This window comes from Providencia manganoxydans, from assembly GCF_016618195.1.
Classification (GTDB): domain Bacteria; phylum Pseudomonadota; class Gammaproteobacteria; order Enterobacterales; family Enterobacteriaceae; genus Providencia; species Providencia manganoxydans.
This window is the reverse complement of the sequence record NZ_CP067099.1, coordinates 115344-230686: the sequence shown is the minus strand read 5'-3', so window position 1 is coordinate 230686 and position 115343 is coordinate 115344. Positions and strand designations below refer to the sequence as shown.

The following is a 115343-nucleotide window of genomic DNA, read 5'->3' as shown; positions in this document are numbered from 1 at the left end:
GAGAAGGTGGATCCCAGTTAGGAGCTGTGTATTCCAAATAGGCTTGCGGAATGCTGAGGTATAATGTTGACGTTGCGAGATCTCCGCGCACTTGCATCCCCGGTAAACTGACAATATCTAAACATTGCCCATCGTGCCACCATGTCAATGCTTTGCGATGTGATGAGGTTAATGCAATCTGTTCGACAATCTCAGGGGTTAAACAAGCCGCACTTCCTTGAGGATCCCCTTCAGGAGGATAAAAAGTGACAGGCATCTCAGGCAACGTATCGTCATTAATTTTTAATGACAGTAGATACGATCCTGGCATGATGTAGCCTGCACGTGAAAAGTGTGAGAGATTAATATTTTCTTTGTCTTCAACATCCAAAACATCCGTGTTGAATTCGATACTGTCTGACGATGAGGTCGCCCATGCACTCGGGGCCCCACTCATACTGTACGTAAGTGCAATAGACAAAGGCAGCAACGCCAATCGAAAACGAAGTGCAGTGTGTAAAGACATAAAAAATATCCCTGACAATTAATAACTACAATAAAAAAAGGAATGAAATTGCACTTTAGTAATAATCCACTTTAAAACGGATCGCGCTTTGATAAGGACCCGCACGTAGTGGCCGCTGGTCTGAAACCAGACGTAATTGATAACTTAATCGCATTGTGGGCGGCACGATGGCTTGTTGAGGCAAGGCTTCCCCAGGGATCACTTGGCGTAAATCGGCATCACGCATTAGTAAACCAACCCCTCTCGCGTCCCCAAAAACTTGGAAAAGGCCGTTATCTGCAGGCCCATCAAATGTCATACTCAAAGCCTGCCACACTTGTGAAGGATCACTGGCTTTGGTTAAGTCACAGTTCACTAAATAAATATCGACATCACGAGTAGGGCCTTCTCCCGTTTGGCGGATCACCCCAACCGGTAATACCCCCATGTCGATAATTTGTTCGCGAGAATCCATGGCAATACTGCATGCCGCATCGGTAATTTCACCGTTAAGGGTGACAGTACCTTCTCCATTAGATGCCGCTTGTGCGGTAGAAAAGGCAACACAGCCGGAAAGAAAAAACGCACTGCTTTTTAACCATCTCAATATCACTGTGCTACCCTCGATTTACCGTTAAAATAATAAGAATTAGTTGTATGACATGGTGAAGTTAGTCAGCGCTGTGAATGCACCTGGGACGATAGTCGTTGTGTCACCTTTTAGATAAGCAGAGAACAACAATGAGTTATCACCATTTTGTAATGCGACAGAACCTGCTGACGCAGAGCCGTCTAACTTAACAGGAACCGCATCCAGACCCGTGATCACAACACCTGCACCCGATGCAGTACCTTGAATTGCTAAAGAGTTCGCTAAGTTCGGGTTCACACCACCGGTGAATGTCACTTCAGCGGTATCCCAAGTGGTCGTATCACAATCAACCAGTTCAATCGTGAAAGGCACAGGTCTAGACATACCGCCATCAGCCAAGGTCGCAGAGGCAACTTGTCCGAGGTTAACCGTTTGGTCAGTTGACTCTGGAGAAATACCACAAGCTGCTTCAATGATAGAGCCTTCAAATGTAACAGTACCTTGGCCAGCATCTGCTGCTAAAACTGATGCACTCATTGCGCTAGAAACTAAAGTTGCTAAAATAATTTTTTTCATATAAACCTTCTGATTAATAAATTAATGTTTTAATAAAAAGAAAAGCGCACAAACTAATTAATAACAAAACTTTTGTTATTAATTAGAGAGCAAGACTCTTTCAATTCTATTTTTAATACATTTCTATTATTTAAATAAATAATAGAAATAACATTTAGCCAAAATAATGACCTGGATAAGAAGTAAAATAGGGTATTTGGTTTCCTTTTTCTAATGACTCAAAAAAAGGAGAGAAGTCCAAATACACACCTGGATTTTTTTCTTTTAAATTCAAAGAGACATCCAAAAAAAATGCTGTTAGTGAAGTACCTAACAACTGTAAAGTATAGAGTAATGTATCAGTGTCTATACGACAGATACCCCGTTCATATCGGGATATTTGTTGTTGAGACACCCCTAATTTCTCAGCTAAAACTTTCCCTGTTAAATTACGAGACTTTCGTAACTTCTGAAGTTCTTCTCCTATTGAAATAGCTAATGCTAATTTTACATCCTCTATTTTTTTAGCTTTTTTCACTTGATAATTCCTTTTTATAAAAATGGATATCAATAATGAAAAACTCATGGTACAGCGCTAATTAATAAAAGCACAAATACAGAATCACATATTGAAATAGACATACTTTGCGTTGAGAAAAAGATTAACATACTGAGAGCAAAAAAAACAACCAACGCGAGTTATTACAAATAGTAAATATATTGTATTCATGTCAATTTATTACATATAACGCAATTAAAAATTGCTTAATAATCAAAATAATAAATAACAAACAATACTAACCCCAAAAATAAATGCAGCATTTAAAACCAAAAAAATACATAAAAAGAAACAAAAAACAAAATTTTAATCCAAAATAAAATCTTTTTAAAACACATTAACAAATAAACACTAAATACGAGTATATTTTTTGGGATTAAAAAAAAACAACTTAAATACAGCAAACTATCCATTAAAATAAAACAACAAAAAAGAGTAATAACAAGTAGCTCTTTACCTACTATATTAATTACTTCATTTTATCCACACATCCTCAATTAAAAAAAATAAAATATCAACATTTTCAGATAATCATTTAATGTCATTGATTTGAAAATTAGCACCTAGAATTTACTAACAATCCTCATCAAGACCTAAAAAGACAATCAATTATGGACTTAAAATATTCGCTATACATGAAAATTTTCATGATGACACTTATCTTAAGATAGTTTTAGCAGTCCAAAAAAGAATGGATTATATTAAATGGAGTTAGTGCATAGACATTTATAAATGAAAGGGAGCTTAGAGAATGTTCAAAATCTGTAGACTACAACTAAATTGAAAAGCTTGCCCCAGTAGAATGGAGTGAAGCCTTCCTGCTATTTCACTACATGTACCTTAATATACCTTATCTTAAGAGGCTTATTAGTACTGGTAATAGTTATTTTAAATCAGGGAGAAATACGTGTTTACCACCGTGAACATATCCACATCACCGCCTAAATGGCGGCTTCATGAAAGGTTTTTGGATTTTTTTCGGGGCACATAGAACGTAAATACAATTTTAGAAAAAAAATCCAAAAGAAGCCGCAAAATGTATACATGAACATCTACAACCTGTTTATGAATGTTTCTTTAATATCGAATAATTATTCTTTTGGCTACCCCGTAGGGTAGCCAAATCATTAATTAGTGGCCATTCGCTCTATCTCGACGAATTTTTCGTTCCTCATAGATAGCTACCACACCTAACATCACAATCCCTAGCGCTGTTGCGGCAAACAATAGATAAAATGTATCAGACCAACCATGTAACGTTAAGCTACCGACTGAGATCCCATCACCTTTTGGGTCAGCAATACGTGAAACTAACACTTTTGCCATTCCATCGCCAAATAGATAACCGAAGAAACCAGGGATTGAGTTGACTACCGCTGTTGCACATTTAGGTGCAAAACCAATGATAGAAATACCGATCAGGATTACTGGACCAAAAATAAAGAAACCTTCAAAAAATAACGCGATATAGATGCCCCAAACACTGGTCATGTTTTGGTAAGCAACCAGTGGGAAAATCACTGAAATCATACATAACATGCCAAGTAATGCACGGCGTCCCCCCATTTTATCCGATACATAACCCCATGTGAGTGAGCCTAAAAAGCCCCCTAACTCAAGCGCAGTGATAGTTCCTATTGCTGAAACATCATCCCAGCTTAACGCCATTTTAACGTAAGCCACACTCCAGTTATCAACACCGATACGAATGGTATAAACACATAGGTTAGCAAAGCAAAGAAACCAGACTGCTGGGTTTTTCAAAACATATTTAACAAAAATCTCTGATTTAGACATCGCTTCAGCAGCGGTATCATCTTTAGAAACGGGTTCATCAAAAATTTCTTCCGGGGTATTCCAACCAAGCTCAGAGGGATCATCTTTACCAAAGAACATCCCAAAGGTTGCAATGACACCCGCGAATAGAATTGGGAAAATGAACATACCAGCGACATTACCGTTAAACGCATATTCCATTCCAAATAAAGCGATTGGTCCCGCTAAAATCGCCCCAATATTATGTGATGCGTTCCACCATGAAATAAACCGACCTCGGTTTTTTCTTGGCGTCCAACGGTTGATTGTTGAGTTAGAGCATGGCCCACCCGGTGCTTGAAATAAGCCAGTTAGTGCCCATAAAAAAATAAAAATACCTAACGAATGACCTGAAGATAATAAAAACATCCCAATAGCAAATGATGAGGCACAAGATAACATCAGTAAGAAACTGAGTATTTTCTTGGTGTTTTTGCCATCAATATAATAAGAAAGTAATACTCGACCGAGGCTATAAGTAATCGAAAAACCGAATCCAACAGTACCCAAATCACTTAAGGTAAAGTCAGTTTGTTCAATAATAAACGGGGTTGCTGCTTTGAAGTTATAGCGAAGAAAATAGATCCCCGTATAGGCCAAGCACATCACAAAGAATGGCTCCATAAATTTTCTTAGCCATAAATCACGTTGTACAGAGAGAGGGATCTTTCCTGCCGGTAACCTTTTAATATCAAAAAATGAAAATTTAGAACTCATGCTGTGTGCCTTTATATTTTTATATTAATTTTTATTGTTTACTCGCACAATTTCAAAGTGCAGCAAAACACATAGCTAATTAAAATAAACTAACCAGTAATGCTGTAATTTGAATTATGACGAATATAGAAAAGTATCGAGTTGCTGATAAACTTCTGGACTACTCGCTAATACATAATTTCCTGTTAATAAAAAATTATCGTTCGCTTGGTAGTTATTCATAACACCGCCTGCTTCTTTAATTAATAATAATCCTGCAAGGCAATCCCATGAATTGAGATGAGGTTCGTAGTAACCAATAAGTTTACCTGCTGCAACATAAGCCAGCATTAATGCAGCGGAACCATTACGTACAAACATTCCCTTGGCGTGAAGCAGTTTGTCTAAAAATGGAATAATATGTTCAGGAGGCATACGGCTTGAAATACCGACACCCAGCAACCCTTCATTCAGAGAAGTCACTGGATTTACCTGTATTGGTTGATCATTTAAATAAGCGCCATGACCTGCCATTGCATGGAATAATTCATCGTGTACAGGATCATAAACTACCGCAATTTGGCTATTCTGTTGCTCATCCAGTAGCGCAATAGAGATACACCATGAAGGTAAACCAAAAATAAAGGCGCTGGTACCATCAATCGGATCAACTACCCACGTATATTGTGATTTACCTTGGGTATAGCCGCTTTCTTCGCCAAAAATAGCATCCTGTGCGTACTGCTGATTAATTTGATCACGAATAAATTGTTCAGTATTTTTATCTGCAACTGTAACTAAATCTTGTCCATCGTCTTTTTTCTTTTCGATATTTAATTTGTTACGCTGGTGGTAATATGACACGGCCAGCTTCCCAGCATCTATTGCCACCTGTTTGATAAAAGTAAACCTATCCGAAATATTATTCATTCTAGCCCCCACAGAAATGAAATTAATATTCCGAAATATATATAATTTGAATCGTATGTTTTGTGATCTATTTCATGAGATGATAATTTAATGTAATTTTTATTTTATAAAATTTATTTTAATTGTGTTATCATATTGTAATTAAAGAAACATAAATTAAATACAGAAGAACACCAATGAAAAGTCAAATTCTATTTTTTTAGAATTTAAAATATACCTTCCATATTTTAGGTGTAAACCAATCTTTTTATGATGATAAAATTGACCTAAGCAAAATGTTACTTAGGTCAATACGATTAATTGCCAACATCCATTGTCACGACGAGATAATCAGCAACATCTTGCAAATAATGCCATTTCAACCAAACTTTATCGCTTAGTGGTTGAGAGGTATACGCCTCAATGGCAGTAACCAATTCCAACATTTCTAACGAATCAATATGCAAATCTAAGATCAACGCTGAATCTAACGTAATCGGTTTATTAATCCCCGAATAAGTACGAATTTCTTTGATCTGATTAATTAACCATTGTTGATGACTCACATGCTCATAATTCATAATGACACCTTCTCTTTAAAACGTTTATCACCATTAAAATAGAGATTTTCTTGAGATAGTGAGCGTACTTGCCCGCCACGAGTTAGAGTGGCACGTTGGTCGGAATAGACTGGATGGGTGAATGGTTTTCCTGTGCGACTATTAATGTGAACATTATTCACCGTTCGAACATCATCAGCAGATAAACTTCGTTTTAATGACTTTTGTTGGCTTTCACGATGCCCACTCAGTGAAAAGTTCGGCTTTGCAGACGATATACTGATATCCACACTCTGAAGTGTGAGCTCATCATGATTTTCATCCTCAATATGCATATTAAAAGTCACATCCAATGTTTGCTCTATATCCGCTTGATTATCTAAAGTGGTGCGCCCTATTTGAGTTGCTTTATCGCTATTTACTTTTGCTGCATTAGCATTGTCAATGGCATTACCTCGCACATCACTCAAGCTATAAGCTTTTTTGCGTGCAATATTATGACTTTGGCTGGCACCTTGGCTTAAAACAACATCGGTTTTCAGATGTAATTTATCCTTGACCCATTTACCCTCTTCATTTTTTTGATAACCATCTGTATCGATTGTATTTAATATCGGTTCTGATTGAGAGCGCGATAATGGTGCAAGAGGCTGGTCTTTCAACACCCATTTCCCTTCACCCACTCGCTTATAGTTGCCTGAATCAGTGACCAAATTAGATTTAGGTAAAGGCGGTGGGCTTGGTGGTGAATATTGTTTCTCGGGTTCAGGCTTTTGAGCTAATGCTGTGGATGATGGTTCCTCAAGAATTTCAGCAACCTCTGCACGCACAGATATATCACTCTCCTTCTCCCCCATTACAATATTCTTCATTAATGATGGGCCATCAACAGCGTCATTTCCCAATAATAGACTATCAACAATGCCATCCGGTAATGATAAGTCATCATCCGTTTGCGTAGATATTATGGTGATTTGACTGGATACAGTACCTGTTATTGAAGCCTTATTTTCAACTGGCGGCTCTTTTGCAATTAATTGGCTATCCTGTTCATGGCTAACAGCATTGTCGATTTTCAAAGCAGAAGTTGATATTTTTTGCGACACGTCTTTATTTGCAGTGATCTCTGAAAATGGAGTGACATCTTTGTCATTCACATTAACTGTCACATTAATACTTGGAGAAATCGTATCCGTTGCTATCCTTTCAATTTTATCGCCAAAATGACAATGATGATAAATATTACCGCTCCCTGTTGGCATATGCGATTTAGCAGGTTCATCTGTTGGGCTCTGCCCATCCACTTCATCCGAGCGAGCAGCGAGCTGCTTTAGTCCTGCGGAAGTGGTACGTTCTGGCTCGCGCTGGTCTAATGGTGAGTCTGGCAAGAGCAGTGTTTCAATGCTTTCTTCTATCGTCCTAAAAATCTCTTGAAGATGGGTTGCTTTAGCTGATCCCAGTTTTTGCTGTTTAAAAGAATCAATTTGATCACTAAATCTTTGTATCTTCCCATACAACGCTTCTGTATTGGTGAAATGTTTAATCAAAGTCTGATCATCAATAGCGTTATCATTTAGCTGAGCTTTCATCAGTGGTAGGGCATATTGCCAAAATAAAGCGGTTTTTATTTCATATGATGGATTGCCCATTTGAGTTAATGCATTTATTTGCTGATTTATTGCCTTTTTTGCATCCTCTGTGAGTTTTACAGAATGATTCAAAGTACTATCAGCAGGAAGTGCACGCATATTTCTCGAATTTGCTGGCATAGTATCCGTTGTACTTTGAATACCTGAAATATTACCTACCATGGAATTGGTTTTATGATTCGCGGCTGATTTGTATATATTATTGGTAGAAGATATTTGGGTGCGACATGAAATTGACGACATAAGCTATTCACCTTTAACTCTGTTTTTATTATTTAGCATAAGAGATAATGGAATGATTATTTAATTTCACTCCATTTAAAAATTTAACATTCAATTAGGTATTAGCAAAACCAGCATTATATTGAAATAAGTCTTTTAATAATTGAATGAGCAATTGGGTTAAGGTTTCAAAATGGCTATTATCCTGACGAAATGTTTCTAACAGACGCGAAATACTATTGTTAACCGCATTTTTCTTACTATCGAGCGCTGTTTGCATACTCTGAAAAGCTTGAGACATAATATCTCCCCCAGCTCCTGCTAAAGAGGAATCAACTGTACTTAATATTTGTATTACAGGATTAAAATCAGGGTAAATATGTACTTCACCACCAAACTCCTTCACAAAAAAACCTTGCCCACTCAGTTTTTTACTAAAAAAATCATACATACCTGGCTTAGAATTAAAAGAAGCGATCGGCTTCACACAGTTATCAATATTATCAACTTTTAACTCAATTCCCCAGACAAAGTCGGTCCAAATCATATCACTAAAATTTTTTTTAAATTCAACTAAAAAATCATTCTTTTTAAAGTGTATTTTCCCATCACTACCTGCTGATATATAAGAGCTTATCTTCCCTAATGCATTATTAACCTTTTCCATAAATTTTGTTGCATTTTTTGTTATTTCACCAAAACTTTTTTGATAATTAGAATTAATATTATCAATTGTGTCATATATAGCAGAAATATGAGACCGACCATCCATATCATCTGTTTTAATTTTAGTATAAATAGGCTTTATTGCTATTTCGTATTAGTCAGCACTGCGTAAAAACTCTCTATTTACCGCCTTCTCTTGAGTTTTAAGTTCAGAGATAATTTTCTCATTATCTGTCTTTTGATACTCCTTAAACTTTTGCAATCCTTCCGGTGTATTAATTTGAGAAAGAAGCTCATCATATATAGGTGAACGCTTGGGCATCTCCGCTACTTGTGAACACACTTTTTCAGGTATATCTCTACCCATTTGCCTTAATATTGATTCAGCTTGTTGCTCATCATTTAATGTTGAATCAAACAGTAAACTGCTCCCCTCAAGGGGGAGCATACTGGTGTTACTACTCAGCGAGATATCGGGGCAAAACGCCATAGACAGCTCATTAGGCTGCGCTATTATAGGTATAGTTCCACTCATAACACTTCCTTAACCTCTAGTCGCTACAGCTTGGAATGTCCGGATCTGACCTTCAATAATATCTTTTAGAATATCAAATACCTTCCTCATAAGATCCATAACAGTATCGATTTGCTTTTCTTTATCACTGGCAATAGAACGTGCGGTATCACCAATATCTTGCAAAATAATTTTATGCGCTTCGAGAATTTTAGTTTCTTGATTAAGACCAGCAGTCACTACCTGACCTAAGTTATCGGATAAACGACCATATGTTTCAATAATCACCGATTTTTTCTGCGTTTCATTAGTCACGCGATCTAATTGTGTTTGGTGTTTATCCGCTTCCAAACGACTACGGTTGGATGCATCTTGATGACGAGCACCTGCCAACGCATTTTGTTGATCAATACTTTTATTCCCTGTTTTCACCATCGAAGAACGACTTAGTTCCATAGATTTTTGCGCATCAGTGCTAAAATTGTTTTTCGCGACACCATGTGTGTTAATAGCCTTCGTTTGCGTGTGAAGTTGCTTCGTTTGTGCCAATGCACCCACGGTAGTCATTGCCATTGAAACGGCAAATCCCACTAATGCGGCCTGAAATGCCGCTTTGCCTTCTTGAATGGTGGTATCGGCCGCGCTCTGTACCATTTGTGTTTTCAATTTCAAGAAATCAGCTTGTAATTGACGGTCTGTTGTATTGATAATTAACTTGATTTGGCTAAGCAAATTTCTTAATTCAACCAGAATATCGCTACTAATAATGCCAATAAATTGGCTACCTTTGACCGCCTCAAGCGATTGCTTACCTATTTTGATATCATCTTGCTGATTTTGGCTGTGTTGAACATCTTCAATCGCTGAACCTGCTAACAATATATTCACCGCTTGAGATAGTTGCTTTATTTCACTTTCATCAAAGCTAGCAATCGTCGGGAACATTTTCTCTAATTTAGCGTTATCTTCTGTAATAATATCTCTAATCACATTTTCAATTTTTAAATTAGTGGCTGCGCTATATTGTTGTATATGAGTGATGGCAGATGAAAGCCCAATCACCATATTACGTGACTCCTCCGCTTGCACTTTATTCATTGCATTAACACCTAATAATACAGATGAATCACTAGCAATTTGTTCTGGCATTTTCAGTAACGGTTTCTCTTGCAGTTGTGCTGATGGCATCTCTAGTGCATCTTTAACTGAAACAGCCTGTGTGATAGCTGTAGAAGCTTTCCCTTGTTCACCTAATAAAGAATTCGCTGCTAATTCCTCAATGCCTGCTAGCTTTGACGTAGAAATAGATGATGGCGATGGTGATAAAATTGTAGACATAATAATTTCCTTTATATATTGGAATTAAGCATAATTAGATAAATTAATCGAGTTTACTTTCTGTTCATTAGACTGTTTTAATGACGACAACATGCCAGTAAACATGTCATTGAACACTTCATACTGTTTGGATAACATCTTAATTAACGACTCAAGTAACTCATCTAGCGCTTTAATAATTTCATCGTTCATCATCATTTTCGCCAGCAACTCTTTTAACTCTTTTAACTGTTCTGCCCCATATAAACGAAGCCCACCCACCGTTGCAGCATTCGTAACCGAAGTGATAACTCCGAACCCTTTAGCGCCCACTTCAACACGCGCAGCCAATAAACTTTGCTTACCTAGTTTTTCTGATGCTTTAATTGCATTTGCAGCATCATCAACTTGCTCAACAACCTGCTCTGTCGCTTTTACTACATCTTTAATACTATCGGACTGATCTGTAAGTTTATCTGCTGATTTCACAACACCTTTCAAGTCATCTGCTTTTTTCGCTGCTTGATTGACTGATTTTACTGTTTTTATCGTTTTTGCCGCACTTTGCAATTCTTCCGCTGCATCCGCTAATTTTGTAAATTTAGTCAATAAAATGGCATCATCCGCGGCTTTACCTAGTGTTTTTATTTTGCTTAATAAATTTTTAAGCACATTAACTATCGCATTAGCCATAGCCTTTACCGTGCTTTTAACTACAGTTTTAGTAACATTAACCGCCATTTTGGCCACATTTTTAATCGTATTAGCGATATTTTTAACAAAGGATCCCATCGAGGCGAGAGAAAGAGCTAACATGGCAACGGCCGCCACAATCATACCGACAATACTACCAATTTTTTTGGCTTCTTCCTGAGACATACCAAAAGCCACCAACATATCAGTAACAACACTACCAATTGCAGTCGCAAGATGCTGCATAATGCTGCCATTACCGGTTTCTTCTAAAACAATATCTGTTACTGCCATTGCAATACCAATCGCCGCTACAGCAAGGGTAAGAGGAGCAGCAGCGCCAAATGTTGCCACTGTTGCAATCACAGAAACCGCTAACATGATGTAGCTAAAAATTTTACTAGCGCAGGAAGCGGCTTTATTGGCTTCATCCGCTTTTCGCTTAGCCTCTTCGGCTTCTTTCGCTTTCTTATCAGAATCTTTACGGGAGGCTTCACTGATCTTTGCCATCACCTCTTCTTGCTCTTTCATGCTATTTAGTGAGTCTTCATTCATCGCTTTTTTCAATGAAGCGGTCAACATGGTAAGTAGCGCGAGGGTGTTTTCCCACTTATTACCATCAATATCTACGTGCTGATTTTGCTCAAAAAATACATTAAGTGATTCACGACTTACATTAGCAATTTTTGTTAATTCACTAATCTCTTTGCCTATATTTATATAATGAGATTCAGCTGCTGATTCTTTTACCTCTAATGCCCCTAGCTGTGTTGTTGCTTGTGTTAACTGTACTTCGAGTCGCTGTTCTTGTTTTTGTAAATTCACAGATTCTGTTTTTAATTGATCTATTTTTTGAGTCAATTTATTGAATTTTTGATTATCTTTTTCAGTCAATGGCCTAATTAGTGCATCTAGCTGTTTCTGTGTCGACGCTAACTGATTATTGAGGGTTATTTGCGATTGCTGATTTGCGGTTAACTTTTTATCTAATTCCACTTTATGATTAGTGGCATTTTTCCTATCTGTTTTACAATGTTTCCACTCTTCTCGGGCGCTAGTAAATTGTTTCTCTTTTTGTTTTATATTGTTGGTTTCCTCCTCAAATTTATTGATTAATGACTCACCATGCTGATTAACGGCTTCTGATGTAATCTTTAATTCATGTAGCTGATTACGCAACTCATTGATATAACCGTCACTTAAGATGGAGCGAATTTTTGATGCCGCTTCCATAAATGAAGCCATATAATTTCGATTTGCTTCAGGCTCTTTTAACCTTGGTCCTCCCTCTTGCTTACTACGTTTAATCTGTTCAGTTGATTCAAATTCACCAACAGCTTCAGATGCCTTAAGCATTTCTTTAGCAACATCTGTCCCCACGCCTGATAAGCTAATACCTTGTTGCTGAAAAACTTTCGCAAGGCTGCTTCGATCAAGCGAAATATTGGCATTGATAATCTCTGCCATTTCATTACCTCCATTCTATTGGGAGTCTTTTTGCTCTGACTCTAATTTCTCAAGATTCTTTCTTAATGCATTAAGGTAGGCTTGAGATTTAGCTTTTAACTCATTATCGGTACTGCTATTACAAACACTCTCAAAACAATGCAAAGCAGCACTGCTTTTTTTCAACATCAAATTACATTGACCAGCATGGAATAATGGGCGGTAATCATCCTTAGCTAATACAAACGCTAACGCATATAACTCAGAAGCTTTTTCATAACGCTTGGTTAATTGATAAACTGCTGCTAGCCCCATGACATAATCGGTATTATAAAAATCATAGATACTCAGGAATCGAAAAAAAGTTTCTGCCTCTTTTAATTTTCCTTGCTGATAAAATTCATAGGCATATGCATAAATTCCATCCATCATATCTTGTGAAATACCATGAATATCTTTATAGGTTGCTCCAGACATTAATGCAGAAGTAATACCTTCCATCAATTCATCCATATCTGCGTTCTGCTGTTCTTGGTCACTCATATCTTTTCTCTATAGTTAATGTAAGATACATGATGCAAGCTTTATTAAATTGCATCCTAATAAATCAATCTGATTACTTCTTATAAAAAACGATGTTAATTAATAATGAATTAATAATAATTAATTTATCTTTCTAATTATTTTTGAATAGTTTTTTGTTCACTTATCAATTTCAGTGATTCATCATCAATATCTATTCCCATGCTTTCTAATTCGATACGCACTAACCAATGAATAATTTGCATAACATCCTGTAAGCAGTGTTCATCAATAAAGCTGTCTTTTGTATAATAGCGCCATATCTTACGTGCTAATGGGATATCACGAACAACGGGAACACCCTGCTGCTGTGCATATTTAATAATCGCTTTAGCTTGCGAACCTCGACTTTTAAATAATAAAAAAGGTAATGGTGCAATATCATCATTATAGTAAATCAACATAGCAATATGAGTTGGATTTGCCATAACAAAAGTTGAATTACGTACATTGGATTTCACTTCTTCAGACAGTATCTCCTGATGAAGTCCCTTACGAGCACTTTTTAAATGAGGATCACCTTCATTGTCTTTGTATTCTTTTTTCACTTCTTGCTTTTCCATTTTTAATCCTTTAATAAACAGAAAAAATTCAGTGATTACATCAATAACAATAATAAATAGTGCGACCCCCAAAAATACCACGACAAAGGTAACGCACAGATTAACCCAATGATAAATCATGCCATTAATCGTGCCACGGTAGAGCAAAAAAATATCGTGTCGCCAAACTACAAAAAATACCGATGCGGATACTGAAAAAACGATCAAATAAAGAAAAGCCTTTATTAATTCTTTTAATGCATTGAGCGAGAATATTTTCTTGATCCCTGCAATTGGATTTAATTTAGAAAAATCGATTTTTATCGCTTCGGTTGCTAGACGAAAACGGCTTTGTAATAATGAGATAATGGTGCCAGAAAGAAAACAGGCAAGTAGTATAGGAAGAACAATTTTAAAAAAAATACCAATAAATTCACTTAATAAAGTATCAACATTAATATTCTGTGGAGATAAAAGAATACGCTTCATCATCCCACCAATCTCAAATAAACTGGTTGCTCCAGTGATCACATAAGCACTGACAACCAAAACTAGTGCAGCAACACTGTCCTTACTTTTAAAACTCTGCCCTTTTTTTGCAGAATCTTTAATTTTTTTCTCGGTAGGTTGTTCTGTTTTTTCTGCCATTTTAGCTTCTCCCTATTGTGGCGATATAAACACTTCGCTCAATAGTGAAATTGAAATCATATTCACTAAAATGTCAGGCACTTCATTTTGAAAATAAAGTAAAAAAACAGTGAACGCGATAAAGGACTTAATCGCCAGTGATAATGAAAAGGCATTTAACTGCGGACAAAAACGCGAATATAAACCTAAAGCAACTTCACTAATAAATAAGGTCACTAAAATAGGTGCCGCCAATACGACCCCTTTGACGACCATCTGATTCATCCATTCGCCAAGTGGTAAGCTATTAAATTGGGAAAACCCTGCCGCAAAAGGTAATAGCTGGTAGCTTTGGGCAAATGTTTTGGCTAACACTAACATTCCGCCCTGTGACAAAAACACCATACATATGATATAGCTAATAAAGACAGCAAGTTCTGATGCCTCTGTTCCACTGGCAGGATCGACAATACTACTGATAGTTTCACCACGCTGAGTATCAATCAGCTCACCAATTACATTAGCTATCATAAATGGTAGCGCTAATATCAACGCAATCACTAGCCCTATAGCCAATTCATACATGACAACTTCAACAAAGCTGATATCCTCCCATGATATTTCACGAGCAGATAAAAAAGGCCATAGGCCCAACGCAATATAGATAGTGACGCAATTTTTTATAATGCCACTATTAAGTAATTTATTACTTAAAAAAGGTAAAAACATTAATGTTGGGAAAATGCGTAGCCAAGCAATGGCCAACGTAATTAATCCTTGTTGGAAAGTAAAATATAGAGATGAATAGAAAGATAAGATCTCTTGATTCATCCAAGTAACCCTATTGCCGGTATCGCAGTGGTCATTACCTCTAAAGCATAGTTCATCACTTTATCGGCTAACCAACCTGAGATCATAAATAAACACCCAAATACCGACAGTAACTTAATGCCAAAAGGTAAAGTTTGTTCTTGTAATTGAGTCACCGTTTGGATCAAACCGACCAATAAACCGACAACTGTCGCTACAATCACAGGGATAGCCGACAATATCACAATTAACAACATGGCTTTATTGCTACTATAAATAATATCATCCATATCTAGTCCCCTCGTTATTGTTGGGTCAGTTCAAGATATTGCATCACTAACCCTTTTGAGATCAGAGACCATCCATCTATCGCCACAAATAAAATCAGTTTTACAGGTACTGAAATGGTCACGGGACTCATCATCATCATCCCTAACGCCAAAAGAATGCTCGAAATAACGAGATCGATAACCACAAAGGGCAGATAAATATAAAAACCAATCTCAAATGCTGATTTCACTTCACTTAATGCATAAGCAGGGAGTAATGAAAATAAGGTCGCTTGCTTTTCCTCTGCGTGCAGTTCTTCTTCACTACGCCCTTGCTGTACTGACTCAAAAAAGTTAATCAGTTCAGGATCTGAATACTTTTGCAGATAAACTTTATAACGCCCTAATCCACCATCAACGAAATTATCTATTGATTCCACATTGCCAAAATCAACAGCTTCTTCACGCATATACTGATTAATATCTTGAACAACAGGCATCATAATAAAGAGTGACAACAACATCGCGATGCCATTAAGCGCCATCGTTGACGGTACTTGCTGTACTCCCATTGCATTTCGTACCATAATCAACACAATCGATATTTTTAAATAACAGGTGCCCGCAGCAATAATAAAAGGTAATAACGTTGCCAATGACACAATGGCGAGCATAGGGATTTCATTCGAAACGATCGACATGCTATAACCCTTTATTACCTAGGCTAGCAAGACGAGTAATTTCTAAGCCCAATTCATCGCTATCACCAATATAAATAAGCTCACCTTCAGCAATCAGTTGTTTATTGGCATACACTTTCACTTCGCGTTCTTTATTTTCACCAATCGAATACACCGTTCCCGGTTGGATATTAGCTAATTCATTAATAGCAATTTCACTGTGTCCTAACACAAATGTCAGTTTTACCGACATTCCATTGATATCAAAAGGTTGTATTATTTCCTGTGTAAAATCTTCAACCTGTGTTTGTTCACTATCTTCCGATTGCAAATCAATCATTTCTTCAATCATAAATTGACCTTCTTGTTGTTTTTGAAAGCGAGCAATAAAACGCCCTGAGATTGACAGACATAGCTGCAAATGCTGGATGCAAAACACGTCATGTAGCGTAATAGACTGTAAAAGCCCAATGCTGATATAACTGCCCCCCAAGACCCAATCGGCCTGTAATTTCAATTCGTTCAATAAAGTTTGTTGTGGTGGTTTTTCGACTAGACCTTCAATAGGAACCGATAACAACACATAACCAAGCAAAGGTTCTTGAACACAAAACCAATCTTGTTTAGTGCAACCATAATCAATGATTTCAAATGCTCCACAACGGAAATGCTCGGAGAAAAAAAGAGTTTCTCGATATTCAGAATGGAATAAGCTGACTAAATTCGCATTATCAAGTGATGACCATGCATAGTGTGTTAATGATGGCCAATGGTGTTCACACCATGCTTCCACATCCACCAAAGCTTGCACTTTTTCATTCGTACTCACTAATTCAAGTTGAAAATAGCGCGAGCCTTGCTTGGGTGTTATTACACCCAAGTCCGGTTGATAACGTTGTTGCCAAATGCGGGCTTGGATTGCTTGTTGGCTAATACGACGAATATTCAACATAATTAATTGTCTTCTTGTTCAAGCTGTTCGTGTTGCTGCTGGCGTTGACGTTCATGACGTTGTTCTTCATGACGAATCGATAATGGCTGCTCACTGCGAAATAAATGTTGATTTTCATGCAAAGCACGATGGACTTCGGGACTACTCGTTGTTGCCAGTAATTCACTACCACGGGCTGCGATTTCGAAGGTGACAGAAGGACTGTTTTGCCATTGATTAAAGGTATAAGTCAGGCTACGACTCTCAACCTTTACCATACTGTCTGAACTTATGGAGGCTGTTTTCTCTACCACTTGTGCCATTTTATTGACACCATTGGCTGGTTGGCGTGATGGAAAAAACGTGCTTACCAATACATTCGTATTGGTTGACGTTTGAGTTCCATGACTATTTTGCATAGTCAAAGCATGTGGAATTTCATCATGATCATCCAATACTTGGTGTTGGATTGGCTGACTAGAAACCTCGCCATCTAACTGTTTTTCCGGTTGTGCTGGTGATACGACTTTAGTGCCCTCAGTATCCATGTAAGAATTTAAAACATTGTTTTTTAATATGTTTCCTTTGGGATGATTAGTTTGAAATAGTTCACTTGTCATCGATATTTTCGACTGTTTATTTGACAACATAGTCGAACCATCATGAGTTGGTTTTATGTTGCTTTGTGATATATCACGAGCAGGTGTTAATGTAAGATGTGCAGTGTCTGATACATCACCAATATCGGCTAACGGCGAGAGGGATGTTGATAATGGTTTATGTGATATATTCCCCCGATTAATAAGTCGCGATATTGGTTGAGTACCTAATTTTGATGGAAGCCTATCCGTAGGAATATCAGGACTTGAAACTATCTCTTTGGCTTCCACTGCGCTATCCACTTTCTGACTTTGCGTCATCACAACTGGCTTATTGCTGAGTTGTAAATCTAATACGTTAGCAGGTGCACTTATTGATACTAAAGGTAAATCATCCGCACTCGGTAGCTCACTGTCTAATTGCATCTGATCAGGCATTTTTAAGCCCTTATCTGCAACGCTCAACTGGCACAATGCCATTAACTTTTCTGCCGTTTCTGTTTGTTGCATATTGACGGGTAGCTGGGCGTTTAACAGGGCTAATGTTTCTTCAGCCCATTTACGACGGTGTTTATTAAGCTCTGATGGGCGTGCTTTTTTTGACACTGCTTCTGCAATGCGTTTTTTAATCACCATTTGACTATCTGAGTTTTTTCCTGTTATTGATGGAATAAACAGATCTTCCGTTGGTTGATTTACAAGTTTATTTAACTCAAGTTTCATTGTTGCCATAGACGGACAACTCCTCAATTTCATTTTGTTGCTGGCGTTCTAATTTTAAACACCGAGCAAGCCGTTGCTGCTTGAGATAATTTCGGAATTTCTCGCACTTGTTACGTAAAGTAACCATACGAGCAACAATTTGTTTTCTTGATTGTTCATACTTAATTAATTCACTGCCTATGGACTCGATTTGATATTGCAAATGAGCAATTTCAGCCAGTAAAGCCGCTTTTAATCTCTGCTGCTCCCAAAACGCGACTTTGTTCAATTGTGCAGATTGTTCAAATAATATGATCTGTGTTTCTAGCGTCGTCATGCGTAGCTGAAGGTGAGTACGCTGCTGCTCTAACACCTTAATCGCTGATTGCACTTTCACTTGTTCTTGCAAAGTGCGATCAAAGCGGCGCTCTGTTAGCGTAAGAAGATTTCTGATCATTAGGAGGCCAGATAACCAAGACGATTTAACGTGCCATCAAATGACTCTATTTGATCTATTTTTTGCTGTAAGAATCGTTCAATATCCTCTTTTTTATCTAATGCATTGTCGTTATCTGCATTTTCACCACGTTGGTATTCACCTAGCTCTAAATAGAGTTGGATTTGCTCCAGTCTTGAAAGGCGGTCGCGCACTTTAGTTGCAAATTGACGATGTTGTTCTGTCGTGACTTTTTGAAAAACACGGCTAATACTCTGTAAAATATCAATGGCAGGGTAATGCCCACGCCCTGCTAATTTAGCGCTTAAATAAATATGTCCATCCAAAATAGAACGGATTTCATCTCCGATTGGATCCGCCTCTTCTTCGCTTTCAAGCAATACCGTATAAAATGCAGTGATAGACCCTTGCTGCATTCGCCCAGGGCGTTCAAGTAACATAGGTAATTGTTCAAATACCGAGGCTGGATAACCCCGTCTTGCAGGTAGCTCACCTGCCGCCAAAGCGACATCACGTAAAGCCCTTGCATAACGGGTCATTGAATCCACAAATAGCAGCACATTACGGCCAAGGTCACGAAAGTATTCGGCTATCGTTGTGGCCAGCAAAGCGGCATTACAACGTTCAATTGGTGGGCTATCTGAAGTCGCGTAGATCAAAATAGTTTGTGCAGCATGAGGAGATGCTTTTAATTCCTCAATAAACTCAATAACTTCACGTCCACGTTCTCCGATTAGAGCCACGACATGAATGTCGGCCTCAGCATGATTGATGATCATATTCATCAATGACGTTTTACCGCTCCCCGCTGCCGCAAAGATGCCAATTCGCTGCCCAAGACCACAGGTGAGTAAGCCATCAATAGCACGAACCCCCGTTACCAGTGGCTCATTCACCGGTTTGCGAGATGTAACACTGGCAGGCGGATTATCAATGCGCATCATTCGATGGTCATGTAAAAACGAATTTGCGCTTATTTCCCCAAGAACTCCAACTTGATCCCCTGATGCATCAAAAATTTTACCTGCGAGTTGCTCATGCATCGCAAAGACAAAAGGTAAGCCCGTTGGACGGATCACCACTTCTCGGGTCAATCCCTGTGAGCGACCGATTAAACTTAATACGGTTAAGCCTTCTTTAAAGCCTACCACCTGTGCTTTTGCGATATGTTCTTTTGATATTAAAGAACGCTCAACCATACAGATCTCACCAATAAAAACACCATGAAGAGGAGCTTCAATTAGGCAGCCATGAACGCGCGCAGGATGCGCGCAATAGTCAAATAGTTTCATTGTTTAGCTAGCTAGCAATGCGATGAATTGATTACTACGCTCGAAGAATTCTTCAAAACTATCAGCGAATATTTGTGTCTCATTCAACGCAGATTCTTTCATTACCGCAGAAAGCACCAGTGTATCGTCCACTAAATTAAGCGCAGGTTGACCCGGTTGGAAATTACGTGGGGGATATTCAACAATCATCTTCAATAATGCATGGCTGGCTGAATCAAAGCGCGCTGCGTTATAATCTGCAAGATGACACCAAATAATCAATTCATCACCAGAAAGGTCAATATTAATCGCGGGAAAATCATTCATTTCTAATTGAATATTTGAGTGGCAATCTAATTGTGGATTAATTAAATCACTGCGACCCATTGAGCTTAAAAATTGGTTTAATGCATCTACAAAACGATATTTCATATTAAAGTTCCTTATATTGTCTTAATAATATTAACCTTCACCATTTCAGAGACCTCATTAAATGAAAGAACCTCTAATTCAGGGAAGCGTCCTTCTAAGATTTTTTTCACAAAACGGCGGATATCAACAGGGACTAACACATTGACATCACGAATGGATAAATAACTATTTTCCAGTGCAGCTTCAGCCGCTTGAATTAATTCATTAGTTTTCTCAGGCTCTAAATGTAGATAGACCCCCCCTGAAGATTGGCGAATACCTTGGCGAATAGTATCTTCAAATATTGAGTTGACCATAAGTACATTTAAGCGCCCTTCAACCGCAAAGCGGGAGGAAATATAACGTGCCATCGAGGTTCTGACGTGCTCCACTAACATCAAACCATCTTTTTCTTTTGGCGCCCATTGCACCAATGTTTCAATGATCAGTTTCATATTACGCACTGAAATCTTCTCCATTAATAAACGCTGGAAAACTTCAGTAACTTTCTGTACTGTCGAATGTCGATAACACTCTTTTAGTAATTCAGGATACTTAGCTTCTAAATCATCAAGAAGATTTTTAGTTTCTTGGATCCCAAAAAACTCATTAATATGACGTAATAGCAAAGTACTTATACAATCAATCATTTCAGAAATATCATCTCGAGACATCAAACCCAGCTGCTCAACTTGTTCTAAATCATTTTGATTAAACCAAGAGCTGATTGCGCCATATTCATCAGTGAAAGATGTCAGTGATATACCTAAATATTCCAATTCGTCACTCATGGTTAATAAACGATAGTGACCAAAACAAATATCATATTCACCCGCTTTAACTTCATTAATCAAAATAATGATTTTGTTTTCAGGAACAATTGGTGAATAGTTAATCGCAATATCAGGGATCCGATAACCATAACGAATAAATACATCCTTTTTCATTCGTGATAAAAAGCTTTTTTCTTCAAGTTGCTTTTTATACTGCTGATTGACTGAAATAATAATCGGCAATGTTTCTGGAATATATTCTTGTTCCACATTGTTATTTTCCCGCTGAGTTTCCCCTTCCGTCACCTCTGAATCTACACTGACTGTTTCACTAATCGCTTGCTGTTTTTTCTCTTTACGCACTTTCAAAAAACGCACTAAAAATAGTGTCGATAACAGTGCTGCTAGAAAAATAAAGATGGATGTTGGGAAACCCGGAAGAAAGCCCATCGATAATACAATCAATGCGGTAATGAGAATGGTAAAATCATTGGCAAATAATTCAGAAACAATATTTTGTCCTAAATTCTTATCATTACCACCGACTCGGGTCACAATAAAACCTGCACTGATTGAGATCAACAGCGCTGGGATCTGAGCAACTAAACCATCACCTATCGTCAATAATGTGAAAGTATTTAGCGCAGTAGACATATCCATGTCTTGTTGTGCTACGCCAACAGAAATACCACCAATCAAGTTCACAAATATAATGACGATACCCGCGATAGCATCCCCTTTAATAAACTTCATTGCACCATCAAATGAACCGAATAACTGACTCTCTTTTTCTAAATCACCACGTCGTTCTTTAACCATTGCCTCATCAATCACCCCTGCACGTAAATCAGCGTCGATACTCATCTGCTTACCCGGCATGGCATCAAGGGAAAATCGTGCAGCAACTTCAGCAATACGCTCTGAGCCTTTAGTGATAACAATAAATTGCACAATAGTGACAATGGCAAATACCACCATACCCACCACTAAATTATCTTGAATAACAAATTCACCAAATGTGGCAATAATGTCCCCTGCGTCGGCTTCTATCAGAATCAATCGACTGGTACTAATAGATAATGCCAAACGAAATAAAGTACTAATGAGTAAAATTGAAGGGAATGATTGAAAATTAAGGATCCGTGTTATATAGAAAGAGCTCATAAATATCAGCACGGAAATCATAATATTCAGGCCAATTAAAAAATCGACCAAGATAGTAGGTAATGGAATGACTAACATGGCAATCACCAATACCATAATTACTAATACCATCAGTTCTGGACGGCTACGCATAGCTAAAAGAAACCCAGTAAATTTATTCATGCGTTTTATTCCTCATGCCGTAAATTTTTACGCATCATCAATTCTTCTTTTGCCATCACATAATCCATATAAATTTTTAGTTGTTGTATTAGCTGATCACGCGCTTCTAACGAAGGGAAAATAGCTACAGGTATTGTTCCAAATGCAAGAATTAATAATTGCAAAAAGCGCGCACGTAGATCAGTACTCATCGCACTGAGATACGATGAAATAAATACGAGTAAGACTTCTTCGAAATTAGCTGGCGTACGAATTCCATGAGTAAATAGCTGACTAATTTTTTTTTCAAACTCAGGAGCAATTAATTGACTGTGCTGACGAAACAGCCCTGATTGGAGGAATTGCTGAATAAATACCTGATCCAATGCCTGTAGTTCGCGTAAACGCCCAACCCGAATAAAATAGCTACCAAACTCACTAATATTAATATCGCCTAATGGTAATGCCTGTAAATCGCAAGCTAATGCCCGGCTCAAGTAACGTGTAATCGCCTCTCGCTCTTGGCTTTCCATTTCTTCTACCCATTGTTCATACAGATAAACCACAGGGCCATCGTAGCTAAGGAATTCACGGTATAACATGCGTAAATTACCTGCTGATTGCTTTATTTTTTGCGCAAATGCCTTAGCAACTAAAGCAATATTTACACCGGCTTGCGTTTTTCTATCCGTATCCTCCGCTTTCAGTTGCTCTTCTAATTTTTTGAGCTGCTCAAGTTGTTCTTTCTTTAATTTGCCTCGATTAATTAATGCAGCAAGTGCCATCAAAAGATCGCTGGGATCAGTAAAAAAACGTAGCAAAAAAGCACGTAACTCTTTTGGGGTCATAAATTGACGGTTAAGGGCACCTTCAACATGAAGAATAGTTTCGTCTGCATGTTCATCGAGAATGCGTTCCGCAAATTGCATCCAATCTTCAGTGTCACTTTGTTTCGAACCACTACGTTTAACATGACTTGCTGCCAACATCGACATCGATGCATACTCACCCGAGCTGTCAATCACGCCTTGACCACGTGATACTTCATCCGAATCGTCACTCGTTTTTGATGAACGACTTTTTTCCTGAGTGTTGCTCATGACACGGGAACCAAAGCCCATCGGTGCTATTGCCATGATTGCCCCATATAGGTTTGTAAAAATTGTACCGTACCGTGTAGTTGGCTATTTTGTTCTTTAATACGAACATTTTCAGAGAATTGCCGTCCATCCCATACTTCGTTTTCATCCAATAAACGCGGCTGGATCAAAAATAGACGTACCATTTTTTGCTTATTAACGGAGGTATGACTAAATAATCCACCAATGAATGGAATATCTCCCAATAGTGGGATATGGCTTTCATTTTCAACGACCTGCTCGCGAGTATAACCACCTATCAGCAAACTACTGTCTTTAGCAATACGAGCAACGGTGTTAATGGTAGTACGATTGACCGATGGAATGCCTTCCACATTCGATACTTCACCACTTTTTGATTGTTTTTCTGCACCGTCCTCAATATTAACCTCCATCTCAACGTGGCTTCCCGAAGAGATGCGCGGCATCACACTTATCATGGTTCCATATGTCACCTGCTCTAGCGTAGCAATGCGTTCACCTTGCAACTTTGCATAAAAACTGGTGTTGTTATCAAACAGTGCGGGAATATTTTCTTGAGTTAAGATCACTGGGCGCGAAACAATATGGCCATTACCACTTTTACTCAATGCATCAACACGCAGTAAAAAGTCAGTACTATTCGATAACGTACTGCGATTAAAAGAAAAGGCGGTGTTGCCTGTGTTAATTGTTCCCACTTCCCAATTCACACCTAAGTTATCGAGTTCACTGCGGGTGATATCGATGATCCATAATGAAAGCTCTACTTGGCGACGGCGAGAATCTAAAGTTCTAACCAACTGGCGAACATAACGAATTTGTTCAGGAGAGCCCTTAACAATTAAACTATTACTATCTGGATGAGCTACGATTGAAAAAGGCACATTAGAACTCGTTGATGGATTAAATGTGGATGAAGTTTCTTCTATCGGAGCATCCATCAAGGCATCAATTTCATCACCAGTATTCTCTTTCACTGATGATGCAGGTGTAATTTTCTGTGTAGGTACAATACCTGTCGGGGTGTTCTTAAATAAATCATTGATCACCGTTAACATCCCTGGAACAGTGATATTATTTCCTCTTAATATATAGCTTCTATCAGTGACAGACGCGTATTTCACTGGGATCACTGCTAGCTCTCCCCCTGACAATGACTCTTGCTTCACTTGTTCATCGAGGTACATAACTGCGGCTTTAATCAGCTCAACATACAAAGGTGGGCCGGATACAAACAGTAGGTTATTTCCCCCTTGAACACGAACAGGGAAACGTTGATCATAAATACCGTTTTTTTTGATGTAATTAAGTACTTGTTGGCTAGTTGTATTATTCATTGGAATAATACCGCTACGCATTTCGCTATTGTCATAAACATAAATCGCCGCCCCATCGTCATACCATACGAGTGCAATTCGACGAGTTAAGGCTTTAAACATTTCATCGGCGTTGGCTAGGTTAAAATTCCCCGTGATACGCTTTTGAGTCGCCAGTTTACTTAAGATAATCGGTTTATTGAGCCGTTCAGCGATAGCATCGAACACCTTACCTACCGCAACATTATTCGCGACAAACGTTTCTTGGCTGATTTCCTGTTGAACAGGCTCAGCTGTGATGATTTCAGCTTGCGCGGAAATCATATTCATCCCCAGTAAAAAGAATGAAAGCAAAATCATTCCATTTCTTTTACTTCTCATATAATTTGACTCCAAGGTGCCTAATATCTGAAGGTGTTAGGCCTAATTCATTCTTAATATCATTAGTAAAATGCGAAGCAGAACAATAGCCCGCCTCTAGCCCAACATCTAATATTGAATCATCACTTTCAATTAACTTTAAAATTGCTGAAGCCATACGAACGCTCATTATTTTTCTTTTTGCTGTTTTATTAAAGTTTTCTCTATACAATTGCCTAAAATAAGACGCTGACACACCATACTTTTTACATAAATCATTAATATTGGCATTTTTATCTTTCTCTGCGGCAGAAAGTAAAAATCGCATAATGCCATAAGCCTCATAACGTCTTAATATATTACACCATGTATTGAATTGAGATTGCTGCTGTATAATTAAGTCAATAACCAAATTTTTTATTGGTAGATCAGGAGAAAGACTACCTGATATTTTAATTATCTTATGATTAGGTAATTCTAATTCCTCGTTTTTTGAAAGAAATGATTGCCCCATTGCCGTATCAATAACTGCAAGAATTTCGACAACTTCTGAAAGTGCAATAGCGTAAATAGACCATGTTTTGTTATCAACAAAATCAAGTTCTGGCAAAGAACAGATAAATAAAGATTTCTCTGTGATTTCTATTACACACTCAGTACTAGAAGAATTAAATCTTAGTATATCCGCATTAACATTAGGTACGGCAAGTACTAAGTTATCTTGCAAAGAAAGATTACATCCTTTGGCCTCAAGCAATGCATTAATATTTGTATCTTTCATAATATTTCTGCTTTATCTATTTAGGATCATTCCATAGCGCTAACATGGCTTAAAATGCATCAATCTACAAAGGAATAATCTGGAATAACTCACACCTTATAGCTTAAATAATCAGTCAGAATGATTAAGATAAATTCTGCTGACGAAAATTAACCAATACGTTTTACTATTGCCAATTTCTAGTCATCGGAATTTACTTTATGAAAAGTACAACTAGCCGCATCTGTATAATGAAAATCGCTAGCGGCTCTATGAACGGGCAGGAGCTAATGCTCACTGCCGATGAACATATGATTGTCATTGATCCAAACGTAGAGTATCGAGCAGAGGTCGATGAGAAAGGCTTCACGACTTATTATATTCCAAGTAACTCAAATCATTATGAATTGGCAATTCAATCAAATAATATAGATGGGAGTAATGACTCAAACGCGACATTTAGCTTATATATTAATGATGGCATAAAATCATTTAAAACGCCGATTGTCTATCAAGAACTTATGTTAACAGATTCATTTCCTATTGTATTTAAACAATTGGATACCCCTTGGGAGTTAACCCTAACTGATTCAAAAACAACAGATGTTTTTATTGAAAAAGAACAGAAAAATAAATTAATAAATACCACTTCAAAATGGAATTTTATTTTTTTAGCTTTATTTGTTTTTCTTCTATTTTTTATAATCTATGCAATGAAAGTGTACTCCACGAATACTACAGTAAAAAAAATCAATACTATTGAAAGTATTTTACAGGGCAGTCACCATCCAATCGTTGTCACTTTAAATAAGAAGGGTGAAGCATTAATCCTTGTGCAAACACAACGAGAGGTAGATTGGGGTATCCAGCGATTATACAAAGAAAAATACCAAGAAAAATACACGATTAAACGAATTGATATTCTTGAAAAAGAGATCGAAAACAAACTTTTAGACTATATTCCAAGTATTCTAAAAATCGATTTATCTAACCCTTGTCAACCCATTATTCGTAAAATAAAAGAACAAGCTTTATCCAAAGATGAAACCATTATTAATGAAGTTATGCATGACTATTTAGGTTGTTATAAAAATAGCGAATTCGTAACGATTAAACTTAATGAATTACTCTCAGAGGCTGAAGTAGGCTTAGCCGAAAGCCATGTTCCATGGAAAAAAATCAGAAAAGATCAATCAATTATTTATCTCATTCAAGGAAGTTTAAATGACAAACAAACTTCCTCTATCATTCAATTGGCTAATCAATTTTCCAATAAATGGGGAAACAAGCACGTTCAGTTTTCTATTTCTTTAGCCACCAATCAATTGGCAGGGAAATCGTTTATCAGCAATAACCAAGGTTATATTATTTTAGATAATAACACTTGGTTATTTAATCCAAATGTTATTAATTAATGAGGTCTAATATGGCAGGTATAACTTTTGATGTTTCAACATTAGAAACTCCGGTAGCTAAGGATGCTACTGATTCAACCAATGAACTCGGCATGATGTACCGCAGTAGTGCATCTGTCAGTAAACGCGCCAAAGATCTTGGTGATCAACTTGCACTGTTAACTAAAGGTGAAGATGCAGACGGTAAGAAACTTGAAGTTGATAACCCACTGGTACTTGCTCGAATTACTGCCGCCAGTGGTAACTACAATATGGCAAGGCAGCTACAAAGTAACTTAATGAAGTCAATTAAAGATACCGCTTCGGCAATTATTCGTAACGTGTAATTTATCAATAGAGCATCCTTCACCGATTTGTTGATGCTCTACTTTTAAGGTTTTAAGGAACTTATTCTCATGCAACCAATTAATTCCGCTTTGTCAGTACCAACGCTATTAAGTCAGTTACCTGATAATACGTCATCTCAATCTATTGAAGACAAAGTAAAATCACTCTTTGCCCAATATACCGCGCAAGTACAACAGACTAAAGAAGAACTTTTCCAACAAGCGAATACCATCGATATCAGTAATCCGATGGAAGTCATGCAAATGCAAAATGCCATTGCACAATACAGTTTGGGGCTAAATTTAGTTTCTACATTAACTCATAAAACCACCGGTGCCCTTGATACATTATTAAAAGCTCAATAAGCCATGAATATATTGAAAAAACTGTTATTGATTGGGTTTATCGGGCTATTAGTCGGTTGTGATAACCAATTACTACTCAGTCATCTTAGCCAACGACAAAGTAATGAAGTTCTTGCTGTACTACAAGAACACGGCGTTGAAGCTTCGCGTAAACAAGATAATAAGCAAGGTGATTCAATCAAAGTCTCCCCACAAGATTTTGTGATTGCTGTTGATTTATTACGTCAATACAACTTACCGTCAAAGGAGCCCATTGAAATTATTCAGGCATTTCCGGGTGACTCTCTAGTCGCCTCACCGCAAGCCGAGCGAACAAGATTACTATCGTTGATCGAACAACGGTTAGAACAATCGCTACTCACGATCCCTGATGTGGTTAATGCACGTGTTCACGTTAGTTACCCATTAAATGGTAATACCCCTACCAAACAAGTACAAAAAGTCTCTAGTTTAGTGACTTATTCAGGTAATGAAGAGCCGAAGCTGATGATGAACAAAATTAAATTGTTTCTCACCAGCAGCTTTGCTGAAACCAATTATGATAATGTTTCTGTCGTTATAGTGAGTCGGCCTCCCCTTCAACATCAAATTCGCAGTGAACCTGAATCCTCTATTAATCCAATTTGGATAGCAATCCTTTCATTGGCAGGGGCAAGTACGATAGGTTTATCATTCTTTTTTTGGCGTCGGCAGAAATCAAATAATCTATTGGAAAATCAAAAAAATAAAATAGAAACTGAGGTAAAAGCAGATGAGTCAGCACAATAGTCTTCAACCTCTTTTACAGTCGGATATTTTTTTAGCACCTGGAAGCTATTTTCATACTGAATATAGCAATATTTACTACCATGAATTACCCAAGGCGTTACAAAAACTCCACAACCAACGATTGATCCGTCAATACTCCTTATCATGGCCAAACGATAAGACTTTACTATTGCCAGCCAGTATCGCCCATGCATGGTGTAAACTTGGCAAAGTTGCTCTTGGATTAGGCATTATTTTACATAAAGCCCCTTTGCCTTGGTGGGGAGAGTTGGCTATTTATTCGGATTTACGTGAACGATTTAGTGATCCTCTGTGGCAAATTAATCATTCAAAAACGCCGACTCCCCAAACATTACTTGCACTCGGCGCTGAACAACTTTTCGCTTACATAACGCCTTTTGGAAGGGAATATACCAAAAGGCTAAAATATATGTTTAGCGCAGCTGTTTTGCAGCTCATCCCATCATCAACCCAAACGATATTACCTTGGAATATCGTTGAAGAAACGTGCCATTATGTCAGAAAAAATATTGCCTGATATCCAACAGACTGCGCTTGAAAAAGTTTTAATTAAACACGAGGCATTAAATGCACTCAGCTATGCCAAGCGTATTGAAGAACAAGCGCGAAAATACGCAACTGAAAGTTACCAACAAGCTCAAAATGAGGCAAAAGCGATTAATCAAATCGCCTATCAACAAGGTTATCGTGATGGTTTAAAACAATTACTAACTGATATGATTGAAAGTCTCAATCACAGTGAAAAACGTTATCAGCAAAAACGTCAGCAGAGCCAAGAATTACTCCTACAACAACTTACTAGCCTCTTCCATGACCCACACTTACAAGAAATTATTGCTAACCATATGATTAAACAAGAAAAAGAGGGCAATCAAGTCATATTCTATTTACCTGAAGAACTACAAAAGAAATTGCGTCATGATAATAGTCATCTGAAATACCGGACAAGTCCTGATGGCGATATCGCCTTAGAAACCAATAATAAAATTACTCATTTCTCTCCAACAATTGCAGCACAGTATGTATTGCCGAATATTTTATCTATTCCAAGTCGCTGCCAGCTCCTCGCGGAACAAAAATCCGCATATCAAAATATGCTTAACTTATGTAACAAAGGGAATGGCGATGATAACACCACTAACGATTAATACTTTAATAACCCCGTCAAATATTGGAAAAACTGTTAATAATAACAATCTTAGCCTCGCTCAAAAAGTGGGTAAAGCATGGCAAGCAAAATCAATACCATCCACAAAGATCATCAATAAAAGTATACCAAATAATAGTTTAACCGAAATAGAGCTTACAGAAGTGAATAAATTATTAACGCAGTTAAAAGTCAATGACTCAAATGGTGATACGAGTAGTGAAAACCATCGCGATAATTTTTTAATTATTTATAAAAAGCTCATAAACATATCAAAAAAAGAACAAATAGCATTTATTACCAATGTACAAAAAGTATTAAACATACCCAACTCCTATGATAATCAAGAGTTATTATCAAACACATTCAAACGAGCTATTTATCGTTACAATGCCATAGCCCTAATGAATCAACCGTTGGTTAATCAAATGAATGACCAAATCAACAGTATTAGCCTCGAAGGAAATGATGAAGAAGAGGAATATAAATTTTACTAGCTCTATTATTTATATACATTTTAATAAAAACTTCCAGTTCTAAAAAATCCCGCCTAAAACCTATAGACTTAACATTTTTATTTAGTTAAGTCTTGCCTCAATATTTGTTTTGTAAAACATAAAAAATAAGCATGTGAATTTGATATATATAAAACAGATAAAAAAGATATATTAATTCACCTAAAAAAAACAAGATGAATTTATTAAAAATCGTCTTTTTTTTATAAATATCTTATCGAGTGTTGTTTTTTTATATTGAACCACGTAATTATGAAGGGTAGGATGTATATAATTAATTTTCGATGAGAACTATATTTATGGGATGCATAATGAATAATACAGATCAAAACGAACACGAGCCATTAATCATTTTATCGGATCATGTTGTTTATGACCCACTAAAACGTACTCTATCTCGTGGAAAAAAAATCATTAATCTTTCAGAAAACGAGTCTTGCTTATTAAAATTATTACTAACAAAAACAAGTAGTAAACGCGAGGTTATGTATGAAATTTGGGAAAAGCGAGGAACCATTGTAACCGAAAGTAGCTATTACAAGCTCGTTAGGCAACTAAGATTGTCTTTTAAAAAGATAGAGTTGGATGAAAACCTCATCATGACGCTTCCAAGGATTGGAATTCTTTACACTGGGACTAAATTAGAAGCTAAAAACGCATACTCAAATAGTGAAAAAAAGAATATTTATTCTTATATGAAATGTTTCTTTAATAAGCTAATTAGTAGAACTGTAATTTGAAAAATAAAGAGTAAAATAATGAAATTAGTTATTATAAATCAAAGAGTAATATTATCTCTATGTTTATTGATGTTAACAAGCTATTTATCAGGCTGCTCAAACTATTCTATCGCTCGTCAAAATAGCAATAATACGCTTCAATTCGTCGGTCATATTTATTCTAAAGCAATTGATATTCCTAGTGAATCAATTATTACTCTTTCTCTCACCTCCATGCGAGCAGAAGGAGATATAAAACCTCACAATCTTGACTACACATTTATGAATCAAGAGGCTCGACGTACTGCAGAGTTTAAAATAAGAGTACCTAAGAATTTCGATGAAACAACAGAGCAATTAGGGCTCAGTGCTAGAGTAGAAAAAAACAATGAATTACTAATGATGAGCGATAAAATCATTCCTTTATCGAAGAAAAGTTCGGATAACATCGTACTGACTGTGAATCCAAACTAATATAGGCTTTCCAACCTCTTATTTCTTTGAATAGGAAATAATAACAAAGATATTATTCATCCAACCAATAAGCAACATTAGGAATTCCTAACAAATCCTGACTATTCATAATTAAATCATAATATAAAAAAGTAAAATCATTAACAGACATCTAAATACCACCGTATAGAAATATCAATGGTAACGCTATTGCTCATCTGAATAAAAGTAGGCAAGCGATAGACTCATTGTATCTTTTATTCAAACCAATTTTGTTTTATCCGGAGTTGTGCAATGAACACTGACACACATACGATACTTCCCAAACGACTTAAATTAGTTGCTTGGTTAAATATTGCAATTCAAGTAAGCTTTCCTATCGTTTCTGTATTTACACCTATTATTTCCAGTAGCCAAGATAATATTCGATTTTTAAAAAAAGAAAATGCATTAATTGACAGACAAACTCAAACTTATACGTTATCAGAAGGCGAAAACATACTTTACGTCGCCAAAAAATATAATATGAGTGTTGATGCGTTACGCGAATTAAATCAATTCCGTACCTTTGCCCATGGTTTTGACAAATTACAAGCAGGCGATGAATTAGATGTTCCAATGGCGGCTCTTCCTACTATTGAATGGCACGCTAAAACCGAACCCGAAACATCCCAAAACAACCAAGAACAACATATTGCTAATCTTGCTTCACAAGCTGGCCAATTCCTATCTAACAATCCAAATAAAGACACGGCGGTAGCCCTTGCTCGTGGTATGGCAAGTGCTGCTGCCAATAACTATTTACAACAATGGGTTAATCATATAGGTAACTCACGCATTCAGTTAGATATTGATGAACACTTTGCTCTACAAAATAGCCAAGCTGATTTATTAGTGCCACTCTATGATAAAAAAGAGAAATTACTGTTTACTCAAGGTAGCCTACACCGTACCGATGAACGAACTCAGACCAATCTTGGATTAGGAATACGTTGGTTCCAACCTGATTACATGTTAGGTGCAAACAGTTTCCTTGATTATGATTTATCACGTAATCATTCACGTATCGGATTCGGCGTTGAATATCGCCGCGATTACCTCAAATTAGCAGCTAACAGCTACCATCGTTTATCCAATTGGCAAGACTCAAAAGACTTAGAGGATTATCAAGAACGTACCGCAAATGGTTGGGATATTCGCAGTGAAGCGTGGTTACCAAGCTATCCGCATGTTGGTGCAAAACTAAGCTATGAACAATATTATGGTGATGAAGTAGGATTGTTTGGATCTGATAAGCGAGGGACTAATCCACAAGCGGTTACCGCGGGTCTCAGTTATACCCCCTTTCCATTATTCACCATTAATGCAGAACAGCGCCAAGGTACATCAGGTGAACATGATTCACGTATTGGTTTACAGGTGAATTACCAATTGGGTACTGCATGGCAGCAACAAATCAATCCTGATAATGTCTCAGCATTAAGAACATTACAAGGTAGCCGCTACGATTTTGTTGATCGTAACAATAATATTGTACTTGAATACCGTAAAAAAGAGGTTATCAGCCTGTCGATTAACAGCCCAATCACAGGTTACGCAGGAGAAGAAAAGCCGTTAACTTTCACGGTGAACAGTAAATATGGTTTAGATCATATTGAGTGGTCAGCGCCACAACTGATCGGCGCTAATGGCCAGCTGATTGATAATAAAAAAGGTGAATACCGTGTCCGTTTACCTGACTATCAATATAATAAAAAAGCGGTTAATAGTTATATCATTAATGCCGTCGCCATTGATAAAAAAGGCAATCGCTCAGCCAATACCACGCTTCAAGTTACCGTTAATCAAGCGGCTATCTACCCAGCAAATACGCAAGTATCTCCCACTAAATTTAGCTTAGCGGCAAACGGTAAAGCCCAGCAAAAAATCACCTTTATAATTAAAGATAAAAACAACCAATTAGTTGATGTTGCAACCAATGAAATTAGCTTAAAAATCACATCGATTAGGCCAAAACGTATCCGTGAACTTATGAGAAAATCGACTTCCTCACCGGTCACTCTATCTGAAGTTACGCGTATCGAATCAGGGAAATATAGTGTCATGGTTACTGCGGGCAAAAATCCTGAGCAAGTCACCTTAACCCCAGTGGTACGTAATACACTGTTAACCCCTATTGATGTCACTTTAACGGCGGATAGCCAAACGCCGCATTTGACACAAATTACTGTGAGTAAAAATAATTCAGTTGCCAATGGTAAGGATGAAAATCATGTGATACTCGTCCTTAAAGATGCTCAAAATCACTTACTTATTGGTCATCCTGTTAAATTTACGGCGACCAATAAAGCAAAAGTTCCTAGCCAACAAGAAACCAATGAGCAAGGTGAAATTTCAGTTCCTATAACTAGCACCACCGCAGGCGAAGCCGTTTTAAGTATTCATTATGGTAATGCAGCGCCTAAAACCGTGGCAATGAACTTCACCGCAGATAGCACAACCGCTAAAGTCGCTATCAAAGAGGGAGTCACAATAGCCCCTGACAAATCAGTAGCAGATGGAACAACAACGAAAAAAATCACCATTAAAGTGACCGATGCGCATAATAATGCAGTCCCTAATGTCTCCGTTCAGCTAAAAACCAATAATGGCCAATTTGCGAATGGTAAACCCGTTGATAATGCGCTTATCACCAATAATAACGGGATTGCTCAGACGACACTAACTAGCAAAATAGCAGGCTTAGCAGATATTACTGTCACTGTGAATGGCAAGACATATACCCAAAAAACCCTTTTTACCAGCGATACAACATCTGCGCGGATCAAGTTAAAAGTCACCTCACCAACACTCGCGGTTGCAAATGGTAAGCAACCTATTGAGGTCATGGCAATATTAACAGATAGTAATCATAACCCATTACCTAATACAGCAGTCACGTGGCTTGCTGATCCAGCCAGTGGAGTGACATTCGACTCACAAACCAAAACCGATAACCAAGGGAAAACAGTCTTACTTGTTACCAGTACGTTTGCTGGCGACATTAAACTTACGGCAAAAACAGCTAATGCAACAGATCAATCGCTAACCGTCACGTTCTCTGTTGATAAATCAACAGCAAAAATTGATACGGCGAATCTGAAAATCACCCCGCCTAATGTGATTGCGGATGGAAAATCACAAAAAACTATCACCGCAACGGTGAGTGATGCACATGGCAATATTGTTCCTAAGGTTAATGTTCTGTTCACCACAACAGGAAGTGGTCAATTTGTTGGAAGCAAAACAGATAAATCGACTATCGCTCAAACAGAAAAGAATGGTACCGCCACGGTTAAATTAACGAATACAAAAGCAGAAATAATCACTGTTTCCGCTAACGTTAACGGTAATACGGTTGATCAGGTCACCGCATTCTTAGCCGATATGACTAGCCCGAAAATCACCAAACTTCAAGCTAAAAACAATCATGCTGTCGCTGATGGTAATGCAGCAATTACCTTTGAAGCCTATGTAAAAGACACACACGGAAACCCTATTGAAAATGCCATTATAAACTGGTCTTCAGATCACAATGAACGAGATGTTCGAATGACTAATACCGTCACAAAGACGGATAAACAAGGGATTGCAACCACGGCAGTCAAAAGCTTTAAAGCCGCAGACATTATTGTTTCAGCGAGTGTGACAGGCAAAAAAACACCTGCGAACCCTGTGACGTTTATTGCCGATAAAACAACGGCTCAACTTGCACCATTTGATACTTTACCGACAACAATAATCGCTAATGGTACAGAAAAAGTTGCCATAAAAACCCGAGTCACTGACCAGAACGGTAACCCAGTTAACGGTATTGATGTCAATTTCAGCGCCAATAATAAAGCTAAAATGTTTCCTCAAACAGTAACATCCGATAAAGATGGCTATGTTAAAAGTGACCTCACTACAAATAATATTGCTGACAAAATAACTATTACAGCGAATATTAATCACAAAACAGCGATTACAAGCACAATTACATCAATTGCAGATATCAAAACAGCCACCATCAAGCTACAACCGGTGTCAGCAAAAATACCAGCCAGTAATTTAGGTGTTACGAGCGGTATTAAACTCAAAGCTATCGTGAAAGATGCAAAAGGCCATCTATTAGAAGGCATCCCTGTTATCTGGTCGACCGATTTTAATCAATTTGACAATGATACTACCCAAACCAATGCTCAGGGAGAAACGTCAGTTACCTTATATGGCACTAAAGCGGGAAAAACGGGAGTTACCGCTAGTTTACTGAATAAGGCATCATCCAAAGAAGAGGTGACCTTTACTGCTGGAGCCGCCAATGACACCAACAGTTCACTGCAAATGTCTCAGGATAGCATTTTAGCGAATGGCTTAAATATATCGATGGCACGACTCACATTGAAAGATATGTGGGGCAACCCTGTAACGGGTCAAACTATCAAATGGTCACGGTCGAATAGCGAAGTCTCCATTAAAGATAAAGGTGAAATAGGCTCTAGTGGAGTTTATCAAGCGGAAGTTACCAGCAATAAGGCCGGTATTCACCCTATCTCTGCGACGATTAATGGCATTACTAAACAAGAAAAAATAGGTGCTATCGCAGATATATCAACTGCAATGATTGAGTCCATCAATATCGATGGCAGTAATACTGCGGCTGCAAACGGTAGCGCGAAAATCAAAGTTGTTGTGAAAATAAAAGATACTGCCACGAATCCCGTACAAGATGCCATCATTGGCTGGAATACAACGCTAGGTAAACTTTCTTCACCAACCAGCAAAGCCGATCGTAACGGTGAAGCAGAGATCATATTAACCAGTACTGAAGCAGGCAAAGCAATAGTAACAGCTCAAATAGGCGGTTCAAAACAAACGATTAGTAGTCTAGAGTTTACTGCTGGGACAGTTTCAGCTAAAAAATCAACCGCCACTCTCTCAGCGAGCATGATCAATGCAGGTTCAGGAGAAACCCTATTAACGGTAGAAGCAAAAGATGAGCAAGGTAATCCATTAACTAATCTAGCAAGAAAGATCCAACCTTCTGTTCCCGCTGGATTGATTACCATTAAATCTGCATTTAAAGAAACCAAACTTGGCACATATGAAGCGAAGTTGAGTGCAACTGCCGCCAAAACGACTCAATTAAGCATTCAAATTGATGGTCGTAAAATCAATGAAGAACCTACGTTAACTATCCAGCCTGACAGCAAAACAGCGCAAGTGAAAGGGCAAATCAAGGTGAGCTCTACATCCGCTGTGGCTGGAAAAGACGTCACTTACTCACTTGAATTAGAAGATAAGTATGGCAACCCATTAAAAGCGGGTGAAGTGATTTTTTGGAGTGCTAATGATGGTACTCATCTATCAAATAACCAAACACTGACTGACGCAAATGGCAAGAGCCATATCAGCGTGGTTCGTTCAAATGTAGGTGATGCCAACGTCGTTATTAAACTAGGTTCTAATGCAGGTTATCGCAAAGATGCTCCTGTAGTGAGCTTTACTCAAGCGGAAATTGATACAACAAAATCAACCGTAAGATTAGCAAAATCGACCATTAATGCAGGTGAAGAAACCCTATTAACGGTGACGCTTAAAGATAAATATGGCAACTTACTGAATAACTTAGCTAGTGATATTCACGTAAATAGTACTCACCCCAACATTTTGATCACGCCGGCAGCAGCAAAATCTACTGGCATTTATGAAATGAAGGTAACATCGAACAAACTCACTACCGCTGAAATCTCTGTTAACGTTTTAGGCAATGCGCTGGTAGAGAAGGAAAATATTACCGTCAAAGGGGATCCGAACAGCTGGAAAATCAGTAAAGTTGAGCCAAATAACACTATACTAAAAGCGGGAGATAAGACTGGCGTGACCTATTCCGCCACAGTAGTTGATCAATTTGACAATATTTTGCCTTATGTCACCGTTTCTTGGCATATCGATGGTAAAGTCGAAAAATATGATTTCGCCACCACGACGAATGCATCGGGTGTTGCAGAGGTTACGGTCACCAGTAATACGATTGGTGAATTGGTGATGACCGCCACACTCACAAAAGGAAATTCACTAACAGCCAATAAAGTGACTGTAATACAAGGTGATATGAATGCAACAAACTCCATCTTAACCAGCGATAAAAAAGAGATCGGCGCTGATAGTACAGAAATAATGACACTCACCGTAAAGGCTGTTGATGATTTTAATAACCCTATCATAGGGGGCAAAGTCACTATTGAGAGCAATAGCCCGAATTTTATGATTGGTTCACCACTCATTGATAATAACGATGGTAGTTACCAAACAACCGCAACTTCAAATAAACAAGGTATTTATACACTCACGGCAAAAGTGAATGGCAAACCATTAAGCAAAACCTTAATGGTAAAATCAGGGGCTGCTAATCCAGTACTGCGTTTTGATAATACACAAAGAAGCTTAGTTTATTCATCAACCGTAGATAGAGGCCAAATATTAAAAGGTTTGCCAACTGGCGCGATAGCGACATGGGAAAGTAGTAATACGAGTATCGCAACGGTTAATAGTGACGGTGCCGTTAAATTACTGAAAGCGGGTAATGTCAAAATTACGGCACGCATTCAAGGTAACGGAGTCTATAATTCAGCGCAAGCAAGCTATGAATTAAATATTGATAAAGCCGATCCTCAGTTACAAATACCTAATAGGGTAATTAATGAAACATGGGGTGATAGCAGAGGCACAGTAGCCCGAGCCGTCTTTAACAACCCAGATACTAATAGCGCTAAACCAGCCATAACCTTTTCAATTGATAATACCAATATTGCAACTATAGATAAAAATAATGGTGTGATTACTCAGAAGAAACCAAACTCAAAAACTGCAACAATTACAGTTGAATCAGAAGAAACGGAGCAATTTAAAGCCGCTAAACAACAAATTTTCTATCAACTAGGGAAAAGCCGTTTTACTGTTGCCTTCTCAAATAGCATTGAGAAAATGACAGATAATATTCATACATTTAATTTACAAAAGACAACACAAAAAATTCCTAATTATGCCGATATTGTTTGGACTTCAGGTAATGAAAGTGCAATTAAATTAAAACCAAATGGTTCTATTGAACGTTTGCAAGCGGGTCAAGCAAGTTTAACTATGAAGGTTAACTCGAATGATTATTTTGAGGAAAGTAGTCACTCATATACCGCAAAAATTTATACCAAACCTAATGTTACAATTAATAGTATCGATTACGGCAACAACGGTGATAACGTAACTCATGCTGATAAATGGGCACCTGTTTATACTGATGATAAAGTTAAAGTTTCATGGAGTAGCAAAAGTAATTCTGAATTCGACAAAGCTAAAAAAGTTATTATTAACTTTAAAGTAGATGGTTCTACAAAATACTCACAAACCTATGATAAATTCACAGGTAATATAGTAACAGAGTTCTCACCAAATAAAGAATATATAAATAAAAAACTTAACATTGAATTCATTGCAGAAAGTGATACTGATTTTAATATACCTAGAAAGGAAGTTTCAATTGTACCTATTCTGGGAACTGCACCCGCGGATATAGGAACAATAAAAACAACAACAGTCACTGGATATTTTAATCAAGGTGTCGTAGGTTTTCCAGAAGAAAGTAGATGTAAGAGTAATCACTTTGAGAATCAGCGTTATGCTATTATTTTCCCTGTGATAGAAATCAGCTACAATCATAAAGGTAAATCACTATTACAGGATATTTCTGTTGAAAGTACTATATATAGTAGTAAATATAGTGGCTCTTCTTCTCGCTCAAATGATATTCATTACCCTAAAATAGAGCAACCTGACGCTAATAATAAATATCAATATGCATGGAGTGAACTTAAAAAATATAAAGCTTATGAAATTAAAAATGATTGTTGGACTAGCCATAAAGGTAAAGGAAAAGTTGATACTACACTAGACTTCTTAGGTACCACGACTCATAAGGAGTTTGACTTTAGTTGGAGCGGAGATCCATAATTTAAAATCACTTCATAAGTAGGGAATATTAATTCCCTACTTATTTCTTATAGTAAACATTTAACGCGACCCTTATCACAATTTTGCAACATTCATTAGACAACCCAAACTTGGGTATGATAGAGATAATAAGCATACCCAGTTTATTAAAATTAGTTAATTTCTAAACCAGCTAACTTTAATAAACTCACTTATAGATTAATTTTTCGATTAAAATCAAACAATCAGAAAATGACCTATAAGTAAAAGTAGACAAATACAAATTAGGTTTATCATTTTCTTAATAGAAAACGATAAACCATAGGGTCAGTGAACTGAAAGCCCTCAGAGATCAAAACGGTCTCTGAGGGCTTTTTTTATTTTTTTAAAAGGAAATACTATGTCTAAACAACGCCGTTTATCCAAAATTTTTGCAAAAGATGGTAAATCCGTCACACTGGCACTCGACGGTTATTTTTTCTCCACCAAAACCGCAGGCATTGATAATACCATCAAAAAAATGCCTGAACTGGCCGCTAACGGTTTAGATTGTGCCTTAATTACTTATGGTATGGCAAGAAACTATGCAGACGCCTTTAATGATGTTTCCATCGTATTACGCGTTGATTCCACGGTAAATGTTTATGACAACAGCGTGCCTGATACTCAGCAAGTATTCGGCGCCGAAGAAGCACTAAGAATGGATGCTGACGGTATGGTGTGCATGACTTTCCCTGGCGCATTTAATGAAGAGAAAACCCATGCCATGACTGCAAGACTGGTCAAAGAGGCTGAAAAATGGAATATGCCATTTATCGTTGAATCACTGCCATATGGTTATGCAGTGACTAGCCCTGAATCCAATGAAGCCAAAGTGATTGCTGATTCTGCACGTATTGCAGTTGAATTGGGTGCGGATATTATCAAAACCCGTTTCTCTGGCACACCTGATGACTATTTGATTGTTGAAGCATCAATGGTACCTGTATTAGCACTCGGCGGGCCAAAAACCGATACACTGAGTTACTTCAAATTTGTTGAACACTGTATGAAGATGGGAGCCAAAGGCGTTGCTGTTGGCCGTAACATCACACAAGACCCGAACCCTGTCGCGATGGTAGTTGGCCTTAACGCCATTATCCATCTAGGCGCATCACCTGAAGAGGCATTTGCGCTGTATCAAAATAAAAACTAATTGGAAATTGATAGCATGAACTTAAATAACACCATCATCCCATCAGTCCGTAACTATAAATATTTCGAGCGTGCGCTAGCTAGCCGCTCTGAATATATTTTATTGCCGGATGCCGATATCGGTAATTTACAGTCGATGATTGGTAAATGCCACAAAGTGGGTAAAAAGGTGTTAGTCCATTTGGAATTATTAGGTGGATTTAAACCTGACCAAGCTGGTGTCACCGTATTAAAAAATTTTTATAAGGTGGATGGTGTTATTTCATCAAATTTTACTGCTCTACGTTACGCCAAAAAAGAAGGATTAGAAACCATATTTCGCGTGTTACTCGTTGATTCACGTTCACTAGAACAAGCCAGTAATATGGTCAAAAATTATTCTGTGGATGTCGATGCGATTGAATTATTACCCGCTGAATATGCTTGTACCTGTTTTGATTTATTAAAACGCAGCTTTAACCAAGCTAATACGCAATTTATTGCGGGTGGCTTCGTTAAGCGAAAATACTTAGTTGATAAGATTTTTTATACCGGCTTTAACGGAATTACCACAAGTGAACATACATTGTGGTAGTTAAAATTTGAGTTGTAAACCCTACGCCAACACCATTACAACTCAAATAATTAAAATAATGATAAACCTAAAATAGTTCGTACTACAGCTAGGCACAAATGAGGCTCTCCCGAGGAGCATAGACTCAGCTAATAACACTGTGGTGCGAAATATGAAGGGTTAGAGGAATACCATGAAAAAATATATACTAGGTATCGACAATGGCGGCACTGTGACCAAAGCTGCTATCTATGACCTCGAAGGCCAAGTGCTGTCTATTGCGTCCAACACCACTCGCATGATCACCCCAAAACCCTTTTTTACTGAAAGGGATATTGAGGAACTCTGGCAGTCTAATGTACTGGTAATCAAAGAGGTCCTCAAAAAATCAACCATTGATGCCGCTGAGATTATTGGTATCTCAGTAACTGGTCATGGTAATGGTCTCTATCTGGTTGATGAAAAAGGAAAGCCCACTCGTAATGGCATTATCTCAACAGATAACCGTGCCAAAAAATATGTTGAAAATTGGTATCAATCACCTAAATTTGAAAGCGAAATTCTGCCTAAAACCATGCAATCGATTTGGGCTGGTCAACCTGTTGCCCTACTCGCTTGGCTGCAAGATAACGAACCTGAATCACTGGAAAAAGCACGTTACATCTTTATGGTGAAAGACCTGATCCGTTTTTACCTGACCGGCGAAGCCACACAAGAGCTGACCGATATTTCAGGTACTAACTTGATTAACGTGCGTGATCGCTGCTATGACGATGAGTTACTCGCTTTTTGGGGCGGACTATCGTGGAAAGACAAATTACCGCCGATCAAGTTATCCACTGATTGTTGCGGCCGGATCACAGAAGAAATTGCTGCGCTAACTGGCCTTAAAGCAGGCACACCGGTTTCAGGTGGCATCTTTGATATTTCCGCTTCTTCATTAGCTTCAGGTATCAACCAAACCAATAAATTAGCGATTGTAGCGGGGACATGGAGCATCAACGAATATGTCACCGACAAACCCGTGGTTGATAAAGATTTATTTATGACCTCGATTTACCCGATGGAAAACCGTTGGCAAATTACTGAAGCCAGCCCAACCTCTGCCAGCAACTTAGAATGGTTTATCACGCAATTTATGGCGGCAGATAAACAGCTTGAAGAAGCAAAAGGTAGTTCGGTATATGACCTGTGCAATCAACTAGTGGCTTCCACGACGCCAGATGAAAGCCAGCTGATGTTTTTCCCATTTGTATTTGGCTCTAACACCATTCCAGATGCCACCGCTGGTTTTGTTGGAGTCACCAGTTTCCACCAGCGCGCCCATTTTCTACGAGCCATCTATGAAGGTGTTGCATTTAGCCACCTTTATCACGTCGAGCGGTTACGTCGTATTAACCCACAGCTGAGCAATGTCATCCGTATCGCAGGTGGTATTACCCACTCACCTGTTTGGCTACAAATTTTTGCCGATATCTTCCAAAGCCAATTGGAAATTGTGGATGTGAAAGAGCACGGCACCCTTGGTGCAGCCATGACGGCAGCAGTGATGGAAGGCTACTTCCCAGATGTATTTGCAGCCTGTGATGCAATGGTCAAAGTCTCTGAAGTGATCCACCCACAAACGGATAAACAAGCTGTCTATGCCAAGAAATACGCCATGTACAAACGCATGTTAGATGATATGCAGCCAACGTGGAAATCACATAACCACCAGCAAACTATTGATGCTTAATTAAGGAGTTAGTTGACCATGGAACTCAATTTGCAACGTAAAAATGCGCTGGTAACAGGCGGTGCCACAGGCCTCGGACGTGAATTGGTGCGATCGCTGGTAAAAGAGGGCGTTAACGTCTGTTTTACCTATCGCAGCCACCCAGAAGCGGCATTGGCGTTAGTTGAGGAGCTTAATGGTTTAGATGGGGCTCATGTCGTCGCTATCCAAACCAATTTAGGGAACAGCCAAGAGATTGATGCGCTGTTTGAACAGGGGCTTACTCATTTCAATCAGTTCGATATCCTGATTAATAATGCAGGTATTTGGCCAACAGGTATGGTCGCAGATATCACCCTGCAAGAATGGGATAACGTGATGAATATCAACCTAAAATCTGTTTTCCATTTAAGCCAATTATTTATTAATCAATGCTCAAGTAAACAAATAACTGGTTCAGTGCTAAACATTACCTCACAAGCTGCGTTTCATGGTTCAACAACTGGCCACTCACACTATGCTGCGAGTAAGGCAGGTTTAGTGGCCTTTTCAATCTCACTAGCGCGTGAGGTTGCCAAGCAAGGTATTAATGTTAATAACATTGCGGTTGGCATTATGGATACTGAAATGATCCGCGGCAACCTAGAAAAAGACCCACAATATTATCTCAATCGAATTCCAGTCGGGCGTGTCGCTTCACCGACTGAAATTGCCGATATCGGCGTATTTTTAGTTTCAGAAAAAGCCAGTTATATGACGGGAGCAACGATTGATGTGACTGGTGGGATGTTAATGCGCTAAGCCCATAGGGCAACAAAAAATTTTGGAGAACAACATGAAATGTCTGGCAATTGCAGATCTATTTATTGATAAACCAACCATGGAGGCTGGGCTAGAAAAGCTACGCCAACAAGGCTATGACGTTATCGTTCGTCAGTGGGCACACCCTTCTATTGAAAAACTGCAAGAAGACAACTTGCAAGTTGAACAACACGGTGCCGAAGCGGTGACGTTACCAGCAGATTTATATACGGATTTACAAGATGTTGAGTTAGTGATCACGCAATTCGCTCCGGTGAATAAAGCGGTGATCGACAAATTACCGAAGCTAAAATACATCGGTGTATTGCGTGGCGGCATCGAAAACATCAATAAAGAATATGCTGAAAGCAAAGGCATTAAAGTGATGAATACACCAGGGCGTAATGCACGCAGCGTAGCGGAATTTACGGTTGGTATGATGTTGGCAGAAACACGCAATATTGCCCGCGCACATGACGCATTAAAGGATAAATATTGGCGAAAAGATTTCGTGAATGCTGATGTGATCCCTGAAATTGGTGGAAAAACCATTGGCCTAGTCGGTTTTGGTCATATTGCCCAATTGGTAGCAAAATTCCTCAAAGGTTTTGATGCCAACGTACTATTTTACGATAAATACGTTGACCATGTTGATGGCTACACCAAAGTCGATTCGCTCGAAGATCTACTCAAAGTCGCCGATATTATTTCCCTGCACGCACGTTTATCCCCTGAAACACAAAATTTAATTAATGAAAAACATTTTAAATTAATGAAATCCACCGCTGTGATCATTAATACTGCACGTTCAGGTTTAATTAATGAGCATGACTTGCTGCAAGCATTAAAAGAAAAACGCATTATGGGTGCCGCTATCGATACCTTTGATGATGAACCATTAAAAGAGGAGAGCGAATTTTATTTATTAGATAATGTGACAATCACACCGCACATGGCTGGTAGTACTTTAGATGCATTCAGCAATACGCCAAAACTATTTGCTGAGATATTTTTAAAACAACAAAAATAATTAATTTAACGAAAAGAACATCGGCAAAAAAATATAAAAAATAAACGATAGGGTGAAACCTGTCAGGGGCACCCTATACCCTACAAAAACAAATCCTATGTAGTTTGAGTAATTATAACTCAACAAATTCATATTTGGTTGTTAGGTTTTTACTCGAAATACAATGGAGAAATATGCTCTAAATAATTCACGTTGTGGCTAGGTGGTAATTGAGCGGATCCCTAGGAGCATACACAAGTATGTGACTAGGGTCCGTGAAAGCAGCCAACAACGCCACGGTGCGAAATATGACGAGTATATAAAGACTCTAAATAGTTCGTGTTGTGGCTAGGCGGCAATTGAGCGGATCCCTAGGAGCATACACAAGTATGTGACTAGGGTCCGTGAAAGCAGCCAACAACGCCACGGCGCGAAATATGACGAGTATAGAGAGGAAGGCATGGATATAATCAACAATATCATCGGGCTGGGTGCTTCGGTCATGATGCCAATAATATTTTTTATTATTGCATTATGCTTTGGCGTCAGAGTTGGCACCGCCTTTAAAGCAGGTATGTTAGTTGGCATCGGTTTTGTTGGTGTTGGCTTAGTTATCAACTTATTACTATCGAATTTAGGACCCGCCTCGCAATCGATGGTTGAAAAAATGGGTTTAAACCTTACGGTGGTTGATACTGGTTGGCCTACTGCCTCCACCATTGGCTGGGGCTCACCGATTATGGTACCAGTTGTGCTAGGCTTTATCGCGATCAACTTAGTGATGGTATTATTTAAGCTCACAAAAACCATTAATATTGATATCTTTAACTACTGGATATTCTTATTAGTTGGCTCTGTCGTGTATGCAGGGACTGAAAGCTACTGGCTGTCGATTGGTATTACTTATGTGATCTTCATTGCTACCTTGGTTGCGGCAGATATTACAGCACCTTATCTACAGCGTAATTATAATTTACAAGGCATTTCTTTCCCGCATCTGACTTGTATTATGTATGTGCCATTTGGCATCGTGACAAACTATATTATCGAGAAAATCCCAGGTTTAAATAAAATTAACCTCGAACCCGAAACGATTAATAAAAAATTCGGGGTATTTGGTGAACCATTAACATTAGGCTTTATTTTAGGTTTGGTATTAGCGCTGATGGCTGGCTATTCGATCAGTGAATCTGTTGCACTCGCTGTGACCGTGTCTGCGGCAATGTTATTACTGCCTAAAATGATCGAAATTTTAGTCCAAGGTCTGCTAATTGTTCGCGATGCGGTTGAAGCCAAGCTGAAAAAGAAATTCCCTAACCGTGATTTCTATATTGGGATGGACACTGCACTGTTAATTGGTGAGCCTTCCGTGTTGGCAACTGGGTTATTACTGATCCCAATGGCGATTGTGTTAGCTTTCGTACTACCGGGCAACAAAGTATTACCTTTCGTTGACCTCGCTTCATTGATGTTCTTATTAGCGATGGTAACACCATTCTGTAAACGTAATATGTTTAGAATGTTTATCTGTGGCACATTAGTGCTAACGTCCATTTACTATGTAGGCACTGATATTTCCAAAGAATATACACAAGCTGCGGTGAATTCGAATATCTCAGTTCCAGAAGGGATTTCCGAAATGACCAATATCGTGGGTGGGGCAACCACGCCTGCGGGTTGGGCAGCAGTAAAAATTGGTGAATTGATCGCCAAGTAATCTTCAATTAACAGCTAACTATAACTTCTCTTAGTTAGCTGTTTTATTTCAAATACTCACCAGTACTGCTGGTAACCAATTTCCCTTCCCTCTTCTTCATAAATACCTCCCACTCACCACCTTTACTACCTCTACAGAAAATTACTCTCTATTTAAAAAGTATTGTTTAATGGTATGCCGCAACCATTGATGCGCAGGATCCCTGTCTAACCGTGGATGCCACGCCTGAACAATAAATACTGACTCCAATTCAAGAGGCAAGTCTATCTCCACCAATGGCAAATTAATATTACTTACCCCCTGCAAAACATGGCGCGGTAATGGCAAGATATAATCCGATTTCATCGTTAACATCATGGCTGAGTGAAATCCCGGTAGTGTTAAAGCCACCTTACGTACCAACCCAAGATCACGTAAGGCATCGTCGATAGGCCCTTGGGTTAGTCCGCGACGTGATACGCTAATATGAGGGTAATCAGTCAATGTTTCAGGTGTCACTTGGCCAATAATAGGGTGTCCTTCACGTACTAACGCTTGAAACGTGCTGGTAAATAAACTTTGCGCTTTGATTTCAGGATGCCAATTGCGTGAAGAACCGATCACCAAATCTACCTTACCACTGCGCAATGCATCATCATCAATATCACTTTCCGCAATAAATTTTAAGCTACTCAGAGGTGCCATTTCACGTAACATCTCTAATAGCCCGCCCCCCAGCGCACCAATAAAAATATCATTTGCACGGATCACAAAGGTCCTTTCTAACGTATGAGGATCGAAAGCGCCATTCGGCTCAACCAAGGCTTCCGCTTGGGCAATGATATGACCTAGTTGCTGTTTTAGCTCCAATGCCCGTGGAGTCGGTACTAAATTACGGCCCGCTCTTACCATAATCGGATCATTAAATTGTTCGCGTATCCGGCCTAAAATACGGCTCATCGCAGGAGCACTTAAATTCATTTTCTCTGCTGCTGCATTCACACTGCCTTCTTCCAGAAGCAAGTTCAGCGCATAAATCAGATTAAAATCAATTTTCTGTGGCATCTTCCCCTCGTTTTAGCCCATTTAGCCGATTGCGTTTTATGCAATAACTTAATTACATCATTTCATTTTAAACAATCAATGAAACTTTAGATACTACCCCCTGAAATTAAAGTGAAATGATTGAAATTGCAGGAGTGTGGAATGGTTGATGTGTCTATTGCACTGCACCACAGAAATAAATGGCTCGCCAGTGCTAGTGAAATCAACGGCCGTACATGGATGGGGCTATTCGGTATTTTTTTAGCCGTTATGGCGAGCGGCGTCGGTGAAAACGCCAGTAAATTTGCGTTAGCAGATATTCAAGGTGCTATTTCATTGAACTTGGACTCAGGCAGTTGGTTAATCACCTGTTATGTCACCGGTTTTGTAATTGGTTCAGGGTTCACCCCTTGTTTTTGGCCAACGTTTTCGTTGCGCAGGGTAGCCTTAACCATGTGCTCTATCTATTTAATCTGTGGTGTGATCACACCTTGGCTAGGTGATCACTATAGCGTATTACTTAGCGTACGCAGCTTACAAGGGTTTGCTGGAGGCGCATTACCGCCCATGCTAATGACTGTTGTGCTGCGTTTTATGCCACCATTAATCAAAGTGTTGGGACTCGGTGCTTATGGTTGGGTATCTGCGTGGAGCGCAACCTTTGGTGCGACAGCCGCCGCTTTTGCATTTCATTGGGGGTGGAGCGGATACTTTTATTGGAATTTACCGTTGATGGCCATTGCAACGATTTGTATTGGCTATGGTTTACCACAAGATCCTTTGCGATTAGAACGTTTGAAGAATTTTAACTGGCGAGGCTTGTTATTGGGCGGTAGTGCGCTTGCTATGCTGACCATTGGTATTTCTCAAGGAGAGCGTCTCGATTGGCTCAACTCCTCGCTGATCTATGTTCTATTAATTGGTGGACTTGGCCTACTCGCCTTATTTTTAATTAACGAATGGTACCATCCATTACCGTTTTTCAACTTACAGCTGTTAGGTAAACGTAATCTATCATTTTCACTAATCACCCTCGGTGGTGTGTTATTGATTATGGTTTCTCTGGTCAATATCACATCCAGTTATTTATCGGTTATTCAAGGATATCGGCAGGAGCAAACCTCCGACATGATGTTGTGGGTCTCACTGCCACAGTTAATCACTTTGCCGATTGTTGCCATTCTGTGCAACACCCCGCGAGTTGACTGTCGCTGGGTATTAGCTATCAGCTTGATGTTAATGGCGGCTGCCTGTCTGCTCGCTGCACAGGTCACCCCCGAATGGAACGGCGACAACTTCCGTCTTATTTCGCTTTTACAAGCCGTCGCTCAACCCATGGCGATGATCCCTTTGCTGATGCTAGCAACGGGAGGCTTGCTGCCTACTGATGGCCCTTTTGCTGCTGCATGGTTTAACGCAGTCAAAGGCTTTGCTGCCACCGCGGCTGGGGGAGTCATCTCTTTGCTCAGTCGACAACGTGGCGATTTCCATTCAGCAGTTATCGCCGATGGTTTTGGATCAGCCTATCGAGAAAATTCATTTGCCAGCGCCAGCGAATTAACCCAACTCGCCGCCAAGCAAGGGCATGTTTTGGCAAGCGCTGATCTTTATATGTTGGTTTCAGGGCTGTCGCTGCTATTTATTGGCCTGATCCTATTTATGCCAACACGTATTTACCCGCCGCGGTCAGTCGCCGCTGCATAGTTACTCTTTATCAGGAATTGAATATGAGTCGAGTCAAATTTATGGCTAACAAAAAAATATCACTTGCCATACTGGCAATTATCATTGTGATGTTGGGGATATTGATCAATAAATTCTATGTCAAACAAACGACACAAACGACCAATGATGCCTATATTCGTGCTGATATTTCACGGATCTCTCCACAAATCGCTGGCGTGATCACTGAAGTACGAGTTCACGATAATCAATGGGTTAAACAAGGTGAACTGCTTGCCGTTATTGACCCGCGCGAATTTAGCGTGGCGCTATCACAAGCAACAGCACAAGAGCAATCTGCACGTGCCAAACAAGATGATGCCAAAGCCAACCTTACGCGTCAGTATTCACTGATCGCTGCCGCGCAAGCGCAGCTACAAGCAGCTCAAGCTGAGTTGAAGTTTGCTCGTCAGGAACAAGTTCGTTATCAAAAAATAGCGGCGAGTGGCGCAGGTTCACAGCAAGCAGCGCAGCAAGCAACCACTCGGGTACACACAACAACAGCGGAGTTAGCGCAGGCCGAAGCATCATTAAAAGCAGCAAAAAACATGCTACAGGTTCTACAGGCCAAACAAGCTGACAGCGACGCTGAATTAACTTTTGCACAAGCGCAAAAATCGATGGCTGAGCTGAATTTATCTTATACACAGATCACCGCCCCGATTAGCGGCATTGTTGGTAAAAAAAGCTTACGCGTTGGCGAATTCGTTAAGCCGGGTGATGCTTTAATGGCAATTGTTCCACAAGACCAACTGTACATTATCGCCAATTACCAAGAAACCCAATTAGAAAAAATTACCCATGGGCAGCCTGTTGAAATCAAAATCGATACCTTTCCTGATCAAAAGTTAAAAGGTTATGTCGATAGTATTGCGCCTGCATCTGCGGTGAGCTTTTCAGCGGTCGCACCAGAAAATGCCACCGGTAATTTCACTAAAATTGTTCAGCGTATACCTGTCAAAATCATTTTTGATGCCAATAAGGATCACCCTGAAATGATGAATGCCTTACGTGTTGGTATGTCCGCTGATGTCAGTATCAATACCCTAAAAGGGAGGCTCGATTAAAATGGTGTTCATCCCACTAACACTGCTCGTTTTAACTGATTGCCAAGCGATTGACCCCAATATTGTTCAGCCATCCACGGTGTTTATCGCTTCACTACTGCAAGTAGGGGGAATTTATGCATAACACATTGAATAAAATGGTTGATGATATGTTGGAGCGCGATACTCGCCGCAAGCGAGAGGCAAGAGTGTGTGATATACAACAAATTACCCCAAAAATGCGGCGGATCACATTATGCGGTGATGATATCGATAAATTTATTGATGACCCTCGGGCCCATGAACCAGCCAGTTGGATCAAAGTTTTCTTTCCATGGCGAGACAGTTTAGCAGGAAGAGTTTACACACTCAGCGGTCTTAATGAATTCTCACGTACAATTGACATTGATATGGTATTACATGGTGAAGGCCCTGCCGCCAGCTGGGCGACTCATGCAATACTGGGCGATAAATTAGGATTCGCAGGCCCTTGTTCTGGGGGCTTTCAACTACAACCCGAAACACGTTGGTTGCTACTGCTTGGCGATGAAACAGCTCTGCCCGCCATGCGCAGTATCCTTGATACGCTACCGCGATCGTTACCCGTGTTATGGTTTGCCGAGGTCAGTGGCAGGCAAGAGATCCAACCAATCGATTATCCTTTATTAAAAGAAAACAATTGGCAAATTCGTATCCGGCATTTTGACAGCGTCATGAATAGCCCACTCGTGCAAGCTATCAGCCACTACCGACTCCCTGATGAGCAAGGGCAAGTGTGGTTAGCGTGTGAACAACAAGTCGCGGCGTACTTAAAAAACCATTTTATCAATGAAGTGGGGATCCCCAAACCGCTGTTGTTTGCTAAAGGTTATTGGAAGAAAGGCGAATCAAACTTTAAAGGTTCTGTTTAATTCATCTACTCGTCATACTTCAAGTTGCAGCGTTGTTGACTACACTCACTCGCACTCGTCGCCTAACTGCACCTCGAATTACTGTGAGTATAAATGAGGTAATACAATGATTAATAAAGCATTATTAGCTGTTGATAACTTTGAGAATAGTCGTAATGCCTTAAACTATATGCGGCATTTACAGGGCTGTATCGCCAATGTGATTGTCTTAACCGTAGTTGACAATACCTTTGCTTTGAGCAGAACCGGACTACGTTCAGATAGTGATGAACTTAATGAATACCCTGCCGCTCAGCACGAAGAACAACTCGCAGAAGCACAAATTAATCGAGTCGTTCAATCATTACATGAGATGGGTTATTCCGCTCAAGGCCTAATGGCTGCGGGCACTCCTATGGAAGTGATCCCTGAACAAATGGCGCTATTCAACTGTGAACTACTGATTATTTCCCATCGTCATCTCTCTTCACTTGGGCGTTTATTAAATACTTCGGTTACTCGAAGCTTATTAGAAGATATGCTTCAGCCTGTACTCGTTATCCCTCGTAAATCAAAATAATGGTCATCACTAATCAAATGCAGTTAACTCAAATCGCTGCATTTGACTCTCTTTTAATCATAGATAAAAGTCACACCAATCACTGATTGTACTTTTCCTGCTGTCACTTGTCCTGTGGTGCGTGCATATCGGGCGCTCAAGCCCAAATTCACCGCAGAGGTTCCCACTCGCCCCAATAACACATTTTGATTCGTTGGAATAGCATTGCCATTACGCACTAGTTGGATCCCGACCCCTTTTGCCGCATTGGTACCAGATAGGGTATTTGCAAATATAGAAGAGCTAGTATCAGTCGAACCTGTCAGGTAATACGAAATATTTTGATTTTTTGCACAATAAATAGAGAGTGGCACTGGTGCTGTCGCAGGGTACTCAGGCAAATTCACGATCACATTACGCGAAGAAACATCACAACCACCAATCGGCACAATCACATTGTTGTTGGCATATAAATTCCATGTAAAGGTCGCAGTATGCACATTACCACCACCAATAATATCGGAGCCGACTTGATACATCACCAATGTTGCAAAATGAGTTCCTTTATTAATAACCACACCACCAGCCGCTGAAATAGGTGTTAAATACAGTTGCGTATTCCATGCTGTATAATTCCCCGAAGGGAAATTTTGTTGATGAGTCGGCGATGACAATGGAAATGGATAGCTTGAGCCATAATATCGTAGTGAACCATTAAAACTCGATAGTACCCCGCCATAAGCAGAGCCTCGGATCATACTTACCAAGTCCCTACGTATTGAAGGGCTGTCGTTGCGGCAAAAAATGGATTGCGATAAATCCACCACTAAGTTTTGTCCTGCTTGCACACTAGGTTGGAGGTTAACATAAACGTTTGCAGTAGCCGTTCCTGAAACACTATTTAGTGTATTACCCGTTGAGTCATAGCAAGTAAATGCATAGACAGACGAAATACTGGCTAAATAAATCAGCAGATTAGCGGAAAGTAATTTAATCGTTTTTTTTACATTCATAGTTTGACTCACTGATAAGTATAGGTGACATCAATGACTGCTTGTATCGTTCCCTGCGTTGCACCACCTTTGACTGTCAACGCTCTGACTTGTAATGGGAAACGGGTCGATAATGTCGAATCATTGACCTGCAATTTTTGCTGTGCACCGTTATTCAAATTTGTACCTGCACTATTCTGTAATTGCAGTTGAATATTGCCTGCTGTGCCTTGGTTTTTATAATAGCCAGTAGTATCCGCCGTTCCTTTAAAGGTTGCAGTAACGACAGATGTACCAACAGGGCAATTAGTTAAATTCAATGAAACCGGATGCCATTCAGAGGCAGAGCCAGCAGAAATCAAATTGAAGGTATACAAATCACCTAGGTCAACATTCGCTGTGGTCGTCGCAACTGTACAAGGCTTTGCCACTACACTGCCATTTACAGTTACCGTGACATCCGCCGCATAAGTTGAAGTTATCTGAACAGATAACAAGCCCACTATCAGCGCCGTGATCTTCTTCCAGTTGTTATCAATCATGGCATCCTCTATCTACTGAAATTCAAGCGTAAAAGTTGCTGTCGCTCGCACGTGCCCTGCAACAATAGGCAGCTTAGAAGCCATCAATCGTGCGTAAAAATGCAAAGTATTACCTCGGCCTGCAACCAATGGTGTCCACATGATATTGCTACTATTAGCATTGAGTACCAATGGCGTTCGGTTCCCATCTAAAATTTGTATACCTGCTCCAGAAGCGTTAGAACTGCCAGGATCTAACGCCAATAATGACGTATTGTTTGCATCTGCAATGCCCACAAAGCCAACTTTGACCGCTATCACTGACGCACCACAAGGAGTAAGCTCAATCTGAAATGGCACAACGGGCGTCACCTCACCAACCGCATACAATTGCCTAACGGCATTATTTAGCAAATCAACCACTTGGTTCTGAGATCCCGGAGCAACTGCACACGTATTGTCTTTGACATTCCCTTTAATATTGATCGTGCTATCCGCTGCATAAGCCATCACAGAAAACATCATCGATGTCAGCAGCGTTGCAGAAAAAATCTTTAATTTATCAAACACTTTTTACTCCTTAGAGGCATTCTGCACGGTACTTACTGAGTATTTCCTGCTGGCTTTGCTCTGGTAATGTGTAGCTGACTTGGCATTGTGCGTCTGGGCTATCCCCCCAGCGAGCAATCAATTGCCCTGAAAGTGGCAACCCTGTTAAATAAACCTGCCCATCATCAGCAACAATGCTGCCACCGTTATTGCTTTTTAGTGTCACCACTGCACCAAATGGTACTGGCTTACCATTTCTCATCAATGTCATTAACACTTTCACACCCACTTTAGGATGGAAGTCAGCTCGCACTATTGCACCTCGAGTCGGGATAACACTGACGACAGGGTCTTCAAGATCGACATTATTCGCTAGTGTATTGGTATCAAGAGCAACACGGTTTTCGCGGTAATCAGAGGCATATGGCAAGACCGCATAACCACGCCAATCCGTAGTTACACCCGTTTGATTCTCAACCTTGACATTCCCAGCGCCTGGCGCTTTGATTAAAACTACCGTCTCGTTCATAGGTTGACTTAACGTTACCCCATTCGCATGCGCTAAGATCCCGCCACTTAAGCCGTAGTACATCTGACGCAAATCATTGGTGTAACTGTATCCCACATTAGCGTTACCATAGGTGCCACGATAGTTAAGTGAGGTGTAACCCGTTGCCGATGAATTGCCTTGTCCACCACCTGCATAACCTGTTTGCACGCTATAACTTAAGTTATTGTCATCCAATAACGTTCCATAGATACCTGCGGTATTAGTGACTCGACCTTTCAAATCATGAGAAGCGTTATAGCTGGCGCTGGCATTGCGCCAAATAGATTGACTATCCGAACGCATCCAATTGCTGAATGGAATATTCACGTTCAATGCCAACATTTGGTCGTTTGCATCCTGCCAAGAGTTTTTCGATAAGCTATAACTCAATCCCCAATTGATCCCTTCGATCAGCGTGTTGATGCCAACCTGTAACTGCTTATCTGATTTATTGGTATTCCAATAGGTTTCATGGCTACCCGTAACGTATAACGTTGATTGCTCACCTAGCTGTTGAGTCAAACTTAATTGAATTTTTTCACGTTTGTTATACGTTAAGTTGTAGTAATCGGTGAATTTTGGCGTGACCTGTATAACACCATCTTGCGTCGCAAGGTTATAGCCATCCATTCGCTTATAAGTGGTGTCAGCAAATGAGTAGTAACCCTTTGTTGAATAACGGTAACCCGCTAACTGTATAATGGTTCCCGTCTCATTCAGCGACTTGTTATATAAGAAGCGAATAGATTGCCCCTGATGGGTACTATCATCGGGTAGTTTGGCATTAGCTTGTGTAATATCAACGGATAATGCTCCAAATACACCAATGTTTTTACCAATACCGGCATTGAAAGATTGATAACGATTTGCCAGCTGCGTTCCACCATATAGCGTCCAACCATATGATAAACCATGCATTATAGTACTTTGAATGAATGATGGTTTCTCTTGCTGACCGTTCCCTGAACGATAATCGCCTACCGTGACCGCATATTTGGTATGCCCTTCACGTTGCAGTAAAGGCACCGAGGAATAAGGCACAGTGAAGCTTTGTATTGAACCATCTGCTTCTGTAATGGTAACTTGGAGATCACCACTGTTCCCTGCCGCATATAAATCATTAATAACAAACGGCCCTGGCGGAAAAGTATTACGGTAAATTTCATAGCCATTTTGTTTAATTGAAACGTCAGCGGTACCTCGCGCAACACCACGGATCACCGGTGCAAAGCCTTTTTCGCTTTCCGGTAACATATTATCGTCTGACGCTAATTGGATACCACGGAAATTAAAACTATCGAAAATATCACTCGCCGTATAGCTATCACCCACGGTTAAACGTGAGCGAAGTTCATTGATACCACGCTCTAAATAAGTATTGATATGTTCCCAACGCGTTTCACTATTAGCACTACCGCTACTGTGGCTCCACGTGGAATTATCACGCAAACGCCATGGCCCGAGGTTTAATCCACTCTGTAAATTCAGATAGGTATAGCTGCTATGCTTTCCATTTTGATTACGTGCGCGGCTTCCTGTAAGGCTATAATTTAAAATACCTGCGGTAATACCTGAATCCCAATATTCAGGAGCAATAAAATCTCGTGCTCTATCATTCATATACACTTGGGGTACTGTGATATATAAACGCTGTAAGCCAACATCAAATTTTGATGTCGAATCAGTAATCAGTGTCTGTAAAGGTTGGCAAGTGTCCTTAGGGATCTTCTCAACATCAGGAATTGCCAACGTTTTAACACCCATTTTGGCTAAATCACTCAGCGTTAAGCATGGCGACAATTCTTTGCTATTTTTATTGGTTGTAAAACGGACATCTCGAGTCGATAAATAACCATCATTAAGATAGACGTCAACGCGATAGGTACCTTCAGGAACTTCTTGACCTTGTTCAAAAGCAGATAAATCAGCAACAGCAGATGGATCATCAGCCAAAAAACGTGGGTTAAAGTATAATTCTGCCGTAGCCCAATTTGGGTATAAGCAGACACCAATAAAGAATGCCAATGGAATTAAGGGAAAACGGCGCTCAGATTGATTGCCAAAAAATGTTTTCTTCCGCAAAATTAGTGGCTCTTTTTCAGATGCCAGATGTAACATGTTCCCTCCGACCCGATCTGCTAAATCGCTCAGTAAGTTATTTAATTCAAAATGATGGTTAGCTCTTTTTTATAAATAAGAAGCCAGCCGTTACTGAGTACGCCCCGTCATTTTTGGGGTTAATGCACCGTAATCATTGATGGTTTGGAAGGAAATACCGCCACTTGCATTCACCGGGGCGTTCACTGATGCTTCACCGAATGGTGGCACGAGCACATTTTCTAGCTTCACCGAGCCAAGTTTCAGCTCTGTTACCGTGGCAAAATACGGTGTTGGGTTAATCACAATCAATGAGCTTGCTTGTCGTTTAAAACGTAATTCTTCAGCAACTTTGTCTGGTGCAATCGCCAAACCAGTAGGGCGATAATAGAGTTTGATACGGCTGATAATGGCTAATTGCAGCGTATTTTCATTTTGCTTTGACTTATCCATCGCAGGTATTGCTTTAACATTTAACCAAAACAGAGTTTCTCTATCTTTAGGCAATTGGTTATTAGTCGCATCAATAATCCGTAAAGTATTTTCTTTTTTACCTTGCATAGAAAACAGCGGAGGTGTGATAGCAAACTGGTTGTCTTTCTGGCCGTCAGCGTTTTCCACCCATGATTGGATAAGAAAAACCCCTTTTTCGTCATTATTAGTCACGGCAAGTTGAACCTGTTTTTGCTCCGCGGGATAAATAACCCGCGTTGCACCGAGTGCAACACCTGCATATACCTGAGTCGATATACCTGAACAGAGTAATATAAATAACGCAGTAATTAGCTTACGAGTAGTTCCTGTTTTCATGTTTACCTCTGTCCTTCTTTTACTAAAAACATTAAAAATATGCGCAAACATCTTTTTGATATTTTTATTCATAAGTGAGCGAAAACAGCGCTTGAGCATCCGCTTTTCCGCCTGTAATTTGATAGCTAGTCGCACGATACTTAGCGACAAAATGTAAAGTCATATCACCGTTACTGACGCGCTCTATTTTTCGTGGTGAACTATTTATTGGGATCAAGGTATTTTTTGAGTCAAAAATAGCTAGCCCCACACCGGTTGCCGTGTTAGGTCCATTACCAATCGCAAAGATCGCTGGGTTTTTATCGTTAGCAATACCCGAAAAAGTGATTGAGACATATTCGCTAGCAGCAGCACTACACTCGCGGAGATGAATATCAAAGATCACGGGGTCGGTATCTTGACCAGGTGCATTAAGCATATTGGTTCGCAACTGCCCCATATTCACCGTCAAACTTCGATCTGAAGTTTCAACACTGCAAGCTTCAGCAATCAGTTCCCCTTGAAAGCGCATTCCTCCGCCAGGAAGTTGGACTTGCCACTTATTTCCAGCTTCCATAAGCGGAGAAACCAAAAGTAGTAGAGCAAGTATCAGCCCTCTCATGAGCTTTCACCTTTTTAGTTTTGTTGATAAAAAGCCTTCCTTGGCCTATTAGGTTTTTAACCTTTCATCCATCGCGCAATAATTACTCGTACTGAACCGCAAATGTTGCATCGGCGTTCGCAATACCTGCTGTTGTTGCACCTAATGCATAGTAACGAGCTTGGAATGGTAAAACGTTGTTACCGTCAGTCAGGGTGATAGCGCTTCCAAATGTTGCACCATCAAGACCTAGAGGTACGCTTTTAGAATCTAAAATTTGGATACCAACATTAGTCGCAGAACCAGCAGCGGAGCCAGCAACAGCCAGAACAGTTGGGTTAGCGGCATTTGCTGCTACGCCTTTAAACGCCACTTTTGCAGAAGTCGCAACAGTCGTATCACAATCATTCAATTTAATGCTGAAATTAACTGGGGAACTAGTATCGCCTGCTTGTGCTAGCTTAGCAGTACGAAATTGACCAAGAGGTACAGTTTGTTCTACTGAGTTAGCATCAACAGCACATGCTGCGTTCACCAACTCACCTTTAAAATGTACAGTACCGCCATTAACTGTTGTGGTTGCAGCAAATGCAGCCACTGAACTTAAAGACAGAGCTGAAACAACAACAAGTGCTAGTGATTTAACTTTCATAAAAATTCCTTATGTTTATTTATTGCAAAATTTTGACAATATAGAGGAGGGTTAATACCATTAAAATAAAGACACAGTTAAAATGATCGAATTTAATTAAATTACAAAAATGTAATTCAATTAAATTTAAATATCTGTCTATGCCTTATTACTCTCTGCGCATGTTTTTATATTCGTCAGAATCGACGAAACGCTTGATCTTTTCGAAAAATACTTCGATATCTGAACCATCCATTTCAAGAGCATTAAAAAGTATGATAAGCTTATCGAATGTTATATTATTAATCCCATTTTCATAACGAGATATTTGTTGCTGACTTACATTAATTCTTTTAGCTAACTCGCTTCCTGTTAATCCGGTTCTTCTACGATAAGACTTCAACATCTTTCCAATATTATTGGACAACGGATCATTTTCTCGCATTCTAAACCTCTCGAATCATTATTAACTGATTCATTGCATGTGTTGTTTATAAGCACAATATTCGTCAACTCGTATTAAGGTATAGAATCATGTTTCGAGTTAGAAATTGTTTTTCTCGATCAAAAAGTCTTAATTTGATAGATAATATCTATCATCTTTATGATTTTGATCGGTTTTTTCGATCAACACATGAAGAGCGTAAAAAAAAACATCTTATTAATTAATAATCTAACTAAAGTTAAATTTTTTTAAAAATAAAAAAGAATATTTAATTAAATAATGTGATAAAATAAATTACATGCAATGCATGTAATTCAGAAACAATAATTTACAATAAACAATTAAAATAGATATGAGTTAAAAAAATAAAAAAAACCATAAAATTCCAATTAAAAATTATAATAAAAAGATAAAAGAAAAATAATTGAAATTTTATTTCTATGAGACTATCAAAAATCACCAACCAAATCTAAAATACCAAATAAATATAAAATAAAATACTAATATATGTAAATAGTCGATGAAACCAATTAATTCCCGACGTTATTTAAAATCACAAAAATTAAATATCTCATTTCACTGAATAATTATCACTTCATTTATTTAATCACGGCGTGATTATTTCAAGCTGTAATTTTAACTCTAATTACAAAATACTAAAAATAAACAGATACATAAGAAACACAAATGAGTATTTAAAGATTCAGTACTACACATTGCTATAATTAATTTCATCGTGTGAATTCGCATTCTATTCTTCCCCTACAAGAAAAATAAAATTCCTAAAATCACGCAAAAAAAAGACTGAAACCTCACTATAAATCACTTATTAATCAAGTAAGTATAGATACTTATTTTAACTGTGGTGATTCTTAATTCTAACTGAAGTATTGAGGTAAATTTTAGAAGGGATAGAGTAGAGAGTTACCATAAATGCCAGTAACTCTCTATTATTACGGTTTACTTATAATGTTGCTGGATTTTTTGTGAGGTAGCAAAACCACGTTTCGCTTCTTTCTCAGCGATCTCAACGGATAAACCAATATAAGCCCGAGGATCTAACATCTCTTTGATTTCATCATTACTAAATGCCGCTGAAATGATCTCATTCTTTGTTAAGTTAGTATAAAAATCCTCACCATCAGCAGCGGTTTTAATCGCTTCGTCATAGAGAAGTGAGTGAGCTTTATCCTTACCTAATTTCTCGGCCATTTTCATCATAACGTACTCAGTATTATCTAAACCTTTATTTCTTAGGACGTTATGCAGCATTCTGTCTTCATGAGGCACAATAGTTCTAGACAGCTCCTCAGTTCTCAACAAGATCTCTGTAGTGAGTTCTAATGCTTCCTCAATCAAGCCATCAAACAGCATGTATGAGCTGCTATCTCCCTCATAGGGTCTTACCGCAGAGTACATACCAACACTTGGCAAGGAATATAATTTCTGTGAGTTAGCAATAATTCCTTTGGCCAATTTAGGGTTAATTTTATGCGGCATAGTACTGCTACCCACGGTGCCTTTCGTAAAGCCTTCCGACACCTCCGCAATTTCTTCCAATGTTGTACTATAAACTTCTTCGCCAATTTTATGACAGATATTCGCCATTAGCGCTAAGTTAGCCATGTACTCTAATTTATGTGTGCTCAAGTTTCTTGATGGTACTTCCATCGCTTCCATACCCACTAACTCAGCGACCCTTTTTTGTACCTTCAAGCCAACGCCTGGCATGGAGTTAAATGCACCAACAGCACCACCCATCATGATAGTAAATACACGCTTTTCACACTCTTGCATACGCTGATAGCAGTCAATGAAGTCACTGATCCAGACAGAAACCTTATACCCATAGGTAATTGGGATTGCATGGCGACCATGCGTCCTTCCTGGCATTACCATCGATTTGGTTTTCAATGCTAAATTGGATAAGTTCTCAATGATCTCACCTAGCAGCAACATAAACTTATGATGTACTGTCTTCATCATATACAGCTGTGAGCTTTGCTGTATATTCTGCGTGGTAATTCCATAATGAATATATTTACCACTCTCTTCAGAACAAGCATTCACCAGTACTTTTAAAAACGGTACAAAGCCATGACCGATTTTTTGATAAATACGGTTCATTTCTTCAAAATCAATATTCTCGATGACAGCTTTTTCTTTAATTTCATCCGCTGCTGATTGAGGAATAAAACCAAGTTCGGCCTGAGCCTGAGCTAACATTGATTCAAACATTAGCCAAGTTGAATATTTGGCTTCATTCGATAACAGGTCTTTTATTCCACGGTCATCAATAGTTTTACTTTTAGAATCGTATAACGCTCTCATTTTGTATCCCTTCTTTATTTCTTCATTGCTTCATCAACAGCATTACGCACAAACTCAACTTTTGGCCCATAGACAACATGGACATGGTTTGCCGATGGGAAGAAGAATGCAGTACAGCCAGATTCCAACATTAAATCTTTATCAATTTGATTCACTTCTGAGACATCAATACGCATGCGGGTAATACAGTTATCGACGTTACGAATATTTTGTTTGCCACCTAATGCCTTGATCAGGATTTCTGCAATCTCACCGTAACGTTTTTCTTTAATTAAGGTATTTTTCAAATTACTTGATTCTTCTCTGCCCGGTGTTTTGATATCAAATTTGATGATCGCCCAGTAGAAGATAAAGTAAGTGACAACAGCTAAGCAGCTTCCGATAATGACTAAGAAGATCCAGTTCGTATGTTCATACAGTAAGCCAAAGATAGTAAAGTCAAATACTGTTCCTCGGATATAGCCGATTGCAACGCCTGCTAAAGAAAGTAGAACTGCACCAATACCAACAATGATTGCATAAACTAAATATAAAAGAGGTGCGATAAAGACAAAGGTAAACTCTAACGGTTCCGTCACGTTACCTAACATAGCGGTTAAGACCATGGTAACTAACATCGATTTAACTTCAGCACGGTTCTCTTTTTTAGATGTTTTATAAATGGCTAATGCAATAGCAGGGAATAAGAACAAAGTCACTAACATCTGCTGTTGCGCCATAAAGCGTGTCAGACTTGGCATCATTGCCCAGTATTCACTGTTTGGCCCTTGCTTAAAGAGTACTTCTGTCATGGCAGGAACAACACCAACAAAAGTCTGTCCATCAATAACGTAAGAACCACCCGCTTCTGTAAATCTAAATAAAACGTTCCAGACGTGGTGTAAGCCAAATGGAATAAATAAGCGTTCACCACCCGCGGTAAAGAATGGTCCGACAGGGCTGAGGATCACAGCGGATAGTTTCATCAAACCAAGAACTAAAATTTCCCAGATGAAAGGTAAAACCGCGCCCACTGCGATCATTAAACCAATCATAATAATCGATACTGATTTTTTACCTGAGAAGAAGGCAAATGCAGTCGGTAACTCAAGGTTATAGAATTTATCGGTGGCCCATGCAGCGATTAACCCTGTAATTATCCCGCCTGCGGCGCTGATATTCATGGTTTGTATGCCTAACACCTTTATTTGCCCAACCTGAGTCATAATAGCAGGATCAGCAAGTTTACCTGTTAGTACTAGCCAGACATTAATGGTGATGATTAATGTTAGGTAGCCGACGACGGAGGCAAAAACCGCAATACCTTTATCTTTTAAGCTCATGCCATAAGCCACCCCCATTGCGAAAAGGAGCGGGATATTGTCAAAAATAACACCGGCGATTGAACGGATACTAACTAATAACGCATTAACAGTTTCATTCCCCAGAAAAGGAAACCGAGCTATCATGTAGCTTTGAACTAAAGCACCGCTGATACCCAGTATCATACCAATGGGCGCCAAAACACCGATTGGAAGAAGTAAAGTCCTTCCAAAACGTTGAATTGATTCACCAAACTTTTTTTTGGCCATATTTTTTTCCTTATGACTTCGAATATAAAATATATTCTAAATAATTCGAGGTGCAGTTAAGCCACAAACGAGCAAATCGTTATAAACTTAAAAAACGCTGCAACTTGAAGTATGACGAGTATAAAAGGGATACTAGCACCGGAGATCGAGTAAAATAAATGATATTGCGGTTTTAAATATTATCTTAGGTCATTAATTATGACCTAGGTCATTTTATTTTCGGCAATGTGAAAGAAATGTATTTTAAATAGCATAGAGGTAATATCGTAGCTGCCGCTAAATAATGGCTTAGTTTATTTCAGTTAAGTAACAATACATAGGCGACGGCTTTAGCTGAAAAATTTTTAATTTAACTTTATTTATATTCCAGCAATTTGAGATATCGATAAGTAATAACTCGGCATAGTCACCATACCTTAACAACTAGATAATTTTAAAGTAAATACTCCAATTCATTGATCAATAAATCAACTAAAATAAAAAAGCCAGTTCTGGACTTGGTATCATCGGTCTTAGTATCATAACTATCTGAAAAACAAAATAGAGTATTGTCAGCGTAGCTCGTCAGCTCATTGGTATGAAATGCAGTCATACTAATGATATTTGCCTCTTTTAACTGCACAATTTTTGCTGTTTCAATGATTTTTTTTGTCCCACCAGACAGAGAAATAAAAATCACAGTATCGTCCTTGGTGACTAAGCGTGTGAACGAATCAGATAGGTTGTAATCATTAATAAAAAAACAATGAAGCCCCAGTGCAAACAGCATATGCTCAAGATAAAAACCTACCGCTTTACTCGTTCCTCTAGCAACAATAAAAATATTTCTGGAGTGGCGTAATGTTTTGGCGCAATTAGCAATTTGCTCTTCATTGATCAATGTGAAGCTTTTATTAATGTTTCTTTCTAGTTGTTTTTTATAAGATGACGGATTGATTTTTTCTGTTTTATTTTTGCTGAGAATATAATTATTAATTTGAAATTTTAGCTCTTTAAAACCACTAAACCCTAATTTTTGCGATAAGTTAATGATCACCGTTTTCGAGACAAAGGTTTTAGCGACTAATTCATTAATATTTAAATAAGGGATATCAGTAATATTATCGGTAAGATATTTTAATACTTTTTTTTCGCTAATTGTTAAGTTATCGTAATTTTTTAAAAATTCCAACATACCTTACCGCCCTATTCAGTATAAAAACAGCATCAAAAACCGGTCACTTAATCAACTTTACCGTTTCATCAATATCTATTTCATCTTCTGAGAAGACAAGCGTTGTGCCATGTAACGTGGTGATAGCCAATTTTTTCAATGATCGCATATCGCCAGGTTTAATATCTGATTTTGGCCTGATACTATTCATTAACGCGCCCACCGACAATACGGTGTTTTCTTTATTAATCCCTGTATCAGCCGGGACTTCTTCACTAAAGACTACATATGACTTGATGGATGTCAGCTTAATACGCTCACCAGCAATATAGATGTATTTGCTTTCAGGTATCACTTTAACCGCATAAGCCGATAACCCTTTATTATTTGTGGTTGGCTCAAAGGTGACCGCTGCATTTTTCTTAATCAGATCAGGATTGGCGACCTTAATCACATGAAAATAGCGGTTATCGCCGTTCTCATCTTTGATAAACCCAAAACCTTTATCTTCAAACCACGTTGTGATTGTTCCATTCATCGCCATTACCAGCCTATTCAATTATTTCATTACTGCCTAGAGTATAACAAACTATGCCTTTAATTTAGCTTGTTGCCTAGAAATTAGTTATTATCCATTCTTACATTTCGACTAGGCCGTAAAATGTCCACAATCATCGATACCTTTATTGCCCCACAATGTGATGCTGAAATAGAGCTACTCTATCAAGACGATCATCTTGTACTAATAAATAAACCCAGTGGACTGCTCAGTCTTTCAGGAAAAAATCCGCTCAATTTAGATTCTGTGCATTACCGGCTGGTAAAGCTCTTCCCTGATTGTACTCTCGTTCATCGTTTAGATTTTGGCACGTCAGGGTTAATGGTGGTTGCTCGAAATAAAGCAATCAATGCCGCGCTTAGCCGACAATTTAGCCAACGTACAGTCACAAAAGTGTACCACGCTCTACTTTGTGGACATCTAAATACTGACGAAGGCATCATAGATGCAGCGATTGCCAAAGATCCCACCCTATTTCCATTGATGTCAATCTGTCCTATCAATGGCAAAGCAGCTCGCTCACACTATCGAGTGATCGAACGCAGTTACTATCAATTGGAAAACGGCAAACTAGTGCCTGTGACTCGTGTACAGCTAACGCCAGAAACAGGGCGGACACATCAATTGCGTATTCATAGTCAACTACTGGGTCACCCTATTTTAGGCTGTGACCTATATGGAGGAACCCAGCAACTGCCTGCGGGAAGTTCATTGCGGTTGATGCTACATGCTAGTGAATTGCATTTTGTTCATCCAATTAGCCAAAAAGAGATCAAAGCGCATCATGCCAGCCCATTTTGAACGGTAAAGCCACTACCACATCAAATCATCCGGTATTTTGAAGTCTGCATATGGATCATCTTCATCTTGCTCTTCCTGACTCAGAGCACTATGCAATACAATACTATCAGCATCCCGCTGAGCGATTTTATCCGCTACGCTTGCGGGGATCACGGCATACTCACTGACCCCATTATTATCAACAGATAAACGTGCGATAGCTAAGCGCCCATTAACCAATTGAGCATGGGTTTGTTTATCGACCTCAATGTTTTTAATCACATTATTATCGGTAAAATTAAAACTAATATCGCCCTTTAGCAGGTTAATTCGATTCATCTCAATCAGCTGCTTTACCTGAGCTTTATACTCTTTAGATAACGCAGCTTGCTTTTGTTGCTCGCTAAGCTGCTTATCACGCTCAACTTGGGCTTTTTTGTTTTCCGCTACTGCTTCTCGTGCTTCACGCGCCTGAACTCGTGATTTTTTTGCTGTTCTTTGGACTTTTGCCATCTTTTTGCTGGTCACAAGTCCCGCTTTTAACATCTGCTCTTGTAAGGTAAGTTTTGCCATTTTGGTTTATAAGTCCATTGAACAATAGTGAGGCTAGGCCTGTTATAGATAAACTTTACCATGTTGTCGAGCACGATCAATCAGAGACTGAAAGTTGATGTTATTGGACATAAGTTTTCATACTGTATTGATGAACATTTAAGTCATTAATAGGAGAGATAATGGCAAAACCGAGTAAAAGGACTTAATTCACTCACTCTACCTGAGTGAGTGAATTTTAATATTTCTATCGTACTTTTTTGATAAGAGTTACTGATCCTTTGGACATGCAATTAATTGACTAATACTCTTAAAATAGCACTTCCTCGAAAACTCCCTTCAACAGGATTATTGACATCATTAGGATGAAAAGTCGATGTTATTCCTAGTGTGCGAGTAGTACCTGCATTGATTTTAAAAGTACCGTTATAAGCATTACCGTTATATTTTAATTCACAGGTTCCACCATTACCGCACCTTGTATAATTTTGAGTTTTACCTGAAACCTGTGAGCTCCCTATCAAAGAAACCGATACTGAAGCATCGTAATCACAAGATAACTGATAATTATAAGGTGAGGTAACATTATTAATAGATGAATCCGGTGTCATATTGCCATGAGATAAATTAATTGTTCGGTTTACTATATTACATTTACTGGTGATCTGAACGGGCACATTAATATAATTATTCATATAGTTGCTCATCACATTACCGAACTGGCGAAAACCGTCCCAGGCATTACTTGTGCTTGAACCTTTATTTTCTTCATATGCCCAAGCAAAAGGAATACGCAAGTTATATCGACCTGGATAAGCGTTTGCCCTAGCAACAGTTACATTTAATGTCATTGAACGGTCTAGAGTAATTGTACCCGACCCTAAATTCCATCTGAATCCAACATCCCAACAAGTATTAGGTTCTTGTTGTCCATAATAATTTGGCCCAACGAAAACTTGATTAGTATTGTTATTCGTCTCTGCTAAGCTCCAAGAAATATTGGATAAGTAATATCTTAATCCTGATGCATCATTTTGCCAAACGTTTGCCTGTGGGAATCTTATCCAATAACGATAATTCCCTTGTGCTGCCGCGGTTCCAGGTGGTATAGGATTAGGATTACAAAACGAAGAGACGACCAACCAACTTCTAACTAGTGGTATAGTCACTCTAACTAAACTACCTGCATTAGAGTCTGTAACATCCAATGAGGAAGAAGTGGCAGATGCAAATCCACCACTGGATGGAATATGAAGGAAATTTTGCTGCCACGATACATTTTGCGCATATGAATTAGTTACAGAAAATAAAACTAATCCAACTAGAATTTTATTCATTTAATGCCTCATTTTTTAGGATTAAATTAATCTCAGAGACCAAAGCTAATAATTGGTAATATCTTAGGTTTAATTATAAACAATGCTTAATGAAGCTGTGGCTGTAAAATTTCCAGCAGCTAAATCAGCAGTTCCCGTTTTATAAGGAACCGCTGTGATCGTAAATTGGCTATTAGCCTGTCCCGTATTCGTCAATCCTTTAGTGATTGCATACCCTCTTGCAGCAGAGCCATTTAAACGTAATGGTTGATTGGCATCAACATTATTGCCCTGATATAACGCAATACCAAATCGACTGTAATTAGCACTCGTCGTTGAAACTCTCAAAACATTATCAGGTGCTCCAGTTAATTGATTGCCCGTCACCTTAACATAAGGTGTTCCTTTGAAATATGTGCATGTAACAGGAATATTTTTTGTGATAGCATTTGCTTGACCATCAACGCCATAAGTCATTATTTGATTAAATGAAAACTGTATAGGAGAGTTATTGTTAATCGTACAAGGTGGAATATAAATTGTACCTGTTATATTAATATTCATATCAACTGCGCCTGCGGTGCCACATAATAGATATGAAAAAAAAATCATCTTGAAATATTTATATCTATTCATAAGAAACCTCAAACTCCACAGTTGCATTATACATTCCAGGAACAACACTTTTATTTGCTATTGCAGTTGGACTTGCCTGAACAAAGGCATTAAATGTTAGTAACATTGTTCCATCATTAAGTTGGGTTCCTTTTCCACCATTATGATTTTGTCCTAAAGTAATACGCTGACTTCCATCAATATCCACAAAACCAATAGCTAGCTTCCCTTTGTTAGCCCCTGATGAAAGTGAAAGATACTTTTGCTGTTCAGCCCCCATCGCAGATTCAGTTTGCCCATTAAATTTTATTTTTACTGACTTCCATAACGACTTTGCATCACATTGAATAAGTTTAATTGTGAATTTTTCTGTTGGGCGAATAGCTGGAAATTGCCAATAGTCCCTTGGTGAACTATTAAGAAATACAATATTTTGATTTAAGCTAGATTGATCGATCCTGCATGGAGTATCAACTAAAGTACCATCAAAATTCATTGTAGTTGCAGAATTTGCAATAGGTAAAAAAATAATACTAAAAAATAATACTATATTTCTCAATTTCACACACAAAAAAATACCCATATAATTTACCTTGAACTAATTATACTGTAATTTAAGTTTTAATATATGACCTTTACCATCAATAATTTTTCTTTTCTGCTCATCTGATATGATATAATTAATAACGCTATAATTTTGATAATGCTTAGCTCTATTTTCTTTGAGATTAACAATTTCATTCCCATCAGAAAAAGATAGTGAGCTAGTAAACATTTTTTTATCTATAGCTCTCTCCATTTGTTTTTTATTAGCATATAGTTGACATCGATTAATGATAATATCAATATTTTTTATATAAATTTCCTTTATATCTATCTCATCAGAAATCAGACGACAAGGAGACATTACAAAAAGACCTTTTATATATATAATGCCTTTTTGTTCTTTTTCATTTTGATTATTAAAGTTCAATTTTGATTCATTAACATTAAAAAAATAAGTATCTTTAGCGATAGGATCCGCTAAGCTAAATTGAGAAATAAAAAGGCCATTAACATAAAGTATCAACATAAAAAGAATATTATTATTTTTCACCTTTTCATCTCCAAAATAATTATTTTTTCTCAGCAACACAACGGTCTACTTGACATTTAAATTTAATTGTTGGTCTTCCACCATAATCATTAATATATGATAAATATGGTGTTGAATATACTTTAGACTTAATTGTTATTGATGATTTAGGTGCAATCATTACTGAATCAAAATCAGAATCAATCGCTTCATTCTCTGTACCACCTATTCCGAATAGTGTTATATAATAAGGCGTTGGATTGTCTATTTTATAGCCATTAGTGACTTTATTCAGAATAAGCTGATCCTGCCAAACTGCATTGGGTTCTCTTAAAATTTCTTTTGGTCTATAAAATAATTTTATTTTTGTATGCAATGCAATCTGTAATACATTATTATCTTCACTTTTAGGGGGAACTTCCCTAACATTAAAATAAAATAAGGTTTCTCTATCGTTAGGTAGTTGATCAATATCTGGAGTAGTAGATATTTTAATCAGACCTTTATCACCAGGATCGAGTCTCTGAACTAGTGGCGTTGCAATTAATGGTCCTGTTTCAATTTTTTCATCTTTATCATTTTCAATCCATGTTTGAGCTAAATATGGCAATTGCTTATTATCATTATTAATATTGATAACTAGAGCATTCGCCCCTCCTTCATATATTGCTCTTGTTCTATCTAAAGAAATTGCTGCATACGAATTTGTTGTAATAACCAATCCGAATAATAAAAATACTATTTTTTTCATTTTAAAACCTTTTGATTTAGTGAATTGCTTTTATTTACTGTTCACACAATAACAACATCTTATTTCTTGGTTCAATGTGATTTGGGATCTTAGTTACACACTTCTGTTTAGCGCCCCAAGAAACATTAATTTCTTCATTTGGGCTAATCCCTGTTAACCAAGCAAATCCATTATCACTTATAATACCTAGCTCTCTTCCTTTCATATTACTAATTACAGAGCCAAATGGTGGATAGGTATTATCTTTTAAACGAATAATCGCAAATGCTTTATCCCCTTTTAAGACTTCAAATTTTCTATAACCAATTGCACCTTCAGTTAATGATGACTCCACGATAGCTTGAGTTGCTTCTATATTATTAGGAAGTTTCGTCAAGTCGATAGATGTTTCATTACGGTAGTAACTATTGATATCCGTAACTACTCCAAGTCCCCTATTATTTGTCGTTACCCGTCCACCATCAACAGGTACTCCAGCAACCCCTTCAGTATCAACCATTAGACGAGTACCACCATTGAATCCTCCTGAGTGAAGTGCTGCTCCTTTAGAGGTCACAGTTAACCCTCCATTCGCAGAAAAACCAAATGATGATGTATTTTTGTCTGAAATAGTGGCATTCGCATTTACATTCGCAATTGGTGTATAGCGCCCATAAAACCCAGAAAAACTTGAGCTACTGTCCATATTTCCACCATGCGTGGTTGCTATATTTAAATTATAATTGGCTAAATTATCATCTGTCGTATTAAAATATCCGATATTATGAGTATAAATACTTGAGTTTTTAGAACCATCATAATTTATATACCCTTTGTTACTTTCTAATGGAATACTCACTCTTGCAAAAAATACATCATTATCTTTTCCATAAAATTTGGAGCGAGATGCTGATAAATTTAGTGAAATATTCTTAATACCTAAGATAGTCATGTATTTATTTATATTAATAGAGTAATAATCTGAATCACTCTGTTCCCAATATGTTTGATGATTATATTGTAAACCAATCGTTGTATTATATTCAGAAAGACCTTTATTAAAGGATATTGTATAGAGTTCTTTTTCTTTCCCTGTGAAATCACTTCGATAACGGGCATCCAGATAATTTTGCATGGTCATATAATTACGTTCGCTAAACCTATATCCAGCAAAAGTCACATCAGCATCATAATTGTCAAATCGTTTAGAATAACTTAAACGCCAAGATTTACCCTGCATGGAGCCACGATCATTTAATTTTGCATAAGATTGCGTAATATCAGCAGAAAGTGCACCTAAAGCAAATAGATCTCGTCCAACTCCAATTGCTAAGCTATTAAAATTACCAGCAAGAATAGTACCACCATAGACTGTCCATGCATTACTCAAGCCTACTGCTGCTTCAGTGCTAGCAAATATTGGTCCTTCAGTATTGTGTAATTTATCTCTAGAACGTCCAGATACCAGCTTATAACGAACTTGACCTGGCCTAGTTAAATAAGGCACATAAGCGGTATCAATTTGAAATTGATTGGTTTTGCCATTTTGCTCAATAATTTCAACATCTAATTTACCTCGTACCGAACTATCTAAATCTTGAATAGCAAATGGGCCCGCTGGAACAGTTGAATCATAAAGGATCCGTCCTTGATGTTTTACCACAACCCTTGCGTTAGTTTCTGCTATTCCAGTTATTTGTGGTGCATACCCTCTGAGTTGTGGGGACAACATCCTATCATCACTTTCTAAGCTAATACCGGTATAACGCCAAGAATTAAAAATATTAGAGTTTATGAAATTTTCACCCACTGTCAGATTGGATTTTAAACTCCTAATAGCTCGATAAGCATACACTCGAGTAAAATCTAATAAGTTTTTATTATTTTCATCATTACCAGAGGTTCGAGTATAACTTCCTTGGTAGTCAGAGCGTACACGCCAGCTACCAAGGTTATAACCAACAGTTCCATTATAAAAGATATTCTGTGTATTTCTTCCTTCATGAGGAATCGCGACATTTGCATTAATATTATAATCTAAAAGTGCTCCTGTAATACCATCATCCCAACGAGATGGAGGCAACCAAGTCGAACTAATATACTCAAGCCAAATTTGAGGTATTTTTATTACTAGAGTACTTTCGTTTAGCTTTGGAACTATTTCTGTTCCTTTTAAGCTTAATAGATCAATACATTGTCCATTATTCCACGTTGATAGTCCTTCTTTTACTTTTTCTTTTAACCCTAATATAGAGACAATATCATCAGTGATACATGCTTGAGGCAATAGAACTTTCTTGTTATCAAACCCTTTATTTTCTTTTTCTAAAAACTCTATCGTATATGTAGATGAGCCTATTCCTTGTCCATTCAGTTCTAAATTGAGTTGATATTTACCAGGTAAAATATATCCTGACTCACTAAACCTATTAAAATCAATATTATCTTTAGCCTTAGAGTCAACAACATCTAAGTTAAATTCTATCGAAAATCCATTCTGGGAATAAATTATAAATAATATAGTTGCCAAAATGCTTTTAGATTTTTTACTGATTTTTATTCTTTTCATGTTGGCTAATAACCTTAATTATTTCATTTTAAAATTGTTAATAAGAAATAAAAACAACTAATCATTCATAGTTTATTTTGAATAAAACACTTGCATAATAGCTGCCGGGCTTGACTATCTCAGATTTCTTCATGATGTCTAGCTGGTAATATAAATATGTACTATCCCCATCAATGTATACTATTGGTAATGGCTCACCTGAGCGAGCAGTATACCCAAGTTCATTTATTATTTTAAAATAAACATCCTTATTATCATTGAATGAAAATAAGCTAGGATCTGAACCGTTAGTATCAGAGTAAAATGTTAATGTTATTCCTTTAACCTTATCAATATTTCTAGACTTTGTAATAAATTGACAATCAGATAGTTTTATTCTTATTTTTTTATTTAGTAAAAGGCCATCATCATCAAATTTATTCACTGGTATCACACCAAGATCAATTAACTGATATTTACTATCCATATCTAATGTGCATGCCGGAGAAATTACTTTTCCTAAAAACTTTGCAGTTCCTTGCCACCAAACTTTATCTGATGGAGAGTATTTTTCCAACGTATCACTGCTTGCTAAAGCTGAAAAGGTTTTAGTAAAAAATAATAATATTATAATTTTTTTAAACATAAATTTTGCCTTAAATAATCGAGAGCAGAAAACTGCTCTCGCTAGATTCAATATTATTTACTCATAGGCTAAAGTGAAGTTTGTTGTCGCATTAAATTCACCTTCAGCAATAGTTCCATTTGTCGCTTTTTTCGCCCAAGTTGTATACATAAGAGTATTACTATTGTTACCCAATGCTTGTAAGCTACCAGTATCATTAAATTTAACTAAAGAACCTGTCGAACCAGAGATTACAATCGCTGTACCTGTATTACCAGTTGTTGCTAATTCACTCGTTGCACCAGTAACAGTGTTTCCATTAAATGTTACTTTTACACCTTTATAAGATGTTGCAGCTCCAGCACCAGTACCCGCTTTAGTTAAATCACAATTAATTAATTTAATTGGAATTTGTTTAATCTGTGATATACCATTTTTCTCTAAAAGGCTTTTACTAATTTGGCCAAAATCAATAGACTGACTAGCACTCTCAGTTGCAATTCCACAAGGAGCGTCGATTACTTTACCAGAGAAAGTAATAGTACCATCACCAGTAGCAGCTTGAGCGGCAGTTACTGAAAGTGCCATTGTTACAAATGTGAATATTGCTAACTTATTCAAGTTCATATTATTACCTTTATATTTAATTTGAAAAACAAACATTTTTAAACTAACTATTTGATATAGTTATCCATTTTCCCATCTTGAGATAAAATTATTTCTTCCATTAATTTTCAATAAAAATTAATATCTAAAAATAGTTCTACCTATCAATATTAATTAAAATATTGATAAGTTGTTTTTTTATGAAAAAAATCCATTAATCTATATATGTAAATAAAATGGAAAAGAGTCTTTATTTTTTCCTATCTGATTTGTAACATCAACCATAAGAACTTTACGATAAAATTCAGACCATTCAATATCTAATATCTGTAATATTGTATCTAATGTTTCAATATTTATACTGGTAATCCCATTTTCGTAACGTGATATTTGTTGCTGACTAACGTCAAGCAAATTACCTAACTGAGTTCCTGTTAGAGACTTACTTATACGAGATTCTCTAATGAAAATTCCAATATCTTTTCGCAATGATTGAGAGTCGGATTTTTTACTTTCATGTTCGATCATAAATAACCACCTTCGCATATGTAAAATGTCATTTCTTTATTTTTATTAAGAATAATCAAATAGAAAATATAAGACTTGAAGATGTATTTAACATCTAATTGGCGTAAACAATAGTGCCCTTATCAATTTAAGTAAACATGTTTAAAACGATCAATAACTCAAATATGATAGATTTTAACTATCAATTCACTGATATTGATCGTTTTATTGTATATTTAACACTATAAAATATGAATAAATTCAACAGGAAGATAACTTATCCACAATTTAGAACAAAAAAAAATCAAACAACTAGTAAGTGTTAAGCGTACTTTTACGTATTATTTTCAGCTAATTTACTTTCATTTTGTTACATATGGATGATACAAAAAAGATAATTAAAGTGGTGTTTTCTTTTTTTAGATTATTTATGCTTTTTTGATAGAGAGGCTATTTATTCATGCAGAAGATTGGATGCTTAGAATTTTTTAAAACTTATTACCCTTAGGTAATATCGTCACATAACTAAAAACAACCCACTTATCAGTAAATATAAGTGACATTACTATCTACATAAGGATCTTGTGATATAATATAATATGAACTACACCAATTTGGTGTGAATCATATAATCTATTAATCAGCTATAGATTAATAAACAGAATATTATGATAAAAAATGGATATCATGAAAGCAGTTCACTTCAGAAGTAAACTGCAAAAATGGTCACTTAGACAATAACAAATCCCACCACTGAATGGATTTGTTATTGAGCCACCCAACCCCCATCCATATTCCAAGCCACACCTCGAACCTGATTTGCACTCTCAGAACATAAAAAGAGAGCGAGCTCGCCGATTTGTTGAGGTGTGACAAACTGCCCTGATGGTTGTTTTTCTTCGAGCAATTCTTTAACTGCCTCTTCTGAATTAGCACCCTCAGCAATACGCTGATCAATCTGCTGTTGTACTAGTGGTGTCAGTACCCAACCAGGGCAAATAGCATTACAAGTAATATTCGTGCGCGCAGTTTCTAGCGCGATACTCTTTGTTAAACCAATCACCCCATGTTTAGCCGCCACATACGCAGATTTATTTTTTGAAGCGACTAGACCATGCACTGAAGCAATATTAATAATTCTTCCCCAATGACGTTTTTGCATATTCGGTAACGCTAAACGCGAAGTATGAAATACCGATGAAAGATTGATTGCAATAACCGCATTCCATTTATCAACAGGAAATGAGTCAACAGCAGAGACATGCTGAATACCTGCATTATTGATAAGAATATCTACGCCACCAAATTCTTGGTTAGCATAATACATCATATCTCTAATTTGTTCTTCATCACTTAAATCTGCGCCGTGATAACCCGGTATTTTATTACCTTGTGCGACTTTTGCTTTTGCTAATTCAACATCGCCAAACCCGTTAAGAATAATATTAGCTCCCGTTCGGGCAAACACTTGCGCTATCCCTAAACCTATTCCACTTGTTGAGCCTGTAATAAGCACAGTTTTCCCACTTAAATTCATCATTAGTCTCCTCAGATAAAATACCTTTGGCGTTTTACACAATACCCGTCATATAAAAAACACCAATAATAAAGAATACTGCTAGGCTTTTTATGATAGTAATCGCGAAGATCCCGCCATAGGCTTCCCTATGACTCAAACCCGTTATCGCAAGTAATGTGATCACCGCTCCGTTATGAGGAAGTGTATCCATTCCACCACTCGCCATTGATGCAACGCGATGAAAAACTTCAAGAGGAATATTCGCTGCGTGGGCTGCTGCAATAAAATTATCAGCCATCGCCGCTAATGCGATACTCATGCCACCCGATGCAGAACCCGTTATCCCCGCTAGCGTTGTAATACTAATCGCTTCATTCAATAACGGGTTTGGAATAGCCGACAGTGCTTTTGAAAGTACTAAAAAACCCGGTAATGCGGCAATCACAGCACCGAAACCATACTCTGAAGCCGTATTCATTGCGGCAAGGATCGCACCGCTAACCGCATTACGACTCCCTTCCGCCAGCCGCCCACGTATATTACGATAACCTAAAATAATCACTAATAAGATACCCGCAAGTAGAGCTGCTTCAACGGCCCAAATAGCCGTGATCTTACTTAAATTGGTCATAATGGGTGCAGAGAGACCGGGCAACATTAATTCATTCTCAGCTCCGTACCATTTAGGAATAAAATACGTAAACACTAAATTTAAAATACCAACTAAAAACAGCGGTGCAATGGCAATAATTGGATTTGGTAATTCAATATTTTCAGGCTTTTCTGGCTCATTACGTAATTGAACGCCATAGCCTTCATTTTTAATTTTAGCTTTACGTCTTTGACGCTCTAAGTAAGTCAATCCAAGTACAATAATAAATACTGAACCGATCAGCCCTAGCCAAGGTGCTGCCCAAGTGGTTGTACCGAAAAAACTGGTCGGTATGATGTTTTGAATTTGTGGTGTGCCAGGCAAAGCATCCATTGTGAAAGAAAATGCCCCTAACGCGATTGTCGCAGGGATCAAACGTTTTGGAATATGACTTTGCCTAAATAACTCAGCTGCAAATGGATAAATAGCAAAAACAACGACAAATAAAGAGACACCACCATAGGTTAATAAAGCGCACGCAATAACTATGACTGGAATGGTATGCTGCTTTCCTATCATTTTAATGACAGCAGCAACAATTGAATGCGAAAATCCCGATAACTCAACTAGTTTGCCAAAAACGGCGCCAAGTAAAAATACTGGGAAGTACAGCTTAACAAACCCCACCATTTTTTCCATGAATAGCCCTGTAAAAGCTGGGGCTACAGCACTTGGGTCAGTCAATAACACCGCCCCCATCGCCGCTATAGGCGCAAAAAGAATAACACTGTATCCACGATAAGCCGCTAACATTAGAAGACACAGCGCCGCTAGTGCAATTAATACACTCATGATGACACCTCAGTTTTCTTATTATACCTACTCGTCATATTTCAAGTGGTGGCACGCGGCACTGAGATAGAATAAATACACTCATGCAAGCCACCGACTAACTGCATCTCGAATTATTTAGAGTACATAGAAAGTTAAAGAGAAATTATGGCGTTAAGCCAAAACGTAACTGATGCTCTCTGCGTTTTTGAATATCGTTTTTTCGTGGCTCGTCCCAGCGATAGAAACCTTGCCCACTACGTAAACCGGTATGCCCAGACTGAATTTTTTCATTCACCAACGACATCATTTCGTTACCCGAAGCCAGTTCGGGCAACAAATGACGACAAATATCTAATACCGTTGTTAGCCCTGTCATATCGGCAGCTTCAAGTGGACCTACCATCGCATAGCGCCGTCCTAATGACGCTCTCATCACACGATCAACAGTTTCTACGCTCGCGATGCCACTATGAACGATATGCAATGCTTCTCGTAGTAAAGCAAACTGTAAGCGGTTACCCACAAAACCTGGTGCCGCGCGTTCTAACACAACAGCTTCTAATTGCATTGCCACTAGCAGTTGTTGAAGGGCACTAAGATACTCAGGCTTAGTCACTGAACTAGGCACAATTTCCACTAAAGGAATGAAATGAGGAGGATTCCAAAAATGTGCGATGAGCAAACGTTCTGGATGATTGAGATCTGCCGCAAGATCATCAGGCAGTAAACCACTAGTATTGCTAGCAATAATCGCATCTGCTGAAATATATTGTTCCAGCTGCGCATACAACGCATGTTTTAACTCTAACCTTTCAGGGATTGCTTCAATGACTAAACTCGATGAGGCAATATCTTTTAAACGAGTCGTTCCATATAATCGCTGAATAACTTGCTGCTTATCATTTGGTGAGAACAGCTCCGTGGCAATTAATTCATCAAGAATAGTACTAGCAACGACTTTCGCTTCCACAATTCTTGCTTCATCCGTGTCGTACAACCAAATAGGATGACCATGTCTTGCAAAATGGACAGCAATACCAACTCCCATCAACCCAGCACCAATGACACTCATATTAATATGTTGCATGATTGGCTCCTTGTAGTCGTTCTACCGCTAATGCAATACCTTGACCTCCCCCTATACACAGTGTCGCCAGCCCTTTTTCAACATTACGCCGCGCCATTTCATGAATTAACGTCACCAAAATACGGCAGCCTGATGCACCTATAGGATGACCCAAGGCAATAGCCCCGCCATTAACATTAACTTTTTTACTGTCCCACCCTAATGTTTCACCAACAGCGAGAGCTTGAGCTGCAAAAGCCTCATTCGCTTCAATCAGATCTAACTGATCGATTGACCATCCCGTTTTGGCTAAGCAACGTTGGACCGCATCAACAGGGCCAAGCCCCATAATAGCTGGTTCAATCCCTGCAACAGCATAGCTAACAATCCGTGCCAAGACGGGTAAACCAAGGCTTTTCGCTTTCGCTTCACTCATGAGCATCACCGCGGCAGCGCCATCATTAATAGAAGAGGCATTACCTGCGGTCACCGAACCCTCAACAGGACGAAATACCGGAGAGAGCTGTGCCAATTTTTCAGCCTGAATATTGGGCCTTGGTTGTTCATCAGTATCAACAACTCGTGGAGGTTTTGCTTTTTGAGGAATATGGACAGGGGTGATTTCCTCAGTAAAGCGGCCCATTTGCATTGCGGTTATTGCTTTTTTCTGTGAGTTCAACGCAAATTGGTCTTGCTGTTCACGGGTAATTGTATATTTATCAGCAAGGTTTTCAGCCGTAACGCCCATATGATAATCGTTGAAGGCATCCCATAAACCATCGTGTATTAAGCTATCTTTTATTGTGTGATGACCAAGTCGTAACCCAGAACGCGCTCCATCAAGGTAATAAGGTGCCTTACTCATACTTTCTTGGCCGCCAGCAATAATGATCTCTGCATCACCACAACGAATTGCTTGAGCCGCTTGCTTCACCGCTTCCAGACCTGAGCCACAGACTAAATTGATAGTAACAGCGGGGGTCTTCACTGACAGTCCTGCTTTTAACGCCGCTTGTCTAGCTGGGTTTTGCCCACATCCTGTGGTTAATACTTGACCAAATATGACTTCATCAACATCGTTCTTAGCAATCGCGGTTTTATCTAATAATGAACGAATAACGATAGCGCCAAGCTCAACAGCTGAAAGGGACGACAGTGCACCTTGAAAAGCGCCAATAGGCGTGCGTGTTGCCGCAACAATAACAACATTTTGCATTTGTCTTCTCCTTTACTAAACGAATTTCATTTCAGGTACGTGATCTGGAATAATGAGCTTTCCTGCCGTTTTGCGAGCTATTTCATCAATACTTACCCCTGGTGCTCGTTCACGCAAAATAAAGGCCCCGTCGGCAATATCAAGCAAAGCTAAGTCAGTAAGAACGCGTTGAATACAAGCAGCTCCGGTGAGTGGCAGAGTACAAGCAGGAAGTAATTTAGATTTTCCATCTTTCGCCGTATGGGTCATCACAACAATGATATTTTCAGCACCAGCCACCAAATCCATTGCGCCTCCCATACCTTTAACGATTTTCCCCGGTACCATCCACGAGGCAATATTGCCACTAGTATCAACTTCAAATGCCCCTAATACGGTTAAATCAACATGACCACCTCGGATCATGGCAAAAGAGAGCGCTGAATCGAAAATCGCGGCACCTTTACGTGCGGTAATGGTCTGTTTCCCTGCATTAATCATGTCGGGATCCAATTGTTCTATGGTTGGGAAGGCGCCAATACCAAGTAAGCCGTTTTCAGATTGCAGCATCACATCAATACCATCAGGGATATAGTTAGCAACGAGTGTTGGAATACCTATGCCTAAATTGACGTAATAACCATCTTGCAATTCGCGAGCTATACGCATTGCCATCTGTTCACGTGTTAGCATGTTTAGACTCCCCCTTCATGACGTAATGTTTGCTGTTCAATACGTTTTTCAAATTGCCCTTGAATTAGACGATCAACAAAAATACCGGGAGTGTGGATCATGGCCGGATCCAATTCACCAGGAGCCACGATCTCTTCAACTTCAACGACCGTAATACGTCCAGCCGCTGCCATGAGAGGGTTAAAATTTTGTGCCGTATTACGATAAATCACATTGCCATACCAATCCGCTTTCCACCCTTTTACAAGTGCAAAATCTCCGGTAATTGCTTTTTCCATAATATATTGGCGACCATCAAACTCACGGATCTCTTTTCCTTCAGCAACTGGCGTACCATAGCCAGTTGCTGTGAAAAAAGCGGGAATACCGGCACCACCAGCACGTAATTGTTCTGCTAGTGTTCCTTGCGGGGTCAGTATTGCTTCAAGTTCACCATTAAGAACCTGCTGCTCAAATAAATCGTTTTCACCTACATAAGAAGCAATGATTTTACGTATTTGATATGTTTCCAGCAGAACACCTAGGCCAAATCCATCAACACCACAATTATTAGATACAACTGTGAGCTCTTTCACCCCACGGCGGCGAACTTCGGCAATCAAATTTTCAGGAATACCGCATAACCCAAAACCGCCAGCTAACACCACCATATTGTCAGTTAAACCATCAAGTGCTTCTTGATATGTAGTCACACGCTTATCAAGCCCAGCCATATATCGACTCCTTCAGTTGTCTTTACGGACATCATTAATGACCAAAAATGATTTGTTAATTTTAAATTTGTGACCGATTCATTTGTTTTTCTTATTAAATAAATGTTAACTAAATGTATTCATAGGGTTACTGAGATTATTCATGAAGATGACTATCAAACAGCTACGCGCATTTTCAGCGGTAGCTCACACTTTGAATTTTGCCCATGCAAGTGAACGCTTAAATATGTCACAGCCAGCATTGAGCCTGACAATTAAAGGATTAGAAGAAACATTAGGTGGGCCATTATTACTGAGAACGACACGTAAAGTGATGCTAACACCGGAAGGTGAAACTTTACTGAAAGCATCACGCCAACTACTTTCTGATTGGGATAACGCAGAAGAAATGATGCGTCAGCACTTCACTCTACAGCGTGGTAAAGTTTCTATCGCCGCCATGCCGTCATTTGCTATTAACGTACTCCCCCCGATACTTAAAACGTTTCGCATGTGCTACCCAGGCATAAATATTACCGTTCATGATGTGATTAATGAGCAAGTGATAGAAATGGTTCATGAAGGGCGCGTCGAGATAGGTATCGTTTTTGAGCCTGACTATTCTGAACAAGTTAACTTTACCCCACTCGGCCTAGAGCGTTTTATTGCGATAGTTCCACCTGATTGTCACTTGGCAAATCGTGATCATGTTTCATGGCGTGAATTACTCAATCTAGAATTTATTACTTTACAGTCGCCATCTTCAGTACGTTTAATGATAGAAGAAGAACTCAAACAACATGGTCTACCATTACGCGTTTCATTCGAAAGTCATCAATTAGTTACAGTTGGGAAACTTGTTGCGAATGGCCTAGGGGTTAGCGCAGTACCGGCACTATGCCGTACACAAATGAGCGCACTAGGCGCTGTTTGTCTTGAGTTGAGCCAGCCTGTCGTTGAACGCCGTGTAGGATTGTTATATTCCGCCCATAATCAATTTTCAAGTGCAGCCCAAGCTTTGGTGAATACGTTGAAAAATAGTTATAACCAACAACACCCCGACACACATATACTCTAAATAATTCGAGGCGCAGCTGGGCGACAAGTGAACGAAACGCTAGGCGCATAGAAAACGATGTGACTGGTGTGAGTGAACGTAGTCACAACGCTACAACTTGAAGTATGACGAGTATAGATAAAAAATAATATAATTAACCATCAATACATACCAATATCGCGAGTGCCTCTAAATTAATATTCTAAATAAAGAATAGTAATATTAATTCCTACTGATAACGTTCAAAAAACACCCATCATTACAGCTATCTCCTACAACACTTTATTTAATTTAATATCATCAATACTATTAACTGAAAAATAAATGGCTATGTACCTTAGAAAAGCTTATCGAATAACTCACATATAATTTGTGTCGTCTAACTATTTATTAACTATTACAATGAGGTTCGAACACATTGATATAATAGGCGGTTAGTGCCAAACAAGGCGAAATCATTATTATCCCCTTCCATTTCTTATACATTAGTTCCCATTACTACACATAGTAATCTCTTTAATTCATAGCTCATGATTAAAACCACCCTATCTACATTTAATCTTATAATTAAAATCAGATTCTGGTTATAGTTTCATATTGTCATCACTTTTAAGAGTGGTAACATCATCAAGAAACAAAATACATTAAATTACATCAATATGTAACAGTATGTTTTTATTTGAAACTAACATTATAATTAAAGCTAATAATTTTCTATTATAATAAAAAGCAACGACATATCATCAGCATTTCAAAAATCAATGTATAATCATGGTGTTATATTTTTTAGATAGTAGTTAAAACCCCATGTTAATCCATAATATCGATCAATAAACCAATGTTGATAGATAATAACTATCAAACATAGCTAATCGATCGATATAAACATCTTTAAATGAGTAAAAATAAGCGTTAGATTGAACTCACTTTAAATGAGTAAGAAATATAAATTAGCTATCTTGATTAGAATAAATTAATTAATGAGGCGTGTTATTATGGTTAATTCAAACAAGGACTTTTTTATAAAAAATTTAAATTTAGAAATCGGTGGATTTATAAGAAAAGTTAGAGTTGAAAATGGATTAACAGGAGCTCAATTAGGTAAGTTAGTCGGTGTAAGCCAACAACAAATATCACGATATGAAAGAGGCTCAAATGAAATTTCACTATCATATTTTATATTTATCTTATCGATGATGGATGTTCAGTTCTCAGATTTTGCTTCATACTCATCATTTTTTAACGAAACTAATAGTATTGTTATGATATAGATTTAATTATTAAAAAAAACTTCCACTAAATACAACGAAAAGATGCAACTATACATTTAACTTATTCCTGTATAAGAAAGAAATTTATATCATTAAAACTCTTTCTTATACAGATATAGTTATCTGTGTTAGGTAATAAAATAATGTTAATTTTATTCACATAAACATTAAAACATTAATTAAGAGATTAGGAATATAGTATGAAATTGAATAAATATATGTCTGTATTGGCAGCTGCAATGCTAACAACTTCATTTGCTTCACTTGCAGATACTAACGTTGGTACTGTTACTTTTAAAGGTGAAGTTCGCGATACACCTTGTAACTTAGATGCTGGTCAAGGTGGTACTGCAACAGTTGTTGATTTTGGACAACTATCATTAAGCCAATTAAATGATGGTGATTCAAAATATAAAAATTTCGATTTGAATCTGAAAGGCTGTAGCTTAACTTCTATTGATAATAGCGATCCACAGAACCCAGTAACAGTAACTAAAACAGCAACAATTACTTTTGATGGCGTTAGCAAAATTGCAGGACAAAACCTTTTAGCAACTACTGGTAGCGCAGCAAACGTTGCAGTAGGTATTAAAGATATTACTTTTGGTACCCCTGCTAATTTAAACCTGCGCGATGGTGATAACACATTAACCTACTCTGCTTTCGTTAAAAAAGCAGGTGCTGCCGCTGTAACAGCGGGTGATTTCACAACTATTTCTACTTTCGAAATCGCATACCAGTAAGTTATATATACTCTAAATAATTCGAGATGCAGCTAGGCGATAAGCGAAGATAGACAGAGAGCATAGATGAACTATGTGACTCGGCGTGCATAGCGCAGTCAACAACCCTGCATCTTGAAGTATGACGAGTATATGCTCCTTTACATAATCGTGAAGGAGCATATTATCTAAAAAGAATATTATTATGAAAAACTTGTTGATTATTGCCATTCTTTTTTATCATATTTTTAATATGCAAGCATTTTCAGCAGTGAATTGGGGAGAGGCAACCGTTAAAGGTGAGATATTAGCTTCAGGATGTTCAATGCAATTAACAAGCAAAAACCAAATTATTGAATTTGGCGATTATCCATTAAGCCGAGCTGAAGAAAAAAAAATCACCAAACCTTTTAATATAATTTTAAAAAATTGTCAGCTATCAAATTCTTATTATGAGAATGAAAAATCACCTATAAGAGTCAAATTTTCAGGTTCAGTAACAAATAATTTTAATGGCTTTAAATTTAATAATGCAGATGGTTTGTCTATTTACATATTAAACGGGAAAGACGTTGTTAAGCCTAATGAGTATTACCCAATTTATGATTTAAAAAGAACTTCAGGTAAAACAAAATCGATCAATGAACAGCAATTGAATTTTTTATCTGAAATTGTTGTTGACGAGAGACTTAGGCCGCAAGTAGGAGAATTCTCGAGCATCATTACATTTGATATTGATTACTATTAATCTAATGAGTATTTACGATGTTATCAATAAAAGAAAAAATGACCATTTTGATGGTGTCGATGCTTTGTTTTAGCAAAGTATCCTATTCTGTAGAATTTAATACAGATATACTTGATAGCACAGATAAAGCTAATATTGATGTATCAAGGTTTAAAAATCCAAATTTTATTCTTCCTGGAACTTATTTTTTCAATATAATTATTAATAGTACTCAATTAACTCAATCTGCCGCTCCTATTAAAATTATAGGTAGTGATAATGATGACTCTGTCAGTAATGTCTGTATTGATAAGTCTTATGTTAATAGCCTAGGTCTTAAAGAAAAATATATCAGTGAACTAGCATTCTGGAATAATGGACAATGCATTGATTTCGTCAAGTTAAAAGGTGTTAGTATTACACCAAACTTACCCGATGGAACAGTAAACATAAATATACCTCAACTATATTTAGAATATATGGATGCGAACTGGTTGCCTAAAACTCTTTGGGATGAAGGCATTAGCGGGTTATTATTGGATTATAATGCTAACTATCAATATAGTGATAATGATAGCTTAAGAAACCAAATTGCGTCGATAAGTGGTTATCTTGGCGCTAATATGGGTGCTTGGCGCTTGCGTGGTGAATATTATGGTAATTACCAAAGGCAGGAGTCAAATGGTCAATCATCAACAATACGTAATTTGTTGCTTAATACTATTTATTTATATAGAAATATTAAAGCATTGGATGCCAAATTAGTTGTCGGTGAGAGCACTACACCATCACAAATATTAGAACCATTTAGATTTACTGGATTATCATTATTTACAAATGATTCAATGTTACCACCACGGCTAAGAGGATATGCGCCTGAAATTACAGGGATAGCTAAAACCAATTCTCGCGTGGTTGTCACTCAATTAGGCAGTGTATTATATGATGGCAATGTGCCTGCTGGCCCATTTAAAATTCAGTCATTAAATAGTGGTACTCGTGGTGAATTACATGTAAAAATTATTGAGCAGGATGGCTCTGAACAACAATTTATTGTTAACAGCTCTAATGTACCTTATTTAACTCGTCCAGGGACGACTCGATACAACGCCTCTATAGGCCAACCAATTAAACGAGATCATTCAGTCTATGGGGGTGTGTTTTTCTTCAGGGGAGAAGCTTCTCATGGCTTAAATAATAATTGGTCATTAAACGCGGCTTCCGACATCAGCCAAGGTTATCAGCAAGTTTCACTTGGTGTTGGCCGATTTATGAATCAATTTGGTGCGTTATCTGTAAATATTGCTCGTTCTTTTGCACAGCTAGACCATGATAGTCCATCGGGTAACTCATATAGTATTAATTACTCTAAAACTTTTGATGAGTATGACATGGATCTAACGTTTGCGGGATATCGTTTTACCGATAGAAAATATTATACGATGTCTCAGTATTTAGATCTAAGAAACGACAAAATTATTGATAATGAAAAGGAACGCTATCAAATAAGCCTTTCAAAACGTATAGGCGAATTTAATATCAATTTAAATTATCAATTACAACAATATTGGGATAGAGGGCAAACCCACCAATATGGGCTAAATGTAGGTAAGAGTATTAATATTCCTTATCTAAATTTACGAGGCGGGAGTATAACGCTATCAGCAAATAGAAATTATTATCAAAACAAATATGACGACCAAATTAGCTTGATGTTTTCAGTTCCATTTGGTAAGCAATTTTATACTTTTGATACAATGAAATATAATGATACCTATAATTCACGTATTTCAGTCTCTAATTTAACTGAAGATAATGATTACTATAATTTAAGCGCATCAACAAGCTACGGGAAAAATGCGAGAAAGCAAAGCACACTAGCGGGTATGTATGATTTATCAACTCGTTATGCATCTTTAAATAGTAATATTTCAGTCTCAGATAAAGGAGATTCTAGCTTTGGTATGGGACTTAATGGCGGTGTAACATTAACGCAGCATGGTATTGCTTTACATAGCTCATCATATTCATCTGCGGCTAGACTAATGATAGATACAAATAATGTTGCTGATGTACCATTAAATAACGGTACAACAGTCACAAACGGAATGGGGATAGGCGTTATTCCGAATATGACTAGCTACTACAAAAATAGCTATAATGTTGATATGAGCAAATTACCAGATAATATTGAATCATCGAATACAATATATGATATCGCATTAACAGAAGGTGCAATTGGATACCGAAAAATCAGTGCAGATAAAGGATTTAAATTATTTGCTACCATTAAAATGGCAGATAATTCAGGATCACCTCCATTCGGAGCTCAAGTACTAAATGAAAAAGGTAGAGAAGTCGGAATTATTAGCGACAATGGGCTAGTATGGCTAACCGCCGTTCAATCAGAAGAAAAGTTAAACATTAATTGGTCTAATAAAACTCAATGTAATACAACATTACCTGTTTTAGATAATATAAACCAAATTATTTTAATTTGTGAAAAGTAGAGCGTTTTATGAAAAATAAATTATTATTACTTCCATTATTATTTATCATGCACAACAGTATGGCAGCAGTGTCTCTTGATAGAACAAGAGCAATAGTAGAAGGTGATTCTAGTCCTGTTATTATTAATATCGAAAACCAGAGTGATACTTTACCGTACTTAGCTCAGGCTTGGATTGATGATCAAGATGGTAATAAAATTACTACCTCACCATTAATTGCAACCCCGTTAGTTCAACGATTAGAACCTAACATAAAAAGTATGATTAGAATTTCAACTACCGATGTATCTAAATTACCTAAAGATAGAGAATCTATTTATTACTTTAACTTAAGAGAAATACCGCCTAAAAGCGATAAACCAAACGTCATGCAAGTTGCATTACAGTCAAGAATTAAATTATTTTATCGTCCAGATGCTATTTTAGATAAGGCAAAAACAAATTGGGCATTAGATTTAGAGTTAAATATAGCTAATGATGGCTATGTGATTAAAAACACATCACCATTTTATTTAACCGTTATTGGATTGGCTGGAGATAAAAATAAGTCAGAAAATGGTGCATTTGATTCATTTATGATCGAGCCCTTTGGAAATCATAAAGTTAAAACCACTCACTTTCAAAAACCATACTTAACTTACATTAATGATTATGGTGGAAGGCCAACAGTTTCATTTAACTGTAACTCATCGGTATGTAAAGCTGATAAACAGCAATAGCTAGTTATAAAATTGAGGGTACAATGAAATATTTTTCTGTAGTATTTTTCTCACTTTTTATTCCATTATGTAGTTCGGCTAATCAATATGATGAAAATCATTATTTTCCATTACATGATGCAACGTCAGCAAATAAAATTGATGGCTTAAGTGGGAAACTTAATTTCAAAGTAAGGTTAATGTACTCTCCATGTGTTATTTTGGATGAACAATATAATGGGAATTTATTTTTCATTAAGTTAGAGCAATGTCTAGTAAATAATAAAAACATTAAAGTTCCTTTACAGGCTAAAGCAAAGTTGATCGAAAAAAACAACGAAATTATTACATCCTACGATATTAGCCATCGACTTTATTCAGGAAATAATATTGTTTACCTTCGAACTCCAAATATTAAAGGTAGCTCTGCTATCATGGAGCTAAGCTATGATTAAAGGTATAATTTTTGCATTATTTTTCGCCATAGTGCCAATGGCATTTTCAAGTGACTTACTGATTAATTTCAACGGAAACTTAGTTGATAAAAAATGTGAAATTAAACAATCAGATATAACTGTACAATTTATCCCTTACTCATTGGGATATATTGAGATTAGTGGTAATGTTTCAGATAAAAAACCATTAAGAATTGAATTTGAAAATTGTACACCCACCATGATGAACAAAATAATAAAGATTTCATTATATTCTGCAAACATATACAGCAAAAATGGAATTAGTTATTTAAGAACTCAAGGGGGAACAGGCTTGATTGTTGGCCTTGAAAATCTGAGTGGTGAATTAATCTCTTTTAATCAACCTCTTGAGGTTTCAGTCAGTTCTGAAAACACGGCAGAATTAATGCTAAATGCTTTTTTAACTAAAGGTGACTTTGCTAATCCTGGGACTGTACATGGAACTGCGAGCATAATGGTTAATTATAATTAATAAGAGGATATATAATGCGAATAAGGATTTTACTCTTGTTTTTATTATTCTTCTCTAAAATAGTCGTAGCAGCTGAATTTAATAGTGGCCGTGCTGATGTTAAAGTCAATATTACAGCAACTATTGTTGCACCAGTTTGTACTATTTTAGGTGAAAATAATGAATCACCATTGTTTGTTAATTTTGACAATGTCGATTTCTCTGAAGTTGAAAATGGAACTGCTTATAAGGATATTCAGCTAAAATACAACTGTATAGGCAGCTCAGTTCCAGCTAATAAAGTGATGAACTTATATTTATATCCAACCAAATATGGGATCTACTCCCAAGCTGGGAATAATGTATTGCGAACTTCAATGAATGGACTGGGTATATCTTTAACCAAAGGTAATACTAACCTTGATCTAAATAAGTGGATCGTTTTTGGTAATAACGACCTTCAAGGTTCATTTATACTCCGCGCCTCTCTGACTACTCCCGATAAATTACTCTTAACCGAGGGTAGCTTCGATAGCACTGTTGCTATCCTAATGAGTTATTTATAATTTGGATTATATTTTATGATAAAAACTGCTTTTTATTTATTACCTCTTTCACTGCTAGCTTTTTCAAATATTAGCTACGCAGGTGATCCTGATGACTGGACGGTTATGGGGTATAGTGGTACTCAATTTACGGCAAGTACAACTTGGACTGGCGCTAACTTTAATGGTGTCAATTTAACATTGAATGCTAAACTAAGTAGTTCGGGGGGTAAAATGACAGAATATGCGTGGGGGTCTCGTGCATGTCCTCCCTATGGGAACTCTCCTAATTCAACTAATATGCAATATGTGATCACGCCAAATACAGTCGATTATATTGATCCTATTACCAATGAAAAGTTTACTTTTAGAATTGTACTGCCTCAATCATTAGGTACAATTAGCGGATATCCAAACACACAATACGCACAAATTGGTCAAAGTTCAGGTAATGTTGGACGCGCAACCTGCTCATCCTCTCCTTATACGCCTCGCGCATTTAGTGGAGAGACTCCAGTTACATTAATTAGTAACACTAACTTACCAATCAGAGACACACCACATGTTATAAAAGTAAATACAACCTTATTTGGTGTTAGAAATCCTAATGTACCCTCTAAATGGCTAAGTTCTGTTGCACTTATTCAACCTAAAAACACAGCAATACTGACTTTTAATGTAAGAGTTATTAATACATGTAGAGTGGACAAGACCCAGCTAGATTTTAATTTTGGCTCTCTACCGCAATCGACAGCCGATGGCGCAAACCTAACAAAGAACGTAACAGTTAGCTGTACTTATCCCGGAAACATAAAAGTAACTTATCAACCATTAAAACCCATTGATAGCACTAACCCAACTCGCACAAGTTTAGACTTAGGTAACGTGTCATCTGGCTGGTACGGGGAATTAGCAATTGATGGTAGAAAACAATTAGTTACAACGCTTCAAGGTATTACTAATAAAACACTCGAGATCGGAATGACTTTAGGAAAAAATCGCGCTAATACATCCGTTGGTAATATTAGCGGTGGTGGCGTATTAGTCTTTGAATATATTTAAAACCCGCAAGAATCGTATTTATGGGCAATGGCATTGCTATTAAGAGTTGGATAAATAGCAGTGCCTCTATTAATACCCTATAATGGTTTTTGAGGTGGAGATAAATAGCTAACTGGATCTTAATTACTCATCAGCTAGGCCTATTCTTCTGTGCATCACAACGCATTTTTTTAGTTAATTAGTATTTATAATACGATAATTTGGCAGGCCAAGGATCTTGAATTTTATGGTAATATTTATGTAAAAGTAGAAGTACCTTAATATTGCACCATAACAAGAACACGCCAATGAAAAATCATGAGTTAGGTAGCATAGGACACCAACGTCATCGCTGCCAAGATTGCTGTCGTAGCTCACAATTAGATTATCAATATCATGCCTATCAATATGATACCAAAAATAGAATTACCAATCTTACAATAAATAATGCCAGTATTCGAGATATCGCTAGAGTGATTCATATCAGTATTAATACTGTTTAGTATAGATAAAGGTATACTGCGCTCCTACTTCAGTGATGTTATTTTAAGTTAGATCGATTGCGCAGATATCACAGCGTACAGTTTGCATTTAACCTATAAAAATAAAAACTATACCAAAATTACGACATTATTTGCAAAAGAACTCTATATACCATTTCGCTATCAGAGTAACTCACAAGAGTTTTGGAGTTGCCCAGCCGAATGCCTTTGAACTTTCCTATATGAAAAGTATCTATGCTCATTATCTGGCATTCACTGCCGGTAAATTATCACGTGATAGTATGATATTTGATATATTCCCCCAAAATTATAGGCAAAGCGTCTACTAATATTAAGCCGTTTTAATTAAGTACCAAGATTATTTTAGATAATAAAATCAAATGAATCATAAGACATTGATAATTTTCTAAAGATTCACAAAATATAAGCCAATAAAGGCTTTAATACTAACCCCGTGAGATAAAGGCCAAGGCCAAATATACTATGAGACAATAAACTCATTAACCGTGCCTTATTTGGATTAGGTACCCTACTGGCAGCAACACCTGCTCCCATCGCTGGCTGCATAATGAAATAAGGGGCAGCAACTGTAATTATACCAAAAAACAATGCAGGCCATAATACAGGCGATGTAAACCAAGTTTCGCCCAATAAAAAAACAAATATAAAAGCAAAAATAACACCGGTTGCGTAATGAACCCCCCAGCCTAATGCTTTTTCGACTGAGATCTTTTCCTTTTGAGCAATTGATGGACGGTGTATAAACTGCCCATCAAACATATACCCCACCCAGCGCCCTACTAGCGAAAAATTTAACGTCTGTTGGCCACATAGTTTGAGTATAAATGCCCACAAATCCATCACAATAGTTGCACCAACACCAAGTAAAAAAGTTAAAAATACTGTCGATAGAGTCATCATTGATTTCCTTTTTATATTAGGAGCACTAGCTAATTACAGCTGTGCAACATAGCTAGTATTAAACAAAACCAAATACGATGAGAGTGAAATAATGCTTTCACTCTTCCCCTGAAATAAAAAATCGAGGTTGACTTAAAGTCAGATTGACGATGTAACATTCATACCCTGACTTATCTAATAGCATGAATAAATTTTGGAAAAATAGGTTATAGTACAACTAAGTATATCTAGCAACTAACTTTATACATAAAATTCAAATTTATTTTCAGTTAAGCTTCAATAAAGACCTTATAGTAAATTGTGAAAAATTACCTCATCGAATTAGTTTTGTTATCAACGCTATCAGTTAATTTATGAGGTGTATAATAATATTTCTATTCAAGTAGATATATTAATTATGTTGTGTAACAAAATATAAAGGTAGAACGTGTGTAATTTAGAACCGCACAAAACCTAAGACTTTCGACCTATTGAATATATTGAAATATATGAACTTCATTAGATTAACACACCATGCCGAACATATTTTATTTCAATAGAATTATTTGATTTTCGAATAATTGAAAGCAAAACTATTCATTTTAGTAATATTGTTTTTTATTAGATACTACGTTTTATGATCCCCCGATTAAGAATTATGACCATCTAATAGTCCAAGAATTACATGAGGTTATATGAAAGAAAGTAAAATATATTCAATTTTAGCCACGACTCTTTTTGTCTTCTTATGGGGAAGCGCAGCCATATTCACTAAATTAGGAATAGATAATGCTTCCCCCTTAGTCTTACTGATATTTCGTTTTACTACAGCACTCTTTGTTTTGTTTTTCTTTTGTGCCTTCAAAAAACAATTCCTTCCTGAAAAAGGAAAAATTTTAGAATCTGCTATCATTGGATTAGTATTAATAGGGGGATATTCTGTCTGTTATTTTTTTTCAATGAGCCACGGCGTAACACCAGGTCTTATCGCAACGATTATGGGTACACAACCCATAATCGCTCTTTATATAACTGAACGCCCGTTATATGGGTATCGATTGCTTGGCTTAATATTCGCTTTATCTGGACTAATTCTATTAGTTTGGCAAAGTTTAATAAGCTCAGCATTACCTATTACAGGATTAATTTTTGCCTTATTAGCACTAATATTTATCACTGCAGGTACAATATATCAAAAAAAGATTAAACAAACTCCTTATCGAGTTTTACCACTCCAATATATCATTAGTATAATATTATGTGTTATCTTACTTCCTGTAGACAATTTCTATATTAATTTTAACATAGACTTACTTAGTGCTATTTTATTTTTGGGTATTTTTATCTCCGTTTTTGCCCAAATACTACTCTATTCTCTGTTAAACAGAGGTAATGTTGTTAATATTACAAGTTTATTCTATTTGGTTCCTATCGTTACAGTGTTACTAGATTACTTAATTTTTGGTAATCAACTTCCCAATTTTGGGGTTATCAGTATGATATTAATTATTATGGGGATTATTATCGTTTTCTATAAACCCAAACGACATGACAATATGCGATAATATTAATTACTTTGCTACTCGTAAGGTTTGGATAAGCAAATTATAGAGTGTATCAACAGCAGGTTCCCCTAATGATGCATGACTTCTAAAAGCTGCGACTTCCATTGGCTCTAATGGCCCTAATGAATGCGCACTGCCCAATATTTTTAAATCATTAGGGACACTACATTGAGTAAGTACGGCAATGGCTAAACCACTTTGCACAGCCGCAATTTGTCCCGCTAGGCTCGAACTGTTGTACACCACTTTATAACGGCGTCCTTGTAAAGATAATGCGTTTATAGCACTACGTTTTGCCAAACTTTTTTGCTCATATACTGCAATAGGTAGTGGATCTCGCTGCCAAATATCAAATTGGTTAGATCCGACCCATACCATTGGTTCATGAAATAATAATGTCCCCTGATTATTATTTTCCCTAGAAATTAAAGCGAGATCTAGTAATCCCTGTTCAATTTTAGGAATGAGAGATGTGGATTGTTCACAACTAAGCTCAATCTCAACAGAACCATGATTGACAGCAAATCGTTTTAGTACAGGTGTTAAATATTTTTCTGCATAATCATCTGGTACTCCCAAACGAATACGACCAACAAGTTTCCCGCCATGAAAAGCAGTTTGTATCTCATTATGTATGTCCAATATTCTTCGTGCATACCCTAATAACTTTTGCCCTTCGTAGGTTAGCTGATGCTGCCTAGGACTTCGTAGCAATAATTGGCATCCTAATGCCGATTCTAATTTTTTTAGCTGCATACTAACTGCTGATTGAGAGCGGTGAATTTCAAGTGCAGCGGCTGAAACTGACCCTGTATTAATGACAGCAACAAAGCATTTCAACCAATCCAGTTGTAAATCTGAATATTTCATTTTGCCCGCCATTCGATATTCAAATAATAATATTTTGTAATATTCATTTTCATAATACAAGTTGATAAAGCATAATTGTGATACTCCCTTTGAATAAAAATGATAAGGACTCTATTTTGGAGATGTCAAAAAAACAGTATTTTCTAAACCACTTGTCTAAAATTATGACCTTTGAAGAAGGAGACTCTTCAGAAAATCCATGGATAGAAGGTGCCCCACAGAAAGAAAAAATTGAGGTTGTTGAATACAATCCTGAATGGCCGTCTCTCTTTATAAAACAAAAAAGTCGCATACAAAATGCATTAGGTTCAGTCGTTATAAGTATTAATCATGTCGGTTCTACAGCTGTGCCAGGCTTACCTGCAAAGCCCGTCATTGATATTGATTTAATAGTGGCTCATCCAGAAAATGAACAATTATATGTACCATTGTTAGAAGAATTAGGCTATCAATTAACAATAAGGGAACCATCTTGGTATCAACACCGGATGCTTAGATTAGAACAACCAAGAGTTAACTTACACATTTTTGCGCTTGATTGTCCAGAACACATACGACATATTTTATTTAGAGACTGGTTAGTTTCTCACCCTGAAGATAAAGAACTATATCAGAATGTAAAAAAAGAAGCGTTAATCAGTGTTGATAATGTTCAATCATACAATCAAAACAAACAGGTAGTAATTAGAGATATTTACAATAGGATCCTAGAATTTATTAGCAAATAACTAAAAATTAACAAGATAGTATTTACTAATATTGTTCTCCATTAACGAAAATATTCAGACTTAATTTTCTTTGCTAAAGATCCCGTAAATTACATTAGCGAAAATATAGAAAAATGAAAATGGTAGTGATATTTAATATAGTGAAAAGGAACATAAGTGAATTATAGAACCATTGATATAAATAACTGGAAGCGTCGAGAACACTACAACTCATTCAGACAGCTACAATGTAGTTTTTCCATTAGCGTAGATATTGATATCTCAAACATTATTCAAGTGTTACTTTCAAAAGAATATAAGCTTTATCCTACATTAATCTATTTAATAACAAAAGTAACCAACCAAACTCCTGCTTTCAAAATGAGCATGAAAGCAGGAGAACTTGTAGAGTGGAATAACGTTCACCCCAGCTATACTATTTTCCATAAAAATAATGAAACATTTTCAGGAATATGGACCGAGTATCATCCCGATATTGATGAATTTATGCAAAATTATGTTGCAGATCAACTTAAATATAAAGATGACTTGAGTTTTCTTTCAAAACCCGACAAACCTGAAAACACTTTCGATATATCATGCCTTCCTTGGACTAGTTTTACAGGATTCACTTTATCTTTTCCTGAAATTAAAGATTATTTCAAACCAATAATTACAATAGGGAAATATCGTCAAGAAAATGATCGTGTTTTACTCCCTTTAACAATTCAAATTCATCATGCGGTTTGTGATGGTTTTCATATAGGGATGTTTTTAAACAAATTGCAACAGCTCTGCGATGAATTTTATAAATAAAACTTCAATTAAACTCATTGAAAAAAGGGGATCCTATGCCAATTAATTTTCATGATGAAAAAAATAAATCAACATATTCCACTCGCAATGCGGCGCCTGAATGGCTAGATTTTATTTCTCGCCAAATTACAGTTGGTAATAAAACCATTGCTGACATTGGATGTGGTGGAGGTATCTACAGTCGAGCGTGGGCATCTCTTGGTGCAAAACAAGTCATTGGTATCGATTTTTCTGAACATATACTGAAAACTGCAATCGAAAAATCTAACGACTACCCACAACTCACCTTTCAAAAAGGTTACGCTGAAGAAACTGGACTAGCTACCTCTAGCATTGACATTGTGTTTGAAAGAGCGCTTATTCATCACCTAACTGATTACCAAAGTAACTTCAAAGAAGTTCATAGGATATTGGCTGATAACGGTTATTTCATTATTCAAGACAGAACACTAGAGAATATTACATTACCTGGTGATGAAAGACACTTACGAGGCTTTTTCTTTGAATGCTTTCCTCGGCTCATTGATATTGAAGCCAAACGTCGCCCAACCCAAATGCAAGTTGAAGATGCCCTCGAAAAGAGTGGATTTGAACTGATTTCCTCACAGACTTTTTGTGAGCCTCGCCAAGTTTATCACTCTTTTAACGCGCTCGAAAAAGATATTCAAGAGCGTACAGGGAGGTCCATTCTGTACGAATTAGATGACGACGAAATCGCGTTACTTATAAAAAAACTGAAATTACATTTATCTGACCAAACTACGATTCTTGAGCAAGATTACTGGAATATTTGGCTTGCCAAAAAAAGCATAATGGGGATTAACTGAATTTATGGTAATAATCTTTTCGGTTTAAAAAATAACACTATGATATAAAAATGAATATTAGATAAGCTAGTAATTAGCTATCAAAAAACATATAGAATAAAGATTTAAGTCGTTTTGTAAACGCAAAGTCAATAACCACAATGTTAATAGAGTATTATAATGAAAGAAATATTATTTATCCAATCATCTATCAATGGCGCTAATTCGCAAACTAAACGCATACTTAATTATTTTGAACGTTACTGGATAAAAAATCATGAAAACACATCGATTATTAAACGAAATTTAGTTAAAAACTCCTTACCTATTATGGATGAAGAAGTGTTTTCAGCTTATTACTCAACACCGTTGACGCAGCAAAGTGAGAAACAAAAAAAAGCTATCGAGATTTCTAATGAACTCATTGATGAGATAAAATGTTCTGAATTAATAGTAATGACAGCACCTATGTACAATCTTTCTATTTCGAGTCAATTAAAAAACTATTTTGATCTGATTATTAGAGCTGGGTTGACGTTTAGTTACATTAATAATGAACGAGTAGGTTTATTAAAAAATAAAAAAGCACTCATTCTAACTAGCCAAGGCGGCCTAAAATATGATAAGGACATGGATTATCTGAATAATTATTTAAGAGACCTACTCAATTTTGTAGGTATTGAAGATAGTACTTTTATTGGTGTAGAAGGGGTCGCTATGAAGCCGAATAATATTGAATTAGAACATAGTAATGCAGAGAAAAAAATTATGGATTTTATTAATAACTACTAATAATTTTTATGGCATTTTCAACATGATATATATATTAAACTAAACTCTACAATCACCTATTACTCAGACTGATAGAAAATATTAAAATGTGAATATAGAAATATATTCTATATTGATAAAAAATTCTATTTAACGCTGTATTACTTCAGCATTAAATATACAACAAAAACTCAGTAGATTTAATTCATCTATAGGATGGATTAGATATTTTAAGCGTAAAGGTAAGCTTAGATTTAATAGATGAATCTATAAAACTATTCTACTCCTTATTTTCTTTAAGAAAAAATAGTATAACTATAAGCACATTCTCTTTTGATGATGCTTGAATAGTGGAGAGTGATATAAAAGTAAATATGGTGAAATATATAAACAGCACGTGAAAAATAACTTACATTTCCTTTTAATGATAAATATGAAATTATTTACATTATAATGTTGGGTTTGGATATATCGTATTAAATTATAATCATGAAGCAGGCTATGAACTTCTAAATAGTTGTTAGGAATGGTGAGTTTGATATTTATATTCAAAAAATATATAGCCTCTTAACTTTGTATATTTAGGTGGTAGTGACATTCAAGAACAAATATACACCGAAGGCATGACAAAAGGAAAATTTAGCCATTCATTCTACTATCAACAAAGAGATGAAGGCAATCATCGGAGTCGCATTTGATGGTTAATCGCATTGATATTAATGGATAAATAGTAGTGCCGCCATTAATGCCTCTAGATTGGTTTTTAAGGGGAGTATGAAAGGTAGATGATAGCTATATAGATAAATTTAATCATCCACCTACAAAAACAATTATAAATTTATATTGTAAAATTTCTTATCTAAACTATCTACGATTGAAACCATTTTGGCATATTAGATTTACTAATAGGGATTCGGATTAGCTCATTATCATCCTCAGGGCATTGCAGCTCTTCAAAACCCCATTCACCATTACGGTCTGAAAAATAGACCGTATATTTTTCTGTGTTAAAACCATAGTACCGCTCTTGAGGATAGCTAATTTTTTCTTGCCCACAAGAAACAAATGTTCGCCATTCACTTTGTGTTGCCCAATCAAAAACTAATACAATTACATTTGTTGACCAACGAGGAACTAAAAATAGTGTTATAGTAGTGATAAGAACAATAGATATACCAATAATTACCTGAGGAATTTTTAATTTATCCGATATATATAAGAAAAACATATAAGATAGCGGTTGTAATAACATGAGAGCAAAGAAAATAAAATATGTTATTTTTAACCCAAGCTCTAGTAACGGTGAATCACCTATATCCATATTACTAATTTGCATAAAGTAACTAGCTGCATATGAGCTCGTTAATAAATATAAAAAAGAAAATCCCAAGCCTAAAACCAACCTAGATTTCTTGAATAATTTATATTCACTACCGCCAAGGTCAAAAAATAAAAGTATTCCACTAACAATAACTAAGAGGTAAAAAGCTATAAGCCCGATTATTGCTAAGGTAGAGTTTCCTATATTTAAAAAAAATAAAAACAATAAAAAGCCAATGCAAGTTAGTAAGGACATAAATCCAGATGCTTTCTTTTTTTCTTTATTATCATCAAAGTATATAAACTTATAGTATATTTTATTTCTCTGCCCTCTCATAACAATGCAAAAAATCATTACTGCAATAGATAAAATAATTGCCAATTCAACTTTAAAATTAAAATCTCGTCCTAACGTATATATGCTAATAAATAAATATAAAATTAAAATGACCGCAAGAATGTTTTTTTGGAAGTATTCAAAAGTGATTTTTTTGATTCTCATAGATAACCTATTAAAATATAATAAATAAACCTTAGTATTTATTCTTTTTCAACAAATCTTTCAGTGCCGCAATATTCGTCCTGTGGTGCTTCAGGAAGATATTCACTCATCAAATTGCCTCTACTCTCTATACGTTATGCATAAACTATGAACAACAATATAGCATGTTTAACAAAAAAATTAGGCCATCAATAAATAGATAGCAAGCACATTATTTTATGTAAAAACAATGCGCTACTATTATCTATATTCTTTTTACCCCAGAAAAATACTCATGTATTTTTTCAGTCATCACAAACACCAATGGAAAGCATTTTTTCTTTGCCTGCAAAGCGATACTTCATTCTCCAATATTTAGACCATTGTGGTTTACCACCGTCAATAACAAGATGACATGGCAATGTAGAAGAGGCCATGTTTAGAAAACCACACTTTCCCATGTAAAAAACGGTACATGGTGCCATTTTATTCGTTTATCGATGTGATCATGCCTGATTTATACATTAATTATGCGTATTTACAAATGGTTACCTTTAAATTTTTACAGAGAACAATTTGCTTTGTAGGATACTTAACATAAATTTATGTGTTGTCGGCGCATGACCGTGAATGCTGACGATAAAGCTGTCATGGAATAAGCCCTCGCTCGGTAGGGGGATGGTTTGCTCGCCGTTCTAGAGGAAACTCAGTGGCATTAATGACAATGCCTTAGCACAACAGACACTCAAACGGAGCCGGTATGTCGACTCAAAAATTCAATGCCTCTGCCAAACAACCGGCTTCGCGTTTAGATCCGCCCGACACCGGAGAATCGAGAGGAGCAACCTATGATGAGCAACAACGCCGTATTGCCGAGTATAAAGACACGTTAGCGCGATTGTACAGTGGCGAGTTAAACTCTGGGTTGGTGTTCACCTGCCAAATTCGAGACTTTCCCGAGGAGATGTTTCAAGTCACCGAGTTTGATTTGCAAGAAGGGCTCTCTGAGCTGTTTAGCTTGTCAATTGTGGCGGTCAGCGCACTGCCGGATATCGATTTTCAAACGATACTCGGTCGCATGTCTTCCCTTACCGTGAAACGCGATGGCAAAAAAATTCGAGAGGTACAAGGGTTACTCGCCAGTATCGAAAACCTGAACACCGACGGGGTGAAAACGTGGTATCGCCTAGTGATACGCCCCGAAATGTGGGTGATGGCCCTTAAACAAGACAGCCGTATTTTTCAACGCACTACCGTGCCAAAGATACTCGACACCTTATTGCGTGGAAGCGCATATTCCCAACGACAAATTGTTGTATCATCCTGAAGAACATCTCGAACGCGCTTATGTCACCCAAAAACGTGAAACGATGTATGACTTTTGGTGCCGCCTCGCCGCTGAAGAAGGGATTACCTTTTGGTTTGAAGAAGGCACAAAACTGTTCTACAGTGACCGCCATTTAGGGATGACGGCGGGGGTTACCCTCACCTATAACCCACAATCGGACACCGATATTACCGACAGTACCGCGACCGTTTGGCACTATGCCGAGCAGTTGTGCAGCGATATTCGTATTGATAAAGATTACAATCCGGTACAGCCTTCTCACCCACTCCACCATCAAGTGACTGGCGACGTACACCAACAACACGAAATGTTTGAAAGTTACGGGCGCTTCCAAGAAGACGCGCAAGGGGAAGCGTTTAACCAAATCCGTTACGAGCAATCCCAAGTGCACCGCCAAATGGGGCAGGCCAGCACCAACTGCTTTGCCTTGCACCCCGGTAAGATGTTTACCTTAACTAATCACCCCAATGCACGCATGAATGACCGTTGGCAAGTGGTAAGAGTATCACACCGTGGTGTCCAACCCCTTGCCGACAACGGTGGCGGTGAAGGCACACAGTTAACGAATAGCGTGTCATTTATTCCGGGGACGCAAGAGTGGCGCCCACCGTACCGCTATAAACCGACTGCCGACGGCGATGAGTTAGCGACGGTTGTTGGGCCACCGGGGGAAGAAATCTACACCAACAGCAAAGGGGAAGTGGTGGTCTATTTCCATTGGGATAGGCGCGGTACCCCCGACCACGGCGCCTCTTGTTGGGTGCCGGTGTCACACGGCTGGAGTGGCAATGGCTATGGGTTTATGAGCATTCCCCATGTCGGGCAACAGGTGTTAGTCAGTTACCTGAATGGGGATATTGACCGACCGATTGTCACGGGGTGTACTTATAACGGGCGTAATAAACCCCCGTTAAATTTACCCCACGAAAAAACGCGCACCACCTTTAAAACCTGTACCCACAAAGGGGAAGGGTTTAATGAATTGCGTTTTGAAGACAAAGCCGAACAAGAAGAAATCTACCTGCACGCGCAGCGTGATATGAACGTGCACATTCAAAACGACCATCACACCCATGTGCAACGGGACAGCAAACAGCGTATTGACCAACATCGCTACACGGAAATTGCCGGTGATGACCACCAGCATGTTAAAGGCACACAAAAAGCCTTAACCGAAGGCGATGTTTCTCAGCACGTACTGGGGGCTTACCATCAGCAAGTCGATGGCGCACTGGTCAGTGAAAGCGGGCAAGAAACTCACCTCAGCAGCCAAGGCAAAGTGGTGATTGAAGCCGCCACCGAAATCACGTTTAAAGTCGGTGGCAGCTTTGTGCGCATCACCCCAAGCAACGTGTTTACCTCGGGTAATGTAGCGATTGGTGACAGTGCGGGCGGCTCAGGGCAAGCGGTCAATCTTCAGCTCCCTGAGGGGGTGACACCGTTTGCACCACCGCCGTACCCCATCAAACCGTACTGTGCGGTGCAAGCTCAAGCCACTGGCAGTTGGGTGATTAAACCTAACGGAGGCAATGCATGAGACCGACGCCTTGGACAACGTGGCTGAGTGAGCCTCACCGTGACCCCGTGTATTTACTGCTCAACACCTTGGCGCAGCCCAACCCGACGGATGTGCTGTTTGCCAACGATTGGATTGAACAGGCGTTTCCGCTGTATAACGGCACCCCCTTGGCGCATTTAATCGCACAAAGTCCGTGGTTGGTGAAATTGAAACCGAGCGCCGCCGTCCCACTCGGGCAGCTGCTTGACCGCAAAGGCTTCAGTGACCCCAGTTGGGGCTGGGCTTACCGCAGCCCAATGGCGTGGGACGCACAGTTACACCATTGGCAACAACGTCAATTAGTGAAACTGGATGGCGAAATGGTGGTATTACGCTTAATGGACAGCCGCATCGCCAATGTCTTGATACCCAGCCTGCGCGAAGTCGATTGGTATGTGTTGATGAACCCGGTGCATGAAGTGATGCTGGATACGGACACACAACCTCTCTGCCTGATATCGCCCGCCCGTGACCGTCCGCCGCTGATACCCGAGCTGAAAGTGCATCCGTTTACCTTGGGTGAGCATTTGCAAACAGCGTGGGCGAATTCTGAAATATGTATCCAATTGATGGCAGAAAACCTCGCGTGTGAATTGTGGGAGAACCAACCTGACAATGCACTGGCGCTCGATACCCCTGTAGGGCAATTGCACGAACGCTTGGTCAGTTGGCTACACATTTCGCCCATATTAGCCGGTAACGTCTCCACGCGCACCCTCGCCCAGTTTACTGACTATGCCCAACAACTGGGCTGGATACCTTTGACAACGGAGCCGTCATGAGTCAAAAAACAGAATCTTGCATTATCTGTGACAACTACCGATTTTGGATTGATCTGCAATTGGTGGATGATAAAGGGCAACCATTAATTGGCGTGGCGTATACTTTATCCGAACGTGGCACAGGGCGCACCTTAGCGGGCAGCAGTGATACGCAAGGGCTAATACACGCCGAAGGCATGACCGCACGTCCGTATACTTTAACCCTTGAGCCGCAATCATTAGCAGATGCACTGACCACCTTATCACCGCCGGCGGCGATTCAAGGCAAAGATAAGTCGCTGAAAGATTTTTGTCGTGAACAGGGCTATCAACTTAGTGAAAACCACCGAGCCGGTGAATTTAACGAAGAGTTGCCCGAGACCGTTCACCGCATGACGGCCGGACAAATCAGCCGTTCAGTGCACTATCAACAGCGAGATGAAGGTTATCCACTGTGGTTCCCCTACGACCACCACCGTGTGATAGCGATTAAACGCATTGCCGAGCCGGTATTTGCCAAATCCATCTTGCGCGGTGAAGGCAATACCGATGCGGGTGATACGGTTGAAGACTTGGCAAACTTTGGGTTATGTGATTACAGCACGTATGCATGTGGTGTTCCGTCAACGATTGAACAATCTGAATCCGAAGCTAACTGGGTTTCCTCCTTATTCAGTACCGTTGGTAATGCGCTCAATCCGATTGGAACTGCACAGGCATTTCCAATCGGCGGTGCTTTGGGTGGGAGCATGGGAATGGGCGCCAGTGGTGGTGTTGCCGGTGCTGCCGTAGGGCAACAAGGGAACGATTTTGGATGGGGGACAACACAACAGAGCTCAAATCAGCGCATCGCCAATGGGCTAGAGCAAACTTTGCGAAAGCCTCCTCCTTTAGTCATGAGCGCCAGTATCCTTTTCGCCATGGCAGCTAACTACTATAAAGGTGATAGTTTAACCCAGCAGGATTTATTGGAAATTGCGGATATGGGAGGAACGGCACCGACGCGTTTGCGAGTGGGTTTTGCCTCAACCGATGAAACCGCAGTCGCAATGGCGGCGGCATCACAGCTGATTGCACTTCATACTGAGCCGGATAGTGATAAAGCGCAAGTTCCTGTGATTAAAGGTCAGTTGGCATCTGATGCTGAAAGAATGGAAGTCATCAGCTTACCGGCTTATCAATCCCTTGGTCATGCGCTCAGTCGGCTGGCACCCATTGAAGTCTATCGATTTGATGTGGGTGGTGGTACACAGCTGTATATGGGGGTAGCGGCGTCAGGCGATATTATTAATATCTCAGCGCGTATTGATGATATTCCAAAAGGGCCGATTATTCATGCGGGACCTTCTCCGTTGCCACAAAAGGTCGAAAAACCGGAAGGTTTTACTATCCATGAGTCTGATACTCGGCCTGAAACATTGCCGATTGCGGATGACGAGATTGTCTGGCGGCATACGGGGCACGATGTTGAGCCGGTGGATTTTCGGGATTATATTCTGACTGTTGATAGAAAGGATGTAAAACCTGTTTATACAAGTATAAATACAGGTGGAGCTGAGAGAGCAAAAAAATTCGCAGAGAATTGGCCTGAAGCTGACTTAGATGAAGCAATCGATAAGTTCGCAGGAGAATCCCCTTTAATTACAACTACAGATAAAGGAAAACGAATATATGAAAATACGGAAAACGGAATTCAAATAGTTGAAGATACTTCAGGTGATTATTTTAGAATTTATGACCCAAGCCTCCCGGGAAAAAGAAAATACTTAGATTTAGAAGGAAATATTCCTAATAATAAATTATTGCCAAATGGTAAGCAGGTTGGTCGCTCACAAGGTGAGTATAATCAAGTCACCCATTTTAAAATTAAAAGGTAATATTAATGAAACTAATAACTGTTCCTCTTTCTAAAGAAGCAATGCATAGGTTGGATTACAATGAATCTATTGATGGTGATCTACTAGAGCTAGAGTTGAGTGATAACCAACTACATATCTTAAATAAAGTCAATCTATTTGAAGAGATTAATTATAAATTAGGTTTGAACATAGATGATTATGAGGATGAAAGTCTACATGACATGAATAAAATAAAAAAATTGAATGAAATCCTTACAAGTATGATAAACAAAGAAAATGAACATATAATTAATTCAATATTGGAATTATCCAATGCAGCATTAAATAAAAAAACAGGAATATTTTTTTATTTTTAACCTTGTTTCCATATGGATTTAAAATAGGCCGTGAGCATTTAAATAATGCACATGGCCAAAATTGAAAGGAATCTAGATAAAGATTGAAATATTGATAACCTTACATATATAACAATTGGGAATTTGATAAAAGCATCATAGCGTAACTGAAAAAAATTTATGATTGATAGAGATAAATATGATGGAGAACCATAAAGAAATTACATTTGATGAGCTAAATAATGAGTTATTACCTGTAATTGGTGGGACTATTGAACTACTTAACTTCGTTGGTTTTTCTGAAAAAGATTGTTTCAAAATTATAAAAAAAGTTGATGGCTGGGAAAGTAAGACAGATATTGATTTATTGATGGGAATAGAACCTGAAAAATATTTATCGAATGACGTAATTGTACTAAATGATATGTTGTTTTACGATAAGTTTGCACTTTTAGTTCAATTGGAAAAAATTAAAGTTTTTTTATTAGATTATTTTAGTGAATATCATGAGAGTTTTTTTAATGGTGATGTTCTTTTTATTTCAATCTTAAATAAAAAATTACTACAATTTAATCATGATGGGTATTTAATTATATATGATTTACCAATTAAATTAATAGAAAAAGGTTTTGATAAATATATGAAATCAAAGTATAAATTATGAATCACTTTGAATTGTGCTCATAAGGGTAATGGTACATGGAAGCAGTACAGGGGGTAAGGAAAACCCCATGGTGAAATTGAAAGGCCTAATATAAAAGAAACGGAGATAGGAATGGTAACTCCAGAAGGAAAAGTGTTTATAAATGGTTCAACTGTTCGTAAACCAACTGCTAACGAATACCCAGGAGGTGAATAATGAGTCAGCGTCAAACTTATCAATCATTTGTGAACATGAATAAAGAAAGACATGTTACATGGTTTGATTATATTTATATGATATATCATTTTGAAGATATACCTGATGATTTAATTTTATCAGTTATTAAAATAACTTCACCAGATTTAATAAAAATGGATGATATACTATTTTTAGAGAATCTGTTTACAAATGATAAATATCAGGACAAACTTAAACAAGAACAGAGTAAGAAAAATATTCAATACTGGTTAAATATGGTGCATCTAACTGGTGTATTTGAATTTATGAGTTATGATGATGTTATAAAAATAGGGGAAAAGCTTGTAACCGCATGGAACAATAAAATTAAAGCTGAATATGATACATATGAATTTGGGAAAGCGCATCTTCTTTGCGATGAAGATGAAGAGGAGGTTTTGATTACAATTCATCAGTATAAAGAAAATGAGGCTATAATTTAATAAATCATAAAATTTGTTCTTAAAGAACAATAGTATTATACCCTAGAGAAAAATAACTTAGGTCAAGTCAGAACACATATTAATCAGTGCTATTGGCAATGCACTCATCCAATAAGGACTGAACAAGAACTTCCTTCTGGCGGTGCTTTAGGTGGAAGCATCTTAGCGGGCAGCAGTGATACGCAAGGGCTAATACATGCCGAAGGCATGACCGCCCGCCCGTATACTTTAACCCTTGAGCCACAGTCACTGGCAGATGCACTGACCACCCTATCTCCTCCGGCGGCGATTCAAGGCAAAGATAAGTCGCTGAAAGATTTTTGTCGTGAACAGGGCTATCAACTCAGTGAAAACCACCGAGCCGGTGAATTTAACGCGGGATTACCTGAGACCGTTCACCGCATGACGGCCGGACAAATCAGCCGTTCAGCGCATTATCAACAGCGAGATGAAGGCTATCACACGATGGTTTCCCTATGACCACCATCGTGTGATAGCGATTAAACGCATCGCCGAGCCGGTATTTGCTAAATCTATCTTGCGCGGTGAAGGCAATACCGATGCGGGAGATGCGGTTGAAGACTTGGCAAACTTTGGGTTATGTGATTACAGCACCTACACCTGCGGTATCGATGCCGCTATGACGCAACCCAATCAAGGCTCGTTCTCTTTCTTGAGTTTATTGGGGATTGGCACTGCCAATGCCTTCGCCGCGCCTATGCCACCGGGACCGATGGGCGGATTCGGAGCGACAGCAGCAGGTGGTGCAATTGGTCAACAAGGGATTAATCCACCGGATATCAATCAAGACTCAAGGCGATTTGCTTTTCAGTCTGAAAATGATTATGCAATAGCCAAAGGCGTATCGAAGGGCTTCAGTACGTCGGGTTGGTTTGACAGTGCTCGCGTGTTGTTTGCGATGGCCCCGAATTTCTATGAAGGGGATAGCATAACGCAGCCAGACCTACTTGAGATTGCTGAAATCGGCGGAACTGCCCCAACGCGTTTACGGGTGGGTTTTGCCTCATCGGTTTCGGCAGAGGCGGCTATCGCAATGACAGCCGCTTCTCAGTTAATTGCTCTACATACTGACCGAGACAGTGGACTTGGCCAAGTGCTTGTCATTAAAGGTGAATTGGCTTCCGAAGCTGAAGCACGAGAGGTGTTGAGTTTACTGATATATCAATCCCCAAATGGATTACCAAACTCGAATATCCAAGCTGAAATTTACCGCTTTGATGCAGATGGTACAACGCTTTACATGGGGGTTGCGGCATCAGGCGATATTATTAATATCTCCGCGCGGATTGATGATATTCCCAAAGGGCCGACTATTCATGCGGGACCCTCGCCGCTACCACAAAAGGTTGAGAAACCGGAAGGTTTTGCTATTCATAATTTCGATTATCGCCATGAAACACTGCCTATTGCGGATGACGGTATTGTCTGGCGGCATACTGGACACGATGTTGAACCTGTCGATTTTCGGGATTATATTCTGACGATTGAGAGAAAGGATGTAAAACCTGCTTATGTAAGTCTAGAAAAGGAGTATAAAAAGAAAATACAAGACTTTGAAGCTGAACATGGTAGTGACAATATACATGGCTTACGTAGGCACGGTTCCGGTACAACATTAGAACAACAAAAATACAGATCAAAAACTGGATATACTCCGATGGAGTACAAGGTAAACCAACTGATTCAACTCGTTTCATCAATCCACAAGATCAGTTCGAGGCAATAGAGAAAACAACGGCATTGTACAATCCAATGATACATAAAGACGGCTTCGTTGAAGTAAATATGGGAAGAATTATTGCTGAAGGATATACTAAAGATGGTGAGTATTTTCAAACGACTATAGTAAGAGCTGGTTTTGATAGAAAATCAGGAGAGATGTATAGTATTTATGGAGTTAAAGGTAAATGAAAAAGTTAAAAATAAGTTATTGGTATATTTCTAAATTTTGGTCTCCTCTTGCTGGTGGTCCTAATGTTAATGAGTCTTTATTAAGACTGAATTTAAATAATAAAATAAACATTGATACCATTATAAATGAAATTTTAAAACCAAACTTAGAACTTTTTGATTATCGATACAAAACTAACTTTAAAAATAGTTTTAAATATGCTATTAGCTACTATTCAGATAAAGAGTTAATAGACTCATTTTATAACAGCCAACCACAGATAGACTTACCTAATAATTTACCTATTCGTGATTTTTATATTCAAGTATGGTTTCTTTTATATGGAAATGAAAGTTATTTGCCTTTAGATAAGGAATGTTACACTGAAATTTCTCTTGAGGATATTTTTAATTAATAAATATTAAATTTAGAAAAAGCTTTAGAGAGCAATGGTTTTTTATAAAAAGTGAGAATGTATAGTGTATTTTAAATAAAATGAAAAAGATAAAAATTAGTAGATGGTATATGTCTGGATTTTGGGCCCCACTTGATGGTGGCCCGAATGAAGATGAAGCGTTATTGAAACTGAATTTGAATAATCATTCAAGTATTGATTTAATTGTTGATAAAATACTTAAACCGTATATAGATATGTTGCCTTTAAAGTATAAAATTCGTTTCAAGGATAGTTTTAAGTATGCGATAGCATACTATTCAGAAAAAGAGCTAAAGGATTGTTACTACACTGGAGCATCTCAATTAGACTTACCTGACGGTATAACCGCTCGGGATTTTTATATTTATGTATGGAATTTCATGTATAAGAACGAAAGTTATTTGGCACCTGAGAAGGATAACTATACTGAGCTATCACTTAACGAAATCCATAAAAAATAAAACTATTAAAGTATATTGAACATTATAAAAATAGCGGTAATTGCTTGATGTACAATTTAAATTCCATAAAATGGAAGGCCACTACAACCCGGAGAAACTATCAATGATTAACATGGTAAACATTCATGATGAAAATATATATGGAATTTTTTATATAGATAAAGAAGAAACTCTTGAGTTTTTTTATCAAATAAGAAAAAACTACGGTTTAAAGAAGTAATTCATTGGGATTTTTCTGAATTCGAAAAACAAAATATAATATATGAGATAGAACAATATAAAGATATCCCTATATGGATTAAAGATGAGTTCGGAATAAAAAAAGCATTGCCTTTAGATTGTTTTTTATACTATATAAATTCTAGTGTAGGTCTTTCTGGAATAGTAATAGCAAAAGATGCAAACTTTTCTGATGAGGTAACCTTCTAAAATAATTACCAAGTATATGTTAAAATGCTAGTAATATATGTTGATTTATAAAAAAATACTTCCCGTTCGGCTAATTTTTCATATAAATCAAAATAATTCTTAGAATTGATTAGGTGTTTATATGAAAGATAAATTTTTTTATGAAATTGAAAGTACTAGCATAGATAAATTTACACTTGTATTTATTTTAGGTGTTTTGACTGGGCTAAAGTCAAAAACACTATCTATAGATGAAGCTAATAATTTAATATTTAAACCTTATTACGTTAAGTTTTTTTCAGAGCATAAAGTATCCAAACATATTACTGAAATCATTTCTAAAGGTTGTGAACTTGAGGATGTACTAGATCTTGCGCCAGAGAAATTTGATTTCAATATTAATGAATTACTTGATGAAACTACTCTTGAATTAGCTAAGTTAGAAAAATTTGAATGCTCAAATATCAGATAAATGGTGCAATGATGCGAAGTATCGTAAACGGCAAAAAAATCATTTTAAAAAATGATACTACGAATACTGGGGGCAAGGTGCTAACGGCTTCGTCTCTCGCCAAACAAACCCAAGGAGTCGCCTGTGTGGGCGACTCGGTTTATTGCCCTTCATGTAAAAAAACAGGCACTATCGTTGAAGGCGATAGCTTAATGAAAATCAACGGCATTCCTGTTGCGTTAGAAGGTCACAAAGTCGCTTGTGGATGTTCCTGTGGCTGTGTGCTTGTTGCAGTAGGTTAAATGATAGCTTGATATCATTACTCAGAATAAAAAATAAAGTCTAGGTAATGACCACCTTTACGAATATTCGCAAAAGTGGCTAAATGATATTATTCAGTTTAAATTGAGTTCTAGCTAATCAATATAATCCGCATACCACTGCATCATTTCACTTCTCTCTTCCAAATATTGCGCATGGCTATAGATTCCTCGAATAGCGTTTTTATCCTTATGTGCCAACTCTATTTCAATCCATGCTGAATTAAATCCTTTCTCATACAATATCGTGCTCATCGTGTGGTTGAAGCCATGTCCTGTTGCTCTTCCTTATAACCTGCTACCCCTTCAAAAAATAAGATAGTTCTTCAGCAGTTAAAAATGGAAAGAGTTGTTTCTTCATTGGAGGTGCACTGAACTTGAGTGGCGGAAGATCACAGGAGTCGAACCTGCCCGGGACTGCTGGCAGCCCCAACTGGATTTGAAATCCAGCCGCCTCACCGGAGACGACGATCTTCCTTTTTGATTGAGCACCAATTATAGCCCGAATCAATAGTTTTCCAAAGCTTACTGAATGAAATAGTCACATTTATTGATAATTATTAAGAACAAAAAACGTTATCTTGTATTGAGGTTTCTATTTCTGCCCCCATATAATTTTCATATTCACAGTGGCGTGTTACATTCGTTCACTCGAAGTTAGCCGTTTCACTTATTGTCAATACAGTAAGCCTTGGCCTACCCGTGCAAGCCTGCAATCACAGGATGTTTATATGACAAACCCATTATTAACCGATTCTGTACTACCCCTATTTGCTAAAATTGAACCTGAGCATGTATTCCCTGCGGTTCAACAAGTCCTGACGGAATATCGTCAAACTGTCGAAAATATCCTATCAGCAACTAATCAATATACATGGGATAACCTATGCCAGCCGCTTGAAGAAGCAAGCGATAAGTTATCACGTGTATGGTCACCTGTTGGCCACCTTCATTCGGTCAAAAATAGCCCAGAGCTGCGTGAAGCCTATGAAAAATGCCTACCATTGCTTTCTGAATTCAGCACATGGATGGGTCAGCATGAACCGCTATATCAAGCTTATAAGTCTCTCAAAGATAGCGCACAGTTTGCATCCCTAAGCCAATCGCAGAAAAAATCCATCGAAAATACCTTACGTGACTTTGAATTGTCTGGTATTGGCCTGCCAGCTGAAAAGCAGCAGCGTTATGGCGAAATTGTCGCACGTATGTCTGAAATTGCCTCTAAATTCAGCAATAACGTTCTTGATGCCACCATGGGTTGGACTAAGCTCATTAAAGATGAGAAACAATTGGCTGGTATGCCGGAAAGCGCTATTGCCGCCGCAAAAGCCATGGCGGAAGCTAAAGGTGAGGAAGGCTATTTGTTAACACTGGATATGCCAAGCTATTTGCCTGTTATGACCTATGCTGATAACGCTGAGCTGCGTCGTGAAATGAGTCACGCGTACAGCACTCGAGCATCAGATCAAGGACCTAATGCAGGTAAATGGGATAACAGTGAGCTAATTGAAGAATTGATGGCATTACGTCATGAACTGGCTCAACTACTTGGTTTCAAAAACTTTGCTGAAAAATCACTGGCAACTAAAATGGCGGAGTCGCCTGCACAAGTATTAGACTTCCTGACTAATTTAGCTGATCGTGCACATCAACAAGGTAAAGATGAATTAGCCGAATTAACTGCTTTCGCTAAGCAGCACTATGGTGTTGATAAGCTTGAATCTTGGGATCTGGCTTATTACAGCGAAAAACAAAAACAACACAAGTTCTCACTCAGCGACGAACAGCTACGCCCTTACTTCCCGGAGCAGCGTGTTGTAGAAGGCCTATTTGAGGTTGTTCATCGTATCTATGGCCTTACCGCCAAAGAACGCAAAGATATCGAAACGTGGCATCCAGACGTGCGCTTCTTTGAGCTTTATGATGACACCAATACCCTACGTGGTAGCTTCTATCTTGATCTGTACGCGCGAGAACACAAACGTGGCGGAGCATGGATGGATGACTGTGCAGGTAGAATGGTACACAAAGATGGCTCGTTACAGAACCCTGTCGCCTATTTAACCTGTAACTTTAATAAACCTCTTGGTGATAAACCTGCTCTGTTTACTCATGATGAAGTGATCACACTGTTCCACGAGTTTGGCCATGGTCTGCATCATATGATGACCAAAATCGATGTAGCAGATGTTGCTGGCATCAATGGTGTGCCGTGGGATGCCGTCGAATTACCAAGCCAGTTTATGGAAAACTGGTGCTGGGAGCCCGAAGCGCTCGAATTTATTTCTGGCCATTATGAAACTGGCGAACCATTACCTCGCGAAATGCTTGATAGCATGTTAGCGGCTAAAAACTATCAATCCGCTATGTTTGTTTTACGTCAGCTAGAGTTTGGTCTATTTGATTTCCGTTTACATGCTGAATATGACCCAGCTAAAGGTGCTCAAGTGATGCCAACCTTATATGCGGTAAAAGAAAAAGTGGCCGTTGTACCATCGCCTGAGTGGAGCCGTTTCCCACATGCATTTAGCCATATCTTTGCCGGTGGCTATGCAGCGGGCTATTACAGCTACTTATGGGCCGATGTACTGGCAGCAGACGCTTACTCACGCTTTGCGGAAGAAGGTATATTTAACCGTGAAACAGGCCAATCATTCCTCGATAACATTCTCAGCCGTGGTGGCTCAGAGGAGCCAATGGTACTGTTCGAACGTTTCCGTGGACGTAAACCTGAGTTAGATGCGATGTTGAAGAGCTATGGTATCGATGGCTGATCACGTCAAGATCCAACTGATCTGTGAAAAGGGTGCCGATCAAGGCACTCTTTCCCAACTAGCGGAAAAATGGCAACTCATCCACAGCCCCGATGCGGTTATGGCATTGGTTCTCACCCCTGAAAACTTACAACTGCGTAAAATGGATGAACCTAAATTAGGCGGTATTTTTGTTGATTTTGTGTCAGGGGCAATGGCACATCGACGTAAGTTTGGTGGTGGCAGAGGAGAAGCGGTTGCAAAAGCCGTGGGGATCAAAAAGGATTATTTGCCAGATGTCATAGATGCGACAGCAGGTCTTGGTCGAGATGCTTTTGTGCTAGCCTCTGTGGGTTGTCAGGTACGCATGTTAGAACGTCATCCAGTGGTAGCAGCCTTACTTGATGATGGCCTACAACGTGGTTATCAAGATAGTGAAATCGGTGAATGGCTGAAACAACGGATGTCATTAATTCATGCATCAAGTATTACGGCCTTAGCGGATATCACGACACCACCTGACGTGATTTACCTTGATCCGATGTATCCACATCGTCAAAAAAGTGCGTTGGTTAAAAAAGAAATGCGCGTTTTTCAATCACTAGTAGGCGCAGATGATGATGCAGATGCTTTGTTAGCGCCCGCTTTAGCGCTAGCAAAACGCCGTGTGGTGGTGAAACGCCCTGACTATGCAGAACCCCTTGCGGGGCAAAAAGCGCCGTCCGCAGTCACAACCAAAAGCCATCGTTTTGATATTTATCCATGCATTAAAACATAACAACGAAAGGCGTATGTACCAGTGAGTTATCAATATAATACAGCCGCCTTTTCGCGTATGTTCATTTAATCAGGAAATTACAAAATACCCTGTGCGAGCATTGCATCAGCGACTTTCACAAAGCCTGCAATGTTTGCGCCTTGTACATAGTTAGTTTGCTTCGCTTCACCACCAAACTCGACGCAGTGGTTATGGATATCTAACATGATGTGATGCAAACGTGCATCAACCTTCTCCGCCTTCCAGCCCATACGTGCCGCATTTTGTGCCATTTCTAAGCCTGATGTTGCAACCCCGCCTGCGTTTGCGGCTTTACCTGGTGCAAACAATACACCTGCCTCAAGAAAACGTTCTGTTGCTGGGATCGTTGTTGGCATATTTGCACCTTCAGCCACAGCTTTCACACCATTTTTGATAAGTAGTTCTGCCGCTTCAAGATCCAACTCATTTTGAGTGGCACATGGTAACGCGATATCAACAGGTACACACCATGGTTGCTTACCAGCCAGATAGGTTAAACCAAACTCTTTCGCATAAGCCTCGACACGGCCATAGCTATTTTTGATTTCTTCTAGCCGCGCAAGTTTTTCAGGGGTAAAGCCCGCTTCGTCAACAACTGTTCCGTTAGAGTCTGATGCAGTAATGACTTTAGCACCTAATTCCATACATTTTTCAATTGTGTATTGAGCAACATTGCCTGAGCCTGACACAGCAACACGCATGCCTTCAAAGCCTAAACCATGGCGTTTTAACATTGCGTTAGTGAAATAAACCAAGCCGTAACCGGTTGCTTCTGGGCGAATTAAGCTACCACCAAATGAAAGACCTTTACCGGTGAATACACAAGATGTGTCGTTAGATAATTTTTTCATCATACCGGCCATAAAACCAACTTCACGACCACCTACCCCAATATCCCCAGCTGGAACATCCGTATCTGCACCCAAATGGCGATACAATTCAGTCATCAAAGCTTGGCAGAAACGCATCACTTCACCGTAGCTTTTGCCTTTTGGATCAAAGTCAGAACCACCTTTACCACCACCCATCGGTAATGTTGTCAGTGCATTTTTCAATGTTTGTTCGAAGCCAAGGAATTTTAAGATAGAAAGGTTAACTGATGGGTGAAAGCGCATGCCGCCTTTAAATGGGCCGATAGCGGAACTATATTGAACACGCCAAGCACGGTTTACATGTACTTTGCCTTGATCATCTACCCAACAGACACGGAATTGGATCACTCTTTCTGGCTCAACAAAGCGTTCAAGTAATGCTTGTTCACGATATTTCGGGTTATTTTCTAGGAATGGCCAAAGTGAGGTAAATACTTCACGAACGGCCTGAAGGAATTCAGGTTGCTGAGGGTCTCTTTTTTGTACAGACTCCAAGAATGAAGATAATGAATTCATTGGTTGTGTCTTCCTTTTTTAAATTTTATGTTGTGATGTTTCTCACCCTTTCTTATGATTATTTTTTAGGAAATGTGAGGTTGATTTGTATTTGCTTATTGAATA

At 38.1% G+C, this 115343-nt stretch carries 111 protein-coding genes, 1 tRNA gene and 3 pseudogenes (1 of these 115 only partly in view); 53 read left to right on the top strand and 62 right to left on the bottom strand.

Annotated features, from left to right (window positions below; genetic code table 11):
- The 26 genes from JI723_RS01055 to JI723_RS00930 form a co-directional block, all read right to left on the bottom strand.
- Positions 1 to 505 carry the 5' portion of an outer membrane usher protein gene (locus JI723_RS01055; protein WP_337979722.1) on the bottom strand. It extends 2015 nt beyond the left edge of the window, so 505 of the gene's 2520 nt are visible here — the first part of the coding sequence; its start codon is at positions 503 to 505; its stop codon lies beyond the left edge, outside the window.
- 55 nt (positions 506 to 560) lie between these two features.
- Positions 561 to 1097, bottom strand: a complete 537-nt coding sequence (locus JI723_RS01050; RefSeq protein WP_272580560.1) for a fimbrial protein — start codon at positions 1095 to 1097, stop codon at positions 561 to 563.
- Positions 1098 to 1133: 36 nt separating this feature from the next.
- Positions 1134 to 1652 carry a fimbrial protein gene (locus JI723_RS01045; protein ID WP_272580561.1) on the bottom strand — a complete coding sequence of 173 codons (519 nt, stop codon included), beginning with the start codon at positions 1650 to 1652 and terminating at the stop codon, positions 1134 to 1136.
- 154 nt (positions 1653 to 1806) lie between these two features.
- Positions 1807 to 2169, bottom strand: a complete 363-nt coding sequence (locus tag JI723_RS01040; protein WP_272580562.1) for a helix-turn-helix domain-containing protein — start codon at positions 2167 to 2169, stop codon at positions 1807 to 1809.
- Between the two features lie 1152 nt (positions 2170 to 3321).
- Positions 3322 to 4722: a hexose-6-phosphate:phosphate antiporter gene (gene uhpT / locus JI723_RS01035; protein WP_337979721.1), complete on the bottom strand. Its 1401-nt coding sequence runs from the start codon at positions 4720 to 4722 to the stop codon at positions 3322 to 3324.
- 114 nt (positions 4723 to 4836) lie between these two features.
- Positions 4837 to 5631: an inositol monophosphatase family protein gene (locus JI723_RS01030; protein WP_337979720.1), complete on the bottom strand. Its 795-nt coding sequence runs from the start codon at positions 5629 to 5631 to the stop codon at positions 4837 to 4839.
- A 296-nt stretch (positions 5632 to 5927) separates the two neighbouring features.
- On the bottom strand, positions 5928 to 6191 hold the full coding sequence (locus tag JI723_RS01025) for an acyl carrier protein (RefSeq protein ID WP_319068678.1): 264 nt from the start codon (positions 6189 to 6191) through the stop codon (positions 5928 to 5930).
- On the bottom strand, positions 6188 to 8062 hold the full coding sequence (locus JI723_RS01020; RefSeq protein ID WP_337979719.1) for a hypothetical protein: 1875 nt from the start codon (positions 8060 to 8062) through the stop codon (positions 6188 to 6190). Before JI723_RS01020 ends, JI723_RS01025 begins: the two co-directional genes overlap by 4 nt.
- A gap of 94 nt (positions 8063 to 8156) precedes the next feature.
- Positions 8157 to 8813, bottom strand: coding sequence for a hypothetical protein (locus JI723_RS01015; protein WP_337979718.1), 657 nt, complete (start codon positions 8811 to 8813; stop codon positions 8157 to 8159).
- A 48-nt stretch (positions 8814 to 8861) separates the two neighbouring features.
- Positions 8862 to 9242, bottom strand: a complete 381-nt coding sequence (locus JI723_RS01010) for a hypothetical protein (protein WP_337979717.1) — start codon at positions 9240 to 9242, stop codon at positions 8862 to 8864.
- 9 nt (positions 9243 to 9251) lie between these two features.
- Positions 9252 to 10559 (bottom strand): hypothetical protein, encoded by a 1308-nt coding sequence (locus tag JI723_RS01005; protein ID WP_272580567.1) that lies wholly within the window; start codon positions 10557 to 10559, stop codon positions 9252 to 9254.
- A gap of 24 nt (positions 10560 to 10583) precedes the next feature.
- A complete protein-coding gene (sctE, locus tag JI723_RS01000; RefSeq protein WP_272580568.1) occupies positions 10584 to 12698 on the bottom strand; it encodes a type III secretion system translocon subunit SseC family protein in 2115 nt (704 codons plus the stop codon).
- A 15-nt stretch (positions 12699 to 12713) separates the two neighbouring features.
- Positions 12714 to 13220 carry a type III secretion system translocator chaperone SicA gene (gene sicA, locus JI723_RS00995; RefSeq protein ID WP_272580569.1) on the bottom strand — a complete coding sequence of 169 codons (507 nt, stop codon included), beginning with the start codon at positions 13218 to 13220 and terminating at the stop codon, positions 12714 to 12716.
- A 137-nt stretch (positions 13221 to 13357) separates the two neighbouring features.
- On the bottom strand, positions 13358 to 14449 hold the full coding sequence (locus JI723_RS00990) for an EscU/YscU/HrcU family type III secretion system export apparatus switch protein (protein WP_272580570.1): 1092 nt from the start codon (positions 14447 to 14449) through the stop codon (positions 13358 to 13360).
- 12 nt (positions 14450 to 14461) lie between these two features.
- Positions 14462 to 15259 carry a type III secretion system export apparatus subunit SctT gene (sctT, locus tag JI723_RS00985; protein WP_337979716.1) on the bottom strand — a complete coding sequence of 266 codons (798 nt, stop codon included), beginning with the start codon at positions 15257 to 15259 and terminating at the stop codon, positions 14462 to 14464.
- A complete protein-coding gene (locus JI723_RS00980; protein ID WP_070925948.1) occupies positions 15256 to 15528 on the bottom strand; it encodes an EscS/YscS/HrcS family type III secretion system export apparatus protein in 273 nt (90 codons plus the stop codon). Before JI723_RS00980 ends, sctT begins: the two co-directional genes overlap by 4 nt.
- Positions 15529 to 15542: 14 nt before the next feature.
- Entirely contained in the window at positions 15543 to 16208 is a 666-nt protein-coding gene (locus JI723_RS00975) for an EscR/YscR/HrcR family type III secretion system export apparatus protein (protein WP_272580572.1), read from the bottom strand.
- Between the two features lies 1 nt (position 16209).
- Positions 16210 to 17139 carry a FliM/FliN family flagellar motor switch protein gene (locus JI723_RS00970; protein WP_272580573.1) on the bottom strand — a complete coding sequence of 310 codons (930 nt, stop codon included), beginning with the start codon at positions 17137 to 17139 and terminating at the stop codon, positions 16210 to 16212.
- A 2-nt stretch (positions 17140 to 17141) separates the two neighbouring features.
- Positions 17142 to 18449 carry a SpaN/EivJ family type III secretion system needle length determinant gene (locus tag JI723_RS00965; RefSeq protein WP_319068669.1) on the bottom strand — a complete coding sequence of 436 codons (1308 nt, stop codon included), beginning with the start codon at positions 18447 to 18449 and terminating at the stop codon, positions 17142 to 17144.
- Positions 18430 to 18876: a hypothetical protein gene (locus tag JI723_RS00960; RefSeq protein WP_272580575.1), complete on the bottom strand. Its 447-nt coding sequence runs from the start codon at positions 18874 to 18876 to the stop codon at positions 18430 to 18432. The genes JI723_RS00965 and JI723_RS00960 overlap by 20 nt, the downstream gene beginning before the upstream one ends.
- Positions 18876 to 20168: a type III secretion system ATPase SctN gene (sctN, locus tag JI723_RS00955; RefSeq protein WP_272580576.1), complete on the bottom strand. Its 1293-nt coding sequence runs from the start codon at positions 20166 to 20168 to the stop codon at positions 18876 to 18878. Before sctN ends, JI723_RS00960 begins: the two co-directional genes overlap by 1 nt.
- Before the next feature lie 3 nt (positions 20169 to 20171).
- Positions 20172 to 20579 (bottom strand): InvB/SpaK family type III secretion system chaperone, encoded by a 408-nt coding sequence (locus tag JI723_RS00950; RefSeq protein ID WP_272580577.1) that lies wholly within the window; start codon positions 20577 to 20579, stop codon positions 20172 to 20174.
- 11 nt (positions 20580 to 20590) lie between these two features.
- A complete protein-coding gene (locus JI723_RS00945) occupies positions 20591 to 22657 on the bottom strand; it encodes an EscV/YscV/HrcV family type III secretion system export apparatus protein (RefSeq protein WP_337979715.1) in 2067 nt (688 codons plus the stop codon).
- 5 nt (positions 22658 to 22662) lie between these two features.
- Positions 22663 to 23772 carry a type III secretion system gatekeeper subunit SctW gene (gene sctW, locus JI723_RS00940; protein WP_272580579.1) on the bottom strand — a complete coding sequence of 370 codons (1110 nt, stop codon included), beginning with the start codon at positions 23770 to 23772 and terminating at the stop codon, positions 22663 to 22665.
- Positions 23763 to 25454 (bottom strand): type III secretion system outer membrane ring subunit SctC, encoded by a 1692-nt coding sequence (gene sctC / locus JI723_RS00935; protein WP_337979714.1) that lies wholly within the window; start codon positions 25452 to 25454, stop codon positions 23763 to 23765. The genes sctW and sctC overlap by 10 nt, the downstream gene beginning before the upstream one ends.
- Positions 25444 to 26214 carry a helix-turn-helix domain-containing protein gene (locus JI723_RS00930; RefSeq protein WP_272580581.1) on the bottom strand — a complete coding sequence of 257 codons (771 nt, stop codon included), beginning with the start codon at positions 26212 to 26214 and terminating at the stop codon, positions 25444 to 25446. The genes sctC and JI723_RS00930 overlap by 11 nt, the downstream gene beginning before the upstream one ends.
- Before the next feature lie 200 nt (positions 26215 to 26414).
- On the opposite strand from JI723_RS00930, the gene JI723_RS00925 reads away from it, so the two are divergent.
- From JI723_RS00925 to JI723_RS00850, 16 genes are all read left to right on the top strand, one after another.
- Positions 26415 to 27608, top strand: coding sequence for a PrgH/EprH family type III secretion apparatus protein (locus JI723_RS00925; protein ID WP_337979713.1), 1194 nt, complete (start codon positions 26415 to 26417; stop codon positions 27606 to 27608).
- An 11-nt stretch (positions 27609 to 27619) separates the two neighbouring features.
- Positions 27620 to 27934 carry an EscF/YscF/HrpA family type III secretion system needle major subunit gene (locus JI723_RS00920; RefSeq protein WP_272580583.1) on the top strand — a complete coding sequence of 105 codons (315 nt, stop codon included), beginning with the start codon at positions 27620 to 27622 and terminating at the stop codon, positions 27932 to 27934.
- 69 nt (positions 27935 to 28003) lie between these two features.
- A complete protein-coding gene (gene sctI, locus JI723_RS00915) occupies positions 28004 to 28300 on the top strand; it encodes a type III secretion system inner rod subunit SctI (protein ID WP_272580584.1) in 297 nt (98 codons plus the stop codon).
- 3 nt (positions 28301 to 28303) lie between these two features.
- Positions 28304 to 29068 (top strand): type III secretion system inner membrane ring lipoprotein SctJ, encoded by a 765-nt coding sequence (sctJ, locus tag JI723_RS00910; protein ID WP_319068659.1) that lies wholly within the window; start codon positions 28304 to 28306, stop codon positions 29066 to 29068.
- Positions 29052 to 29606: a hypothetical protein gene (locus JI723_RS00905; RefSeq protein WP_272580586.1), complete on the top strand. Its 555-nt coding sequence runs from the start codon at positions 29052 to 29054 to the stop codon at positions 29604 to 29606. The genes sctJ and JI723_RS00905 overlap by 17 nt, the downstream gene beginning before the upstream one ends.
- Complete coding sequence (locus tag JI723_RS00900) at positions 29584 to 30237, top strand: hypothetical protein (protein ID WP_319068657.1); 654 nt, start codon at positions 29584 to 29586, stop codon at positions 30235 to 30237. Before JI723_RS00905 ends, JI723_RS00900 begins: the two co-directional genes overlap by 23 nt.
- Complete coding sequence (locus JI723_RS00895) at positions 30215 to 30733, top strand: hypothetical protein (protein WP_319068656.1); 519 nt, start codon at positions 30215 to 30217, stop codon at positions 30731 to 30733. Before JI723_RS00900 ends, JI723_RS00895 begins: the two co-directional genes overlap by 23 nt.
- Before the next feature lie 329 nt (positions 30734 to 31062).
- Positions 31063 to 31491, top strand: coding sequence for a winged helix-turn-helix domain-containing protein (locus JI723_RS00890; RefSeq protein WP_272580589.1), 429 nt, complete (start codon positions 31063 to 31065; stop codon positions 31489 to 31491).
- An 18-nt stretch (positions 31492 to 31509) separates the two neighbouring features.
- Positions 31510 to 31944 carry a hypothetical protein gene (locus JI723_RS00885; RefSeq protein ID WP_337979712.1) on the top strand — a complete coding sequence of 145 codons (435 nt, stop codon included), beginning with the start codon at positions 31510 to 31512 and terminating at the stop codon, positions 31942 to 31944.
- A 273-nt stretch (positions 31945 to 32217) separates the two neighbouring features.
- Positions 32218 to 39948 (top strand): Ig-like domain-containing protein, encoded by a 7731-nt coding sequence (locus JI723_RS00880; RefSeq protein WP_337979711.1) that lies wholly within the window; start codon positions 32218 to 32220, stop codon positions 39946 to 39948.
- 379 nt (positions 39949 to 40327) lie between these two features.
- The gene (locus JI723_RS00875) at positions 40328 to 41122 is read left to right on the top strand and encodes a class I fructose-bisphosphate aldolase (RefSeq protein ID WP_272580592.1); all 795 of its coding nucleotides are present in this window, start codon (positions 40328 to 40330) and stop codon (positions 41120 to 41122) included.
- A 15-nt stretch (positions 41123 to 41137) separates the two neighbouring features.
- Entirely contained in the window at positions 41138 to 41695 is a 558-nt protein-coding gene (locus tag JI723_RS00870) for a glycerol-3-phosphate responsive antiterminator (protein WP_272580593.1), read from the top strand.
- Positions 41696 to 41867: 172 nt separating this feature from the next.
- A complete protein-coding gene (locus tag JI723_RS00865) occupies positions 41868 to 43409 on the top strand; it encodes an FGGY-family carbohydrate kinase (protein WP_319068651.1) in 1542 nt (513 codons plus the stop codon).
- Positions 43410 to 43427: 18 nt separating this feature from the next.
- The gene (locus JI723_RS00860; protein ID WP_070925909.1) at positions 43428 to 44189 is read left to right on the top strand and encodes an SDR family NAD(P)-dependent oxidoreductase; all 762 of its coding nucleotides are present in this window, start codon (positions 43428 to 43430) and stop codon (positions 44187 to 44189) included.
- Positions 44190 to 44223: 34 nt separating this feature from the next.
- Positions 44224 to 45219 carry a 2-hydroxyacid dehydrogenase gene (locus JI723_RS00855; RefSeq protein ID WP_272580595.1) on the top strand — a complete coding sequence of 332 codons (996 nt, stop codon included), beginning with the start codon at positions 44224 to 44226 and terminating at the stop codon, positions 45217 to 45219.
- A gap of 439 nt (positions 45220 to 45658) precedes the next feature.
- The gene (locus tag JI723_RS00850; RefSeq protein WP_272580596.1) at positions 45659 to 46915 is read left to right on the top strand and encodes a PTS galactitol transporter subunit IIC; all 1257 of its coding nucleotides are present in this window, start codon (positions 45659 to 45661) and stop codon (positions 46913 to 46915) included.
- A 141-nt stretch (positions 46916 to 47056) separates the two neighbouring features.
- On the opposite strand, the gene JI723_RS00845 is transcribed toward JI723_RS00850, so the two are convergent.
- On the bottom strand, positions 47057 to 47959 hold the full coding sequence (locus JI723_RS00845; protein WP_272580597.1) for a LysR family transcriptional regulator: 903 nt from the start codon (positions 47957 to 47959) through the stop codon (positions 47057 to 47059).
- Positions 47960 to 48100: 141 nt separating this feature from the next.
- On the opposite strand from JI723_RS00845, the gene JI723_RS00840 reads away from it, so the two are divergent.
- From JI723_RS00840 to JI723_RS00820, 5 genes are all read left to right on the top strand, one after another.
- Complete coding sequence (locus JI723_RS00840) at positions 48101 to 49642, top strand: MFS transporter (protein ID WP_272580598.1); 1542 nt, start codon at positions 48101 to 48103, stop codon at positions 49640 to 49642.
- Between the two features lie 23 nt (positions 49643 to 49665).
- The gene (locus JI723_RS00835; RefSeq protein ID WP_233445725.1) at positions 49666 to 50727 is read left to right on the top strand and encodes an HlyD family secretion protein; all 1062 of its coding nucleotides are present in this window, start codon (positions 49666 to 49668) and stop codon (positions 50725 to 50727) included.
- Between the two features lies 1 nt (position 50728).
- Positions 50729 to 50851 (top strand): hypothetical protein, encoded by a 123-nt coding sequence (locus JI723_RS00830; RefSeq protein ID WP_261785757.1) that lies wholly within the window; start codon positions 50729 to 50731, stop codon positions 50849 to 50851.
- On the top strand, positions 50844 to 51617 hold the full coding sequence (locus tag JI723_RS00825; protein WP_140187015.1) for a siderophore-interacting protein: 774 nt from the start codon (positions 50844 to 50846) through the stop codon (positions 51615 to 51617). Before JI723_RS00830 ends, JI723_RS00825 begins: the two co-directional genes overlap by 8 nt.
- A gap of 106 nt (positions 51618 to 51723) precedes the next feature.
- A complete protein-coding gene (locus JI723_RS00820) occupies positions 51724 to 52176 on the top strand; it encodes a universal stress protein (RefSeq protein WP_272580599.1) in 453 nt (150 codons plus the stop codon).
- A 53-nt stretch (positions 52177 to 52229) separates the two neighbouring features.
- Here the strand turns inward: JI723_RS00820 and JI723_RS00815 are convergent, their stop codons facing one another.
- The 12 genes from JI723_RS00815 to JI723_RS00760 form a co-directional block, all read right to left on the bottom strand.
- Positions 52230 to 53168, bottom strand: coding sequence for a fimbrial protein (locus tag JI723_RS00815; RefSeq protein WP_272580600.1), 939 nt, complete (start codon positions 53166 to 53168; stop codon positions 52230 to 52232).
- A gap of 8 nt (positions 53169 to 53176) precedes the next feature.
- The gene (gene fimG / locus JI723_RS00810) at positions 53177 to 53689 is read right to left on the bottom strand and encodes a type 1 fimbrial minor subunit FimG (protein WP_070925897.1); all 513 of its coding nucleotides are present in this window, start codon (positions 53687 to 53689) and stop codon (positions 53177 to 53179) included.
- A gap of 12 nt (positions 53690 to 53701) precedes the next feature.
- Positions 53702 to 54193 carry a type 1 fimbrial adaptor subunit FimF gene (gene fimF, locus JI723_RS00805; RefSeq protein ID WP_139158640.1) on the bottom strand — a complete coding sequence of 164 codons (492 nt, stop codon included), beginning with the start codon at positions 54191 to 54193 and terminating at the stop codon, positions 53702 to 53704.
- Between the two features lie 55 nt (positions 54194 to 54248).
- Entirely contained in the window at positions 54249 to 56885 is a 2637-nt protein-coding gene (locus tag JI723_RS00800) for a fimbrial biogenesis usher protein (protein WP_272580601.1), read from the bottom strand.
- 90 nt (positions 56886 to 56975) lie between these two features.
- A complete protein-coding gene (locus JI723_RS00795) occupies positions 56976 to 57674 on the bottom strand; it encodes a fimbria/pilus periplasmic chaperone (RefSeq protein ID WP_070925982.1) in 699 nt (232 codons plus the stop codon).
- A 64-nt stretch (positions 57675 to 57738) separates the two neighbouring features.
- Positions 57739 to 58275, bottom strand: a complete 537-nt coding sequence (locus tag JI723_RS00790; protein WP_070925890.1) for a fimbrial protein — start codon at positions 58273 to 58275, stop codon at positions 57739 to 57741.
- A gap of 82 nt (positions 58276 to 58357) precedes the next feature.
- Complete coding sequence (gene fimA / locus JI723_RS00785) at positions 58358 to 58906, bottom strand: type 1 fimbrial major subunit FimA (protein ID WP_070925888.1); 549 nt, start codon at positions 58904 to 58906, stop codon at positions 58358 to 58360.
- Positions 58907 to 59054: 148 nt separating this feature from the next.
- Positions 59055 to 59330, bottom strand: a complete 276-nt coding sequence (locus JI723_RS00780; RefSeq protein WP_070925886.1) for a helix-turn-helix domain-containing protein — start codon at positions 59328 to 59330, stop codon at positions 59055 to 59057.
- Between the two features lie 960 nt (positions 59331 to 60290).
- Entirely contained in the window at positions 60291 to 61661 is a 1371-nt protein-coding gene (locus JI723_RS00775; protein WP_070925884.1) for a class-II fumarase/aspartase family protein, read from the bottom strand.
- Between the two features lie 14 nt (positions 61662 to 61675).
- Positions 61676 to 63232: a PTS transporter subunit EIIC gene (locus JI723_RS00770; RefSeq protein ID WP_070925882.1), complete on the bottom strand. Its 1557-nt coding sequence runs from the start codon at positions 63230 to 63232 to the stop codon at positions 61676 to 61678.
- Between the two features lie 433 nt (positions 63233 to 63665).
- Positions 63666 to 64406, bottom strand: coding sequence for a MurR/RpiR family transcriptional regulator (locus JI723_RS00765; RefSeq protein WP_272580602.1), 741 nt, complete (start codon positions 64404 to 64406; stop codon positions 63666 to 63668).
- 43 nt (positions 64407 to 64449) lie between these two features.
- Positions 64450 to 64929: a cold-shock protein gene (locus JI723_RS00760; RefSeq protein ID WP_140182965.1), complete on the bottom strand. Its 480-nt coding sequence runs from the start codon at positions 64927 to 64929 to the stop codon at positions 64450 to 64452.
- A gap of 117 nt (positions 64930 to 65046) precedes the next feature.
- Between JI723_RS00760 and JI723_RS00755 the strand changes: the two genes are divergently transcribed.
- Positions 65047 to 65745, top strand: a complete 699-nt coding sequence (locus JI723_RS00755) for an RluA family pseudouridine synthase (protein ID WP_272580603.1) — start codon at positions 65047 to 65049, stop codon at positions 65743 to 65745.
- 12 nt (positions 65746 to 65757) lie between these two features.
- Here JI723_RS00755 and JI723_RS00750 read toward each other — a convergent pair whose 3' ends face one another.
- The 16 genes from JI723_RS00750 to JI723_RS00675 all read right to left on the bottom strand — a co-directional run bounded on the left by JI723_RS00750 (position 65758) and on the right by JI723_RS00675 (position 80910).
- The gene (locus JI723_RS00750) at positions 65758 to 66297 is read right to left on the bottom strand and encodes a DUF2058 domain-containing protein (protein ID WP_140187105.1); all 540 of its coding nucleotides are present in this window, start codon (positions 66295 to 66297) and stop codon (positions 65758 to 65760) included.
- Between the two features lie 272 nt (positions 66298 to 66569).
- Positions 66570 to 67613: a PixG protein gene (locus JI723_RS00745; RefSeq protein WP_272580604.1), complete on the bottom strand. Its 1044-nt coding sequence runs from the start codon at positions 67611 to 67613 to the stop codon at positions 66570 to 66572.
- A 69-nt stretch (positions 67614 to 67682) separates the two neighbouring features.
- Positions 67683 to 68156 carry a fimbrial protein gene (locus JI723_RS00740; RefSeq protein ID WP_272580605.1) on the bottom strand — a complete coding sequence of 158 codons (474 nt, stop codon included), beginning with the start codon at positions 68154 to 68156 and terminating at the stop codon, positions 67683 to 67685.
- 64 nt (positions 68157 to 68220) lie between these two features.
- Positions 68221 to 68790, bottom strand: coding sequence for a fimbrial protein (locus tag JI723_RS00735; protein WP_272580606.1), 570 nt, complete (start codon positions 68788 to 68790; stop codon positions 68221 to 68223).
- Positions 68791 to 68805: 15 nt separating this feature from the next.
- Positions 68806 to 69303 (bottom strand): fimbrial protein, encoded by a 498-nt coding sequence (locus tag JI723_RS00730; RefSeq protein WP_272580607.1) that lies wholly within the window; start codon positions 69301 to 69303, stop codon positions 68806 to 68808.
- 19 nt (positions 69304 to 69322) lie between these two features.
- On the bottom strand, positions 69323 to 70033 hold the full coding sequence (locus JI723_RS00725) for a fimbrial biogenesis chaperone (protein ID WP_272580608.1): 711 nt from the start codon (positions 70031 to 70033) through the stop codon (positions 69323 to 69325).
- Positions 70034 to 70067: 34 nt separating this feature from the next.
- Positions 70068 to 72581, bottom strand: a complete 2514-nt coding sequence (locus JI723_RS00720; RefSeq protein WP_272580609.1) for a fimbria/pilus outer membrane usher protein — start codon at positions 72579 to 72581, stop codon at positions 70068 to 70070.
- 61 nt (positions 72582 to 72642) lie between these two features.
- Complete coding sequence (locus JI723_RS00715) at positions 72643 to 73206, bottom strand: fimbrial protein (protein WP_272580610.1); 564 nt, start codon at positions 73204 to 73206, stop codon at positions 72643 to 72645.
- Between the two features lie 57 nt (positions 73207 to 73263).
- Entirely contained in the window at positions 73264 to 73812 is a 549-nt protein-coding gene (locus JI723_RS00710) for a fimbrial protein (protein ID WP_272580611.1), read from the bottom strand.
- A gap of 198 nt (positions 73813 to 74010) precedes the next feature.
- A complete protein-coding gene (locus JI723_RS00705) occupies positions 74011 to 74319 on the bottom strand; it encodes a helix-turn-helix domain-containing protein (protein ID WP_272580612.1) in 309 nt (102 codons plus the stop codon).
- Between the two features lie 745 nt (positions 74320 to 75064).
- On the bottom strand, positions 75065 to 75835 hold the full coding sequence (locus JI723_RS00700) for a 3-hydroxybutyrate dehydrogenase (RefSeq protein ID WP_272580640.1): 771 nt from the start codon (positions 75833 to 75835) through the stop codon (positions 75065 to 75067).
- A gap of 34 nt (positions 75836 to 75869) precedes the next feature.
- Positions 75870 to 77264 (bottom strand): GntP family permease, encoded by a 1395-nt coding sequence (locus JI723_RS00695; RefSeq protein ID WP_175442476.1) that lies wholly within the window; start codon positions 77262 to 77264, stop codon positions 75870 to 75872.
- 142 nt (positions 77265 to 77406) lie between these two features.
- Positions 77407 to 78330 (bottom strand): 3-hydroxyacyl-CoA dehydrogenase family protein, encoded by a 924-nt coding sequence (locus JI723_RS00690; protein ID WP_070925870.1) that lies wholly within the window; start codon positions 78328 to 78330, stop codon positions 77407 to 77409.
- Positions 78317 to 79525 (bottom strand): acetyl-CoA C-acetyltransferase, encoded by a 1209-nt coding sequence (locus tag JI723_RS00685; protein WP_272580613.1) that lies wholly within the window; start codon positions 79523 to 79525, stop codon positions 78317 to 78319. The genes JI723_RS00690 and JI723_RS00685 overlap by 14 nt, the downstream gene beginning before the upstream one ends.
- A 15-nt stretch (positions 79526 to 79540) precedes the next feature.
- Positions 79541 to 80197: a 3-oxoacid CoA-transferase subunit B gene (locus JI723_RS00680; protein WP_070925866.1), complete on the bottom strand. Its 657-nt coding sequence runs from the start codon at positions 80195 to 80197 to the stop codon at positions 79541 to 79543.
- Between the two features lie 2 nt (positions 80198 to 80199).
- Positions 80200 to 80910: a CoA transferase subunit A gene (locus JI723_RS00675; protein ID WP_070925864.1), complete on the bottom strand. Its 711-nt coding sequence runs from the start codon at positions 80908 to 80910 to the stop codon at positions 80200 to 80202.
- A gap of 142 nt (positions 80911 to 81052) precedes the next feature.
- Between JI723_RS00675 and JI723_RS00670 the strand changes: the two genes are divergently transcribed.
- From JI723_RS00670 to JI723_RS19865, 11 genes are all read left to right on the top strand, one after another.
- Complete coding sequence (locus JI723_RS00670) at positions 81053 to 81967, top strand: LysR family transcriptional regulator (protein WP_070925862.1); 915 nt, start codon at positions 81053 to 81055, stop codon at positions 81965 to 81967.
- A 974-nt stretch (positions 81968 to 82941) separates the two neighbouring features.
- The gene (locus JI723_RS00665) at positions 82942 to 83217 is read left to right on the top strand and encodes a helix-turn-helix domain-containing protein (protein ID WP_070925860.1); all 276 of its coding nucleotides are present in this window, start codon (positions 82942 to 82944) and stop codon (positions 83215 to 83217) included.
- Positions 83218 to 83417: 200 nt separating this feature from the next.
- On the top strand, positions 83418 to 83960 hold the full coding sequence (locus JI723_RS00660) for a fimbrial protein (protein WP_140182970.1): 543 nt from the start codon (positions 83418 to 83420) through the stop codon (positions 83958 to 83960).
- 184 nt (positions 83961 to 84144) lie between these two features.
- Positions 84145 to 84687 (top strand): fimbrial protein, encoded by a 543-nt coding sequence (locus tag JI723_RS00655; RefSeq protein WP_070925856.1) that lies wholly within the window; start codon positions 84145 to 84147, stop codon positions 84685 to 84687.
- Positions 84688 to 84704: 17 nt separating this feature from the next.
- Positions 84705 to 87176, top strand: a complete 2472-nt coding sequence (locus JI723_RS00650) for a fimbria/pilus outer membrane usher protein (RefSeq protein ID WP_272580614.1) — start codon at positions 84705 to 84707, stop codon at positions 87174 to 87176.
- A gap of 8 nt (positions 87177 to 87184) precedes the next feature.
- Complete coding sequence (locus JI723_RS00645; protein WP_070925854.1) at positions 87185 to 87895, top strand: fimbrial biogenesis chaperone; 711 nt, start codon at positions 87185 to 87187, stop codon at positions 87893 to 87895.
- A 23-nt stretch (positions 87896 to 87918) separates the two neighbouring features.
- Complete coding sequence (locus tag JI723_RS00640; protein WP_337979710.1) at positions 87919 to 88329, top strand: hypothetical protein; 411 nt, start codon at positions 87919 to 87921, stop codon at positions 88327 to 88329.
- A complete protein-coding gene (locus tag JI723_RS00635; RefSeq protein ID WP_070925850.1) occupies positions 88322 to 88822 on the top strand; it encodes a fimbrial protein in 501 nt (166 codons plus the stop codon). Before JI723_RS00640 ends, JI723_RS00635 begins: the two co-directional genes overlap by 8 nt.
- 14 nt (positions 88823 to 88836) lie before the next feature.
- Complete coding sequence (locus JI723_RS00630; RefSeq protein ID WP_233445735.1) at positions 88837 to 89367, top strand: fimbrial protein; 531 nt, start codon at positions 88837 to 88839, stop codon at positions 89365 to 89367.
- A 15-nt stretch (positions 89368 to 89382) separates the two neighbouring features.
- Positions 89383 to 90408: a PapG chaperone-binding domain-containing protein gene (locus JI723_RS00625; protein ID WP_283126555.1), complete on the top strand. Its 1026-nt coding sequence runs from the start codon at positions 89383 to 89385 to the stop codon at positions 90406 to 90408.
- A gap of 287 nt (positions 90409 to 90695) precedes the next feature.
- Positions 90696 to 90890 carry an IS1 family transposase gene (locus JI723_RS19865; RefSeq protein ID WP_140182972.1) on the top strand — a complete coding sequence of 65 codons (195 nt, stop codon included), beginning with the start codon at positions 90696 to 90698 and terminating at the stop codon, positions 90888 to 90890.
- Between the two features lie 414 nt (positions 90891 to 91304).
- On the opposite strand, the gene JI723_RS00620 is transcribed toward JI723_RS19865, so the two are convergent.
- On the bottom strand, positions 91305 to 91808 hold the full coding sequence (locus tag JI723_RS00620) for a DUF2938 domain-containing protein (protein WP_140182979.1): 504 nt from the start codon (positions 91806 to 91808) through the stop codon (positions 91305 to 91307).
- Between the two features lie 677 nt (positions 91809 to 92485).
- Here JI723_RS00620 and JI723_RS00615 point away from each other — a divergent pair.
- Positions 92486 to 93355, top strand: a complete 870-nt coding sequence (locus JI723_RS00615) for a DMT family transporter (RefSeq protein ID WP_337979709.1) — start codon at positions 92486 to 92488, stop codon at positions 93353 to 93355.
- 6 nt (positions 93356 to 93361) lie between these two features.
- Here JI723_RS00615 and JI723_RS00610 read toward each other — a convergent pair whose 3' ends face one another.
- On the bottom strand, positions 93362 to 94225 hold the full coding sequence (locus JI723_RS00610; protein ID WP_070925844.1) for a LysR family transcriptional regulator: 864 nt from the start codon (positions 94223 to 94225) through the stop codon (positions 93362 to 93364).
- 122 nt (positions 94226 to 94347) lie between these two features.
- Here JI723_RS00610 and JI723_RS00605 point away from each other — a divergent pair, with 122 nt between their 5' ends.
- From JI723_RS00605 to JI723_RS00590, 4 genes are all read left to right on the top strand, one after another.
- Entirely contained in the window at positions 94348 to 94953 is a 606-nt protein-coding gene (locus tag JI723_RS00605) for a GrpB family protein (RefSeq protein WP_337979708.1), read from the top strand.
- Between the two features lie 156 nt (positions 94954 to 95109).
- Positions 95110 to 95748, top strand: coding sequence for a type A chloramphenicol O-acetyltransferase (gene catA / locus JI723_RS00600; protein WP_337979707.1), 639 nt, complete (start codon positions 95110 to 95112; stop codon positions 95746 to 95748).
- A 35-nt stretch (positions 95749 to 95783) separates the two neighbouring features.
- Positions 95784 to 96575 carry a class I SAM-dependent methyltransferase gene (locus JI723_RS00595; protein ID WP_070925840.1) on the top strand — a complete coding sequence of 264 codons (792 nt, stop codon included), beginning with the start codon at positions 95784 to 95786 and terminating at the stop codon, positions 96573 to 96575.
- 159 nt (positions 96576 to 96734) lie between these two features.
- A complete protein-coding gene (locus tag JI723_RS00590; RefSeq protein ID WP_337979706.1) occupies positions 96735 to 97346 on the top strand; it encodes an FMN-dependent NADH-azoreductase in 612 nt (203 codons plus the stop codon).
- An 847-nt stretch (positions 97347 to 98193) separates the two neighbouring features.
- Here the strand turns inward: JI723_RS00590 and JI723_RS00585 are convergent.
- Together JI723_RS00585 and JI723_RS00580 are read right to left on the bottom strand one after the other, a co-directional pair.
- The gene (locus tag JI723_RS00585) at positions 98194 to 99147 is read right to left on the bottom strand and encodes a hypothetical protein (RefSeq protein WP_337979705.1); all 954 of its coding nucleotides are present in this window, start codon (positions 99145 to 99147) and stop codon (positions 98194 to 98196) included.
- Positions 99148 to 99434: 287 nt separating this feature from the next.
- Positions 99435 to 99506 (bottom strand): annotated as a pseudogene (locus JI723_RS00580) (Arm DNA-binding domain-containing protein); the annotation flags it as partial.
- 380 nt (positions 99507 to 99886) lie between these two features.
- On the opposite strand from JI723_RS00580, the pseudogene JI723_RS00575 reads away from it, so the two are divergent.
- The 13 genes and pseudogenes from JI723_RS00575 to JI723_RS00515 all read left to right on the top strand — a co-directional run bounded on the left by JI723_RS00575 (position 99887) and on the right by JI723_RS00515 (position 110280).
- Positions 99887 to 102011: pseudogene (locus JI723_RS00575) on the top strand (type VI secretion system Vgr family protein).
- Positions 102008 to 102814, top strand: coding sequence for a DUF4123 domain-containing protein (locus tag JI723_RS00570; protein ID WP_337979704.1), 807 nt, complete (start codon positions 102008 to 102010; stop codon positions 102812 to 102814). The pseudogene JI723_RS00575 and the gene JI723_RS00570 overlap by 4 nt, the downstream one beginning before the upstream one ends.
- Positions 102811 to 104670 carry a hypothetical protein gene (locus tag JI723_RS00565; protein ID WP_337979703.1) on the top strand — a complete coding sequence of 620 codons (1860 nt, stop codon included), beginning with the start codon at positions 102811 to 102813 and terminating at the stop codon, positions 104668 to 104670. Before JI723_RS00570 ends, JI723_RS00565 begins: the two co-directional genes overlap by 4 nt.
- A 5-nt stretch (positions 104671 to 104675) precedes the next feature.
- A complete protein-coding gene (locus JI723_RS00560; protein ID WP_337979702.1) occupies positions 104676 to 105008 on the top strand; it encodes a hypothetical protein in 333 nt (110 codons plus the stop codon).
- A gap of 178 nt (positions 105009 to 105186) precedes the next feature.
- On the top strand, positions 105187 to 105651 hold the full coding sequence (locus tag JI723_RS00555) for a hypothetical protein (protein WP_337979701.1): 465 nt from the start codon (positions 105187 to 105189) through the stop codon (positions 105649 to 105651).
- A 194-nt stretch (positions 105652 to 105845) separates the two neighbouring features.
- The gene (locus JI723_RS00550) at positions 105846 to 106310 is read left to right on the top strand and encodes a hypothetical protein (protein WP_337979700.1); all 465 of its coding nucleotides are present in this window, start codon (positions 105846 to 105848) and stop codon (positions 106308 to 106310) included.
- A gap of 207 nt (positions 106311 to 106517) precedes the next feature.
- On the top strand, positions 106518 to 106790 hold the full coding sequence (locus JI723_RS00545) for a hypothetical protein (protein WP_337979699.1): 273 nt from the start codon (positions 106518 to 106520) through the stop codon (positions 106788 to 106790).
- Positions 106791 to 106800: 10 nt separating this feature from the next.
- Positions 106801 to 108057 (top strand): hypothetical protein, encoded by a 1257-nt coding sequence (locus tag JI723_RS00540; protein WP_337979698.1) that lies wholly within the window; start codon positions 106801 to 106803, stop codon positions 108055 to 108057.
- Between the two features lie 59 nt (positions 108058 to 108116).
- Entirely contained in the window at positions 108117 to 108242 is a 126-nt protein-coding gene (locus tag JI723_RS00535; protein ID WP_337979697.1) for a hypothetical protein, read from the top strand.
- Positions 108239 to 108637, top strand: coding sequence for a hypothetical protein (locus JI723_RS00530; protein ID WP_283126570.1), 399 nt, complete (start codon positions 108239 to 108241; stop codon positions 108635 to 108637). Before JI723_RS00535 ends, JI723_RS00530 begins: the two co-directional genes overlap by 4 nt.
- 110 nt (positions 108638 to 108747) lie before the next feature.
- The gene (locus tag JI723_RS00525; protein ID WP_337979696.1) at positions 108748 to 109119 is read left to right on the top strand and encodes a hypothetical protein; all 372 of its coding nucleotides are present in this window, start codon (positions 108748 to 108750) and stop codon (positions 109117 to 109119) included.
- Positions 109120 to 109669: 550 nt separating this feature from the next.
- Positions 109670 to 109999 (top strand): DUF3969 family protein, encoded by a 330-nt coding sequence (locus JI723_RS00520; RefSeq protein ID WP_337979695.1) that lies wholly within the window; start codon positions 109670 to 109672, stop codon positions 109997 to 109999.
- 11 nt (positions 110000 to 110010) lie between these two features.
- Positions 110011 to 110280: a PAAR domain-containing protein gene (locus JI723_RS00515; protein WP_283126573.1), complete on the top strand. Its 270-nt coding sequence runs from the start codon at positions 110011 to 110013 to the stop codon at positions 110278 to 110280.
- 114 nt (positions 110281 to 110394) lie between these two features.
- On the opposite strand, the pseudogene JI723_RS00510 reads toward JI723_RS00515, so the two are convergent.
- Together JI723_RS00510 and JI723_RS00505 are read right to left on the bottom strand one after the other, a co-directional pair.
- Positions 110395 to 110586, bottom strand: a pseudogene (locus JI723_RS00510) (tyrosine-type recombinase/integrase); the annotation flags it as partial.
- A gap of 94 nt (positions 110587 to 110680) precedes the next feature.
- Positions 110681 to 110775: transfer RNA gene (locus JI723_RS00505), tRNA-Sec, on the bottom strand.
- Between the two features lie 254 nt (positions 110776 to 111029).
- Between JI723_RS00505 and prlC the strand changes: the two genes are divergently transcribed.
- Both prlC and rsmJ read left to right on the top strand, forming a co-directional pair.
- Entirely contained in the window at positions 111030 to 113072 is a 2043-nt protein-coding gene (gene prlC, locus JI723_RS00500) for an oligopeptidase A (protein WP_319068638.1), read from the top strand.
- Entirely contained in the window at positions 113065 to 113829 is a 765-nt protein-coding gene (gene rsmJ, locus JI723_RS00495) for a 16S rRNA (guanine(1516)-N(2))-methyltransferase RsmJ (protein WP_319068636.1), read from the top strand. The genes prlC and rsmJ overlap by 8 nt, the downstream gene beginning before the upstream one ends.
- Before the next feature lie 77 nt (positions 113830 to 113906).
- Here the strand turns inward: rsmJ and gdhA are convergent, their stop codons facing one another.
- Entirely contained in the window at positions 113907 to 115238 is a 1332-nt protein-coding gene (gdhA, locus tag JI723_RS00490) for an NADP-specific glutamate dehydrogenase (RefSeq protein WP_070927541.1), read from the bottom strand.
- Positions 115239 to 115343: the final 105 nt, after the last annotated feature.

Bases quoted from the DNA above. Each gene is read 5' to 3' on its own strand.
- JI723_RS00925 (WP_337979713.1), top strand. From the start codon at position 26,415: ATGAAAAGTACAACTAGCCGCATCTGTATAATGAAAATCGCTAGCGGC.
- JI723_RS00650 (WP_272580614.1), top strand. From the start codon at position 84,705: ATGTTATCAATAAAAGAAAAAATGACCATTTTGATGGTGTCGATGCTT.
- prlC (WP_319068638.1), top strand. From the start codon at position 111,030: ATGACAAACCCATTATTAACCGATTCTGTACTACCCCTATTTGCTAAA.
- JI723_RS00945 (WP_337979715.1), bottom strand. From the start codon at position 22,657: ATGAATAAATTTACTGGGTTTCTTTTAGCTATGCGTAGCCGTCCAGAA.
- JI723_RS00970 (WP_272580573.1), bottom strand. From the start codon at position 17,139: ATGTTGAATATTCGTCGTATTAGCCAACAAGCAATCCAAGCCCGCATT.
- rsmJ (WP_319068636.1), top strand. From the start codon at position 113,065: ATGGCTGATCACGTCAAGATCCAACTGATCTGTGAAAAGGGTGCCGAT.
- JI723_RS00535 (WP_337979697.1), top strand. From the start codon at position 108,117: ATGGGAAGAATTATTGCTGAAGGATATACTAAAGATGGTGAGTATTTT.
- JI723_RS00700 (WP_272580640.1), bottom strand. From the start codon at position 75,835: ATGAATTTAAGTGGGAAAACTGTGCTTATTACAGGCTCAACAAGTGGA.
- JI723_RS00625 (WP_283126555.1), top strand. From the start codon at position 89,383: ATGATAAAAACTGCTTTTTATTTATTACCTCTTTCACTGCTAGCTTTT.
- JI723_RS00905 (WP_272580586.1), top strand. From the start codon at position 29,052: ATGAGTCAGCACAATAGTCTTCAACCTCTTTTACAGTCGGATATTTTT.
- JI723_RS00850 (WP_272580596.1), top strand. From the start codon at position 45,659: ATGGATATAATCAACAATATCATCGGGCTGGGTGCTTCGGTCATGATG.
- JI723_RS00675 (WP_070925864.1), bottom strand. From the start codon at position 80,910: ATGGCTGGGCTTGATAAGCGTGTGACTACATATCAAGAAGCACTTGAT.
- JI723_RS00670 (WP_070925862.1), top strand. From the start codon at position 81,053: ATGAAGATGACTATCAAACAGCTACGCGCATTTTCAGCGGTAGCTCAC.
- sctW (WP_272580579.1), bottom strand. From the start codon at position 23,772: ATGGCAATAGCACCGATGGGCTTTGGTTCCCGTGTCATGAGCAACACT.
- JI723_RS00780 (WP_070925886.1), bottom strand. From the start codon at position 59,330: ATGCGAGAAAATGATCCGTTGTCCAATAATATTGGAAAGATGTTGAAG.
- fimA (WP_070925888.1), bottom strand. From the start codon at position 58,906: ATGAAAGTTAAATCACTAGCACTTGTTGTTGTTTCAGCTCTGTCTTTA.
- JI723_RS00685 (WP_272580613.1), bottom strand. From the start codon at position 79,525: ATGCAAAATGTTGTTATTGTTGCGGCAACACGCACGCCTATTGGCGCT.
- JI723_RS00960 (WP_272580575.1), bottom strand. From the start codon at position 18,876: ATGATCAGAAATCTTCTTACGCTAACAGAGCGCCGCTTTGATCGCACT.
- JI723_RS00630 (WP_233445735.1), top strand. From the start codon at position 88,837: ATGCGAATAAGGATTTTACTCTTGTTTTTATTATTCTTCTCTAAAATA.
- JI723_RS00645 (WP_070925854.1), top strand. From the start codon at position 87,185: ATGAAAAATAAATTATTATTACTTCCATTATTATTTATCATGCACAAC.
- JI723_RS00570 (WP_337979704.1), top strand. From the start codon at position 102,008: ATGAGACCGACGCCTTGGACAACGTGGCTGAGTGAGCCTCACCGTGAC.
- JI723_RS19865 (WP_140182972.1), top strand. From the start codon at position 90,696: ATGAAAAATCATGAGTTAGGTAGCATAGGACACCAACGTCATCGCTGC.
- JI723_RS00840 (WP_272580598.1), top strand. From the start codon at position 48,101: ATGGTTGATGTGTCTATTGCACTGCACCACAGAAATAAATGGCTCGCC.
- JI723_RS00830 (WP_261785757.1), top strand. From the start codon at position 50,729: ATGGTGTTCATCCCACTAACACTGCTCGTTTTAACTGATTGCCAAGCG.
- JI723_RS00655 (WP_070925856.1), top strand. From the start codon at position 84,145: ATGAAAAACTTGTTGATTATTGCCATTCTTTTTTATCATATTTTTAAT.
- JI723_RS00545 (WP_337979699.1), top strand. From the start codon at position 106,518: ATGACCGCCCGCCCGTATACTTTAACCCTTGAGCCACAGTCACTGGCA.
- sctC (WP_337979714.1), bottom strand. From the start codon at position 25,454: ATGAGAAGTAAAAGAAATGGAATGATTTTGCTTTCATTCTTTTTACTG.
- JI723_RS00550 (WP_337979700.1), top strand. From the start codon at position 105,846: ATGAGTCAGCGTCAAACTTATCAATCATTTGTGAACATGAATAAAGAA.
- JI723_RS00725 (WP_272580608.1), bottom strand. From the start codon at position 70,033: ATGAAAAAAATAGTATTTTTATTATTCGGATTGGTTATTACAACAAAT.
- sctI (WP_272580584.1), top strand. From the start codon at position 28,004: ATGCAACCAATTAATTCCGCTTTGTCAGTACCAACGCTATTAAGTCAG.
- JI723_RS00740 (WP_272580605.1), bottom strand. From the start codon at position 68,156: ATGAATATTAATATAACAGGTACAATTTATATTCCACCTTGTACGATT.
- JI723_RS01005 (WP_272580567.1), bottom strand. From the start codon at position 10,559: ATGTCTACAATTTTATCACCATCGCCATCATCTATTTCTACGTCAAAG.
- JI723_RS00950 (WP_272580577.1), bottom strand. From the start codon at position 20,579: ATGAAATATCGTTTTGTAGATGCATTAAACCAATTTTTAAGCTCAATG.
- JI723_RS01025 (WP_319068678.1), bottom strand. From the start codon at position 6,191: ATGAATTATGAGCATGTGAGTCATCAACAATGGTTAATTAATCAGATC.
- JI723_RS00855 (WP_272580595.1), top strand. From the start codon at position 44,224: ATGAAATGTCTGGCAATTGCAGATCTATTTATTGATAAACCAACCATG.
- JI723_RS00680 (WP_070925866.1), bottom strand. From the start codon at position 80,197: ATGCTAACACGTGAACAGATGGCAATGCGTATAGCTCGCGAATTGCAA.
- JI723_RS00980 (WP_070925948.1), bottom strand. From the start codon at position 15,528: ATGGATGATATTATTTATAGTAGCAATAAAGCCATGTTGTTAATTGTG.
- JI723_RS00735 (WP_272580606.1), bottom strand. From the start codon at position 68,790: ATGGGTATTTTTTTGTGTGTGAAATTGAGAAATATAGTATTATTTTTT.
- JI723_RS00520 (WP_337979695.1), top strand. From the start codon at position 109,670: ATGAAAGATAAATTTTTTTATGAAATTGAAAGTACTAGCATAGATAAA.
- JI723_RS00715 (WP_272580610.1), bottom strand. From the start codon at position 73,206: ATGTTTAAAAAAATTATAATATTATTATTTTTTACTAAAACCTTTTCA.
- JI723_RS00720 (WP_272580609.1), bottom strand. From the start codon at position 72,581: ATGAAAAGAATAAAAATCAGTAAAAAATCTAAAAGCATTTTGGCAACT.
- sctJ (WP_319068659.1), top strand. From the start codon at position 28,304: ATGAATATATTGAAAAAACTGTTATTGATTGGGTTTATCGGGCTATTA.
- JI723_RS00640 (WP_337979710.1), top strand. From the start codon at position 87,919: ATGAAATATTTTTCTGTAGTATTTTTCTCACTTTTTATTCCATTATGT.
- JI723_RS00560 (WP_337979702.1), top strand. From the start codon at position 104,676: ATGAAACTAATAACTGTTCCTCTTTCTAAAGAAGCAATGCATAGGTTG.
- JI723_RS00765 (WP_272580602.1), bottom strand. From the start codon at position 64,406: ATGTTGGAATTTTTAAAAAATTACGATAACTTAACAATTAGCGAAAAA.
- gdhA (WP_070927541.1), bottom strand. From the start codon at position 115,238: ATGAATTCATTATCTTCATTCTTGGAGTCTGTACAAAAAAGAGACCCT.
- JI723_RS00920 (WP_272580583.1), top strand. From the start codon at position 27,620: ATGGCAGGTATAACTTTTGATGTTTCAACATTAGAAACTCCGGTAGCT.
- JI723_RS00690 (WP_070925870.1), bottom strand. From the start codon at position 78,330: ATGCAACATATTAATATGAGTGTCATTGGTGCTGGGTTGATGGGAGTT.
- JI723_RS00790 (WP_070925890.1), bottom strand. From the start codon at position 58,275: ATGAGAGGGCTGATACTTGCTCTACTACTTTTGGTTTCTCCGCTTATG.
- JI723_RS00815 (WP_272580600.1), bottom strand. From the start codon at position 53,168: ATGAATGTAAAAAAAACGATTAAATTACTTTCCGCTAATCTGCTGATT.
- sctE (WP_272580568.1), bottom strand. From the start codon at position 12,698: ATGGCAGAGATTATCAATGCCAATATTTCGCTTGATCGAAGCAGCCTT.
- JI723_RS00620 (WP_140182979.1), bottom strand. From the start codon at position 91,808: ATGACTCTATCGACAGTATTTTTAACTTTTTTACTTGGTGTTGGTGCA.
- sctN (WP_272580576.1), bottom strand. From the start codon at position 20,168: ATGAAACTATTTGACTATTGCGCGCATCCTGCGCGCGTTCATGGCTGC.
- JI723_RS00760 (WP_140182965.1), bottom strand. From the start codon at position 64,929: ATGGCGATGAATGGAACAATCACAACGTGGTTTGAAGATAAAGGTTTT.
- fimG (WP_070925897.1), bottom strand. From the start codon at position 53,689: ATGATTGATAACAACTGGAAGAAGATCACGGCGCTGATAGTGGGCTTG.
- JI723_RS00990 (WP_272580570.1), bottom strand. From the start codon at position 14,449: ATGGCAGAAAAAACAGAACAACCTACCGAGAAAAAAATTAAAGATTCT.
- uhpT (WP_337979721.1), bottom strand. From the start codon at position 4,722: ATGAGTTCTAAATTTTCATTTTTTGATATTAAAAGGTTACCGGCAGGA.
- JI723_RS00895 (WP_319068656.1), top strand. From the start codon at position 30,215: ATGATAACACCACTAACGATTAATACTTTAATAACCCCGTCAAATATT.
- JI723_RS00555 (WP_337979701.1), top strand. From the start codon at position 105,187: ATGATGGAGAACCATAAAGAAATTACATTTGATGAGCTAAATAATGAG.
- JI723_RS00515 (WP_283126573.1), top strand. From the start codon at position 110,011: ATGCGAAGTATCGTAAACGGCAAAAAAATCATTTTAAAAAATGATACT.
- JI723_RS00860 (WP_070925909.1), top strand. From the start codon at position 43,428: ATGGAACTCAATTTGCAACGTAAAAATGCGCTGGTAACAGGCGGTGCC.
- JI723_RS01020 (WP_337979719.1), bottom strand. From the start codon at position 8,062: ATGTCGTCAATTTCATGTCGCACCCAAATATCTTCTACCAATAATATA.
- JI723_RS00875 (WP_272580592.1), top strand. From the start codon at position 40,328: ATGTCTAAACAACGCCGTTTATCCAAAATTTTTGCAAAAGATGGTAAA.
- JI723_RS00525 (WP_337979696.1), top strand. From the start codon at position 108,748: ATGTCTGGATTTTGGGCCCCACTTGATGGTGGCCCGAATGAAGATGAA.
- JI723_RS00835 (WP_233445725.1), top strand. From the start codon at position 49,666: ATGAGTCGAGTCAAATTTATGGCTAACAAAAAAATATCACTTGCCATA.
- JI723_RS00710 (WP_272580611.1), bottom strand. From the start codon at position 73,812: ATGAACTTGAATAAGTTAGCAATATTCACATTTGTAACAATGGCACTT.
- sicA (WP_272580569.1), bottom strand. From the start codon at position 13,220: ATGAGTGACCAAGAACAGCAGAACGCAGATATGGATGAATTGATGGAA.
- JI723_RS00975 (WP_272580572.1), bottom strand. From the start codon at position 16,208: ATGTCGATCGTTTCGAATGAAATCCCTATGCTCGCCATTGTGTCATTG.
- JI723_RS00530 (WP_283126570.1), top strand. From the start codon at position 108,239: ATGAAAAAGTTAAAAATAAGTTATTGGTATATTTCTAAATTTTGGTCT.
- JI723_RS00880 (WP_337979711.1), top strand. From the start codon at position 32,218: ATGAACACTGACACACATACGATACTTCCCAAACGACTTAAATTAGTT.
- JI723_RS00900 (WP_319068657.1), top strand. From the start codon at position 29,584: ATGTCAGAAAAAATATTGCCTGATATCCAACAGACTGCGCTTGAAAAA.
- JI723_RS00870 (WP_272580593.1), top strand. From the start codon at position 41,138: ATGAACTTAAATAACACCATCATCCCATCAGTCCGTAACTATAAATAT.
- JI723_RS00660 (WP_140182970.1), top strand. From the start codon at position 83,418: ATGAAATTGAATAAATATATGTCTGTATTGGCAGCTGCAATGCTAACA.
- JI723_RS00590 (WP_337979706.1), top strand. From the start codon at position 96,735: ATGAAAGAAATATTATTTATCCAATCATCTATCAATGGCGCTAATTCG.
- JI723_RS00930 (WP_272580581.1), bottom strand. From the start codon at position 26,214: ATGAAAGATACAAATATTAATGCATTGCTTGAGGCCAAAGGATGTAAT.
- JI723_RS00820 (WP_272580599.1), top strand. From the start codon at position 51,724: ATGATTAATAAAGCATTATTAGCTGTTGATAACTTTGAGAATAGTCGT.
- JI723_RS00885 (WP_337979712.1), top strand. From the start codon at position 31,510: ATGAAATTAGTTATTATAAATCAAAGAGTAATATTATCTCTATGTTTA.
- JI723_RS01045 (WP_272580561.1), bottom strand. From the start codon at position 1,652: ATGAAAAAAATTATTTTAGCAACTTTAGTTTCTAGCGCAATGAGTGCA.
- JI723_RS00865 (WP_319068651.1), top strand. From the start codon at position 41,868: ATGAAAAAATATATACTAGGTATCGACAATGGCGGCACTGTGACCAAA.
- JI723_RS00750 (WP_140187105.1), bottom strand. From the start codon at position 66,297: ATGGCAAAACTTACCTTACAAGAGCAGATGTTAAAAGCGGGACTTGTG.
- JI723_RS00800 (WP_272580601.1), bottom strand. From the start codon at position 56,885: ATGTTACATCTGGCATCTGAAAAAGAGCCACTAATTTTGCGGAAGAAA.
- JI723_RS00775 (WP_070925884.1), bottom strand. From the start codon at position 61,661: ATGAGAGCGTTATACGATTCTAAAAGTAAAACTATTGATGACCGTGGA.
- JI723_RS00705 (WP_272580612.1), bottom strand. From the start codon at position 74,319: ATGATCGAACATGAAAGTAAAAAATCCGACTCTCAATCATTGCGAAAA.
- JI723_RS00795 (WP_070925982.1), bottom strand. From the start codon at position 57,674: ATGAAAACAGGAACTACTCGTAAGCTAATTACTGCGTTATTTATATTA.
- JI723_RS00845 (WP_272580597.1), bottom strand. From the start codon at position 47,959: ATGCCACAGAAAATTGATTTTAATCTGATTTATGCGCTGAACTTGCTT.
- sctT (WP_337979716.1), bottom strand. From the start codon at position 15,259: ATGAATCAAGAGATCTTATCTTTCTATTCATCTCTATATTTTACTTTC.
- JI723_RS01010 (WP_337979717.1), bottom strand. From the start codon at position 9,242: ATGAGTGGAACTATACCTATAATAGCGCAGCCTAATGAGCTGTCTATG.
- JI723_RS00825 (WP_140187015.1), top strand. From the start codon at position 50,844: ATGCATAACACATTGAATAAAATGGTTGATGATATGTTGGAGCGCGAT.
- JI723_RS00585 (WP_337979705.1), bottom strand. From the start codon at position 99,147: ATGAGAATCAAAAAAATCACTTTTGAATACTTCCAAAAAAACATTCTT.
- JI723_RS00665 (WP_070925860.1), top strand. From the start codon at position 82,942: ATGGTTAATTCAAACAAGGACTTTTTTATAAAAAATTTAAATTTAGAA.
- JI723_RS00595 (WP_070925840.1), top strand. From the start codon at position 95,784: ATGCCAATTAATTTTCATGATGAAAAAAATAAATCAACATATTCCACT.
- JI723_RS00615 (WP_337979709.1), top strand. From the start codon at position 92,486: ATGAAAGAAAGTAAAATATATTCAATTTTAGCCACGACTCTTTTTGTC.
- JI723_RS00965 (WP_319068669.1), bottom strand. From the start codon at position 18,449: ATGGCAACAATGAAACTTGAGTTAAATAAACTTGTAAATCAACCAACG.
- JI723_RS00605 (WP_337979708.1), top strand. From the start codon at position 94,348: ATGTCAAAAAAACAGTATTTTCTAAACCACTTGTCTAAAATTATGACC.
- JI723_RS01030 (WP_337979720.1), bottom strand. From the start codon at position 5,631: ATGAATAATATTTCGGATAGGTTTACTTTTATCAAACAGGTGGCAATA.
- JI723_RS00565 (WP_337979703.1), top strand. From the start codon at position 102,811: ATGAGTCAAAAAACAGAATCTTGCATTATCTGTGACAACTACCGATTT.
- fimF (WP_139158640.1), bottom strand. From the start codon at position 54,193: ATGATGTTTTCTGTGATGGCTTATGCAGCGGATAGCACGATCAATATT.
- JI723_RS00755 (WP_272580603.1), top strand. From the start codon at position 65,047: ATGTCCACAATCATCGATACCTTTATTGCCCCACAATGTGATGCTGAA.
- JI723_RS00745 (WP_272580604.1), bottom strand. From the start codon at position 67,613: ATGAATAAAATTCTAGTTGGATTAGTTTTATTTTCTGTAACTAATTCA.
- JI723_RS00890 (WP_272580589.1), top strand. From the start codon at position 31,063: ATGAATAATACAGATCAAAACGAACACGAGCCATTAATCATTTTATCG.
- JI723_RS00635 (WP_070925850.1), top strand. From the start codon at position 88,322: ATGATTAAAGGTATAATTTTTGCATTATTTTTCGCCATAGTGCCAATG.
- JI723_RS00770 (WP_070925882.1), bottom strand. From the start codon at position 63,232: ATGGCCAAAAAAAAGTTTGGTGAATCAATTCAACGTTTTGGAAGGACT.
- JI723_RS00610 (WP_070925844.1), bottom strand. From the start codon at position 94,225: ATGAAATATTCAGATTTACAACTGGATTGGTTGAAATGCTTTGTTGCT.
- JI723_RS01015 (WP_337979718.1), bottom strand. From the start codon at position 8,813: ATGGATGGTCGGTCTCATATTTCTGCTATATATGACACAATTGATAAT.